Source organism: Bacillus safensis, from assembly GCF_039619585.1.
Taxonomy (GTDB): Bacteria; Bacillota; Bacilli; order Bacillales; family Bacillaceae; genus Bacillus; species Bacillus safensis.
Window position 1 is genome coordinate 2931406 of the sequence record NZ_CP154909.1, and the last position, 115343, is coordinate 3046748.

The window sequence follows — 115343 nt, forward strand, 5'->3', positions numbered from 1 at the left end:
TCCATGAGAAAAAAACACTGCCTCACGGACAGGTGGTTTACTATTTATACATAAAAGAAATGAACGAAACGATGGAGATTCAAACCTTTTTAAAGCTGCTTCTCCAAGATCATACGTCTCTCACAAAAGAGAAGCTGGAATCCAATTTATCGATGATGACCACCCGTTCGGTGAAGACCTCCGAGGAATTGGTCGATGCGATTTTTGAAGGGCATTGTGTGGTACTGATTAACGGATTTCAGCATGCGTATATTTTAGAAACGCATGGAACGAAGAAACGCAGTATAGGTGATGCTACCTCTGAAACAATTGTGAGAGGCCCGAAAATTGGCTTTATTGAAGATTTAGATACGAACTTAGCTCTTGTGAGGCAGCGCTTGAAAAACCCCGATCTTAAAACCGTCGACATGAAAATTGGTCAAAAAAAGTACACCCAAGTGACCATCATGTACATTGACGGTATGGCTCAATCGTCTGTTTTAAAAGAAGTGAAAAAAAGGCTCAAACAGGTCACGATTGATGATATACAAGATTCTGGTGTTCTTGAGGAACTGATTGAGGACAATGTGTACTCGCCTTTCCCGCAAATCCAAAACACAGAACGGCCGGATAAAGTGGCATCTGCTTTAAATAATGGACGTGTCGCCATTTTTGTTGATCATTCACCTTTTGTGTTAATTGTACCTGCTTCTCTCGCGACGATTATGCAATCACCTGATGATTATTATGAAAGGTGGATCGCCGCCTCTCTCATTCGTATGCTGCGGTTTACCTCTATCTTTCTGACATTATTTTTATCAGCCATTTATATTGCGCTTGTGTCCTTCCATCAAGGACTTTTACCAACAACACTGGCTATTTCGATCTCAAGTACAAGAGAAAATGTCCCCTTTCCGCCTATTGTGGAGGCACTCATCATGGAGATAACGATTGAGCTGCTGCGGGAAGCTGGTTTAAGGCTGCCAAATCCGCTCGGTCAAACGATTGGACTTGTAGGCGGAGTCGTCATTGGGCAGGCGGCCGTTCAGGCTCATATTGTGAGCTCGATTATGGTGATAATCGTCAGTGTGATTGCCCTTGCTTCCTTTACTGTGCCTCAATACGGGATGGGCATGTCGTTTCGCGTGCTCCGCTTTGTGTCCATGTTTACGGCAGCTACTTTGGGTTTATATGGGATTGTGCTGTTCATGCTCGTTCTCCTTACCCATTTAACACGGCAAAAAAGTTTTGGTACGCCTTATTTTTCGCCAGACTTTGTGTTCAGCTATAAAAATGAAGACAATTCCATCATTCGATTGCCTTTGAAAAATCAAAAGAAAGGAGAACGATATGGTCAATCATAAAGAGTCGATCACCAGCTATCAGGCAAGTGCCATTATTGCCAATACAACATTAGGTGCAAGTATGATGATTCTGCCCAGAGCAATGGCACAGGCTGCAACTACACCTGATGGCTGGATTGCACTCTTACTCATGAGCGTCATTTACATTGTATTTATTTTTGTGAATGTCCTTATGATGAAAAAAGTCCCCTTCTCCTCTTACTATGATTATACAAATGAGGGGCTTGGAAAGTGGATTGGTGCTCTTGCTAACCTGCTCATTATTGTTTATTTTCTTGGCGTTGCCAGCTATGAAGTACGGGCTATGTCAGAAATGGTGAAGTTCTTTCTGCTTCAAAACACACCTGTAGCGGTGACAATGATCAGCTTTATTTTGGTTGGTCTTTATCTCGTAGTCGGCGGGATTGGTGATTTTGCCAGACTGTGCCCTTTTTTCCTCATTGTGACCTTGATTATCTTATTTGTTGCATATGGACTCAGTGTTCAAGAATTTAAGTTAGATAACCTCCGGCCTGTTTTAGGAGAGGGATTCTCCCCTGTCTTCAAATCCCTTAACGCATCAGCCATTTCGTTTGTCGGCATTGAAATGATGCTGTTTATGCCTGTCTATATGAACACGCAAAAACACACCTTTGCTTATGGCGCAATCGGCTTTTTGATTCCTGCGATCATCTATATTTTCACTTATATTCTTGTGGTTGGTGCGTTCACGGTGAAAGAAACTGCGACGTTGACTTGGCCGACGATTGCTTTATTTCAATCGTTCGATATACAGGGGATTTTTATTGAGCGAATTGAATCTTTTTTGCTTATCGTTTGGCTTGTTCAGCTTTATACGAGCTTTGTAGGATATACGTTTTTTGCTGCAATGGGGGTATCCAAACTAACAAAATTACCCAAAAAAGTCGTACTCACGTTGATGGGAATTGTCATCTACTTTGCCGCCGTTTTCCCAAAGGATGTTGATACAGTGCGTGATTATTTAACCTATGTGAACCATTTATTTTTCCTTTTATTCGGCATCCTCCCGTTTCTCTTATTTATCATCGTGTTTTTTAAAAGGAGGCGGAAAGCAGCATGAAAAAAAAGGCGGCCTTTGCATACCTGGCCCTTGTTCTATTAAGTGGATGCTGGGATAGTACCAATATTGAGGAGCTCAACATGGCGATTGGTTTTGGCTTAGATAAAGGAGATGACGGTCATAAGCTTAAAATATCTATGCAAGTCCTTGTTCCTCAAAAAATTGAGCAAGAATCCAGCGTAAAAGACCCAACAAAGATTATTGAAACTAGTGGTGATTCCGTACATCAAATATTCCGAACAACAACGCTCAAGAGTCACCGGATTTTCGCCCAGCAGCTGAGGGTGTATTTATTTTCTGAGGAGCTCATCAATGAGAATAATTTCGACCTCGTCATTAATCAATTTATTCGCGACAATGAAACACGGAGAGGAAGCCTTGTCTTTATGACTTCTGAGAAGCCTGGGGACTTGCTGAAAATCAATGACGATGGACAGCCAGCTTCTTCTACATTATATGATATTTCTAGGAATACTAAATCGACTATACGTATGCTCAAGCCCGCTTCATTAGGAGATATTTCTTCTGCTATGCAAAACAACGTATCTTTTGCTGTTCCGAAAGTCGGTGTGGATCAAGGGAAATTAATGCTGGACGGAGCCTCTATTATAAAGAACAGACGATTTCTCACCAACATCTCTCCGTTAGCCGTGCAGTCGTATAACCTGTTGACCGGAGACGGAGAAGGCGGAGTCATTGAATTTGAATATGATCACAGCATCTATTCTTTTGAGATTTTTAAACTGAAACACAACATTGAAACGAATAAAACAGCCAGCGGAAAATATCAATTTAATGTGTCAGTGGCGCTTGAAGGAAGATTATCTGAGGATTGGAATGAGCGGGAAAATGCATTTAATGAAAAGTATCTCCAAGAGATTGAAGGTGTTGTGGAGCGTCGATTAGAGAAAAACGTAAAAGATTTCATTGGGGAATTACAGCATGAGATCAAAGCAGATATTTGCAGGTTTTATCAAAAAGCGAGTATTGCGTATCCAAAGGACTTTCGAAAAGAAGCGAAGCATTGGGATGAAATATTTAGTGAATCGGACATTCGTTACAAAGCAAATGTGAAAATCCGTGACTTCGGGACTAAGGGCGCAACACAATCTTTATAGAGTATGTTAAAATGGTAAGAAAAAAAGGGTGTCAATCATGAAACGAGCTTTACTTTCGGCCGGCATTCTATTTTTGATTCTAGGGATACTTCTGTTAATCGTTGTATTCACGCAATCAAAAGAAGATTTCTTCATTGAAGCCGACAGCTTTTCAAGCACATTTTTGATCGTGGTTTATTATGGACAAACCCCTGCGCTCCTTCTGTTGGGAGGCGGATTATTCGTCGGACTTTCACAGATCATTGATTTGCAGGAAAAAAAAGCGGCAGCAGCAAAGGAGAGCGTAAAGCTTTTATCCGAAATGAAGAAAACCCTGGAAGAAAAACCGGCCAAGGAGCAGGAGGCTTTTCCAGTTCCTGAGCTCCATCAACTATCCGAACGTCCGATCACAGGACAGAAGGACTAATTTTACGCATGTTCTAGCAGCTTTCACTTGAAAGCTGTTTTTTTATTGAATCAGCTTATGACGGTGCGCATACACAGCCGCCTGCGTTCGATCTTCCACATCAAGTTTGGAAAGAATGTTGGTAATATGGGTCTTCACCGTTTTAATTGTAATAAATAATTCCTCGGCAATGACCTTATTCGATTTCCCATCCGCAATCAGCTTCAAGATCTCCATTTCTCTTGCCGTTAATGAATCGTGAAGGATGGACCCATTTGATGAATGACGGAGTTTATTCATGACCTTTCCAGCCACTTTTGATTCAAGTCTTGGTTCGCCGATACTTGCAGATCTGATGGCATCAGCAATTTCTCCTGCCTTGGATGTTTTTAATAAATAGCTTAAAGCACCCGCCTCAATCACTGGATAGACTTTATCATCGTCAATAAAGCTCGTCAGAACGATAATCTTGGCATCTTCAATTTCCTGACAAATTCTTTTCGTTGCTTCGATGCCATCCATCCCCTCCATGACAAGATCCATTAAAATCACATCTGGCTTTAATTCAACGGCTAGCTCTACACCTTTTTGTCCATCTGACGCTTCACCAATGACTTCAATATCAGCCTGCGCCTCTAAAAAGGCCGCAAGACCCATTCTCACCATTTCGTGATCGTCGATTAAAAGCACTCGAATCATCGAACGTTCTCTCCTTTTCCTTCATCAAAAATGGGAACCTTCACATCAATTTGTGTGCCTTTTCCCTCAAATGACATAATCTCTGCGACACCGCCTACTTCACTTGTTCTCTCTCGAATCGATTCAAGTCCGTAGGAGGCTGTCTTCACATGGTCTGTTTGAAAGCCGATACCATTATCAATAATCTTTAGCTGCACTTGCCGGTTTCTTATGAGCAGGCGCACAGTTACCTTTGTCGCCTTTGCATGCCTAAATACATTAGACAGGGCTTCTTGCACAATTCGGAAGAGGTGGTCCTCTACTCCTTTAGATAACGGAACATCATCTTCGATTTCCCAATCAATATCAATCGGCTGCTTTGCTTGAAATTCATTTAGCAGTTCAATTAAGCCTTTTTTCAGGTCTTTTCCTTCTAGCGTGATCGGTCTTAGATGAAGCAGAAGAGCACGCATCTCATTTTGTGCATCGCCAGCCATTCGTTCGACAAGCTGCATTTGCTTTAATATCTTTTCATCCTTTTCCTTCATGCCTTCAAGAATAGCTGAAGTCATCATCGAAATCGCAAATAACTGCTGACTGACCGCATCATGGAGCTCTCGTGCAAGCCGCTGCCGCTCTTCTGAGACGACCGATTTCTTCATTTGAACCTGCCATTCAGCCCGTTCATTTGAAAGCTTTTGCAGAGAGGCTACTTGCCCTTCCACCCGCTTCGCCATTTCATTTAATTGATCGGCGGCTAAGCCAATTTCATCGTCGCCAAGAGACGGCAGTCTGTATGCAAAGTTTCCATTTTCAAATTTCAAAATCGACTCTACAAGCTGATCGAGGCGCTTCTTATGCTGATAGCCAAATACACTCCCGGCAGAAATCCCAATCGCAAGACTAACGATGAGTAAAATACAAAAAAACGGTATGCCAAACCAGCGGGTAGAAAGCAGGATCATCGGATCAAGCTGATAATAAAAAAACATCGGCAGTGTCGTCATCGTCACAACACCGAGCGAGATACCGACGCCAAGACGAACAGATTGCCACTGGAGGCCTAAATGGAATTTCCTCATAAGTATCTCACATCCACATCTCCGATCAATAGAGAGATGGAGATTTTCACTTTTCGTTTGCTCTCATCGTAATCGTTGGTCATCACGTACACTTTACTGCCGAACCCGCTTCTTTTTTCATCTATGATTTTCATATCACCAATCGCGGCGGAAGCACTCACACACACTTCAATATCCTGCGGTACGTAAATATCCACATCTCCGATCAGCCCGCTAATCACGATCGTACTCTCTTCTTCTGCGATGATCGCCTTTGATAAATCGATTTTAACATCGCCAATAAAACCTGAAATCGTCAAATCACTTAATTGAAACGGCTTTTTCATCAGCCTGACTTCACCGATAAAAAAGTCATGCTCTTTGCGCGGCTTTGTCTGGCTTTTTGTTTTTTTCTGATCGTCCTTTTTTTCAAGATTGACTTTCAGTGAAGGCTTCCCGTCGTCTGATGTTTCTTTTTTATCGACATCAAAAACAGGTTTATTTTTCAATAAGCGATAGCCGGCATAAATCAAGAAGGCCGCAAATAAGTAACCTGTTAAACTAAATGTAATATTGAGCAGAAATTTTAAGAAGAGAAAGCCGGCAAAAATATAGGAAACTGAACCGAGCCAACGTTTGGATCGTGAGTGCAGCCAATAACCTGCCAGCGCAAAAAACACAGGCCAAAACAAATCTGCTCCGATCCCAATAATTTTGAGAAATAAATTAATACCAAATATCACGACAATGATGCCTAAAATTTGATTCCTTGTAAAACGCAGTTGACTCGCCTCCTTCCTTTCTTTCATTCATTACCGCAGCTTGAGGTTACCACTTGTCATTTCAATATCGACTAAATGTGTCCCTTTCCCCCGCGTACCTGTAAAGCCTCGACCTTCACTATCCACTTGATCAAAGTCATACGAGTGATCGACGCTTCCACTTGTTTTTTTCACCTGAACGTTGAAATCTCCGTCATCTGGCAAATTAAATTTCGCGCTCCCTGATGTCATATGAAAGGAGACAGGTGACTCAATTGTATCAAAACTTGCTGTCAACCGGCCGCTTGTCATGCCCAATTGCAGCTCGCCTTTGACATCATTAATATCGGCACGCCCTGAAGTTGCCCCAATATCACTATCCTTCGCATCGATGTGCGACACTGCCAGCCTGCCAGAGGTTGCTTTGATTTCCACATTTTTGGCTGAGAAATTCTCAGCTGTGAGGTTTCCGCTCGTTGATTTGAGTATCACATCTTGAAGGGACAGCTTTCCTTCTCCGTTCATCTCGCTGACTCCGCTTCCACCCGTAATCTTCACATTTTTATGATAATCTGTTGGGATTTTAACTAAAAGCTCTCCTTTTTCAAATTGAGTGAAAAACAAGAAGCTTTTATTTTCAGCGCGAATTTTAAAGGTACCGCCTGTTTGCTCCGCATACATTTTCCCTTTTCCATTGACAGCAGTCACGGAAATATCGGAACGATTTTCAGGTTTTACCTTCACGCGAAACCCAGAAAGAGAAATATCTAATTGATCAATCTCCTCTTTTTTCGCTGAAGCTTTTGTCACTGGTTTTTCACGGGAAAAACTTAAATGAAAGAGATCTTCATTTTTAAAAAGCATGCCAATCATTAAAAAGATACCTACAAGTATACAAATTAGACCGATTAATCGCTTCATTCATACCATCCCTTTATCTTCTGACCTTTTCATTATAAGGAAAAGCGAAACAGAAAGAAATCAAATATCGGAAGAAAAAGCCTGCTTTTCTTCCGATGTGATCTCTATACGTTCGCTTGCTGTTGTTCAGGCTTTTTCTCGAGCTTCAGCTTCTGCCATTCTTTTTCAACCTCGTCGGCATAATCTAAATGAGCATATGCACCTTGATCCGCAAATTGTGCATAGCTGCCTGCTTTTGTTTCCATTTCTTCAATACGGTTCTCCATTCGGAGAAACTCTTTATATGCACTTTCACTGTCTACTTTATTGATGGAATCATTCATATGCTGCTTTGCCTGTGCGGCATTGGCTCTTGCAATCAGTGCCTGCTTCTTGTCTTTTATATCACGCAGCTTCGTTTCTAAGTGCTGCAATTGCTCTTTCAGCTCTTTCAATTGTTTCACAGATTGCTGGTAGGCTTCCTGATATTCGTTGTGCTTTTCTTCAAAATACTTCATTTCTGTGAGCGCTTTTCGTGCAAGCTCCTCTTCTCCCGCATGATATGCCAGCTCGGCCTGCTTCTTTCGCTTTTCAGCAAATGCTTCCGTCTCTTCTGCTTTGCGCAGGAAGCCTTGCTGAATCGTTTGCTGTTTGATGATGGCATGTTTCGCTTTCGCAACATCATCCTCCATATCACGAACGTATTGATTCAGCATGACACGCGGATTCTCCAATTTATCTAAGCCTTCATTGACAGTTGCAACAAACATATCTCTTACTCTTTTTAATACCATTTGATGTTCCTCCTTTTATTTTTTCTTTAAAAAGTCTTCCCATTCTTGATCAAAAGACGTGTGAAGCGGTTCTTCCGTATTAGGTGCCGTGTTTGGCTCCATATATGCTCTGCTTGATGATTTTTTGGTAGATTCACCATTGATCATCGACCAGCCAAAATAAAGAAGTACCCCTGCAAATGCGATGCCAAGTATAAACGGCAAAAATTGCACGACGATCAATACACCAATGACTGCTAGAATGACACCTAAGGTTTTACTGCCTTTTTCGTATTTTTTAACACCTACATAGATGAGGCCTGCCCCAATCAAAACCGGGATCAGTCCACCAAATGAACCACCAAAGAAGATGGATAAACCGACAAACAATAAAATTGAACCGATAATGGTTTTACTTGTTATTTTCATCTTCATGCCTCCTTTCTTGCTCCTTGCTTTAACTATAGTCAAAAAAGAAAGCCGGCAAAACGTGTCACAGATTGATCTTTGATTGCGACTAGAGTCGTAACAATGCTCAGACTGAGCGGCAGAACCTAATAAAAAAGCACTCTTCTATGAAGAGTGCTTTCCTTATTTAGAACGAAACACGTCGGCACTTCGTTCATATTCAACATCAGCTTCACCAAGCCGATAATTCACGATTCGAGCGGCTGCAAATAAATAATCGGATAGACGGTTTACGTATATGAGCGCAGCGGCTGGAATCTCCTCCTGTTTTGCAAGCGTCACAATATGCCTCTCGGCTCTTCTGACGACTGTCCGCGCCACATGTAAGAGAGCAGCGCCTTCCTGACCGCCTGGTAAAATAAACTTGGTGAGTGGCGCGGCCTCTTCTACATAGACATCCATCCTTTTCTCAAGGGCTGTCACAGAGGCTTCTGTTAATTTGCCTTCTTTACGTGGTTTGACTGCTGCCAAATCACCGCCGCAGTCAAACAGCTCATGCTGAATAACAATCAGCTCTGACAAAAGATCCTGAAACAATTCGCCATGCTGCCGTAAATTTGCATGCGCGAGTCCAATAAAGCTATTCGCCTCATCTAGCGTTCCATACGCCTCTACTCTCACATCATCTTTATCAGCTCTTCCGCCGATCAAACCTGTTTGACCCTGATCCCCGGTTTTCGTATAAAGTTTCAACGGTTTGCCCCCTTTTCTACTGCTTTGTCCTTTTAGTATAACCTGAAGTTGAAAGGAAGTATTTGTTTAATTATGAAACACATTAACTGAAAATTACCATAATCCCCTTATATATGTTGAATGATGAAACATACCGTTTTATAATGAATGAAAGCGCTTTTTAAAATGAGAGATGGGTGGGATGTACGTGAGTTTACAAAATAAAGTAGCGATCATTACAGGTGCAAGCAGAGGGATTGGCCGCGCCATTGCGGAGGCACTTGTCTGCGAAGGAGCGCACGTCGTTCTCAATGGAACGAACGACATGCTGCTGCAAGAGGTTTGCTCCTCACTGAATAAAAAAGAGAAACGAGCCGTTTATGTTGCTGGTGATGCTAGTTTACCAGAGACAGCCTCTTCACTCGTAGAGCAAGCGAAAACACATTTTGGACAGATTGATCTGCTGGTCAACAATGCTGGGATCAATTTACGAAAATCCACAGTCGAGACATCCCTTGATGAGTGGAAACGATTGATTGATATTAATTTGACCGGCACATTCCTCATGTGCCAAGCGGTCATTCCTGACATGATCAAACAACAAGGCGGAAAGATTATCAATATGAGTTCTACAACTGGCAAAACCCCTCACCACAATGCATCACCTGCATACGGTGCATCAAAGGCAGGCATCAATTATTTAACGATGCATCTTGCCAAAGAATTAGCAGAGCACCACATTCATGTGAATGCTGTCTGCCCTGGTCCAATCGAAACAGACATGAGCAAACAGTGGAGCGATGAATACCGGCGTTCGGTTTTAGATAGAATTCCTTTGAAAACGATTGGAACACCAGAACAAGTCGCAAATGTTGTGACATTTTTAGCTTCTGACCAGTCGGATTTTATCACAGGAGAAACCATCAATATGAATGGCGGAACGTATATGAACTAGAAAAAAAGAGCCTCCTCTTAAAGGCTCTTTTTCTTCTCATATTGATTTTCTCTCGTACCAGAAAGCATGATGGCCTGTCTAATAGCTTCTTCCATGCTCGCAGAATCGGCTTTTCCTGTTCCTGCGATATCAAATGCCGTCCCATGATCGACACTTGTACGAATAATCGGCAGCCCAACTGTAATGTTTACACCCGATTCTAAGCCAAGCACCTTAATCGGTCCGTGCCCTTGATCATGATACATCGCCACAACGATATCAAAGTCACCTCTTGCTGCCCTAAAGAACAAGGTATCAGCAGGCAGCGGCCCAAATACTTGAATCCCTTCTTCCTGTGCTAGTTCAACCGCTGGGATGATCTTCTCCTCTTCTTCTCCGTTCCCAAACAACCCATTCTCCCCAGCATGCGGGTTAATCCCGCATACAGCAATTTTAGGGTCAGAGATTCCAGAACGGACGAGTGTATCATGTGCCAGCTTAATCGTCGTGTATACACGCTCAGGATTAATTTTTAAAATGGCATCCATTAATCCAATATGTGTGGTGACATGAACTACCTTTAAGTTAGGGGCCGCCAGCATCATCGCATAATCTTCTGTACCCGTCAGGTCAGCTAAAATTTCTGTATGTCCTGGATACATATGACCTGCCTTATGAAGTGCCTCTTTGTTTAGCGGCGCTGTGCAAATGCCGTCAATTCTACGGTCATTTGCAAGACTAATGGCTTTTTCAAGATATCGGAAAGCAGCATTTCCTGCTTCTTTTGATATGTCCCCAATCGGCATCTCGTTCGTTAAGAGCTTAAGGTCTAAGCAGGGAACAGCTCCGGCTTTCACCTGCTCCGCTTCCTCTGGTTCTATGATACTTACAATCTCCACATCTGTATTCACAAAGTCTTTCGCCCTATTTAATATACTGGTGTCTCCGATCACAAATAGAACGGCTTCTTCATGTAAACGCGTTTGCTGAAAAGCTTTTAAAATAATTTCAGGACCAACACCAGCCGCATCTCCCATCGTTACAGCAATGATTGGTTTTGACATTCGACTTCCCCCTCTATCTTTTTCAGCACTTCTACCGCGTGGAGTACTGAATTTTTTTGACCGTAAGCTCCTGCTTTCGTAACCGCATATAAATTCGTATCAACGAGCTGGCCGAGCGGGATGCCAGGTTCAATTTCTTTCAGCAGCCGAATACCTCCTGCTCCAAGCTCCTGGCAAATCGCCCGCGCTGTATCTCCGCCAGTTAGGAAAAGTCGTCTCATTCCTGATAATGTGACAATGTCTTTTGTGATCATTCCAAGAAAGACGGACAAAGCACTTCCAACCTCTTGTCTTGACAGCCCTTTCTTTTCTCCGTAAACCAGCATCTTTTCAACCATCTCTGGCCGTGCATCTGTATAAAGGAGAATATCTTCGTTCTGACGCTTACGCAGTTGATCGAGAACTGATTTTCGTTCCCATGCTTCACGGCCGTTTAATACATTCAGTGGGTTCACTTTTATCTCAAAACAATCGTGAGTTTCTCTTAAATAAGCAAACTGCTCATTTGTTTTTTGAGAGGCACTTCCAGATACGATGAGGACAGGTCTCTGTTTTTTAAGACGAGAAGTATTTCTATTTTTAGCGACATATGCAGATAATGCACCAGCTAGTCCCGCTGAACCGACCCATAGTATTCTTTTATCCATCTTCATAAACACTTCCACAATCCGCCCTAAATCATCACTTGTTTCTGCATCACACACAAACCATTGGTGACCATGCTTCAATAACGATGATACCTCATCATTCATTCCTTTGAGCTCTTCGCCGATTGTTTGTTGAGAAAGGTTTTTTGGTCTGACGTTCGTCTGCTCCTCAATTAAACCTGATATGCTGGATGTCAAAACTGGTGTTTTCGGATCCTTTGCTGCCTCTGACAGATGAACAGGCACTCCTTCCACATAATGTATGCCATTATTGGTTGCTCTTTGTGCATCTGGGTAGGCAGGAGCGATAACCGCCGCATCAAATGGGCCAATATCCATTAGTGCTTGCAGTTCAATTCCTATATTGCCTCTTAACGTTGAATCTATTTTTTTAAAGAAAAGGTGCGATTCATCTTGGAGAAATGGCTGCACCATTTGGCTGACCTCATGGTAGGCGTTCTCTGAAGACATACTTCGTGAATCGGTATCCACTATCAGCACATCCTCTTTATACCTGTCAATGCCTTCAAATGACGGCTGAAACAGGACAGAGGCTGTTAAGCCCGCTTTGACAAATTGAACACCTGTATCGTTGGCACCTGTCAAATCATCCGCCACAATGATTACCTTTTGCTCTAATTTCGCTCCTTTTTTTAATAGATCGTTTGTCATTTAGACACCTCGGCCTCATTACATATTATTCCTTTAGCTTTCTCCATAGCGTCGTACGGTTGATATTCAACCGCTTTGCCGCCTTTGATTGATTCATATTTTCTTCTTCCAGCACCGTTTTGATAATCCGTCTTTCAATCTCATCAAGCGTTCCATTCAAATAGCTGGACAGCTGTTTTTCTTCATTTTCAAAGGCAAGCTGATCAATTGCTGCCTTTGCCCTATTCAACGTGATATATCCACTTTTTGTTGTCAGTACCAGTTCCTCAATGATCCGCTTGAACTGCCTGACATTTTCTCTGAATTTCTGGTGTTGAAAGGCTTCAATCACATCTGCTGACAGCCCAACCACCTGCGTCCCGTAAAGAGAATTCAGTTCCGCAATAAATAACCTGCTCATGTCCTCAATATCTTCCGGCCGTTCAGACAACGCAGGGACATGAATTGTGAGCTCCTGTAAGCCTGTATATAATTCCTCACTAAACGCTCCAGATTGCATCAATTTGAACAAATCCACTTGAGACGCAGCCATCCAGCGAATATTCTGATGATGATGCAGCTGCTCGGCAATGAGCTGCTGTATATCCATTGGAACGCTCTCAATATCCTTTAGAAACATCGTCCCTTTTTGATGCAGAGGGATTGATTTTATATCTTCCGGTTCTGTCAAACGTCTGCAATGTACTGTCGTAAAGCTCTCATTTTTCCTCTCGCTCATTTGATGGATAGCAAATGCAAGGCATGATTTACCAGTTCCTTGTTCACCATACAGGCAAATCGAGCGCTCCGTTTGACTAAACGCTTTTGCCCTATTGATCACATCTTTCATTTTTGGGCTTTGATCTGTAAAAAGAGCAAATGGATGTTCTGAATGAATAGGCGACGCAAGCGTCCAAATACGATGACCTTCTTGATTCATCACAGCCGAAGGCTTTTCAATCGTGACAAGCAACTCGCCTTTCGATAGCATGCTTCCTTTGACATGCCACACTTGCTGCTGATGGGATATTTGAGAATAGCCATTTTGTTTCCCTTCTCGAATCGCCTTTAGTGCCGGTTCAAGTGCTGGACACCACGCAATCACATCAGCATGAGAAGTAGACGGTGCAAATAATCCTTTTTCTGTCCATTGTTTCATTTGTTGATTCATAAAATGTAGCTGGTTGTGCGGATCAATGATGAGCATCCCTTTCGGCTCTTGATCAATCATTTCACGAAAGAGACGCTGTTCAGCTGTCGCCTCTTTATATAAACGATACATTTGTTTTGCTTGATGAAATGCTTCTTTGACCGATTCACGACCTGATGTAATGAGCATACTCTGCATTCCCAGCTCTTTAGCCGCTTTATCAGTAATGACATCTCCAAGCACGACCTGAGTCCCTTGTTCTTGTAATTGTTTTAAGAGATCCCATACCTCTTCCTCTTGCTGCACTGTGTAAATATCAATTTTAATCCCGTATAATTCCCCAATGGTGCGTACACCTTGTGTAATATTTTCAAAACCCACGACCGCTTTTTTACCTTGATAATCTTTTATCAGTGTTAAGGCACGAAGCAAGTCATACCCTGACACAGGGATATCAACTACTGGGATGTTCACATGTTTTTGAATGAGCGCAGCTGTTCCGCCCCGGCTCATAATGATATCCATTCCTTGAGCTTCTGCTTGTTCTGCAAGAGCAACACCAGACCGGAGATCTCCGACTACAAGCTGGAATGTCATATTTTCTTCTTCTTTGGCAAGGTCGATTAACACATCGCCCAACCCTTTATACGGCGCAACACCTAACACTTTGATATTCATGAAAAGGACCCCCATTTTTTATCTCTTCATCACGAGACATAGCTTGAGGGAGTCCAGCCGATAGAAAATGGGGACAACCCTCCAAACATCAATTATAAATGAAGCAAATGAGGGTTACAATTCACCAGAAGCAGGGCCCTCTTGCAGTTAAGAAGTGCGATTGACCCATTCTTCTGTCACACACACATATTTGATCGCCTGCCGATAATACGTAAACGCAATATGCAGCTTCCCGTCTTTTCCTTCCGTGATGGATGGATAAGAATACTCTCGATTTAGTTTATCCTTTGAATTGTTTGTCATCGCATATCCATCACCCACTTCAAGATTACGTCTGATAGGCCATGTATCACCATTATCCTCAGAGAGCGCCAAAGTCATCGGTGCACGCGGTGTTCCCCAAAAGGCTGGACGTGCTTCTGTATCAACCGCCGTGCGCGTATCGCCTTCATCCTCAATTTCATCATATAAAGAAGCTCTTCGTTCTGTTTGCTCATCCGCATTGATATGATTATAGACGAGGGCAAGATGCCCATTTTGGAGCACGGTAAATTGAATGGATGAATTATTATTGGGCAGCTCCGTCGCCTTTGGCTCAGACCATGTCCGCCCATGATCGACGGAACGGCTGATATAAATCGAATCAGCAAACCGGCTTCTAAAGAGGGCTATGAGGGAGCCGTCTGCACACTTTCCAATATTCATATGAACACAGCCCGTGCTGTTTGGTACAATGACCTCATCCCATGTCTTTCCTTGGTCGGATGAAATCTTCACAGCACTGACATCCCGGTTCCCCGTCCATTTGACGCCTGGAATGGTCTTACAATAGAAGACCGGCAGCAGCCAATCTTGATTATCCAGTACAACAATCGGCTGACGTATAAACGTACCCGGCTGTTCAAACAAAGTATCAATCTCACCCCATGTCTCACCTCTATCCTCTGATAGCCGGTATCTCACGATGGCCGTATCTTGATTCCCAGATAGCTGTGCGGTATACAGCAGCCATAGCCTGCCATTTTCCTCTTGAAACAGAACTGGATTTTGTTCAGAGCGTGCAGGATCGTTAGATAACTTCACTGCCTCTGTCCACTTGTTACTTCCCCGTTTGAGTCTCGACATATAGATTGAGATATCAGGTATTCCCTCCTGCGTTCCGCCAAACCAAACACATAATACATCTCCATTATCCAGCTCAAGTAGATTGGCCGCATGATTCTGCACACAGTCTGTTGGCAGAAAGGCTTCTTTTCTCTCTGTATCTTGTTCATTTTGTCGCAAAATTCCATCTATTTTTATCACAGTCTCTTCATTTTTCATGACAATTCTCCTTTCAATGGTTGATCCTTTTTAGCAGGCGGACTGAAAAGTCGGTCGATTACCAGCACAAGGAAAGGAATGATAATGGCAATATACATATTATCGATTCCGAATGGATTATCGAGTAAATACCAAACCGTCGTGGTAACACCTGAAGCAGCAAGGCCAATGGTCGCCCCTCTATTTGAATTAAAGTACGGCAAGTAAAAGCCCATTGCTGCTACAACAGCGATCGATGTTCGAAGCGCCCTTGTAAAAAAGGAAAGGGACAGCAGCTCCGGCGCAAGTGCTACTCCTACAAGAGGCACAATTCCAACGAGTACAGCCACATACCTCGTGACTTTCATTCTCTGCTCCGGTGTTGGTTTCATTTTCGGTACATAAAAATCATCCATAATTAAGGTTGTTGTCGCAAGCGCAACCGTCGACACACCGACAAAGATGGATGCCACAAGCGATGTTGCCACAATGGCACTCAAAATTGGATTCATATGCTGTAAAAAGACAGGGAAGGCATAAATAGGATCAATGTCTGGATACAAATAATGTGCAGCTACGCCGATCACACCGATTGCAATGGCGAGCGGCAAACAAAGCAAAGCCGCATAAAGCGTTGATTTCTTTGCCTCACGCTCACTTTTCGACGAAGTGATTGCTTGAATGATAAACTGCGTAGCAAAGATGGCACCCATGTTTCCTATAAACCAAGCTCCTATCGTCCCCCATCCAATTGTCCCGTCCCATGTAAAGAAATGATCAGGCATCGTTTGTTTCATTGGTTCAAAGCCTTTTGTTAAGTAAAGAGCTACCCCTAGTGTAATTAAAATCCCCGCATACTTCACGATCGAATGAAGGATCGTGACCCATGCAACCCCTTTCATTCCTCCAAATGTAAAATAAAATGTACTCACAACGGCCGTAATGATCGCACAGGTCATTAAAGGAAGCCCCAAAATGGATGCAATAGCAGCTGACCCACTTAAATAGTTTCCTAGATTCACAAGCAGTAATGCAGCAATCATAATAACAGAAACAACTAGCTTCGTTGATTTTCCAAACTTCTGATCGATAATACCTGAAATGGTGTACTGTCCTGTTCGATAAAACTTGCCTACTAAGAAAAAGGAAAAGATAAAAAAGGCGATAGCGACAGTCACAATAGACCATGAAGCAGAAAGCCCATGCGTAAAGGCAGATTCTGCAGTTCCAACAGTGGATTTCGTTCCAATGAATTCACTCATGAGCAAAATACCGACTACAATGGCTGGAAGTGACTTAGCAGCATTGTTAAATTCTGAATTGGATTTACTGCGGAAACGCATCGTCAGCCAAGTCGTAAAGAGTATATAGAGAATAATGACGATCAAAATAAATGTGATGACAGAACTGCTTAAGACATTCATTTAAAATCCCCCTTTGTGTGCAAGCCGTGTGAAGCAACTTCTCATTCCCATCCCAATGAAGCGTTAAGCGTCGAGCAGTTTCATGTATACCTGTTCAATATCAGAAACAGACATTGGCTTTGGATTGTTGTCCATTAATCTCTTCACCTCTGAAGCTGCTTGAGCAAGTGCCGGTACATCCTCCTTGGACACTCCAAAAGCTTTGAGCTGCTGTGGAATGTGTAAATCCGCTGTCCATTCTTCAATTTGATGAATCACACGCTCTGCAAGCTCCTGCTTTGTGTGAGCTCCCGCTAGTCCTATTGCTCTTGCCACATGTTCAAGCCGACCAATAATATGATCTGCATTAAAAGCAGTGACATGCGGAAGCAGCATGGAATTAGCAACACCATGAGAAATCTTGTATTTCCCCCCTAATGGATAAGCCATAGCGTGAACAGCAGCAGTACCGGCACTTGTAAGCGCCATTCCTCCATACATTGCACCAACAAGCATATTTTCTCTTGCCTTCATGTTCTCCCCGTGATGATATGCCTCCTGAATACTTCCTGAAATCAGCCGCATCGATTCCAGTGCAAACATATCACTGAATGGATTGGCTTTATTTGAAATATAAGATTCAAGCGCATGCGTAAAAGCATCCATACCTGTAGCTGCGGTAATAGATTTCGGCAAGTTGAGAGTAAGTGCTGGATCTAAGATGACAAGGTCTGGCAAAAGATGCGGACTAACCATTCCAATTTTCAATTCCTTTTCTGGAAAAGTCACAATTGCATTTGGTGTCACCTCAGATCCCGTACCAGAGGTTGTCGGAATGAGAATCGTTGGCACTCCCCTTTTTTCCACAAGATTTGTGCCAACGAGAGCAGAAATCGGCTGATCGTTTGTCTTAAGAACAGCTAAAATTTTTGCAGCATCAAGCACACTCCCGCCACCAATTCCAATAATGGCGTCATGCTCTCCTCTTAAAAAGGTGTGGAATACATCCTCGATATTTTCTTCTGTTGGTTCAGGTTTGATTTCTGTACTTATCTCACTTGCTATCCCCTTTTTCGCAAGTTCTCTTTTGATGTGATCTGCATAACCAAGTGATACGATAGATGGCTGCGTTAATATAAAAATGGATGTGAGTCTGCTAAGCCCTAAACTATCTAATTTCTCCCCAAGAAGGTCTAAAGAACCTGCGCCAGATACAATGTGTGATGCCGTCTGAAAGTGATAATGCGTGATCGTCATCTCTTCACTACTCCTTTGCCGCTTTTCCTTGTTTGCGATAGTCTTCAACCATTTGTGCCACAGCTTCCAATGCCTCACCTGACAGCTCTTTTACAGGGCTTTTGGGCGGGCCAACCGGAATTCCATAAAGCTCTGCTGCCTTTTTCAAAGGTGCTGGTAATGTCCCTAAACCGAATGTTGCTCTTAATGGCTGCAGCTGCTTCTGGAAGTGCTCACTTTCGTCAAGCTTCCCTTTTCGAAAAGATTCATAGAGTCCAACGACAGTTTCAGGAAGTACATTTGCAGTTGCTGCGACCGCCCCTGCTCCGCCGAGTTTCAATGTCTCCAAAATGAGTGAGTCCGTACCTGCAAGGACAACAAAATCTTCATCTTTTGTGACATCCAGATATGCCTTGATATTTTCAATGTTTCCACTGCTATCTTTAATGCCTAGCACATTCGGCAGTGCACTGAGCCGAGCAACCGTCTCTGGTGCTAGCGACACTCCTGTTCTAGATGGAATGTTATAAAGCAGAATCGGAATATCTACATTCTCAGATATGTGGCGAAAGTGCTCATACAGCTCTTCTTGGGTTGGTGCAACAAAGTAAGGTGTAATGATAGACAGAACATCTACCCCTCGATCTGCCAGTTTGTTTGACAGCCTGATGGTTGCCTCCGTACTATTTTCACCTGCTCCAATGAATACCGGCACTCGTCTGCCAACAGCATTCACGACAGTTTCAGCAATTTGAAGCTTTTCTTCCTCTGAAAACAAATGAAACTCTCCATTTGTGCCTAAAGCAAAGATGCCGTGTACACCTGAGTCGATCAAACGATTCACTAATTGCGTTGCCACTTCGGGATGAAAATGTTCTTTCTCAGTAAGCGGTGTCAAAATAGCTGGTATAATTCCTTGAATGTTCAAATAATCCTCCCTTTCTAACACGTTGCATTTTTAAACATATTATATTTTAAGCGCTTTCATATTTTTTATTATAAAAGGATTATGATTTAATTAGCAACACTTTTTTGATTTTTCGCTATATCCCGTTCATTTCTTATGCAGCTGTTGATGTTTTCAACAAAAAAAGCGAACCATTTTGGTTCACTTTTGAATGGCATTCAACTTTTGAAGAAGCCCATGCACCTTTTGTCCTAATCTTTCGTGTAAAAGGTCAGCATCTTCCGTTTCATGCGTATTGGGTGTAGCAATACAAAGATGATGGATTGGAATGCTTGTTTCTTGCTTCATGATGTGCATAAGCTGCCCCATGAGCTGAACAGCTGCTCCGTCTGATAAAGATCGTTTCAGGATAAGCCAAATGGCCAACTCTTCTTGCTGAAGCATGCCGCAAAGGATCATATCGTCTTCGGCGTCTTCTGCGGCAAATTGTGCTAATCCGTTAGCTTGCTCGAAAAACAGCATATCTTCAGATGACTCTAGCTGCTCATGAAGCGTCTTCTTTCCCGTTCCAATAGACCTTTTCCAAAAGAACCCGCCGTTTTTCTTATGTGAGGAAAGGATGCGAAGAGGCTGATTAATGGAAAACGTCATTCCTTCTGAGCTATAAGTCCTCCAGCCATCCGCTATGTTTACAATTGATGCTTTTGAAGGGGCTGCAGGCTCAACCATCAGCTGGGGGTTAGCCCTAAATGGATGCTGGAGCGGCGTCACATTTGTTTCATACACACAGTTGATTCGTTCAGTGGTCAAGACGTGATGCGGCAGTCCTAACATGTCTGTCTTTCCTTCATGTAGTAGCAGCAGGCGATCACAATATAAACTAGCAATGTTCACATCATGGAATACGCCAATGACCGTTAACTTAGAGGAAGTCGTTTCTTCTTTAATTAAATCAAGCAAATCTTTTTGATAGGCTAAATCAAGGAAACTCGTTGGTTCATCCAGCAATAAATATTCAGGCTGCTGCGCCAATGCCTGTGCTAAATATACACGCTGCTGTTCTCCTCCGCTTAACTCATGGATGGATTGATTCTTAAACTGTGCAACACCCGTTTGTTCCATTACTTTGCTGACGACCTGCACATCTTCTCGCGTGACAGATTGCAGCCACCCTTTTTGATATGGATAACGACCGAATTGGACGGTTTCTTCCACCGTAAATGAAAAAGCTTGGTCCGTTTTCTGCGGCAGAACTGCCATCTTTTGCGCAAGCGCCTTTGGCTGATAGGATTGAATAAGGTGACCGCCGAGACGCACCTCTCCGCTCATAGGTGCTAAAATCCCTGCCATCATTTTAAGAAGGGTCGTCTTACCGCTCCCGTTTGGACCGAGTATACCGAGAAATTCTCCTTGCTTCACTTCAAGATTAATGCCTCGAATGACCTCTTTCTCTCCATATCCACCTCTGATTTCCTTCACTTGAATCATACGTGCGTCCCCCCTCTATATTTACGAATGAGGATGATGCCAAATACAGGTGCACCAATTAACGCAGTAATGATGCCAATCGGTAATTCAGTCGGCTCAATGATGGTACGGGATAACACATCTGCTAATACAAGAAAGGAAGCACCGTTCAGCATAGATAAAGGCAGCAGATGCCGATGATCTGTGATAGTTAAGAGGCGGATAAAATGAGGAATCACAAGTCCTACAAAACCGATCGTCCCTGATACCGCTACTGCACTTCCGGTCAGGATCGAGCCCGCCAGCAGCACAATATATTTGCTCCTTTTCACATGTACACCTAATAGCTTTGCCTTCTCCTCGCCATACGTCATCACATTCAAATCCCGCCCCATCAACATTAACGCAAAGGTCCCAATAAGAAAGAAAGGAAGAAAAAGCACAATATAACGCCAGCCCCTCATGGACACACTGCCAAGCAGCCAATGAATGATCTCTTTTAGATCATCACCTGTTAAAGCAATCATCAATGAAATGAGCGCACCCAAAAAAGAGCTGAAAATCACTCCTGTCAAAATTAAAGAAGAAATGCTCATCCCCCGATGAACAAGACGCGCAAAAAAGAGAACGAGGCAAAGGGTCACAAGCGCTGTTGTCATACTGAATAATGGCAGTGTGAAACTGCCAAAAAGCGGGAGCTGCAAGCTGAAAAACAGGGTCGCTACGGCTCCAACTGATGCCCCTTGAGATACCCCCAGCGTATAAGGGTCAGCGAGAGGATTTTTTAATAAACCTTGAAAAGCTGCACCAGATAACGCAAGTGCTGCTCCGACTAATGCCGCTAATATGACTCTTGGCAGCCGAATGTTCATCATAATATTGCGATCGATGGAATCAATGGTTCCAAACTGCACTCCGAATAATTCATGAACAAATATACGAAGAATAGAAGGAATGGGAATCCCTAAGCTTCCAAAGGAGATTCCCATTCCAACGCTCATCACAAGAAGTAAAACACTTAGTGTATATGCGATGATCAATTTATTTGAACGTGTCAGGATAGACGTTTTTCGCAAGAGCCTCGACTCCTTCAACCAATCGCGGTCCCGGTCTTGATGCGAGATCCGTATTCAATTGAAAGACTTGTTTTTCTTTCACTGCTTTCATTGCGTTCCAGCCGTCTCTTTTTTTCAAATCAGCTAAGCCTGATCCATCAATTGTAACGATGACATCAGGATTTCGCTTGATGATCGATTCTTCCGTCATTTGCACCCAGCCAGTTTGATCACCTGCAGCATTTTTGGCATGGATAACAGAAAGCATTTCATCCATAAATGTATTTTTACCAGTTGTATAGATTTCAGGTGCACCTGATACTTCAACAAAGACTGTTTTTTGCTTGTCTTTCGAAATCCCCTCTGCTTGTTTCTTGATGTCATTCAGCTTTGTTTTCATTTCGTCTACAAGCTTTGTTGATGCTTCTTTCACGCCGGCTGCTTCACCGATCATATTGATTGATTTGTACACATCCTTAAAGGACGTTGCATCATTTACAGTCAGCACTTGGATCCCTGCATCTTCAAGCTGTTTAAATCCATTTTTTGATCCCATCTGAGATGCATGTGCTAAGACAAGATCTGGCTTTAAGGAAATGACCTTCTCGACATTGAATTCCAGTCCCCCAATCTTCTCTACCTTTTCGACTTCCTTTGGATAATTGTCAAAGTCTGATCGTCCAACCATTTTATCTTCAAGACCGAGTGCATAAGCAATCTCCGTATTACTTGGAATTAACGAAACAATTCGTTTAGGCTGTTCTTTGATTTCGACTGTTTTGCCAGCTGCATCTTTTATCGATACGGGAAATGCCGCAGTGGCCGTTTCTTTATTTTGTGACCCTTTTGCTTTGTGATCTGTCTCAGCGCCTGCACATCCTGCTAAAACACCCATCACAAGCAATAACGATAGCCAAATAGCTGTTAACTTTTTCATGAGTAACCCCCTGGTTTATGTACTGCTTAACGAAATCTCTTTCGTCAATTCTTTTCTAATTTCGGGAATATTATACTACAGTGCAGATAGGTTGTATATGTGATTTCTAAAAGCGTCTTTTCTGTTCATAAAACAAAAAAACAGCCTCTAAAAAGACTGTTTTTCACTCTTCAATGAATTGATTTGTTCTCCATTGATGACGACTTTCTGAAAAGCAGGAGAAACGGCATGCTCTAAAGATAATGGATACGCCACATCATCTATGGCACAATCTTTCATTTTAAAGTGAGTCACAGGAGAATGTGCGTATGCGGCTATTTTCACACCATATCGTCCGCCGCTGCTTTTGAGTCCTTCCACTTTAATATGACGTACAACAGGACGATGCGGACCAGCATCTCCTTCCTCATACATCATATCGATACAGACCACTTCATGCTTTAGACTTTTGACTGTATTGTTTTTAAAATAAATATGTTCAATGGTGCCGCCTCTGACAGAGTTGGTTTTAATACGCAGTGCCCGGTCAAGGTTCGGACTGTCCATGACATTATCTTCTGCATAAACATGCCTTACTCCGCCAGAGATTTCGCTCCCGATCGTCACACCGCCGTGTCCATCCCGCATCTCATTTCTACGAATGACAATGTTTTCAGATGGAATCCCTATTCTCCGTCCATCCTCGTTTCTGCCCGATTTGATGGCAATACAATCATCTCCGTTATCAAAATAACAATCTTCAATGAGCACATTCCGGCAAGATTCCGGATTGACACCATCTGTGTTTGGTCCATGCCCAATGATTTTAACGCCGCGGACGATGACGTTATCACTTAACACAGGATGAATTTGCCACATCGGTGAATCCTTCACTGTCACTCCTTCGATTAGCACATGCTGACATTGGTATGGCTGAATAAAGCTCGACCTTAAATAATGACCTTCTCCAAATACCCTTTCTTCTACCGGTATTCTCTTTTCCGCCATTTCAAACAAAAGCTGGCGATCCCGATCCTGAGAGGGCTGGCCATTTGTCCCATACTTCCAAGGCCACCAATGATGCTCATCCCCTCTGCCATCAAGGGTTCCGGCTCCCGTTATAGCGATGTTTTCTGCATGGTGTGCATAAATAAGAGGTGAATAATTATAAAGTTCAACCCCTTCATATCTTGTCAGTACAAGAGGCAAGTAATCCTTTGGGTCTTGGCTGAATGTCACATAGGCTTTCTCATGCAGATGAAGTTCTACATTGCTTTTCAATTCTAAAGCACCTGTCATAAATGTCCCTGCTGGGATCAGCACCCGTCCCCCTTTCAACCGATGCGCATCATCAATGGCAGACTGAATAGCATTTGTTGAAAGCTCTTGCCCTTCCGCATCTGCTCCATAATGCACCACATTCAATTCACGATCTTGGAACTGCGGTGCTTTTATCTGCTTTAGCACTTGATCAATTCCGTTTGCTTTCTTATTTTTCTTCACTTGCTTTGCTAAACGAGCAATTCCGACTCCAGTTAGTACCGTTCCTGCTGTGATATACATCAAATCCCGTTTTTTAGACACTTTCTCATCCCCCAGTCGCCTTAAAGTGTGACACCTGTTTTGAAAATAGCCAGCTCTCTAAAATTGTTTTTTTCATGATTTAACAGCTTCCCGCTCGCCACATCAATGACAGTTGAAATGAATTTTTCTAATACAACATCTTCCGGTACATCTTCAAGCAGTTCTCCGGCATTAAAGTCAATCCAGTGCTTTTTTGTTTCATATAAGGCTGTGTTGGTCGAGATTTTCATTGTTGGCACAAACGTACCAAAGGGTGTCCCCCTGCCTGTTGTAAAAAGCACCATTTGACAGCCAGAAGCAGCAAGTGCAGATGAAGCAACCAAATCATTACCAGGTGCACTTAATAGGTTCAATCCCTTTTGTTTCAGCAGCTCTCCATATTTCAATACATCTTTAATATCAGAAGTACCTGCTTTTTGTGTACAGCCAAGAGATTTATCCTCTAATGTCGAAATTCCACCTGCTTTATTTCCCGGGGAAGGATTTTCATATACCGGCTGTCGATGATCCATGAAGTATTGTTTAAAGTCATTGATCATTTGCACAATATTGTCGAAAGTCGCTTCTGATGCTGCTCTCTCCATTAAAATCGTTTCAGCACCAAACATTTCGGGCACTTCTGTCAGCACAGTTGTTCCGCCTTGCGCGACAAGAAAATCGGACAGTCTGCCTAAAAGCGGATTTGCGGTAATACCAGAGAATCCATCTGATCCTCCGCACTTCAAGCCAATTTTCAGCTCAGATAACGGAATGTCTTCACGATGATCTTCTTTCGCCGCATCATAAATTTCCTTGAGTAAAGCGACTCCCGTCTCAATCTCATCTCCTACTTCTTGGCTTCTTAAAAATTTCACTCTCGTACGGTCATATTCACCTAATGTGGACTGAAAATCCTCAATGTCATTGTTTTCACAGCCAAGTCCAAGAACGAGTACTCCTCCAGCGTTAGGGTGCTTCACCGCATTTTGTAAAATGGTTTTGGTATTTTCATGATCGTCCCCAAGCTGTGAGCAGCCATAATTGTGCTTTAATACAAGGGCTGTTTCAAAAGGATGGATGTTTCCACCCATTTCAGCGGTGAATATTTGGATCATTTGATCGGCGATGCCATTCACGCATCCAACGGTAGGAACAATCCAAAGCTCATTGCGGATTCCGCTTCCGCCATTTTTTCGTTTATACCCTTTAAATGTAAGATTCGTTTTTTCATAGGGGTTTTCTGATAATGAAGGCTGGTATTCGTATTCCAGCTTGCCAGATAGATTGGTTTTGATATTATGCGTATGCACCCATTCTCCAGCAGAAATAGCAGTCACTGCATGACCAATGGGATAGCCATATTTGATAATATTCTCTCTTTGCTTGATTTCAGCCAATGCAAACTTATGACCTTTGGCGACGGTCTCTTTTAAGATAATCGTATGTCCTTGATGCTGCAGCTCCTCCCCTTGCTCAAGTCCTTTTAAAGCAATACCGACATTATCTGAAGGGTGGATGACAATAAAGTCTTTCATGCTTTCTCCCCCTGACTTTCATATTGATGAAGCATCATTCGATGAACAGCTGCTCTCATCCCATGCGTCTGTATGAGGGTAAGCTGATCAGCTAAAGCTTGACTCAATCCATTTATATCTGTTAAATCTCTGCCCCATAATGACTCGCATGAAAGAATTTTCGCTGCAACTCCTTCATTAGAATGGTTTTCCTCGTCCCATGCTTCCTTCATGAGCGTTAGCACAGTTTCATCATCCTTTACCCTTCCTGCATGTGCTCTGTAGAAATAAATGAGACTGCTAAGTGAAAACACAAGTTTCATTGGCAGCTGTTTCTTTCGCTCGACATAATCAAGCAATGACGGAAGATTACGGGTTCGGAATTTGGATACCCCATTCAGCGCAATATCCAGCAATTGATGCTTTACAAATGGATTGCAAAAACGATCCCAAACGGATTGTGTATAAAGAAGAAGCTCATCTTCAGGGAGTTCAAGCCCTGGCAATACTTCCTCCTTCAGCATACGCCGGATGAACGGACCAACATGCTCATCATCCACAGCTTCCTTTACAGTTTCTAAACCGCATGAATAGGCAATCGGCACCATCGCCGTATGTGCACCATTTAAAATTCGTACCTTGCTCATACGATAAGGCGCAATATCCTCTACAAAAAGTACATTTAATCCTGCTTCTTGAAAGGGGAGCTCCTTTTTCACAAAAGCGGGCGCTTCAATGACAAAAAGATGATAATATTCTGCCGTGACAAGCAATTCGTCGATATACCCTTCTTCCTTTCGTACGATGTCAGCCGCTTTCTTAGAGAATCCAGGGACAATCCGGTCCACAAGCGTATTACAAAACGTGTTGGCTTCCTTAATCCATGTAAAAAACGCAGGCGGCAGTTCCCACTCAGCTGCCATACGGATCACATATTCCTTCAATCGATCACCATTTTGTTCAACCAATTCACAAGGCAGAATGATCAGTCCTTTCTGCTCATCTCCAGCAAATGCTTTAAACCGGTGATACAAGAACGCTGTCAGCTTTCCTGGAAAACTGGCTTGCGGCCGATCCTCCAAACGATCCTCCTTTCTGAGCACAAGTCCTGCCTCTGTCGTGTTTGAGAAAACAAAGCGGAGATCCGGGTTTTCCGCTACGTGTAAAAATTCCTCGTAATCCGTATACGTACTAATTCCTCTGCTAATCGATTGGATGATCATACGTTCATTCATTTCTTGCTGGTCATGATATCCCTGAATACATAATGTGTACAAGCCATCTTGTTCATTTAATGCTGCTACCGATCCTTTTCGAGGAGGAACAACAACCGCTCTTCCTTTAAAATCTGTGCAGTCGTTCAGCTTCTGGATGTGCCAATTGATAAATCCTCGCATAAAATTTCCTTCACCAATCTGCAAAATCGTTTCCGGATACTCAGGTGCCGGGTATATGGCTTTTGATAATCGTTTCAAATGGATTCCCCTCTCCAAGTATTATGCACACGTGAACATTTATCTAAGAAGGTGCAGATTACTGCACCTTTTTGACTGAATCTCTGATCATCAGCTCTGTGTGGACATACACTTTTTCCATATGATCCTCTTCTTGCTCTTCACCGTTTATCACTGAAAGGATAGCTTCTGCTCCAAGTGCACACATTTTTTCAATCGGTTTTTTCACCGTTGTCAATGCAGGTGTGGTATAGGATGAAAAGGCAATATCATCAAAACCAATAATAGAAATATCACCTGGACACGTTTTGCCTTTTGCAAATAATGCATTCATTGCACCAATCGCCATGTCATCGTTTGAGCAAAAGAGCGCTGTTGGCGGATCATCAAGGGCCAGCAGCGATTCCATTGATTCATAGCCGCTTTTCATATGATAGTCGCCTTTCATCATATATTCTTTCTTCATAGGTATTTGGTGATCAATTAACGCTTGCAGGAAACCAGCTTTTCTTTCTTGAGTTGATTTAAAGCCTTTTTTCCCTTCAATGATGGCGATTTGTTCATGACCTTGCTGAATGAAATGGTGTGCAGCCTGGTAAGCTCCTTGACTATCATCTGCTAATATATTCATGACCTCATGACTTTCTACACGGCGATTCAGCACAATGATGGGAATGCCCTGTTTCTTCACATGATGGATAAATGCTTCATCGTGTTCGCTTTGACTCATGAGCAAAATGCCATCGTAGCGTTGTTTATGAATGGTTGTGTAATCGTGAAAGTCGTCAATTCCTCTTACAAAGAGATTATAATACTCTGTCATGACGCTGTTGACACCTTTTAACGCATCCACAAAGAAGCTTGAAGATGTGCCTTCTGTTAAACTCGTAAAAAACAGACCAATTGTGAATGATTTTTGTGATACTAGGCCTCTCGCATGGACATTCGGTGAATAATTCAGCTGTTTTGCAATCGACAAAATCTTTTGTTTTGTCTTCTCTTTAATAAAAGGACTGTTATTCAAAGCCCTTGATACCGTGGTATGAGAGACGTTTGCCAATTTTGCTATGTCTTTAATTGTGACTGTCATGCTATTCCGCCTTTTATGATTTTTACCATCTTATCATAAAACCGCTTTCATTTTCTTCATGTCATTTTGTTTGGTTGGTGCTTGAGCTGATTTGCCCGGTCAAATTGGAAATACTGTCTGGCATTTTCATAGCTGATTCCTTTCACGATTCCCCCTAACAGCTCAAGATCATAAGGGGCTTCTCCTTTTTCTACCCAATCTCCAATGATATCGCAAAGCAGTCTTCGAAAATATTCATGCCTTGTATACGACAAAAAGCTTCGTGAATCTGTCAGCATCCCAATGAAACGGCTGATCAGCCCAATACTGGATAGAGCCATCATCTGTTCTGTCATCCCTTGTTTCGTATCATTAAACCACCAAGCTGTGCCGTGCTGGATCTTCCCAGGTGTCGTCCCGTCTTGAAAGCTTCCAGCCAATGTGGAAATCACAACATGATCCCTAGGATTCAAGGAATAAAGAATGGTTTTTGGCAGTGCCTGTTCTTGTTCTAAACGGTCCAATATTCTGCAAAGCGGCTTGGCAATGTCTTCATCATTCATCGCATCATACCCTGTATCTGGCCCAAGCCGCTCAAACATTTTCGTATTGTTGTTCCTAAGCGCATTGATATGAAGCTGCATCGCCCAGCCCCGCTCATAGTAAGCCTGACCTAGCTTTATGAATGTTTGTGTTTTAAATTTGATCTTCTCTTTTTCCGTCAATGAATGCCCCGACATTTTTTTATAAAAGATGGCTTCCACTTCTTCTTCCGTCGTTTCTTCAAACGTCATTTCGTTAATGGCATGATCTGAGATCAGGCAGCCCTGTTCATGGAAAAAATCAATTCTTGTACGGAGTGCTTTCAAAAAGTCTTGGTAGGATTGGATTGGAGTAGATGAAGCCTCTGCCAGTTCGTGAACATACGCTGTAAATAGGTGATTCGTTATATCAAGTGCCTTATCAGGCCGAAATCCGGGCAGTACTTGCACAGTGAATCCTTCTTCCCGCAGTTTTTGATGATAGCAAAGCGAGTCGACTGGATCATCTGTTGTCACGACTGTTTCAACGTTCGATTTCACAATGAAGTCTCTTGCACCAAAACCCTCTCCTTGCAGCTTTTCATTTACTTTTTGCCAGATGATGTGTGCGGTTTTTTCGTTTAAAAGTTCTTCAACTCCAAAATATCGTCTCAGCTCTAAATGAGTCCAGTGATAGAGCGGGTTTCCAATGGTCATGGGAACGGTCTTCGCCCACGCCAGAAATTTCTCATAGTCTGAGGCATCCCCTGTGACGTGCGATTCGGGTATGCCATTTGCTCTCATGGCACGCCATTTGTAATGATCTCCGTAAAGCCATGCTTCGGTGATATTATGGAAGGTTTTATTTTCATAGATTTCTTTGGGGCTTAAATGACAATGGTAATCTATAATTGGAAGGTCCTTAGCAAACTCATGGTATAGCTTTTCCGCCGTCTGACTGTTGAGTAAAAACTGTTCATCTAAAAAGGCTTTCATCAAACTCCCCCATTTCTCATATAGATAAAAATAATTTGTTCACGTTAACAATTTTATTGTAATCGTTTACAAAATTGATTTCAATCCTAAAACAGGAAAAAACGATCTCCTTTAGAAAAGAAAATCGTTTTTTGGCTATTTTACAGGTGATGATTTTTTTAGGATAATCGCAATAGTTGTTCCAGTGCCTAGTTCACTTTCAACTTGAATATCACCGTCATGCAGCAAGACGAGCTCTTTTGCTATCGCAAGCCCGAGACCTGTTCCGTTCGTTGGATCATTTGTATTTGTTCCTCTGTAATAGCGGTTAAATAGGTGATCCACCGTTTCCTGTGCCATTCCGCGGCCATTGTCTTTCATTTCGATCCGAACTTCTTCCTCTGTTTCAGATAAAACTGCTGTAATATGAGTGCCTTTTTCGTTATGCTTCACTGCATTCGCCAGCAGGTTCTCAATCACTCGTCTGAACCATGCTTTATCGATCTCAAATATGACACCATCTGTTTGATCTTCAAAGGAGCATGGATAATCCTCAGATGAAGAGCTTCTTGAAAACTCGTCCATAATGGAAGTTAAAAATTCACTGAGTTCAACCGGTTTCCGATTAATAGGCAGGGCACCATTCTTCAATCGGTATGTGAGGTTTAAATCCTCAATCAGTGTCGACATGTATTCTGATTTCTCACGAATCACCTGTCCCATTTCCATGACTTCTTCTTTGGACCATTGATATTGATCGGATTCAAGCATGAGTCCATAGCCGTAAATCGTACTTAGAGGCGTTTTCAAATCATGAGACAATCCTGCAATCCATTCTTCCCTTGTGGTTTGAATTTTTCTTCGGTTTGCTTCATTCTCTTTTAATGTAAGCGTGAGCTGATCCATTGTTTTTAGGATATCCTCAAATAATCGGTATTCCCGCTTAATACGGCCCTTTTTATTTTTACTGACTGGAATTCCCTTTCTATTTGTTGGTTCCTGCAATTTATTTTTTGATAAGAAAATCAGCCAGCGAATAATGTGATAAATTGGCAGCCCATAACGATACGAATACCACAATGTCATGACAATAATAATAGTGAGTGCAAGACCTGCAATTAAGATGGTTGTATATTGATTTAAAGCGTCTCTCTCTTTATCGTAAAGCTCGTCTGGGCTGTATACTTTATTTGGTACCGAGACGATGATATACAGGTTTTTATTCACCTTCATATAAGTGAGGTCACTTCTAAACTCCCAAGGCTTCGATTGATACTTGAGCAATTCAACATCTGTTACGTTATGTTTCAAACTAGTGTTGGCCCGAATGCCTTTTAAATATTTTCCTTCTTCATTGAACAAATGAACCGATCCATTCATTCTCTTCAAGAATTCTTTCGTTTCAACCGAATATTGAGATAATGCAGCCAAATTTTTCTCGTGCTGTTTCAGATAATTGGCTACCTTTGTGCTGTTCGTTTTGAACCCATATAACACAGTAAAACTTTCTTGATCAATCTCAATTGGCCAGAAGTACATCTTGTAATCTTTAAATTCTCTTTTTTCAAAGATCTTGATCATTTCATCCTTTTGATAAGACGTTGGAATTGATTTAGGGCGGTGATAGCTATAAACGGTATTCTTCTTTGAATCAATCACTTGCAGCCAGCCGTCTCTTTTTTCCACTGCTTGCTTGAGCTGATCGTCGGCTTCCATTTTTCCATCCTCGTTAAAATAAAGCCAGCTCATGAGTGTATCTCCATCAGCTTTTGTTAAACCAGTTTCGGTCATGTTCTCATAGTATTTATTTAAATATAAGTTCTCAGAGAACGTATTGCCGATCGTCAGAATGGCAATCACAATAAACATTTGTCCGACAAAGTGAAAGAAAAGTTTTGCTCGTAAATTCATAAATTATTGAAGGACCTTTGCAGGGTGCGGTATAAATTTATATCCCATACCACGGATCGTCACAATATATTCTGGCTGACTCGGATCTAATTCAATCTTTTCCCTCAGCTTTCGAATATGAACCATGACAGTGTTGTTATCACCATATGATGGGACGCCCCATACTTTCTCATAGATTTGATCTTTTGAGAGAACCACATTCGGATGGTCACAAAAGTACTTCAGCAAAGAAAGAAGCTGAGCAGAACATGCCGTCACCTCTCCTCTTACTTTCAATTCGGCTGCATGAGGATGATAGGAGAAATGGGCATAATGATATTGGCTTTGAGTGTCTTCTTGCTCCTCCTGTAAGGAGATATATGTTCGGTTTAGGTGAGCCTTAATTCTAGCCACTAGCTCAAGCGGGTTAAATGGCTTTGTGATGTAATCATCTGCCCCCTGTGCAAAGCCCGTCAGTTTATCGACATCAGACGTTCTTGCAGTTAAATAGAAAATAGGCACTTTCGTTAACTTTCTGATTTCAGGCAGAACGTCAAAACCAGACTTACCGGGCATCATTACATCTAGAAGTAAGAGGTGGATGTCCTCGTTTTTGACAATATCTAATGCTTCATCTGCATGGTAGGCTTTATAAATATGCTTGAATCCTTCTTTTTTTAATACGCGTTCAACCATTTTCACAATTGCTTCTTCGTCATCTGCAATCAATATTTTTGCTGTTTCCACGCATCTCTTTCCTTTCTAGCTATGATCTCTAACCGTATATTACCATTGTCTAAAGTAAAAAAGTACCTCTTTTCCGCATAAAAGCGAAAAAATATCAACTGGAGAAAATGGCAGCACGAGGAAGTTTCAAACATGCAAAAAAACCCGGCAGCTGCACCGGGTTCCTTTACATCTATTATCCATTCACAGCTTCTAGCTTTCGTTCATGATTCATTAAGTCATAGGTTAAACAGATCGGCTTATTCGTTCTAGGATCAAGCACAATTTCTGCATCAATATGGAATACCCGACTGAGTACATCTTTGGTCATGACCTCATGAGGCGTACCATCTTTTATGACTTTCCCTTGATTGAGGGCAATCATGTAATGTGAAAAACGCGCCGCATGATTCAAATCATGGATGACCATCAACACAGTTCGGCCCTGCTCTCTATTTAAGCGTTCTAACAGCTGAAGAATCTCGAGCTGATGTGCAAGATCCAAATACGTCGTAGGTTCATCTAATAGGAGCAGCTCTGTTTCCTGGGCAAGTGCCATCGCAATCCATACACGCTGACGCTGTCCGCCGGAAAGTGCTTCAATTGGCCGATCATGAAAAGCAATCATTCCCGTTTCCTCAAGTGCCCACCTAATGATTCGTTTATCTTCATTTGATAAACGGCCAAACCCATTTTGATGCGGGAAACGTCCATATGACACGAGCTCATACACTGTCAATCCACTTGGTGCTTCGGGCGTTTGCGGTAAGATCGCCATTTGTTTTGAAATTTCTTTTGTCGGCGTCTCATGGATAGCCTTGCCATTTAAGTAAACAGCTCCTCGATTGGACTTCATAATACGAGACATCGTTTTTAAAATGGTTGATTTCCCGCAGCCATTCGGTCCAATCAGTGTTGTCACCTTGCCTTTTGGGATGCTGACATTCAAATCTTCTACAATCAAACGGTCTTGATAACCGATACAAAGCTTTTCTGTTTCGAGCGATTTCATATGTTGTCTCTCCTTCCTCATTAGTTCGATTTCATCAATAAGTAAATGAAGTAAGGTGCGCCTAAAGCAGAAACGACAAGGCCAACTGGCACTTCTGATGGTGCAAGGATGACGCGGCCAATTGTATCTGCCAGTAATAATAACAGCGCGCCAATCAGCGCGGAGGCCGGTATCATTCCTTGATGCTTTGGCCCAACAAGCTTTCTAGCTAAGTGCGGTGCGGCTAATCCTAGGAAAGAGATACTTCCTGCAACAGCAACACTCGCACCTGCTAATGCAACGGCAATCAGCATGAGAAGACTTCTTTCTTTATGAACAGAAATGCCCAATCCATAGGACAGCTGATCACCTAAATTCATAATGTTTAAGTAGCGTGATCTGACAAGCGCTAATATAAGGAAAATCAGCATCCATGGCAGAACAGATAGGACATACGTCCAGCTCGAGCCATAAATGCTTCCAGATAACCACACGATAGCTTGGTTAAAATCATTTGGGCTCATTTTCAACTGGATGACCACAATTGCTGCTGAAAACGCAGCATTCACACCAATACCAGTTAAAATCAATCGAACAGGTGTGATGCCTTTTTTCCACGCTAACACATAGATGAGAAATGCAGCAAAGCCTGCACCTACGAACGCGAAAAGCGGCAGTATAAAAATTGTAAGATCACCTGAATTTGTCATCGTGCCTTGAAATGCAAAGATAAATAGCACAACGGCAAAGCCTGCACCGGCATTGACACCAAGAATACCTGGGTCAGCTAAACCATTTTGAGAAACACCTTGCCAAATCGCTCCTGATACAGCGATAGAAGCGCCGACAAGTAAAGCGATGACCATTCTTGGAAGCCTGAACTCGAATAATACGAGTTCATCCATTTCACTTCCGAATCCAAAAAGTGTTTTCAATGTATCCATCGGAGAGATCCGAATTTCTCCGGTATTTAAACTAATGAGAAACACAGCTACGATCGCGAAAAAAATCATGAGCATCGTTCGTTGATATTTCTTTTTCTTTGCTTGCTGCACCATTTCCATTTAAATCCCGCTCCTTTCACGTCTAGCTAAGTATAAGAAGAAAGGAACGCCTATAATCGCCGTAATGGCACCGACTGGCGTTTCAAACGGAGCATTGACCAGCCTTGCAGCAATGTCTGCATAAATTAACAATGTGGCCCCTAAGATAGCGGAGCATGGGATAATCCAGCGATAGTCCACTCCGACCAAGAACCGAGTGACATGAGGGATCACAAGCCCAATAAAACCAATAGAGCCTGCTACCGACACGGCAGCACCCGTTAAAAGAATAACAACCACTATACCAAGCACCTTGACCGTTTTCGTATACTGTCCAAGCCCTTTCGCCAGTTCTTCACCTAAGCTTAAAACCGTGATCGAACGAGCAAGGATCATTGCAATGATTAGTCCTGCAATGGCAACTGGAATGATGATATGAATGTTACTCCAATTCACACCTGCCACTCCGCCAGCATACCAAAAGCTCATATCTTGAGCGACGTCAAAACGGATGGCAATGGCTGAGGAGATGGAGCTCAAAAGTGCTCCAACCGCTGTACCAGCTAGTGCGAGCTTTACAGGAGTCAGCCCCCCTTTTGACATAGTACCAACACCAAATACAATAGAGGCACCGAGTGCGGCTCCAACAAATGACCAAAGAATTAATGTAAAAGAAGATTGGCCAGGGAAAAATGCTAGTGCAATGGCAATCGCAAATGCGGAACCATTTGTCACACCCATAATCTCAGGTGACGCAAGCGCATTTCTCGTCATTCCTTGCATAATGGCACCTGATACGGCTAAAAAGGCACCGACGAGAGCAGCTCCAACTGTACGCGGCAGCCTCAATTCCCGAATGATTTGATGTGAAGTTTGATGTGGATCAAAATGAAAAACGGCTTCCCATACAGTCTGTAGATGAATGTTTGCCGCTCCTAATGATACTGATAAAAAAAGACCAAATGCTAAAGCGATCATTCCTATGATGATAACAGCTGCTGTTCCAAAAGGCTTCGTGACAATATCGATCGTATCATCGCTGGCTGGCAGCTGTTTATTCGATTGTGAGCCCAAAACCAGTCTCTTCCTTTCCGTTCATGTCTATTCTCTATTAGTGATAATGATTATCAATCTCGAAGTCTAGTATATCACTTTCTTTTCTTTTTGAAATCACTGTTCTGATAAATTTCTTTATTTTTGTGAGAATTTCATCATTTTTCTTTTGGTTCTAAATTAGCCGATGCATTTTTATACCTATCATGGTACGATAAAATTGAAAATGAGAATCATTATCAAAGGAAAGTGAATAGGAGAGAATTTTTGTGAAAAAACGAACTGGATTTCTTTTGATTTCTTTATCCATCCTTATGATCTTTACAGCCGCTTGCGGCAGCACTTCAAATAAACAATCTGCAACGAAAAAGAAAGACATGATCACATATCAGGATGCCAAAGGAGAAGTGAAGCTTCCGAAAAATCCGAAGCGAATAGTGCTTCTTGCAGAAAGCTATTACGGGGACCTCGTCACACTCGGCAAGACGCCGGTTGCTACGACATCACCCATCTTTAAAAACCCTTTTTATAAAGGGAAAACAGATGGAGTGAAGAATCTCGGAAGGACCCCATCAGTCGAAAAGGTAGCCGCTTTGAAGCCAGATATGATTATTGCATGGGGAGAAGACGAGAAGTTTGATCAATACAAAAAAATCGCCCCAACTGTAGCGGTTAAATACAACCAATATTCCTTCAAAGACCAGCTAAAAGAATTCGGTAAAATGACAGGTACACCAAAAAAAGCAACAGAATGGATCACGAAATGGGATACTAAAATTGCTGAGGTGAAACCAAAGGTAACAAAAGCTGTCGGCAGCAAAACGGTTTCGATCGTATCGCCATTTGATAAAGGTATTTATATCTTTGGAAACACCTTTGGCCGCGGGGGAGAAATCATTTATGACGAGCTGAAATTAAAAGCACCGAAAGTCGTCAAAAAAGAAGCGATCGACAGCGGTGTCGGCTATGCAAACATTTCTCTTGAGAAGCTGCCAGAATTCGCAGGCGACTATATTTTCACAGGTCCATGGAGCGGCTCAAAAAGTAATGGTGACCAAGTCTATCAAAGCAGCATTTGGTCATCACTTCCTGCCGTCAAAAATAAACGTGTATTTGAAATAGATCCAGTCGGTTACTTCTTTAATGACCCAGTGTCACTAGAAGGTCAGCTAGAGTTCATTGTGGACCGATTGACATCTGCGTCATAAAAAAACGTTTCTCCATCTCTGGAGAAACGTCTTCCTTATCTTATACCGTTTCTTTGGCAAATCCTTTTGACATGAATGGATAAAGCAAAATACCCACTAAGAATAGACCGATTCCAAGACCAAAAGTTTTCAAGTCGGCTGTTCCTGAAATAATGACCCAAGCCGAATACCCCATCGCAACAAGTGCAATGATGCCGTCTCTTGTTCGATTTCCTTTTTGAAGCTCATATGTGTCACCTTGCATGATGACCTTAAAGCTGTAGATGGAAGACACAATATACGGAATAAGATACGCAAGTGTCGCTGATGTGGTTAAAAAGGTAAAAGCTTCATTAATCGTACGTGACATCACAGAGAAGATAAACAGCTGTGACATAATATTTGTAACAGTCAAAGCGAAAGCAGGGCTTCCTTTTTTGTTTGTTTTTGCAAATACTGCTGGAAAATCACCAGCCTTTGCTGCTTGATACGGTACTTCTGAACCAAGTAAAATCCAGCCAAGCATCGAACCAAACAAACAAATAATCGCCAGCAGTGCCATGACAATTCCGCCAGCCGGCCCAATAATAAGCTGAAGCACATCCACGAATGGTTTGTCAGAGCCTTGCAGTTGATCATGCGGCAGAACGCCCATTGTAATCAATGTGATAATCATGTAGATCGAAAGTGCGATTAAAAGACCTGTAATCGTCGCACGTTTCACATCACGCTGTGAGGATGCTCTTCCTGATAAAATGACAGCTGATTCAATCCCAATAAATGCCCATAGTGTGGAAATAGCCGCATGATGAATTTGGCCTCCAAGTCCGAGCACTCCTTCCCCGCCTGTTTCAACCGGGAAGTAATAATGTTCAAATAATGCCGTTTGAAAAGCAAATAATCCCGCAACAATAAAAAGGACAAATCCAAGCACCTTCGAAAAGGTTGTAATAAAATTCAATTTACTCGCAGCACTTAAGCTTGTGATTAAAATGGTATGTGTTCCCCATAGAAGAAGAGTACATACGATAAACGTCATGAGCTGGCCAAGTGTGACCGCTTCTTTTCCAAAGGTAAAAACCTCAGTCTTCACGGTGAGAATAGGGAAAAAAGTCGTTAAATAACCAGCAAGGCTTGTAATAATCGCGACATTACTAATCCAGCTTGCCACCCAATATCCCCAAACCATTGTAAAACCGGCCGCTTTCCCTTTTTTCGGATCTTTAAAAAGCGCCCTTGCATAACTTTGTGGTCCAGCCGTCAGCTGCGGCTTATGAATGGACAAATGCCCAAATACAAGCGCAATCATCAGCACACCGCCGCCTGTGACAAGCCATGCCATCGTCACACCTAAAGGACTGGCGTGCTGGGCAAGCGTACTTGGCAGCATAAAGATGCCTGAACCTACCATATTTCCGACGACAAAGGCCGTCAATAACCAAAAACCCCATTTTTTTGTCTGTTCCATTTCCGTACCTCCGTTTTATTCACTTTGGACCAGACCCGGCAGTATCTTCATTGATATATTTGTGAAGCAATGACTTGCATTCTTTATGTTCATCATGGATTACCTTTTTAACAGCATACCCTTATTTTTGTTACTCAGAACATAAAAAAAAGCCTGAACAAAAGTCCATGCTTTTCAAAACATACACCTTGATCTCCGGATAGCCCTCCACGCTTTAAAGACGTGGCAGTCCTGCATTTATTCAATGCAGACCCAGCATAAAGAAAGTTGGAGCTCTCTTTACACTTCGGCGCTGATGCCTTTTTTCTCATGATCTACGATTCCATCTCTCCTATGAGTGACTCATCATCCGCGCAACCTCTACCTCACTGAGACATAGCGTGAGGATTTCTATTCATTTTTACTACACGAAGGTTATCAAACATTCTCACATCTGTCAAAGGGAAAAACATAGAAAAAAGGCAGAGAAGTGTTTCTCTGCTCTTTACCTGCTTATTGTTGGTTGTTTTTCTTCTTTTGTACAGCTTCCTGAAGCGGGTCGCCTGCTAGCTCTTTACTTGCTTCCTCTAACAGCTGATCTACCTGCTGATGGTCTTTCTCACTTTTCGCCTTTTTATCCTTTTGGAAAAATGACATCGCTGTTTCCTCCCTTTTCATAAAATGCGATTGCCTGTTTAATTTGTGCTACAGCGCTCAGACTTATTCAAGGGAAGAGGCTCAATCATCATGAAAGGTCTGTCTCATTTTTTGCAAGTACGACAGAAAGGTTTTTAAATCTTCCTTTGTGAAGTCTGACATCATATGCTGAATCACTTTTCCGAAAAGACGTGTATGCTTTTCATAAATCGCCATCCCTTTTTCCGTGACTTCTAAACGAACAAGTGATGAATCGTCCTTGTCCCGTTCTCTCTGAATATAACCCTGCTCACATAATTTATTGAGCGCAATAGAGGCTGCACCAGGGTTTAAGGAGAGTCTTTGCTTCAGCTCTTCAGCATGTGATACTTTTCCTTGTATCAAAATAGAAAGAGCATATATCTGCGGAGGCGTGATGTCTTTCTCTAACTCAAGTAACTTGCGGTTTAATTTACGGCTGACTTCATAATGTACAAGAACAATTTCTTTTAAAATGTCTGCATTACCCATCCGAATCGCATCCTTATCGTTAGTATCAACATGACTTCCCCCTTATTATAGAATGTTTTTCCATTCAGCCAACCCTTTTGGCCTCTTTTTCTTTAGAAATAAGCCTTGCTGAATGAATCCACCCTTGATATAGTGAGTACTTGAACTAAGATAGAACAGGAGTACGCATCATGACAGGAAAAACACACATCATGGGCGGAATTGCCGCCTCCACTGCCGTTGCCTACTATTATGGATTCGACCCAGTGATAATGGCTGCCGCTGGATCAGCAGGTGCCCTGATCCCTGACCTTTGCCATACAAAAAGTAAGATCGGCAGAAAATTCCCGCTGCTCTCGGCGCTGATCAGCAGTGTGTTCGGTCATCGCACGTTTACACACAGTTTATTATTTTTGCTGATCATTTATTTTCTAGCGACAACATACATTCCAAATGACAGCCTAAGTATCGGTTTACTAGTCGGGATGGCAAGCCATCTCATCCTGGATGCAGGAACAGTGAACGGGATTAAATTTTTATTTCCAGCTTCTATTAAAGTGCGTCTTCCCTTCTATGTCAAAACAGGCAGCGCAGGAGAACAAGTCGTACTGGCTGCTCTTACCGTCGTTACCTGCTATTACATCGCTGTCATCTGCGGCATATCCATCCCATTCTAATGAATCAAAAAGAGATTTCCAAAAAACACAGGATATGAATTGATCATTCCTCATTTTTTTAGTAGGTTTAAGATAAGTGTTTTTGCCTTGCAGCTGAATACAGAATGGTGAGGAGCTACATAAATGAAAGCGTTTTTCAAAGATCACTGGTTTTTAGTGTACTCCATCCTCTTCATGTGGATGAAAACATACATCATTTATCAATTCGGATTTCACATACGAACAGCCAATCTGTTTCATGAATGGCTGCTTTTGATCAATCCACTTAGCTTTTTGCTCCCTTTGTTTGGGATTGCTCTTTTTTTAAATGAAACGAAGCAAAAGTTTTTTTTATTGACCGCAAATTTGATTTTGACGGCGATTCTCATATCGAATACGATTTTTTATGGATTTTATATTGATTTCATTACGATCCCTGTATTATTCCAAGCGAAAAACATGGGAGATATGGGCAGCAGTATGACAGAATTATTCCACCCGCTGTTCTTGCTGATGCTCATTGATTTCGTGGTGCTGGCTTGGCTGTTAAAGCGCAAACCTTTAGCGCCAAAAGCCTCCTTCAAGACGATCAAAACATATTATGCCGTGTGCTGCAGCTTTCTATTGTTTCATGTCAGTTCAGCCATGCTGGATCACCCTCGCTTTCTGACAAGCTCTTATGATCGAGAAGTGATTGTTCGAAACCTTGGGCTGTTCCAGTTCCACCTGTATGACGGCGCTGCCCAAACAGCGCGTATTGGACAAAAAGCCTTTGCAGATGAAGATACACTTTCAACCGTAGCAAACTACACAAAAGCTGATTACAGTGCACCAAACGAAGAGTATTTTGGACTTGCTAAAGGCAAGAACGTTGTGTTCATTTCACTCGAATCAACCCAGCAATTTGTCGTTGATCAAAAGGTGAATGGACAATACATCACCCCCTTTTTAAATCAACTCGCTAAAAAGAGTTTTTATTTTGATGAATTTTATCAGCAGACTGAGCAAGGGAAGACGTCGGATTCAGAGTTTATTGTCGCAAATTCCCTCTATCCATCTAGCAGCGGCGCTGTCTTTTTCACAGCTAGTGACAACGAATACGACACGTTATACAAGCAGTTGAAAAAAGAGAACTATCAATCCGTCCAATTTCATGCGAATAATAAAACGTTTTGGAATCGTGATGTGATGTATGAAGCGTTTGGGATTGACCGCTTTTATGATGTCGATTCGTATCAGGTCAATGAACAGAATTCAACTGGCTGGGGCTTAAAGGATATCGACTTCTTTGACCAATCCATTGATTATTTAAAAAAGTTGAAGGCGCCTTATTACAGCACGTTCATTACCTTGACCAATCACTTTCCATTTGAAATTGATCCAAAGGATCAATTGATTGATGAATATGATTCGTCCAGCGCCATTTTAAACCGCTATGTGACGACCGTCCGCTATCAGGATGAAGCCATTAAGAACTTTTTTGACCGCATGAAAGAAGAAGGACTTTATGACAATACAATGTTTGTTCTCATGGGAGATCACTATGGCATCTCCGAGGCACATCATCAGGCAATGGCAGAGCTGCTCAAAAAAGATGAGATTACACCGTATGATGCTGTGAAATTGCAGCGTGTTCCATTTTTGATTTACATTCCGGGAGTCACAGATCAAGCACCGCAGACAATCTCTGAAACAGCTGGGCAAATCGACGTGAAGCCGACACTCCTGCACTTACTCGGTATTGAAACGAAGGATGCCATTCAATTTGGCAATGACTTATTTTCAAACGAACGGACGCCTTTTGCTGTTTTGAGAAACGGGAACTTTATTACAGATGATTATCTCTATACAAAGAACACCTGCTATGATCAAAAAACAAAAGAACCTGTTGAACAGGATGAGGTGTGTCAGCCTTATATCGAAAAAGCCAATAAAGAGCTTTCCTTATCAGACAAAGTGATCAATGGGAATTTGCTCCGTTTTTATCAGCAATAAAAGCCGCCTTCTGGCGGCTTTTTCTTTTCTCTTTTTACTGAAAGCCTATGAATGGTCAAATAAGTTTGCTTATAATAAAGGATACAGATGATATTGAATAATAAGAGGTGTGAACATGAAGTATACGTTCTTCGCCTTCATCGCCATCTGTTTGCTCCTGAGCGGGTGTCAAACAGAGATGAAGTCATCGGATACAACAACCAAAAAAACAGAGCTTGTCATTTCAGCTGCGGCAAGTCTTCAGGATGCACTTAAAGAAATTGAATCTGCCTTTAACGATGAGCATCCGAATGTGACATTAACAAATAATTTCGGGTCATCCGGCGCATTGAAGCAGCAAATTGCGCAAGGGGCAAAGGCGGATCTCTTTTTCTCTGCAGCTGAAGCGCCCTTTGATGAGCTTGTGAAATCTGGAGACATCGATCAACATTTTATCAAGGATGCCATCCAAAATGAGCTTGTACTCATTGTGCCAAAAGATCACTCTTCCTCTATTAAAAGCTTTCAAGATGTCGAGCACATAAAAGGAAAGGTTGCTCTTGGCACACCTGAATCCGTTCCTGCTGGTACATACGGCAAAGAGATTTTTACAAAACTGAACATCTGGGATCAAGTGAAAAAGAATACTGTGTACGGCAAGGATGTACGGCAGGTTTTAAGCTACGTAGAAACAGGAAATGTGGAAGCAGGTGTTGTGTATAAGACAGATGCCCTCGTTTCCAAAAAAGTAAAGATTGCGGCTGAAGCCAATCAGGACATGCATTCCCCGATCATTTACCCGATAGGGATCGTAAAAGGGACAGAACATTTAGAGGAAGCCAAGTCCTTTTTTCAATTTCTACAATCAAAAGCAGCCAAATCCATTTTTAAAAAGTACGGCTTTCAAGTGACATAATGCCCATGCTGACTGAAGAATTTCTATCTCCCATCTGGCTGTCCGTGCAAGTTGCCGTTGTGAGCGGGCTGCTGGCAACTGTTTTTGGTACAATGATTGGCTATTGGATGGCGCGAACATCATTTAAAGGGAAAATGATCGTAGAAACACTCTTGATGATGCCGCTTGTCCTCCCGCCAACGGTTGTAGGGTTTTTATTGCTCGTCATATTCGGAAGGCATAGCATGATCGGGGAAGCAATTGAATGGATCTTCCACCAGCCGGTCATTTTCACATGGTGGGCGGCGGTAATTGCATCAACGGTTGTGGCATTCCCGCTTATGTATCAATCAGCAAAAGCTGGATTTTCTACGATTGAGTCAGATATTGAAGGGGCTGCAAAAGTAGATGGTGCTCATTCATTCCAAGTCTTTGCCTATATTACAGTACCACTTGCCCTGCCTTCCCTCTTGTCAGGCAGCGTCCTCAGCTTTGCCAGAGCCCTTGGGGAATTCGGGGCGACCTTAATGTTTGCCGGCAACATCCCGGGAAAAACGCAAACTCTTCCAACCGCTATCTATGTGGCGATTGATTCTGGACGAATGGAGCTCGCTTGGGCCTGGACGATTTGTATTGTGATCTTATCTTTTATCATGCTCTTGGCTGTGCGCCGAAGCAGTACGTAAAAAATCCTCTTTCTCATATAAGAAAGAGGATTTTATTATTTATTCAAAACCAACCGTCATTGTCTCTGGATTTGAGCCGACGCGTTCGTTATTGTTTAATGCATCGATTTTTTCCATGTCTTCTTTGGAAAGCTCGAAGTCAAAGATGTCTGCATTTTGTTTAATGCGTTCTTCATTGATTGATTTAGGAATTGTCACAACACCGCTTTGCAGATCCCAGCGCAAGATGACTTGAGCAACAGATTTGTTGTAGCGTGCAGCAATGTCTTTCAATACGTCATGATCTAATAGCTTCCCTTGCATCAGCGGAGACCATGCCTCAATTTGAATGCCTTTTTCCTTTGCATATTGACGCAGTTCAACAAGTGTCAGTTTCGGATGAAATTCAACTTGGTTCACAGCTGGAACAACCTCAGCATCTTTTAACAGCTCTTCTAAATGCTGAATGTAGAAATTGCTGACTCCAATGGCTCTGACTTTCCCGTCTTTATAAAGCTTCTCAAGTGCGCGCCATGTGTCTTTAAATGTATCTGCATTTGGTCCAGGCCAATGAATCAAATAGAGGTCTAAGTAATCAAGACCTAATCGGTTTAAGCTTGCGTCAAACGCTTCAAGCGCTTTGTCATAGCCTTGATCTGTGTTCCATACTTTAGATGTGATAAATAAGTCTTCTCGTTTCACGCCAGATTCTTTAATCGCTTTTCCTACGCCTGTCTCATTTTTATAAACAGCTGCCGTATCAATGCTGCGATATCCGTTTCGTATGGCTGCTTTTACGGCATCTACCACTTGATTGCCGTCCTCCACTTTGAATACACCTAAACCAAACCAAGGCATTTCGACTCCGTTATTCAATGTTACGGTTTCATTCAAGCTTTTGACCATTTTAACAACCACCTTTTTTATAGATTCCATCTCTTTCATTATCTCATGTTGTGCTTCAAAACTCTATTATCAGGCGTTTCTCTTCGCTTCGATGGCTAAGAGCAGCGCACCTGTCATGCCAGCCTTGTCCTCAAGTCCTGGGGAGACAATGTATGTATCAAGCGGCGGCAGGTCCACATAATCATTGACATAAGCAGCCAGCTTCTCACGAATTAGTGGGAATAACTGCTTTTGCTTCATGACGCCTCCGCCCATGATGATGCGCTCTGAGCTTAAAATGAGCGAGTACTGCATAAGCGCCTGCGCTAAATAATCCGCCTCAAGTGACCAAACCGCTTCTTCCTTCGTAAGCTCTTTGGCAGGTTTCCCCCACCTTTTCTCAATCGCTGGTCCAGCTGCCAGTCCTTCTAAACAATTTCCATGTGCCGGACAGATACCTGCAAACGAATCCAATTCATCCTGTCTGATAAGGATATGTCCCATCTCAGGATGTGAATGGCCATGTAGAAGCTCATTTTTCACAACAGCTCCCGCACCAATGCCTGTACCGACCGTGATATACAAACAGCTGCTTAGCCCTTTGGCTGCCCCCTTTGTTAATTCACCTAGTGCTGCGGCATTGACATCTGTTGTAAAGGATACTGGGACACCTAATTGCTTCTCAAGCTCAGGAATGAACGGATAATGCTTCCACTCCACTTTTGGCGTGTTCATGATATAACCGTATGAAGGATCATCCTTTTGAACACAAATGGGTCCAAAGGAGCCAACCCCTAATGCTGCAATGTCATGCTGCTCAAAAAATGGAATGAGCTTTTGTATTGTTTTCTCCGGGTGCTCTGTCGGAATCGTCATTTCCTCTAAGATGTCTCCATGCTCATTGCCGATTGCACAACAAAATTTTGTACCCCCAGCTTCAATTGCTCCATAATACGCCATCATTGATCCCCCCTGCTTGTTCTCTTTCTTCATCATAAAACATGGGGGAGAAGATGACAACATCACGTATTGGTGAGCAGAACAGCTTCCATGTCATTGATATACTCCCTTAAATGATGGGCAATATCACGATTGATCTCACCGTCTTCATATAAGGTTTGAATTTCATTTCGAATCGTCTGTACAGCTTGGAAGTTCAGCTCTTTTTTCTTCCGGTCAAATGAACGGTCTTTTTGCTGGAAGAAGCTTGGACCGTGTTCACAGCGGAAAATCACTTGATTGTAAAAACCAATGACTTGGTGGCACGTTTGTTGGTTTTCATCTGTCATATGATGTTTGATCGAATCTACTGCAGCTTCAGCGGTTTTCTTACGGATTTGTTTGTACGATTCCTCGTTTTCTAAAATGCCGCTTGAAATGTGCTGATTCGGCCGCCATAATTGCAGCCATTGAAGCAAGCGCAGAAACTTCACCTTTGAAAAGCGAATTTTGAAGGAGTTTGAATACAGCATTTCCAGCTCATGAAATCTTTCTTGCAGTTCATAGGCTTCTTCCTTGTCAATTTTCTCTTCCTCAATTAATTGTTGAAGTTTCATCTGTTCTGCTTTGATACCGTGCAGTCTGATTTTTCGCTCTTGTTTTCTCATCCCGAATTGGTATGGTTCACGCTGGATATTTCTCAGCTTCATTCTATAATCATTGATGAGTGAAAGAGACACTTCCCTGTTGTCCTCATTCATTCCTTCTTTTAAGGTTTTAATGGCACTTCTCAGCAGCTTTCGTTTTGCATGCTGAATCTTTGTATCCAAGTCCACGTCGACTTGCTTGTCTTTTTTCTCTGATAAAAGAGGCAGTAACACACTGGCTAAAATGAGCGTACATAAAATCACACCAGCTGCGAGGAAAATAATCAAGTGCCGCTCTGGAAATGGCGATCCGTCCGCAAGCGTAAATGGAATAGAGAAGGCACCGGCCAATGTCACAGCCCCGCGGACACCAGAGAATGTCATGAGCATCGAGGCGCGAAGCTTCGGCTTTTTCACATTTTGCTTTTTCGTTGCACTCCATTTTCCTGCCCAGAACAGCCATACCCATAAGAACCGCAGCACCATGAGACATAGTGTAATAATTAAGATGTAGCCAATCACCTGCATGTTGTTAAAGGCTTCATCCTGGAAAATAACTGTGGAAACATCCGGAATCTGCAGTCCAAGTATGACGAAAACAAGGCCGTTTAAAATAAATAAAATAATATTCCAGGTGTTTGATGAAGCAATTTGCAGCTTGGCTAAATTCGCTTCCATTCGGTCTTGCTCAATGGCATGTGTCACACCGCCAGCCACAACAGCTAAAATGCCGGATACACCGATTTCTTCCGCTACTAAATAAATCACAAATGGTGTAAGGATTTGCAGGATGATATGCATTGTGACATCGTCCATTCCTAAACGGCGGAGGAAATAGCGAAAACGAATGATAAAAAAGGATAGAATAAATCCAGTCAATAACCCGCCTGCTGCAATCAGTACAAAACTAAAGGATGCCTGAGCAATTGAAAAAGCTCCCGTCACCGTTGCAGCAATGGCAAATTTAAAGGCGACAAGTCCTGATGCATCGTTCATCAGCCCTTCGCCTTCCAGCAGTCTCATGATGCCCTTTGGCATATTCACACGGCTGGATAAAGCACTTACTGCCACCACATCTGTCGGTGATAAAATTGCTGCAAGCGCAAATGCGGCTGGAAGCGGTATGCTTGGAATCATCCAATGAATGGTATATCCCGCTACAATGACGGTCGCAAACACTAAACCAAGCGCTAAAAGAAGAATCGGTGCTCTTAATTTCCATAGCTCGTCCCTTGGGGTACGCTTCCCGTCATTAAATAACAGCGGCGCAATAAATAGAACGAAGAAGAGTTCAGGATTTAAAGAAATATGTAAACCTGAAGGAAAAGCTGCCACCAATATTCCTAAGCCCACTTGAATTAACGGAACGGGAATAAAGGGGACAAAACGATTGATAATATTAGATGCTGCAATGAGTGCCAGTAGTACGAGCACTGCCAAAAAAATCTCCACTAGTACATGTCCCTCCTATGTATATTTTTCGTCAAGTTTTGCTTACATGCAAAGATGTGTTCATTACATCCGTCCGCTCAGAAGTGCTTCTTTAGTATTCCGCAAAAAGTGAAACCAACACATAACAATCCATCTAGGCAAAAAAAGGCTGAATCCAGATATTCAGCCTGCTGACAAAATTTTCATCATATGTATTGTTCAAATGATGAACAAAAGACCCTGCTTTTATTTTACACGAAAACTCCATCATCTGCTGATATTCAGCTCTTATTAAACACAAAAAAAAAGAGCGGAATCGCCCTTTTTCGTTTTACCCTTTATTTAAAAAATAAGACCTGGCGGGAAGGCGCCATTTGAATAAGTAGGAACAAACCCTGCATACGACGAGGATGACAAACAGCAAATATAAAGCAAGCTCTCCTTGCGCTAAGCCGAGTCCAACGAATAAGCCGCCAAGGGCTGCCCATACGGCGTAAATCTCTGCTTTTAGCACAAGCGGCTTTCGCCCTGCTAATAAATCACGCACAATTCCGCCGCCGCTTCCAGTCAATATGGCTGCCACAATGACTGCACTGAGCGGGAGTTCTCTTTGCACAGCAAATAATGCGCCTTGAATCGCAAACGCTGCTAAACCGATCGCATCCGAGAAATTTCCCCATGTGCTCCAGTGCTTGAGCAAAAGCTTTGGAAAAAGAAACACAATCGTAATGGATACAAGGGCAATCGTAAACATTTTGCCTTGTGACCATAAAGCAGACACCGGAAGACCAATTAATAGATTCCGAATCGCTCCACCGCCAAATGCTGTCACAATCCCTAAAATGTATACACCAAGAATATCGTACTCTTCCTCCATTGCCACAATCGCACCACTAATAGCGAATGCGACAATGCCAATGATACTTAAGACTTCCCATGCCATTTTCCGCTTATCTCCTTACCTTTATCTGATCATCTAACACTACTCTCTTAATGTATATCTGACACAGGTGAAAAGCAATACAAATTTTCTTTAAATTTTATCTTTTTGCAAAAATAAAAAATAGCCCGCTTATAAGCAGGCTATCTCTTTCAATCTTCTTTTGCATTTAACAGCAGCATACTAATGATGATGAGAATAAATGCAATAAGAGCTAGCAGTGGAATGGTGATAAAACCAAACCAGTTCAAATAATCAACAGAACAAGGAATACCGCTCAGGCAAGGGCGAATCGATGCAAAGCCAGGTATCTTTTGTTCCATATAATGATAGATAGAAAAACAAGCGCCAATAACAGCCAGAGGCAGAACGTAATATTTCACTTTCACATCGCCTCTGAATGTCGCAATTCCAAGTAAAAGCACGAGCGGGTACATGAAAATGCGCTGAAACCAGCACATATCACATGGGATAAACTTCTTTACTTCACTTAAATACAGGCTGCTCATCGTCGCAACGATAGAAACGATCCAAGCACTGTATAAGTAAACAAGCTTATTCTTCATGATTTTTTCCCTTTGAGCTCTTGATCAATTAATTCTTTGATTTCATCGTAGTCATAAAAGTTTTCGACTTGTTTATTGTTAATGAAAAGAGTTGGTGTTGCATTCACTTTATATTGGTTCACAAGCTGATCGTCTGTGTTCAGCTGCGGCTGATATGTTTTCTTTGATAGATGATCTTTAAGCTTGTCCGTATCTATTTTTGTTGTCTTTTTCGCTAGCTCTGTCAGCTTAGCAGGCGTGACCCATTCTGCTTCACTATCTGGCTGTGCTTGATAGACAGCTTCATGAAATGCCCAAAAGTTTTTCGGATCTTCTTTCCACACTTCTTCAGAAGCTAGTGCTGCCAGCACTGCGCCATCTCCATGAACAGGAAGTGGCAAGTTAATAAACGAAAATGATACATCGCCTTTATCTATGTAGTCCGCTTTCAGCTTTGGGAAAATGTCTGTTTCAAATGATTTACATGATGGACATTTATAATCCCCAAACTCGACAATTTGTACGGCTGCGTTTTTATCTCCCATGACAGGCTGTCCTTTAATAGAAGGCTTACTGTCAACCGTTTGTGCTTCTTTGCTGTTGTTATTTCCAATGACGACGAATAATCCGATGAGAAGAGCTGCGATAATGGTTAAAATGACAGCAAATTTAATGGATGATGATTGATTATTTTTTTTACTCACATAAGCACCTACCTTATCTTTTTCATTCCTTCAAAAGAAAAAGGATAATAGCTTAGAATAATGCCATTATCCAACTTCTTCTATTTTAACAAGAGGGGGTTCATTATGAAAGATGGTATTCATGAATTTTTCCTAACAATTTTATTTCATTACCCTCATGGCATTTAAAACAGCGAGTACAGTCACACCGACATCCGAGAAGACGGCTTCCCACATGGTCGCAATACCAAATGCTCCGAGTAATAGGAAAACCCCTTTAACTCCAAGAGCAAATGCAATGTTCTGCCATACAATTCTTCTTGTTCGTTTAGCGACAGCGATGGCTTCTGCTACTTTTGACGGCTGGTCTGTCATAATGACGATATCAGCCGCTTCTACCGCTGCATCTGAACCAAGTCCGCCCATCGCAATTCCTATGTCTGCTCTTGCTAATACCGGTGTATCATTAATGCCGTCCCCAACAAATAATAATTTTTCTTGAGGCGCTTTTTTCTGATCAATTTCTTCTAATTTCGTTACTTTATCCTGCGGTAATAATTCGGCATGTACTTCATCAATGCCAATTTGCTGGGCGACCGCTGTTCCAACTTGCTTGGCATCACCAGTCAGCATGACTGTTTGAATGCCAGATGCTTTTAGAGCTGAGACCGCTTCAATTGCATCATCCTTTAATTCATCTGCAATCAAGATCGATCCGGCAAACTCACCGTTAATGGCCATGTACACAACTGTTCCGCTTCGTTTTTCTTTTTCATACGAAATGCCTTCTCGTTCCATCAAGCGATGATTACCCGCTAACACTTGTGAACCACTGATGGTCGCTTTAATTCCATGTCCAGCAATATCCTCATAGGCTTCGATCTGGCTTTCATCAAGCGGCGAACCATATGCCGCTTTAATCGATTCAGCAATCGGATGTGAGGAGTGAGCTTCTGCTAAAGCTGCAAAAGAAAGCAGTTCCTCTTCTGACCACTTGTCGCTCGTTGTCACGATATTGGTCACCGTAAAGTTCCCTTTTGTGAGTGTGCCCGTCTTATCAAATACAGCATAACTCACAGAGTTCAATGCTTCTAAATAGTTACTGCCCTTTACTAAGATGCCTCGTTTAGAAGCTGCCCCAATTCCCCCGAAGAACCCTAATGGGATAGACACGACAAGCGCACAAGGACAAGAAATCACTAGGAAAACGAGTGCCCGGTAAACCCAGTCAGACAATTGTGCTGATGGAATGAGAAGCGGCGGCACAAAGGCAAGCAGCAATGCTAATACAACGACAGCCGGTGTATAGTATTTTGCAAACTTTGTGATAAAGTTTTCTGTCTGTGCTTTTCGGCTGCTCGCATTTTCAACCAAATCTAAAATTTTCGTCACGGCCGATTCACTTAGCCCTTTTTGCACTTCAATTTCAAGAATACCGTTTTGATTCACAAATCCTGCAAGAACTTCTTTCCCTGCTTCTACATCCCGCGGCACAGACTCACCTGTTAATGCAGAGGTATCCACAAGTGAAAATCCTTCAATGACAAGACCATCAAGTGGAATTTTTTCGCCCGGTTTTACGACGATACGGTCACCGACTTTTACTTCTTCCGGCTTCACTTTTTTTGTTTCATTTCCTACTTTGAGATTTGCATATTCAGGGCGAATATTCATTAATTCACTAATGGATCGTCTTGAACGATTCACTGCTGCCCCTTGGAACAGCTCTCCAATTTGGTAAAACAGCATCACTGCCAGTGCCTCTGGATATTGCTGAATCACAAAAGCGCCAGCAGTTGCAATGGTCATTAAGAAGTTCTCATCAAATACTTGGCCGCGCACGATATTTTTCAGCGCTTTAAAAACCACATCACCGCCGACTAGTAAATACGCTGCGAAAAACATGATAAATTTCAGTAAGCCATCTTCTGGTATAAAATAAGCTGCTGTTCCTATAACTGCACCGCCAATTAATTTCAGCACAATCGCTTTTAAATTCTTTGTCCCATGATCATGATCGTGGTGATGTCCCTCTTCTTTTGGTGATACACTCACATGAGGTTCGATGGACTGAACTGTTTTTTCAATACGCTTTGACATCGTTTCTTGCTTATCTGCATGTGTGACAGTCAATGTCCCTGTCGCAAAATTAACGGAACAAGCTTCAACGCCATCCATTTTGCTGACACCTGTTTCAATTTTACGTGCACAGTTTCCACAATCAAGACCGCTTAATACGTATTCATCCTTCATTTTTTTCATGTTCTCACCTTTTTTCTATATGATAAGTAACGTTCCCTGGATCGATGAAACCTATTAAAAATCAAAAACTTTATATATGAGCATATATTCATATATTAGATTACCTTTATTATATGAGGAGTTCTTGTCTTCTGTCAATCAATTCTGAAGAAATCATTGGTTTTTTGTGTCCAATTCTGTCACACGGATTTTCAATAAACCAAGCTCATGTCCCCCGCTCCTCGCATAACATAAAAACGATCATTTGCAGTTTTTCTCTTTACAAAAGAAGGACATAAGCTTAGAATAAAATAAAAGTTTCCCTAAGGAAACAAATTAGCATTAGTGAATCATTTCATCCTTTAGTCAAAATTATTTAATGTATGCATATATCTTTAGGAAGTGCAATGATGATTGAAAGGGGCCGCAAGAGATGTCAAATGCTTTAACAATCGACCGTCTTCATGTCTCATATCACGGACAGGATGCATTAGAGAATGTCTCTCTTTCCATACAGGAAGGGACAATGACAGGAATCATCGGTCCAAATGGTGCTGGTAAATCGACGTTACTCAAGGCATGTTTGGATCTCATTGAAAAAGACCAAGGGGATATTCGTTTTTTTGAGCAGCCCTTTAAACAAGTCAGAAAACAAATCGCCTATGTACCGCAGAGAAATGATTTAGATTGGACGTTTCCGATTCATGTACTGGATACCGTACTACTTGGAACATATCCGAAGCTCGGACTAATCAAACGTCCAAAAAAAGAAGACCGGGCATATGCGTATCACTGTTTAGAAAAAGTCGGGATGCAGGACTTTGCCAAAAGACAAATCGGTGAGTTATCCGGCGGACAGCAGCAGCGTGTCTTCCTTGCAAGGGCACTTGCTCAAAACGCACAGCTCTTCTGTTTGGATGAACCATTTGTCGGGATTGATATGGCAAGTGAAGAAACGATGGTTCGCATTTTGAAGGAATTACGAGATGAAGGGAAAACCATTTTGGTTGTCCATCATGATTTGAGTAAGGCAGATGATTATTTCAGCCATCTTGTTCTGTTAAATAAAAAACTCATCAAAGCAGGGCCTGTACACGACATCCTTCGCCCAGAAATCATGCTGGAAGCATATGAAACACAGCTGCCATTCTTAAAATCAGCAGGAGGAGACGTGTAATGGAATTTTTAACCGGACTCTTTGAATATGCTTTTTTACAAAAAGCGCTATTTACATCTGTCATGGTAGGCATCATTTGCGGCGTTATCGGCTGCTTTATCATTTTACGCGGCATGGCCCTGATGGGAGACGCCATTTCACACGCCGTACTGCCAGGTGTCGCCATCTCTTATATGCTGGGAATTAACTTTTTCTTCGGGGCCGTTTTAACTGGGGTGTTAACAGCGATTGGGATCGGTTATGTAAGTCAAAACAGCCGCATAAAAAATGATTCTGCCATCGGCATTGTCTTCACAGCCTTTTTCTCAATCGGAATTATTTTGATCACATTTTTGAAAAGTTCAAGTGATCTATATCATATTCTATTTGGAAACGTTCTAGCTGTTCGATCATCTGATATGTGGATTACACTGGGAATCGGTATTTTTATTTTGCTAGCCGTCATTGTTTTCTACAAGGAACTGCTCATTAGTTCATTTGATCCGGTGATTTCTTCGGTTTACGGTTTGCCGAATCGGATGATTCATTATTTTCTCATGACCTTATTGACCCTTGTGACTGTTGCATCACTGCAAACCGTTGGGATTATTCTTGTTGTTGCCATGTTGATTACGCCGGCAGCCACCGCTTATCTCTTAACGGACCGGCTCTGGATCATGATTTATTTATCTGCTTTTTTCGGTGCTGTTTCTGCTGTCGTAGGTCTTGGGCTTAGTTTTACGTATAACTTGTCATCTGGCGCTTCCATCGTGCTGGTCGCGACTATTTTATTCGGCAGTGCCTTTATCTTTTCACCAAAGCAAGGCATTCTATGGAGATCATTAAAATCTAAACGAAAACGAACGCACTTAAAAAAGGAAGCGTCTATGTAAAAGGAGGACATATATGAAGAAGGTATTTGCTATCCGTTTGACCGCAGTATTCATTGCCCTTATGATCATCGCAGGCTGTTCGACCAAGCAAAGTAATTCCGGTAAAGATGACGGCACATTAAAAGTTGTCACGACCTACTCTATTCTTTATGACATTGTGAAGGAAGTAGGCGGGCAGCATGTCTCTATTCACAGCATTGTTCCCATTGGTACAGATCCGCACGAATTTGACCCACTGCCAAAGGATGTTCAGTATACGACGGATGCAGACCTTGTTCTATATAATGGCTTGAACCTTGAAACAGGAAACGGCTGGTTTCAAAAGCTGCTTGAATCGAGCGGCAAGGACGGGGATGATGCACCTGTAGCCGAGCTGAGTAAAGGCGTCAAAGTGAAGCATTTGTCATCAAAAGGCCTTGAAAGCCAGCAGGATCCGCACGCATGGCTGAATGTCGAGAACGGGATCATTTATGCCCAAAATGCCCGAGATGCGCTCATTCAAGCAGACCCAGAGCATAAAGAGGATTACGAAAAAAATGCAGAAGTCTACATCAAAAAGCTTCAAGCGCTTCACGATGAAGCAAAAGACAAGTTTGATCAGCTGCCAAAAGATAAAAAGCTCCTTGTCACAAGTGAAGGTGCATTCAAGTATTTTGCAGAAGCGTATGGATTGAAAGCCGGCTATATTTGGGAGATCAACACAGAAAGTGAAGGAACACCAGGACAAATGAAGCGCATTATTCATTTTGTCAAAGATCATCAAGTTCCTGCGCTCTTTCTTGAAACAAGTGTTGATAAACGCAGCCTTGAAAGCCTCTCTGAGGAAACCGGGGTTCCGATCAAAGGAAAAGTCTTCACTGACTCTATTGGAAAAGAAGGGGAAGATGGAGACAGCTACTATAAGATGATGAAATGGAATATCGACACCATTTACAAAGGGCTGTCATCATAAGAAAAGACAGGTGGAGTGAATCCGCCTGTCTTTTTTGTCAGCCTGTTATATTTTCTGGATGTTTTTTCGGCCAAATGACGTAGCTGATGCTAATGATGAAATCAATAGTTAAGATCATCCCCCATGTATTGACAAGCTGCATCAGTGCTTCCGTCCGCTCTGGTGCTTGGATGAGATAGGTTAATCCATATAACAGCCCCGCTCCAATAACATAAGAAATGAAATGCCGCGCCCAGCCGACCATTTCATACACAGACCGCTCTTTCCCGTACTTTGGTTTTCCCTTTGGCTTAGGACCTCCTGCAAATCGATAGGCAAACCTAGCATCTGCCCATTTCACCATTTGATGTCCGAAGGCAAGGCTCACACCAATATAAACAGCCGCAAGCCCGTGGATGACACTCGCCACAGCCCCTTGCTTTAAATCTATATAAGTTGCAGCAAGAAGGATTAAATCCAAAATCGGCGTACAGACAAGAAAGAAAGCACCCAACTTTTTCTGTTTAAACACATAACGCAGCGTTAAGCCCATTAGAATAAACAGCCAAAAACCAATTTCACATGCCACAATCAATAAACCGACCAATTTCTCCACATCCTTTTTAATACGATTGTATTAAATAAAAAATAACACAGATGTGTTAAAAAAACAACAGCTATGCTAAAATCAATGTATGCCAAAAATCGTCGATCACCATAAACAAAAACAAAAGGTCGCTCAAGCTGCAATGAGAGTGATTAAACAAGAGGGATTGGAAAGCGCTTCTGTACGAAAAATAGCAGTCGAAGCTGGAATTTCAGCCGGCTCTATGCGTCATTATTTTTCCACACAGCAAGAGTTATTTCTATTCTCTATGAATTTAATTCAAGAAAGAGTCAAGGAGCGGATTACAGGGCTTTCATTAAACGGTTCAACGGAGGAAAATGTCCTCACTTTATTGGAGCAGCTTCTTCCACTTGATGAAGAAAGAAAATTTGAAATGGAGGTGTGGCAGGCTTTTGCAGTCAAGGCGCTGACTGAACCAGATTTACAGCCGCTCAATGCAAAGATGTATGACGAGCTTTTCCAAACGGTCCAATATTGTTTAATGAAATTGAAAGAGGATGGGCTGCTGCTAAATGATATCGATCTTTTATTAGAAACCGAACGGCTTTATGCGGTCATCAATGGGCTTGCATTGAATGGAATCGTGCAGCCCGAACGTATACCGCCTCAGCTCATACGCTCCGTACTGCAGATGCACTTGCAATCCATCACAAAAAAAGACATGTCTCCTTAATTGGAGAGCATGTCTTTTTTTAATCTTCCATAAAAATACGTTTCGCTTCGTAGTAAAGCACCTGCACAAATTTCTTCACATTGATGCGGGTGTGTTCTTCTCTTCCGCTCATCTCTTTCGTCAATTCACTCATTTTCTTTCGTACGATGGTGAAATCGAAAAATTTAGATGCGTAATTTTCAAACGTTGGATGAGAAAAATCGGTTAGCCCAAGTGATGCGATGTGCTTTAATGATTGGTTGATCGCACGTCTTACCCGCTGTTCGGCTGCCTTTGCTTCTCTTGCGATGTCTGCCGATGTGTAGGGCTCACTTAACTTATCCTCCGTAATCCCAGTAAAAATGATCTTTAAAGAAGGAAAGGAATCATGATGATCAGCATGCAGCGCTAAATACTGGTCTGTAAACAGAATCATATCTAATAAATCTTTAGATCCCTTCTCACCAACAATACCAAGCTCCGCCAGCAAAAACTGACCTGCCTCTGCAAGACTTTTCCCCCGCTGCTTCGTTTTCGTCTGACCGCGCTGCTGAAATTGCATGACCGATTTGAGTGAGTGCTGAATATTTTCAATTGAATGCTCTAAATGAAGACGTTCAATCATCAGATGAAGGACACTTAAGACCTCTACACGATTGATCGGCTTTGTCACGTAATATTCGACGCCAAGCGTATACGCCTGTCCGATTAATTCCTTTGTTTCAACCTGTGACAGCATTAAGTATTTCCCATGAAACTCATCCTTGATCGCTCGAATCGTTTCAAGCCCGTCCCTTTCCGGCATCAATAGATCAATACATAAGATATCAATGTGCAAATCATTTAAGTAGCTGGCTGTTAACTCTGCGCCATCCTCTGCTTCCCCGGCCACAATGCCAAGCTCTTCATCTTCAATGAGCTGAGCCAGTGAAGAACGAACGGCTTCATCATCATCAACTATAAAAAATCTCATCTCCCAATCCCCTCTTTTCTACTGACTTGATCTACTGGTATCGTTAATGTGAAAATCGTTTGTTTATTTGGGATACTCTTCATCTCAACACTTCCGCCAAGCTTCTCCGCTGTATCCTTTACATAGGCAAGCCCGATACCGCTAGATGGATTCCCAGCCTGGTCGTATTTCAAAGTGAAGCCCGGTTTAAAAATCACATGATGATTACGTTCTTTTATGCCAGGCCCGTTGTCGCTGATCTGAAAAATCACGTGGTTTTCTTTCTGTGAAATAGAAAGTGACACCTCTCCATCTACAGGAATGGCTTCAACAGCGTTGGATACGATGTTATTTAACAAAGATAGAATGGTATACACGTGATAGGCGGGATGCTTCCCATCTTCATCATAATGAAAGACGATGTTTTTTTTAAGAGATTCTGCGTAATTTTCATGAATGCGAATGACAAGCCCAGCGATATGAGAAGGACTCTCATAAGCCTGGAAGTTTTCCTCATGAATCAGCTTTGATAAGGCAGAAAAAATCCGCTGGTTATCCTTTTTGATTTCATGCACCTCTCCTGCAATTTGCAAGGCGGTTTTACCGAGCTTTTTCAAATCCAATGATTCCGCATCCTTTGCGTGGTGAAGGGATTGATACAATTGATAGGATGTAGCCGTAATATGCTCAGCATGTGCGAGTGTTTTATGAAAATATGTAGATTCTGTGTAAAGGTTGGACAGGAGCATCAGCAGATGTTCCTTTTCCTTTTTCATCTGACGCTCTCTCGCCTGCTCTTCATATAAGCGAATCATTGTATAACAAGCCAACACGAAAAAGCTTCTGAATATCGCCAAAACAAATAATTGAAACAGCGTCCGCACCGTTAACATTTCATCCATCGTGCCTCGAAGTGCGATGATCTCAACAACGCTTGCGCACAGCTCCATGACAATGCCTGTTGCGCCAATCAGCCATGGCTGATCGCGGAAACGTCTGACCTTCAATAAATAAAAGAGTGTGCCATAGACAACATAATAAAGCAGGGAAGGAAATCTTAATGAAACTGCCTCTTCAAGCGGAAGATGCCCTGTCACAGCTGTATCAACCAGCACACGAAACGCAAAAACAGATATCCCAGCGATGATGCCGCTTGCCCATGCCGGAAATCTTTTCATTTGAAGCAGGATAAAGAAAAAGACAACGGTTCCAAAGCTGACCCGAAAGCTGTCCTCAAATGGATAAAATTTAAACTCTCCGCCAATCGGCGTCAGTACAATGAGCAGCACAATTAAATAAGGCTCTGTATTCAGCCATTTTTTCAGTAGATTCAAACGCAGTCACATCCCTAATAATTGACGATAGTATACTATGTGAGCTAAAGAAAAACAAACCTCCATGAAAAAGCGCACACCGGAACTTTGCCGGTGTGCGCTTCTCATGATGCCGCTTAATCTTCTAAACGATCCTTTTCTAAAAGTGATGCACCAGCAATACCTGGTTTTGTCATTTCAAAAGGATTTAAGATGACATCAAGCTCTTCCTCTGTTAACACATCATTTTGCAGACAAAGCTCACGTACAGATGCACCTGTAAGGATGGCTTCTCTTGCAATTCGTGCAGCCGCTTCATAACCAATGTGCGGGTTCACCGCCGTCATGACACCGGCACTCTTTTCTACATATTCTTTTAATCTAGATTCATCTGCTTTTAGGTCACGCAAGCAGTTGTCCACGAAGGACTCGAATACATTTTTCATCATGCTGAGAGATTGAAGCAGGTTGAACACTAACACTGGTTCCATAACGTTTAGTTCAAGCTGACCAGCCTCTGATGCAAGACAGATTGTGTGATCGTTCCCAATAACTTGGAATGCCACTTGGTTCATGACCTCAGGCATAACTGGGTTGACTTTTCCTGGCATGATGGATGAACCTGGCTGTCTCGGCGGCAGGTGCAGCTCACCAAAGCCCGCTCTTGGACCTGAAGCCATTAGACGAATATCGTTCGCCATTTTGGACATGTTCATCATACATACTTTAAGCGCAGCCGATACTTCTGTATAAGCATCCGTATTTTGCGTTGCATCGACTAAGTCTTCAGCACCAACTAACGGTAATCCGCTAATGTCAGATAGGTAGCCAACCACTTGGCGAATATACTTAGGATCTGCATTCAATCCAGTTCCGACTGCTGTTGCACCCATATTGACTTCATATAAATGCTGTCTAGACTGCTTGATACGTTTAATATCACGAGCAAGAACTTTTGCATAAGCACTAAACTCTTGTCCAAGTCTGATTGGAACAGCGTCCTGAAGATGCGTGCGTCCCATTTTGATGACATGATCGAATTCCTGCGCTTTTTCGGTCATGACTTGATGCATGTTTTCCATCGTATAAAGTAGTTTTTCAATCATATTCAATGTTGAAATATGAATCGCTGTTGGGAAAACGTCGTTTGTTGACTGCGACATGTTCACATGCGTGTTTGGACTTAACTCAGTATAAGCGCCTTTTTCCTTTCCTAGTAGTTCAAGCGCTCTGTTTGCAATGACTTCATTGGCATTCATATTCATTGAAGTGCCAGCCCCGCCTTGAATTGGATCGACAATAAATTGATTGTTCCATTTTCCTTCGATGACCTCATCTGCGGCTTGAACAATTTTTTCTCCAAGACCAGAATATAGTCGCTGTGTATCCATATTTGCAAGTGCGGCTGCCTTTTTGACAATCCCTAATGCTTTGATGAGTTCCTCATGAATACGGTAGCCTGTAATTGGAAAGTTCTCCACTGCACGTAATGTTTGAATTCCATAATATGCTTGAGTGTCTACTTCCTTTTCACCTAGAAAGTCTCGTTCGATTCGAACTTGCTTGTCCTGTAGCTTCGTCATTTGAAAAGATCTCCTTTTTTACGCTGCTTTTGTTTGTTGTTTTAATTCCTCAATATACTTCTTCGATTTCTCTTGATCAAATACTTTTTCCCACTTAGACATGACAATGGCTGCAAGTGAGTTACCAAATACGTTCACTGTTGTACGAACCATGTCAAGAAGTCGGTCGATCCCAACGATGAAGGCAAGTCCTTCAAGCGGCAGTCCCATGGCACCAAGAGTTGTGATGACAACAACGATCGATGCACCTGGTACACCAGCCATTCCTTTAGATGTCAGCATTAAAATTAATAGTAACGTAATTTGCTCATAGATGGAAAGCGGCATGCCGTACATTTGTGCAACAAATATCGCAGCAATGGATTGATAGATGGCACTTCCATCTAAGTTAAAGGTGTAGCCTGTTGGAATAACGAACGACGTGATCGCTTTCGGGCAGCCGAACTTCTCCATTTTGTCCATTAATCTAGGCAGTACAGCTTCTGAACTTGCTGTTGAGAATGCAAGAATGATTTCTTCTTTTAATACTTTAAATAGTGTAAAGACGCTTGTTCCAGCCATTTTCGCAATAATGCCAAGTACAACAATGACGAAGAATGCCATTGTACCGTAAACGACAAGTACCAGTTTGCCTAGCGGGAGAAGCGCTCCGACCCCGAATTTGATCACCGTCACACTGATGAGCGCGAATACACCAAATGGTGCAAACTTCATCACTTTATTGGTTACCCAGAACATGGCTTCGAGTATACCCTCAAAGAATCCTAATACTGGTTTTCCTTTGTCTCCAACTGCGGCAATTCCTAATCCGAATAAGACTGTAAAGAAGATGGTTGGTAATAGATCACCTTCTGCAATGGATTGGAAAACGTTTGTCGGTACAAGATGCACCAACGTTTCTGAGAAAGTCGCTTTTTCAGAAGAAGCCTTAGATGTCTCTTCATATTTAGAGATATCGCCTTTCTCCATGTTGCTCATATCAATTCCTGTACCAGGATGGAACAAGTTTGCTGCAAGCAGTCCAACTGCTAATGCAATCGTTGTCACAATCTCGAAGTACAGAATGGTTTTTCCGCCGAGTCTTCCGATCGTTTTCATATCTCCAACACCTGCAACTGCTACAATCAATGCAGCAATAACAATTGGAAGAACGATCATTTTAATTAAATGGATGAATATATCGCCAATCGGCGTTAACACATTAATAACGGTTTCATTTTGATAAAACAGCGCTCCCACGACAACACCCAGAACAAGTGCAATGAGTATTTGAGAAGCTAACCCTAACTTTTTCATACGTGAACCCCCTTTTATTGATAACGCTTTCTTTGTTGCTTAATCGCATCTTAACGACGAACCTACAAAAAACGACAAAAAAGAACAAAAAGAAGTGAATTTTTTATGAAAAATCTTTAAAAAGGTGGGTTTTTCCACAATATTGTTAAAAAAAGACTTCGCTTTTGGCGAAGTCTTAATGATTTTGCATCTGTTCACTTGGTGTAAGTTGATTTGAAAAAAATTCATCATAAATCGTATATCCAATGAGCACAAGAGCAACATAGAGCAATGCACTAACGGTCCAAACCCATTTGACATTCATCTTCATTCTGCCACTCCCTCTCTGACTGGCTTCAATCGCTGCAATCTGAGTGCATTCAGCACAACGGACACGGAGCTAAAGGCCATTGCTGCTCCTGCAAGCCATGGTGCAAGGAAACCAAATGCAGCGATCGGTATCCCAATACAGTTATAGGCAAGCGCCCAAAATAGGTTTTGTTTAATGTTTCTCATTGTTTTTTTACTAAATTCCAGCGCATCTGCAACGGCATGGAGATCTCCCGTCATGAGCGTAATATCTGCTGCTTCCATGGCAACGTCTGTCCCTGTTCCCACAGCCATCCCAATATTCGCTGTTGCAAGAGCTGGGGCATCATTGATACCGTCTCCGACCATGGCGACTTTTTTTCCTTGTTCCTTAAGTGCCGTAATGTGAGCCGCTTTTTCTGCAGGAAGCACTTCAGCAATGACATGATCAATGCCTGCCTGTTTCGCAATCGCCTCTGCTGTTAGTTTATTATCACCTGTCATCATCACAACGTGAATCCCCTGCTCTTTCAGACGAGCGATGGCTTGAGGAGAGGATACTTTGATTGTATCTGCGACCGCGACAATGCCGGCGACTTCGCCGTCAATCGCAACAAGCATAGCCGTTTTTCCTTGCTCCTCCAGCGTTGTGACAGATGCTTCTATTTGCTCATATTGGATATGATGTTTCTGTAATAGCTTACGCGTTCCAATCAAAAGCTTGTGTCCTGCTGCCTTTGCTTCAATTCCATGACCTGGATCTGCTTGGAAGGCTTCAATTTCGACTGCTTCAAGACCTTGTTCTTTCATACCGTCTGTGATCGCCCGGGCAAGCGGGTGTTCCGACTGCTGTTCTGCCGATCCTGCTAGCTGAAGCAGCGTATCTTCTGTCCAGTTGGCATATGCCAGTACATCTGTCAGACTAGGCTCTCCTTTTGTTACAGTCCCTGTTTTATCTAACACGACCGTGTCGAGTGATTGAGTCACTTCTAAATGCTCTCCGCCTTTAAACAGAATGCCTGATTCAGCCGCACGGCCGCTGCCAGCCATAATAGAGGTTGGTGTCGCAAGGCCGAGCGCACACGGACATGCAATGACAATGACGGCTATAAAGGTTTCAAGTGCTGACGTCACATTTCCTGGGTCAACAAAGAAAAACCATATGAGGAATGTGAGCACAGCAATTCCTACAACAATGGGAACAAATATTCCTGATATTTGATCTGCCATTCTTTGAATTGGTGCTTTTGAGCCCTGCGCTTGTTCTACAACTCGGATAATCTGTGAAAGAGCGGTCTCTTTCCCGACTTTAGTCGCTTTTATTTTGATGAATCCATTTTTATTGATCGTTGCCCCGATGACCATATCTCCTGCTGTTTTATCAACAGGCAGACTTTCTCCTGTAATCATGGACTCATCTATTGCGGATGTCCCCTCCATGATCTCCCCATCTACCGGTACTTTTTCCCCGGGTTTGACAAACACAAGGTCATTCACTTTCACGTCAGAAATAGGCACAGTCATCTGTTTGCCATCTCGCTCGATAACCGCTTCTTTCGCTTGTAAGCCCATGAGCTTTTGAATCGCTTCTGATGATCTTCCTTTTGCTCTTGCTTCCATTAATTTTCCGAGCACGATCAACGTAATGAGGACAGCACTTGTTTCATAATAGAGGGCTGCCTCATGTGTGCCTTGAACCGCTGACTGAATGCTTTCATATAAACTATAGAAAAACGCGGCAGATGTCCCAAGAGCGACAAGAACATCCATATTGGCACTTTTATTTCTTAAAGCCTTATACGCCCCTACATAAAAGGGCCAGCCGACAATGAACTGCACAGGCGCTGCTAACGCCAGCTGTACCCATGGATTCATAAACGCTTCAGGCAGCCAAATAAAGGACGTAAAAGAAAAATGGCTGACCATTGCCCAAAGAAGCGGCAGTGACAAAATCATCGAGAATAAAAAGCGTGCCGTTTGCTTCTCTATTGCTGCTTGGCGGTGATCTTTCTTTCCTTCCTCTGCTTGATCTGCAGCTGGTTCAATTAAAGAATACCCAATAGACTGCACCGCATCTTTTATGTCATTTGTAGACGTTTGGCCCGGATGATATGTGACCTGAAGTGTCTCAAGCGCAAAATTTACAGACCCGTGATCGACACCGTCCATTCGGTTAATTTTTTTCTCGATTCGGTTTGCACAAGCCGCACACGTCATTCCCTCTATATCAAATTCTGCTTGCTCCATCACCACATCATAGCCAAGCGATTGAACTTTTCGCTTTAAATCATCTGGTGTTAGTTTCTCTGTTTCATAGACAATATGGGAAGTGTCAAGCGCCAAATTCACACTGGCATCCTCCACACCTTCCAGCCTGTTCAATCCCTTTTCGATACGGCCTGCACAAGCAGCACAGGTCATCCCCGTAATTTGAAAGTCAATTTCCTTTTTCATTGATCTCACCTCTCCACATACTCCATGGGGGTATTATTTTTTGAAAAAAATACGTGCTGTACTGCAGCACGTATACTTATTTATACGACATCATATCCCTGTTCTTCAATCACATCAGAAATACGGTGTAACGTGACTTGATCCGGATGAAATGAAACCTCCACCTGTCCTTTGTCTAAATGGACTTTCACAGATTCCACACCTGCTAATTCTCCTACATTTCCTTCGACTGCTTTCACGCAATGTCCGCAAGACATGCCCTGCACTTGAAGTGTTGCTTGTTCCACTTCTCATCGCCTCCATCAATCATTTTCTACAATTTACTATACCCTAGTAGGGTATCGATGTAAACATAAATGCTACGATTTTGTCAGTTTCGTAAAGACCGTCATTAACTCTTCAATGGCTTCATCCCCATTGCCGCTCTTGATAGCATCTGCAACACAATGATGTGTATGCTTTTCCATCAAATGAAGACTGACTTTTTTCAAAGCCGCATTGACTGCAGAGATTTGATTCACAACATCTATACAGTAACGATCGTTTTCAATCATTTGCTGGATCCCGCGAACTTGTCCTTCCACTCGTTTCAAGCGATTGATCAATTGGTCCTTTTCCTTTTCGGCTCTAGGCGAAGCCATATGTCTTTCTTCATGTTCTGTCATGTGATCACCTTTTTTTCATTATGACTTGTCTTTACCTAAATTAAAGCATATCTCCACCGAAAAAGGCAAAGATATGCTGAGCACCGCATATAAAGCTGTGTTTGTCCTAATTTGTTAATTGTTCGATATCCTGCAAAAGATTGACGGATTGCTGAAGCTGTTTCATCAATCCCTGCTGATCCTCCAGTATGGCGGCAACATCGATATCGCCTGCTTTCAATTGCTGTATATATGTTTGGATCTCCTCTGACAGCACTTTATTTTTTTCAATGATTTGTGCATGAAGGTCTTCTGCCATTTTTGGCGCTGTGACTTCATTAAAATCTTGAATGTCTGCCTTCAACGATTCTAGCTGCTGCGTTAATTCTGCCTTTTTGGCGGCGTTTTGCACAGCTTCTTCAGCGAGCTTTGGAAATTCCTCTGTAAATTGCTGAATGTCCGTCACATAGTCATTTGCCTCAGTGACATATGTCGTTGTATCGTTGACCTGATCAAGCAAGCCGGAGCAACCGCTTAATACAAGCGTTCCGGAAAATAGACAAGCCATCACGTATTTTTTCAAGATCGATCATCCTTTCATCTGTAGGATTAAAAGCATCATTTGTTCCGCTTCCCTATCACACAGATGCAAAAAGACCTTAAAAATAGCCAGACCTTTGCCTCATGTGTGATAGGCAAAGGTCTGGCTAACATTGTTCATGCCGGAATGGCCGAGAAACAACGAATGTTTCTGTAGTGACGACCAAAACCGTAAAAGCTACTCCCCTTTAGGAAACCGTTCAAATGTTATGTTTATCATATCGAATGTCAGGACAACAGTCAATGCGGAAGATCCTGCTCTTGATACAGCACATGGCCCTTACCAGTGGATGCATAAATCCGGTTCCGTCCTTGGCGTTTTGACATATACAAGGCCTGGTCCGCTTCAAATAGAAGTGTCTCTAATACACAAGGATCATTGGCTGTGTGAGCAATTCCAAAGCTCGCTGTCACTCGCACTTTTTCCTTATCATTCGTAAAGAAACTTGCTTCAAACGAATGTCTTATTTGTTCCGCGATATGACATGCCTCTTTAAATGACTGATGAGGCAGACAAATGGCAAACTCTTCTCCCCCATATCGTCCAAATAAATCATCCATTTGTAAATGCTCCTGACAAATAGAGACAACATGACGCAGCGCTTCATCCCCGATATGATGTCCGTGTGTGTCATTGATTTGTTTAAAGAAATCAATATCAAACAGCATAACAGCGGTATCCTGCGCATCCTCTTCAAGGATCAACTGCGTTCGTTCGATGAAAGAAGATCGATTGAAAATATTCGTCAAACCATCGATATACGCACGACGCTCCAGCTCTTCCTGCAGCAAACGCTGCTCTGTAACATCACTGATCACTATTTGCCTGCCCTCAATCTCTCCTCTTCTATTAAATAGAGAGGAAGCGGTCAGATGATAATAATAGGACTGGTCTTTTTCTTTTTTCCACATTAAATCATATTGCGAATGATCCTGCGGAGAGCGCAGCCATTGAATGAACGCTGAATCTTTGATGATTGCTGAGATAATATCGTCGATCTTATAGCCAATTCCCTTTTTATTCGCAAGTGCTGGAATGATCGATGCAGCAGCGGGATTGTAATCAATGAGTGTTCGATATCGATCTAAAATCAAAACCCCTTCAGACATATGCTCAAACACACGCTCCATTGCAATGGGAGACAGCTTAAACAGCTGGAACGACATAATTGCCCATAAATAGAGTGCGTTGGTAATAAACATCACCACAGGAACAGGATCAATATGCAGGGGTGTAACGCCTAATAAATAAATAAAAGAAGTCAAAATTGGTAAGGACATTCCCACTAACAGTATCAGAATCTGCTTTAAATATTCTTTTTTTGTGACACGTAAAAACCAAAGCAGCATAAAAATAGCAAGCATCGAACAGCCAAACGTATAAACGCCATGAATGATATACCAATAGCCAATCGTAAAATCAGCCAATAAAAACCCATCTACTGGATTCATCGTGATGCTTCGATAAAAGAGTGAATGTAAAGAGTTGGTGAACACCATAATGGTTGTGAGAGTTGGAATCAATAAGATGAGAAGCACGCGGCGCTTTGTGAAATATTGATGGAACCCCGTAAATTGCAGCACAATCAGCAGACTGAGCGGTGCGATAAACGGAAGACCTATGTATTGAAAACAAACCCAGAACATGATTTCTTCAGGGGTACGAGCCAATAATTCAAACGTATGCCCAAAGATATAAATCGCAGTTGCTCCAGACATGTACATAAACAATTGACAGCCAATATACCGGTGGCGGTTCGCATGAGCAATGATTGATAATATCACGGACAGAATGCCAGAAACACTCATGATCACAATAAAATGTAAAACAATCGAATCCATGTAAACGCCCCAATTTCAGTTATTTAGAACTAGTCTAATCTTACTATATATGAGGAAGTCACAAATGGGAAGATGTGATTTTGAATTGGTTGGAGGTTTTTTGTAAAATTTCAGGCGTTATCTGTTTGTGATCCCTTATATTTTCACTACTTTTTGCTTAATTTGAGGGAGAAGTATGTTGCGTCTGGAGAAATATCTGTACAATGTGGAGATCAATGGAGAGGAGACTCGAAAGGAATATGACTTTTTGGATGATTATGACGGGGCTGTTTATGTTGATTCTTTTAGAAAAACCGTTTGAAAAGAGAAGTTCTGGATTGTTATTTTTGATCAGTTATTTACTGCTGATTGCGGTTTATGTGATTCAGACAACGTTTGTGGAACTTGTGCCGGATGGATTTTTGATGATGATTGCGGTGGTTGTCGTTTCTCCTTTGTTTGTTCGGTTGGTGCAGTCTTCTCAAAGGAGTATTTAACTTCACTCCATAAAAAACCTCTACTTGTTTCTATACCAAGTAGAGGTAATCATCTGATTTAAATTTATTTACTCGTAAATACTTTCTTCACAACCCGCTCACTTGCCCTACCATCTTCTAATGAACAGAATCTTTCATGGAATACATCATATTTTTCCTTGTAAGCATCTTTTACGCTTTCGATGTTTTGTATGCTATTTAGAACTTCTTCAGACGTATACAATAATGGACCTGGTAGATCTTTTTCAACATCTATATAAAAACCTCTCAGCACATCTTTGTATTTATCAATATCATACGTAAAGAAAAGAATTGGCTGCCTTAAGTTTGCAAAATCAAAGAATACAGACGAGTAATCAGTGATTAGGATGTCGCTTGAAATATATAAATCATTTATATCGTTATATTTGGAATAATCAAAGGCAAATCCTTCAAATCCAGTTAAATCAATATTATCTGAAATAAAATAGTGCATCCGTAATATAATGACATATTCTTCGCCTAACTTTTCTTTTAGTAAATTTAAATCTAAGGTAAGATTAAATTTATACTGACCTGCTTTATGAAATTCATCATCTCTCCATGTTGGTGCATATAAAATAACTTTTTTATCAGCAGGTATACCAAGTTTCGATTTAATTTTGACTTTATCCTCATCAGTAAAGTTTTTCAAAATATCATTTCTTGGATATCCATAAGTTAATATTTTTTCTTTCGGATACATAAATGCACTTTCAAAGATTTTTTCGGAATATCGGTTTGCTGCAATTAAGTAATCCCATTTACGTGACTGCAAGTAAAATTCCTTTTTATAATCGGGATTAGCAGATACTACATTTTCCATATCAAATACTAATTTCTTCAGTGGTGTTCCATGCCAAGTGGATAAAATAATTTGTTCATCTTTTTTATAAAGCCACTTTGGCTGTCTCATGTTTAAAACAAAGTATTTGGCGACGGTGACATAATAAAAATATTTCCAGCTAAATCGCTTAATCACTTTGACGTTCTTATGCCGAAATTCTTCTTCATTTGATACCATTTCTTTATCATTAAGAATCCAAACATGCTTCCATTTGTTTGGTTCATTTTTCAGCAAATATTTAAAAATCGCTTTTGGACTATCCGAGTAGTTTCTTCCTAAAAAGCTTTCATAAACAATTGTGTGGTGTTTGATAGGTAATCTAGAAAAAAACATTTGTTGAACTGTTCTTTGTCTCGCTCTCTTCTTTTTCGGTTTTATACTCTGATATAGAGTATAATAAAGAACGCGTTTTTTACTTAGACGATATGCCTTATTGTAATTCCCATTCTTAATAGCATCAATCTCTTTTGTATGTCTTCTCTTCAATTTGAATGGATTTGACTCTGCATTCAAAATGGTTTGAAAGTACTGATAAATAGGCGTTAATCGTTCAGTTCCTACTTTAAATATTGGGCTTTTTACAACTTTATACAAATATTGACTAATTGCTTCAACCTTTACTTGCTTAACCAAAGCCAAATCATCACATTGTTCAATTGACTTGCTTAATGTTCGAAACAATTCTTCGAATCGATGATCATGATCTTCTTGAGAAAGTGATGCATAATTGATAGGATCATTATGAATCAGCTTATAGTATAAGCAAATTGAAGTCTCCAAAATAGAGAAAGCATCTTGGTAAATTTTCATTAAGAAAGGAATATCACTATACAATGGTGCGCTTTCATCAAACTGTATTTGTTTGTTCAGCAAATATTTTTTTTGCACAACGAATCCGTGTGATTTAAATTGGTAGGATATCTTTTTAAAGAATTTTTCTTTTGCAATTTCATGATAATGTGCCGAAACCACATTCTCCTCAAAAAGCATTTGCATGACTTTGTTTTCATCCGCATTAACATTTAATTTTTTCAAAACATGGCTTAAATTATCTAAAGTATCATGCTGATACAAGGCCTGCTTCTTTTCTTTTAATGTTGTTTTTCTATCTACGATTGTCTTTTTAACTTTTAGTTTGAATACATTCACTTGTTCTTGATCAATAATTTGCTTCGCATATATAAGTGCATTAGGATGTAAGAAATCATCTGCATCTAAAAACAAGATGTATTCTCCTTGGGCTTCTAATATGCCTTTATTTCTACTAATGCCTGGATTAGTATGAAGTCCCATATTGATGGTTCTATAGTTAAAGGAATAAGACTCTAATATTTCTTCTAAATGTTGACTATCTTGATGAATAAAAAGCACTTCGAAATCTTTAAAAATTTGATCATCTAAACTTTTGATGCAGTTATCAGTATACTTTTTATTGGTATCCTTATAAGGAATAACAATAGTAAATAACATAAGATCCCTCTTCCGAATTTTGTATAAAAATATAGTGATGTTTCAATTTCTCCATCACTTAAGTTAAATTCAAAAACAATAAATATTATAACAAAAACATGTTTTTATTCAAAAAAAAGATTCGTCTATAAAGACGACTCAATAGAATAATTTGTTGATTTAATAATGCCTTACCTTTTCACTTCTATGATACAACAATTTATCATACTTAACATAAAAAAACCACATTTCTTACCGACTTGAAATAAAAATAACAAGAATACATTTTGCATTCTTACTTTTGCTAATATAATCTTATAAAAAATAAAAAAATGACGCTATAACAAGCGTCATTTTTAATTATTCATGTTGCCAGACCCGCATCAAGGGCTTTCAAACCCTTGATGCGACTGCATTCTAAAAGTTTTGATGGAGACGGTGGGAGTCGAACCCACGTCCAGAGACATCGATTACTTAAGCGTCTACGAGCGTAGTCAACATATTTACGTGTTCACTCATCCTCATGCCTGCTGACGGGCGCTTGGAGAGCTAGTCTGATGAATCTCTTCTTACGTCCTCAGACGGAAACGTAAGCGTAGCCTACTTCATTGGGCTCCTCACAGACACATAGGCGATGTCAGGAAGAGCTCGCTGCGCTTATTAGGCAGCTAGTGCTAAGTTTTGGTTAAAACTTTTAGTTTTGCCAGTTACATTTAAGTGCGTGTTAACGAGATCGCCTCTCGGCTCGCAGCCTAAGCTCGAACCATCCCTGTCGAATCCGTAACGTCCCCTTGTAAAAGGGATATACGGGATGGAAACGTTCAGCTTAACTGCTTCCGTATATAACTATTATAACAATCTCATCGCTCGAAACAACTGGTGGTTTCTGTAAAAACAGCGATGGTTGTTTACTGCATAACATATTGTAGCATAATGCTTCCGCTCTCAGCAAGCCATCTGCATTAGGCTAGAATTGCTTTTGACGATCGCGGAAGGCACGTTCGATTTCACGTTTTGCATCTTTTTTCTTCAGATCTTCACGTTTATCGTATTTCTTCTTCCCTTTTCCGATTCCGATCAGCACTTTGGCAAAGCCATTTTTCAAATAAAGTTTCAGAGGCACAAGTGAGTAGCCTTCTTCCTTTGTCGCACCAATCAATTTGCTGATTTGCTTGCGATGAAGCAGCAGTTTTCTCGTTCTCAGCGGATCATGGTTATAACGGTTCCCCTGTTCGTATGGGCTCACGTGCATGTTATGAAGAAACACTTCTCCTCGCTCGATTTTGGCAAAGGAATCTTTTAAATTCACTTTTCCAGCACGAATCGATTTGATTTCAGTTCCTTGTAATACTAGGCCGGCTTCGTATGTTTCTTCTATAAAGTAATCATGATTTGCTTTTTTGTTTTGGGAAACAACTTTTCCCTCTCCCTTTGGCATTGGCGTACACCCTCCTTTTGACACAAACACGGTCCAAATCGTACGGATTATTTTATCAAACAATCCAGCTTTCGACAATGCTGATGCCATGTGGTCAAAAAGCAAATAGAGCGGGATGCCCTATTTGCTTTTTGGCACGTTACTTTTTCTTTTTGCGTTTTTGTTTCGGTGCGTTTTCAAATACGCGTTTTTTCTTTTTCTTCTTTTTACGGTTTGTGAACCAGTCACTTCCGCTTTTATCCTCTTTGCCTTTTTCCCCAGAGGCTTTTTGACCTCCACGGCCTTTTTTCGCTGGTGGATCTGTCCGTTTTTTGAACTTGAAATCTTTTGGTGATTTACGGCGAGTGCCCTTCATCCCGACGATTTCAAAATCAATTGAGTGCTCATCTTTATTAACATTAACAACTTTGACAGTGATTTCGTCACCGATACGGTAGACGTTCCCTGTACGTTCACCGATCATGGCAAAGTGCTGTTCATCAAAGCGATAATAGTCGTCTGTCATGTAGCTGACATGGACAAGACCTTCTATCGTATTCGGCAGTTCAACGAATAGTCCAAAGTTCGTCACGGAACTAATCATGCCATCAAACTCTTCACCGATTTTATCAAGCATAAATTCTGCCTTTTTCAGATCATCTGTTTCACGCTCTGCATCGACTGAGCGGCGCTCCATCGTGGACGCATGATCTGCGATTTCAGGAAGCAGCTGGCCCCACTTTTCTAGGGTCGCTTCATCTGTCTTTTTCTGAATCAAATAGGTTCTAATCAGTCTATGCACGATTAAATCCGGATAACGGCGAATCGGTGATGTGAAGTGTGTATAGAATTCCGTTGATAATCCAAAATGGCCAATGCTTTCTGGATCATACTTCGCCTGTTTCATAGAACGAAGCATCACAGTTTGAATGACAACTTCTTCCGGTTGATCCCTGACAGCATCGAGGACACTTTGAAGTGCGCGCGGGTGAATGTTCGTTGACGTCCCTTTCACAATGTAACCAAACGTCGTTACGAACTCTAAAAAGCGCTGAAGCTTCTCAGGGTTTGGTTCTTCGTGAATTCGGTAAATGAACGGAACATTCATCCAGTGGAAATGCTCTGCAACCGTTTCGTTTGCAACAAGCATGAATTCTTCAATTAATTTCTCTGCAACGGAACGCTCACGAATGACAACGTCTTTCGCTGCGCCTTCATCATCTACAAGTACTTTTGCTTCCTTGAAATCAAAGTCTACAGCTCCGCGCTCCATTCGTTTGTCACGAAGAATCTCTGCAAGCTTCTCCATCTCTTGAAACATCGGCACTAGCGGCTCATATTTGTTTAAAAGCTCTTCGTCTTGGTCGACTAAAATTTTATTCACATCAGAATAGGTCATTCTCTCCGTCGTTTTGATCACACTTTGGAAAATCTCGTGTTTGACGACTTTTCCGTTTCGATCAATGACCATTTCACAAGACAGTGTGAGACGATCGACCTTTGGATTTAATGAACAAATACCGTTTGACAAACGATGCGGAATCATTGGGATGACGCGGTCGACGAGATACACACTCGTTCCACGTTCATAAGCTTCCTGATCAATCGGCGAATTCTCTGTGACATAATGAGAAACGTCTGCAATGTGCACGCCAAGCTTATATTTGCCATCATCCAGCTTTTGCACAGTTACAGCATCATCTAAGTCCTTCGCATCTGCACCGTCAATCGTCACAATCGTTTCATTGCGCAAGTCGCGTCTGCCTTCAAGGTCTTTTTCATCAATCGTTTCAGGTGTGTCTGCTGCCTGCTGAAGTGCTTCTTCTGGGAACTCACCTGGCAGACCGTGTTTATGAATGATCGACAAAATATCAATGCCAGGGTCATTTTTATGACCGAGGATTTCAGTCACTTCACCTTCTGCACTCATTCTTCCTTCAGGGTAGCTTGTCAGCGTCACAACGACTTTATGACCTTCGACCGCACCGTTTTTAGCGGATTTCGGAATGAAGATATCGTTTGTGATTTTTTTATCATCAGGAATGACAAAGCCAAAGCTTTTCGTTTCTGTGTAGGTACCGACAACCGTCTGAGTATTACGCTCGAGAATGCGGATAACAGTTCCTTCTTTTTTCGTGCCATTTGATTTGTGGCTGACACGAACCATGACGGTATCTCCATTCATCGCTGTGCCTAACTCATTTGGCGGAATGAAAATATCATCCTGTCCAAACTCTTCAGGCGTTACAAATGCAAATCCTTTTGCATGAGCAGACAGCTTTCCTTTTACCAAATTCATTTTTTCTGGTACACCGTAACGGTCGCTGCGCGTGCGAACGATGAGTCCTTGATCCTCCAGCGTCACAAGTGCTTTGACGAGCTCTTTATAATCATCAGGATTGGTAATCTCCATCATGACTTCCAGCTCTTGAACGGTTAACGGTTTATACGCTTCTTCTTTCATAAAAGCGAGTAATTCATCCATAAATTCTTCTTTTTGCACACTCTAACCCCCTATATATTTAAATTGACCAATCAAGTGATTCTAAGAATGCATAGACATCCTGATGAACCTTCTCCCGCTCTTTATCAAGCGTGATAACATGGCCTGATTCTTCATACCATTTCAAATGCTTATCATCTGTCTCTACTTCGTTATAAATGATATTCGCACTGTCTGTATTAATCATATGATCGTGACGTGCCTGCACAACAAAAGTAGGTGAATAGATCATGTCGACATTGTTTCTAACATCTGCAATCAGTTCTTGCAGGCTCCTCAGTGTATCCATTGGTGTTTTCTTGAACGATTCCATTTCTTGTTCAATTTGGTCCTCTGACTTACCCTCAAATTTCTTATAGTTACGGGCATAATCTAGTACACCCTGGTACATGACTTCTTCACTTTTTATGTACATAGGTGCACACATAGGTACAATTCCCTTTACAGGTACAGTGTAACCTAATTTCAATGAAAAAACTCCTCCGAGGGATAGTCCGCAAACTGCAATCTCCTCATAACCCTCATCTTTTAAGAATTGATAGCCTTCTTCAACGTCTTTCCACCAGTCAGCCGGGCCTGTATGGACAAGCTCTTCTGGCGGCACACCGTGTCCTTTATATTGAGGTGCATGGCATGTATATCCTCTATCGTTCAAATAACGGCCAAGCATTCGAACATCGGCTGTATTCCCAGTAAAACCGTGAAGAAGAAGCACCGCCTTTTCTCCACCTTTAAACGTAAATGGTTTTGGTGTAACAACTTTCATGATGTGACTTCCTTTCCTTCTGGTATGGTTTATATTTTCCACTTGTATGTATGAAACAAACACAAAAGAGTGCTGATAATAAAAAAAGGTCTGAAAAAAGATCAGACCTTCTGTTACTCGCGCTTTACACGCCTAAATATGCCAATGCAAGTGTTAAGATGAAGAAAAGCACTGACAAAATAACCGTTAAACGGTGAAGAATCAAGTCAAGGCCTCTCGCTTTTTGCTTACCGAAAAGCTGCTCGGCTCCACCTGAAATAGCGCCTGACAGTCCAGCACTTTTACTTGATTGTAGTAATACAACGATGATAAGTGCGATACTGACAATTACGAGTAATGTGATAACAAATGCGTGCATGAAAACACCTCCAGACAAACTGGTACACATAACTTTATTTTACATGAAAACAAGGTGCATGTCACGAAACATCAAAATAAAGATTTCCTATATATTGTCGACTTGATTCGTTATTTTGATACAATTTCGTTCCAAAGTGCTGGCTGCAGCATTTTTATATGCAATTTTTCGGTTAAAAACACATTTTTAATGAGTTGCTTCTTCCTTCAATAGCTGTTTTAATTCTACTAACAAACGTTCAGCTCCTTCAGGACTCAGCATCACGTTCCCATTTCCATAGCTTTTGTTGTACTTCGTCACTTGTCCCGTCAGCAGGCAGCTCTTATCTGCATCATATTTTTTCAGCATAATGGTTTGATCTTCAATGAAAATTTCTAACAGCTGCTCTTCTTTAATATTGAGTACCTTGCGCATTTCTGAAGGCAGAACAATTCTGCCGAGAGAATCAATGTGTCTGACCATTCCAGTCCTTTTCAATGACATTTCCTCCTTGATGATGATATGATGATTTCGTTTATTGACTTTTGTCAACGTTTTCATAGTAAAATAGATCTTCAAATTTTTTATCAAAGTAATGAATCATTTTGCCAATGACTAGCTGTCCTGGTTTCCGGTGACCATTTAATACTCTGCTAAGTGTGGCAGGAGAGATGCCAATTTCATCAGCGAGCTGATTTAACGACATATCGTTCTCGATCATATACTGCATGACAAAAGCCCGCCTGATCTGAATCTTTTCGACCATCATTACAACCTCCTATGGAATCATTATGTACAACATGTAAGACTCTCACATCAAGCAGATTCATTAACTTATGTCAACACTTTTGCCCCTCTGCTATTTCCTTTGGTCAATGATCATACTAAAATAAGTCATATACTGAAATGTGAGGTTCGATGTCATGAATCACTTTGGTGAACAATTACGCATTTTAAGAGAAAATAGAAAAATGTCGGTCAATCAGCTTGCCATGTATTCAGGTGTAAGCGCTGCTGGTATTTCTCGTATTGAAAATGGAAAGCGCGGTGTGCCAAAGCCTTTAACCATAAAAAAATTAGCACACGCCTTGAAGGTGCCTTATGAGGATTTAATGCTGCTTGCCGGTCATATTGAACAGGAACAAGTTCATGAAATGAAACCGAAATATGAGTCCATGTTAAAAATCTATCAAACGGCGCTTCAAAAGGATGTAGAACATCTCCCCATTTTTGACGGGGACAAATGGGAAAGGCTCTCCGCACAAGACATCAGCCAGCTGAATGAATACTTTCTCACGCTCATCAACCAAAAAAGGTGAACAAATAGCGGGGCATAAACCTAATGTACATCCACCATTAACTAATGTCAATATTTTCATGGTGTACTTATTGCCAATAGTCAACAAATCAAGTAAAATAGACATATCTAATCTATAACCATGTGAGGTTTTGCGTTAATGAACTTTGGTGCATATTTAAGAGCATTACGAGAGGAAAAGAAGCTGTCGGTGAACCAATTAGCGATGTATTCTGAGGTCAGCGCTGCCGGTATATCTCGTATTGAAAACGGGAAACGCGGCATTCCGAAACCTCCTACGATTAAAAAGCTAGCTGGTGCGTTAAAGGTACCTTATGAAGACCTGATGCAGGCTGCGGGCTATATTGAGGAAGCCGCTTCTGTCCAACAGCTTAGGGAAGATGATCTTGCTTTATCCAAAATAAAGGAAGCCGCAGCGCAATATGAACTTGGTGATCTCGAAATATTTGATGGTGACATATGGTCGACCCTTTCGAAAAAAGAAATAGAGGACCTCAACCGCTATTTGTTATTTATGTTAAACAGCCGTTCGTCCTCATAAATGTTTAAGCTTTTTGCGCCGATTTATAACAGATTTACGGTATAATGGGTTCAGATTGGAGTGAAGAAAGATGAATCAATCTGACATGTGCCCGCGGTTTGAAAAAGCAGTTGAGTTATTGAGTAAACGCTGGGTGGCACTGATTGTTTTTCAGCTTCTCTCAGGTCAGCAGCGCTTTAGTGAAATTGAGGCGGCTCTAACAAACTTAAGCGGAAGAGTATTATCTGAGAGATTAAAAGAGCTGGAAGCAGCAGGTATTGTAAAACGGGAGGTTTTTGCTGAAACACCCGTGCGCATTGAGTATTCTTTAACAGATATGGGGCGTTCACTTGCACCCGTTTTTGAGGAAATTGCGAAGTGGTCCTCTGAATGGATCACGCTTGAATCATAAACCAGCATTCGAACCGCCTGATCTTCATAAAACAACCTCCCATACAGATGTAAGGGAGGTTTTGTCTTTTCAACCGCTTAAGCAGATGTGATGTTTTTTTCAGCTAACGCTTTTCTTTCTTTTTTCTTGTTTGTCGGGCTTAAATAGCGTTCGAGCCAGCCCATGACAAGGTCAGCCATAATAGCCATAAGTGCAGTTGGAATCGCACCTGCTAAAATGATGGCTGTTCCGTTTGTGGCGTTTGACCCTCTGATGATGATATCACCAAGACCTCCCGCGCCCACAAATGTTCCAATCGCTGTAATTCCGATGGCAATGACCAGTGCGGTTCTTAAACCAGCCATAATGACTGATAAAGCAAGCGGTAGTTCAACCATTCTCAGCACTTGCCATTTCGTCATGCCCATCGCTTTACCTGATTCTAAATAGGCATGTTCAATGCTGACAATGCCTGTATACGTGTTTCTGATGATCGGCAGAAGCGAATACAGAAAGAGTGATAGGATGACTGTATTTGCGCCAAGTCCTAATACAAGCATCAACACGGAAAGCATCGCTAATGCCGGTATCGTTTGGATGACGTTGGTAATGGCAAAGACCCAATTGCTCAGCTTGCGGTAATGCGCGACAAAGATGCCTACTGGAATCCCGACAATCGCCGCAAACAACACCCCATACGCCGACATGAGAAAATGCCGATAAAATTCTTCTAACACATATGACCCGTTCTGCTGATAATACGTCCATAATTGCTGCAGTGTGTCCATCAGCCGTGACACCTCCCCATCTTACTCAAAGTAATTGTGTTTTTTCAAGAAATTCTTCGCAACGGTTGCTGGTTCTTGAAGCTCTCCGTCGACTTGATAGTTCAGCTCTTGCATTTGTTCTGTATCGATTTTTCCGATCAGCCTGTTGATCACCTTATCAAGCCCTGGATTTTCTTTTAAGACTTTCTCCGGGACTACTGGTGATGCATCATATGGCGGGAAGAACCGTTTATCATCTTTTAAGATTTTGAGATTATAGGCTTTGATTCGTCCATCTGTTGAATAGGCAAGTACAATATCCATTTTTTCATTTTTTAATGCATCATAGACTAAACCAATCTGCATCGGATATGTGCTGCCAAATTTGATTCCGTATGTTTTCACAAATCCGTCATAGCCGTCGCCTTTCTTTTTGAGCCATATGTTATCGACCCCAAATCGGTAATTGGTCGCATTCTTTTTCAAATCAGAGACCGTTTCTAAATTATTTTCCTTCGCCATCTTCTGCGTCACGGCAAAGGCATACGTATTATCAAATCCATAAGAATCAAACCATTTGTAATCATAGCGTTTTTTAAATTCTTTTTGGACGATCTCCATCGCCCGCTCCGGGTCTTTTTCCGCATCCATTCCAAGCGTGCTTGTTAAATCTGTGCCTGAATATCTTGTGGCAGAAATGTCGACATCTCCGTTTTCCATTGCTTTCTGCTGCACAGTGTTGGAACCTAAGTTTTTCACAATGGTCGTCTTTTTATCTGTGTAATGTTCAATCATATCGCCAACCATATAGGCCATAATTTCTGATTCGGTAAAGTTTTGTGCTCCAATTCGCAGTGTGCCCCCTGAGGAGCCGGCTAGTCCAGGAAGTGAACAGCCGCTTATCAATAGCAAGCATCCGGCAAGCAGTGCACTGATCCATTTTGTTTTTCGATTCTTCACATAAGCCAACTCCTTATGAAACTTCCTTCAATCCTTTTAAGCCTTCAGGTGTTACTTTTTTCTCCAGCTTCATTAATGATAGGTCGATGATGACTGCTAAAATTGTGACTGGGATCGCACCCGCAATAATGAATTCCGGCTGATACAGCTGAAGTCCAATCAAAATGTAGTCACCTAGACCGCCTCCACCGATAAAGGCTGCAAGTGTTGTCCAGCCAATCAAATAAATCGTTGACGTTCTGACACCTGCCATAATGACCGGTACAGCAAGCGGGAGTTCAACAAGACGAATTTGTTCCCATGTTGTCATCCCGATTCCTTTACCGGATTCAAGCAAGTTTTTGTTCACACCTTGTACCCCGGCATACGTATTTCTTAAAATAGGTAAAACCGAATAGAAAAAGAGAGCAACGATTGCAGGTATTTTCCCAACCCCCAAAATAGGAATAAAAAAGGCAAGAATCGCTAAACTAGGGAGTGTTTGAAAGATATTCACGATACCGATGATAAAACCTGCGCCTCGCTTCATTCGTGTGAGTACCACGCCTAAAGGAACGGCAACAAGAATACCGAGCACAACAGCAATTAAGGAAATATATAAATGCTCCCACATTTTTGTGAGGAGTTCCCCGCCATTTTTCTCTAGAAAGTCGATGATTTGATCCATGTGTACACCTCCCTTACTTCATTTCAGTGACAGCTGCCGGCGTATCGTCTCCCCAAATGGAGTCGTACACAACATCTACAAGACTTGCACGTGTCACAATGCCTTTTAAGTGCCCTTCTGCATCCACAACCGGTACATATTTAATGCCGCGTATTAAGATTTTCCGGACAGTGTCTCTTAGAAGTGCGCCTTCTTGTACGGTATAGAACTCTGTATTTAAAATATCACCAACAAAAGCTGCTTTTCTGCGGTTCGCATCGATTGTTTCAATATCGATATAGCCTTTTAGCACATGATGTTCATCTACTACAAGCAAAGAATCGACCCGCTTTTCTCTCATGATGTAGATGGCATCTGTTAATGTTTTTTCAACTGTAACGGTGACTGGTGACGTGTTCATCATTTGTTCTACACGTTCCATATTCGGATTTGATTGAAGCAGACGTTCTTTGCCGATGAATTCTTCTACGAATTCATTGGCTGGGTTTCGCAGAATATCGTCAGGCGTACCTACTTGGACAATCTCTCCATCTTTTAAAATCACAATTCGATCAGCTAGTTTAATAGCTTCGTCCATGTCATGTGTGACGAATACGATGGTTTTATTTAACGTTTTTTGCAGTTTCTTAAATTCTTCCTGCAATGAATCTCGTGTGATTGGATCAAGTGCGCCAAACGGTTCATCCATGAGGATCAGAGGGGGTTCCGCTGCTAGTGCGCGAAGAACACCAATACGCTGCTGCTGTCCTCCGCTGAGTTCATGAGGATAGCGCTCTAAATATTCCGGTCCCATGTCGACAAGCTTCAGCAGTTCACGCGCCCGTTCTTTTCGTTTTTCTTCCGGCCATTTTAACAGCTTCGGAACAAGTGAAATGTTTTGTGCGATGGTCATATGGGGGAACAGTCCAATTTGCTGAATCACATAGCCAATTTCTCTTCTTAATTGAACTGGATCTTTTTTCATAATGTTTTCTCCCTCGATGAAGATTTTTCCTGAGGAAGGTTCGATGAGTCGGTTGATCATCTTCATGGTTGTTGTCTTACCACAGCCACTCGGTCCAATAAAACAAATAAATTCTCCTTTTGCTATTTCTAAATCAATATTTTTGACAGCTTTTTTTCCGCCTTTATACGTCTTAGATACATTCTCTAGTTTCAGCAAATGAGACACCTCCAATTAGTCGGATCAATATTTTCAGAAAATTTACACCTTATTTATTATAGTGCAAACTTTATAAAATAAAAAGTTTATGATGTGTTTGTATTGCATAACATTTATTTAAAATTTTCAGTTAACGGCCTGATAGATAGAGATCTCTCCTTTTTCCTCCAAATTACGAGCAAATACTCAATATTTATTGTTTTCATCAACAAACAGGTATATGATATATTGTGTTACAAATTGTCAGTCGTGAAGGGATGAATCGGGGAGTGGACAAGCTAGCGTTAGGCGCCATTCAAAAAGCACAGGATCATTATATTGAAAAAGCTGCCGAGAACATGAATGCCTTTGGTCTTTCTTCTACAGTGGGTAGAGTGCTTGGTATCATTCACATGAACCGTAAACCAATGACGCTTGGGGAGCTATCAGAGGCGACAGGCATGAGCAAAACGAGAATGAGTCAAGTCGTTCGAGAAATGCTTGATTTGAATATTGCGGAAAAGGTTTATGAAAAAGGAATACGTAAAGATCTATATGACGTTGAGCAAGATCAATACCAAACGTTTATTTCCTTGTTTGCAGCCAATTGGTCCCGAGTTGTCAGCAAAAACCGCAAGGCACATAAGAAAACGTGCAAGGAATTGCTGGAGCTGCTTGAACAGGACGACCTGCCAGAAGAGACAGAGGATAAAATCAATCTGCTTCTTTCAGAAATCAAGGAAAGTCTTGATTACTATGATTGGATTAGCCGCTTAATTGAATTCTTTGAAAGTGAAGAAGTGTTTAAGCATGTGCCGAAACCTTAAAAAAAGCTGTTTTATTTTACATCATTGTAGAAAAAACAGCTTTTTTATATACACTTATTGCATAAACATTGGAAACATCCCTTTTAAGCCTGCGCCGATCATCTCAACTGCCACTACAGCAAGAATTAATCCCATTAACCGCGTCACGACATTCATCTCTGTTTTCCCCATTTTCCGCATAATGAAACTTGAATAATGAAAGGCATAAAAGGTCATTGCCAGAACGATGACAATGCCAATTACAATGGCAAACATGTGAAGCATCACTTGACTTCCCGGGGTTAAGCTCATCACTGTAGCGATTGTACCAGGACCAGCGATGATCGGGATCGCCAGCGGCGTAACGGAGACATCCGCTTTCTCTTTGCTTTCTGCCTTTTCTTCAGAATGTGGATTTTGGACATGTGACTCCTTTGCATTCAGTAAATTGTAAGCGATACCAAAAATAAAAATACCTCCAGCGATGCGGAGTGCATGAATATCGATCCCAAACAATTTGAAAATAAGCCTTCCTGCCAATAGAAAGGCAATCAGAATGATGAAAGAGACCACAATGGCTTTTTTGGCTGTCTGGGAGCGTTCTTTCTCTGTATATCCCTCTGTTAAGGTGATAAAAAGAGGCACGTTTCCAATGGGATTTGATACAGCAAATAATGAGACCACGACATGAATCATAAAGGAAATCAACAGACACCCTCCTTTTTTCATAGTGTCTGCCAATCTGATGTGAATATTCCCTTGTGATGTTAAAACCTGTATATATTTAACCGATGTTATTAGAGGTTTTATTGAAAGGGGAATCACACATGAAGAAAACAATCACTATCGTCCTTCTATCTGTTGCGGTTTTAGGCGCAGCCGGCTGGATGGTTTGGCAGCAGCAGACCATCAAAGCAGCAGAGGAAAAACATCAGCAAGAAAGCAAAACGAACACTGAGCAGCTTTCGCAGTTGAAATCAGATCAAGCGGATATGAAGCATGAAAACGAAGATCAAAAAAAGAAACTGTCGACCATGTCGAAAAAGCTCAAAAACGAAAAGAAAGCCTATCAAAAAGAAGTCAAGCAGCGTAAAGCGCTTGAGGCAAAAATTGACCAGCTTCAAAAAGAGCTGACAGCAGCGAAAGCCACTGCTCAAGCGAATAAGCAGAGAGCACAGGCTGCAAGGAAACCAACTGTCAAAAAAGACCCAAATGTCACCCACAATCCGCCCTCACAATGGGTACAGGATCAATATGATTGGGGTGTGAAACAAGGGTATATTAAAGAATAGAAAGGATGAAAAACATGATACACATTCAGCCATTGTCAGGTGATCAATCTGTTCCTATGGATCTTTTACTCTTAGCTGATCCTTCCAAGGAAAAGGTTCTTACTTATGTGCAATCCGGCTCTTGTTATGCCGCGTATCATGATCAGGACGTGATTGGCGTCTATGTGCTTTTATCTCTGTCTCAGCAGACAGTCGAAATCATTAATGTCGCCGTGAAGGAATCATGGCAAGGAAAAGGAATTGGGAAGCAGCTGATCCGCCATGCCATTGCTGAAGCGAAAGCCGCCGGATTTCACACAGTTGAAATCGGCACAGGCAACTCGAGCATTCAGCAGCTCGCACTTTATCAGAAATGCGGCTTCCGCATGACATCTATTGACCACGATTTCTTTCTAAAGCATTATGATGAACCGATTTTTGAAAATGGCATTCAGTGTATGGATATGGTACGGCTGTCACTCACTTTGCAAGCAGACTGATGTTTTGTTCCGTCTGCTTTTTTATGTTCTGCGCTTTTTTACCACATGCTTCACATATTGAATGAAGAAATAAAGGACGGCGCCAGCTAAAAAACAGACCACACATCCAAAGAGCGTCGCCTCTGAGCTGAATTGATACTCTTCAATTTTCATGATATAAAATGGCATGCCAAACAATGTTGGGCTTGATTCAACATGATTGACCTCTAGCAGCAGTAAAAAAACAGGGGTCATAAACACAGCAAATACATACAGCATCGCAAGTGTTATACCGCTGGAAAACGAATGAAATACTTTGATCATCTCTTTCTCTCCTTCATCTCTTTTAAACTGGCTGTGATATTTTTCCCGTCTGGACAAGCTGGATGCAGCATCACCGTATTTAGTAAAGAAAAAAACAGCAGCTGATGACTGACCGGATGCTTCCATATCATAAAAAGCAAAATCGAACAAAGCACCGGAAAGAGCGGCCCTGCAAGTGCCACCATCATATTGAAGCTCGGCCGGCCAAACGTTTCATGGACAACCGCCACATGCTTCCGATCAATCGTTATCACAAAATCAAAGAGCGGCCTTTTTTCGAATTTGTTACACACCATGACCATTAGTATATGACCGAGTTCATGTATCACCACAACCGCTAGGAAACTGCACACAAGTTCTATCATCGCAAGACAGGCCTCTTTAACATGACAGCATATATACAGATAAAGAATGCAAGTGAACCTAGCAGATAGGCGGTGGCGAGAAGATACACATCTGATGAAAGCCACTTCAATAAAAGCATATCGATGAAGCTGAATACAGCAATCATCATCACGATGACAAACAGTTTATTGAACTCACTGATCTTCACGATAAACCCTGTACAGGCCGCCATGGCAGTGATCAACAAAATGGACAAACTTGCGAGGCCATGCCCTTCACTTTCAATGCCTATCACCATAGATGCAAGCCAAATAAACACAAAATATGTCAACAAATTAATAGCGTAATAAAATAAAATTCTAGACAATAAATAAGCACTCTTTGATGTATTTAACATAAAAATAGCCCTTTGATTCATATGATATTCTCTGCCAATCATCAGCGGAAGCATGATCAATATTTCCTTTAATGCATACTGCACAATAAAGGCATACAGCCAGCCGGTTTCTACCGGTGTAAAAACAAATGGCAGCCCCGCCGTCAAACAAACGAGAAATAAAAACAAAATGCCCTGTTCTTTAAAAACAGCTGACCGGCTGAAATAGACCAATTCCTGCCGCAGGTGCGTCAGAAAGGAAGATTGCGTTCTGATTTTCTTGTAAGAAAACGACTTTACCTCTGTTTTCAGCTGCAAAAACATCCGATGGACATAAGAAGCCGCTAACCCCTTCAGCCATAGCCAGCCAGCGCTTAGAAGGATCACCAGAAATATGAGATAGACTGATGGCCATACACGGATCATCTCCATTGCTTTTTTCAAAAGGAGAAACACCAATAGATTCAGCACCGCAAAGCCTAGCGTTTGCAGCAGCAAATGCTCTTTTGTTTTAGATACGAAATGGCTCACAGCAATCCGCATCACCATCCAAGAAGCAAGTGCAAGCAGCGCCAGTACACAGCAAGTCATGCATACAGCCGTTATCCAATACAAAGATGGCGTAACACCGCTGATCAAAAGGCCTAAGACAATCGGTAAAAAAAGCAGTCCTACCATGAGAAAACAAAAGAGCATCGGAAAGAAATACACATAAAGGACAAATGGCACACTTTGTATCGCACTATTCAAAAAGTAGAATTGATATTCCTGTCGCTTTAATTTATTGCGGGATAACAAAATAGCTGCGCCTAAAAGTAAAAGCGTCATTTTCATCAATTGGAGGTATAGAGCAGCCGGCTCACTTTCTCCTGCCTGCATGAAAAAGCGCAGGCTGATGACGACGTATATCGCATACATGAGCAAGAAAAAAACCGCGGCTGCGAGAAGCTGGATAGGGTACTTTTTTGCGAGCTGCTTTCCTTTTGTAGTCAGCATCCCCCATTCTATTTTATGAAGAACGTGTCGTGTCCAGATCATTGAGTAACCTCTCCACCTGCATATAGTAATCTCGATTCACTTCTTTATAAATCTCTTCAAGTGCCTGATGAGGAAATGTCTGATTCGTTTCTTGGCGGGACATATCCAGCTTGACGTCACCATTTCTTAAGATCATGAGATGGTCATAAAGCGTATCACCAAAGCTCAAATGATGGGTTGAAATGAGAATGCCAGCGCCTTGATCTCTCAGCTTCATGAGCACCTTTTTTAAGATGATCATCATATCTGGATCAAGTCCGTTCGTTGGCTCGTCGAACACATAATAATCACATGGCCTGAGGAGCTGGGAAATGATCTGCGTTTTCTTTTGATTGCCATGAGACAGCTGAGCGATAGGCTGATCCATATATGAACCCAGCTCAAACAGTTCGATGAACGTCTCCTCCCGTGTGACATCTTGCTCATTTGGCAGCTGAAGTAATTGAAAGTATTCCCTCGGTGATAAATAATCGAACAACGAATGCTCGTCAGGAATATAGGAAACATGTTTTTTCAACAAGGAGATGTGTTCTGAGGATTGAAGGTTCAGCTGTTTACCGTGTAAAGTGACGCATCCTATAAATGGTGTCAGCCCAAACATGGATTGGATTATCGTCGTCTTTCCCGCACCATTATGCCCCAAAAGCAGCAGCATCTGCCCTTTCTCGACATTCATTTGAATATTACGGAGAGAGAAGGTGCGGCTATATGTTTTTTCTTTTAATTGTAATGTCAGCATCCTATCCCTCCGTTTGTTTCAGATAAAACAGATGACCTTGCATCTGTTCTCATCCCTGTTAAAAACCGCACTGGATTTTAACGTACATGCCTAATAATTTGAACTCTCCTAAAAATTTCGAGCCCCGTCCAAAGGTCTTGCATGCCCAAATCAATGCTCCAAGTGAAATAATGCCTAATATAGCGGCAAGGACATAAATCCAAAATGCGTTTTTCTGTACATTCTTAGAAGTTAAAATTCGTTGCTTCCTTTCATTATATGCCGCCAATAGGTGAAGGACATACATATACACACCTACTGGAAAACGAAGGCTAAAAGGATTCAGCATCTCATCACCCCCTAATATATGTAAAATGATACCACCTCCTTACAGAAAGCATAAGTTCATTTCAGATCATATTTTTAGTCGATTTTTCATGATTTAGTGCTTATAAATGGAGGGGATTTTGGCTTCTTCTCTAACTGAAGGAGGATTTTTTACAGAAATAGGATAAGCCAAATGAATTAGCCACCGGATTTTCGCTCAACACAAAAAAACGCTGCGTCCCGCTCTCATGAAAGAACGGAACGCAGCGCATAGCTGACATTATTTATTCAAGTTATAGAATGTTGCAATGCCGTGATATTGTGCTGTTTCAGCCAATTGATCTTCGATGCGAAGTAATTGGTTGTATTTCGCCACACGGTCTGTACGAGACGGAGCACCTGTTTTGATTTGTCCAGCGTTTGTTGCAACAGCGATGTCTGCAATCGTGCTGTCTTCAGTTTCACCAGAACGGTGAGAGATAACAGCTGTATATCCTGCGCGTTTTGCCATTTCGATTGCATCAAATGTTTCAGTTAATGTACCGATTTGGTTTACTTTGATCAGGATTGAGTTACCAACGCCGTTTTTGATTCCTTCAGATAGCTTCTTCGTATTTGTAACGAACAAGTCATCTCCTACTAGCTGAACCTTGCTGCCAAGGCGCTCAGTTAATAGTTTGTGACCTTCCCAGTCGTTTTCATCAAGGCCGTCTTCAATAGAGATGATTGGGTATTTCGATACCATATCTTCATACCAGTTAACCATTTCAGCAGATGTTTTCACAACACCTTCGCCTGATAAATGATATTTACCGTCTTCTTTGTTGTAGAACTCAGAAGATGCAGCATCCATTGCAAGTTTCACTTCTTCACCTGGTTTGAAGCCAGCTTTTTCGATCGCTTCAACGATTGTTTGAAGTGCTTCTTCGTTAGAACCAAGGTTTGGAGCGAATCCACCTTCGTCACCTACAGCTGTGTTTAAGCCTTTTGCGCTTAATACAGATTTCAGGCTATGGAAGATTTGAGCGCCCATGCGAAGTGCTTCACGGAAGTTCGGTGCACCTACAGGCATGATCATGAATTCTTGAATGTCTACGTTGTTATCCGCATGCTCTCCGCCGTTGACGATGTTCATCATCGGTACTGGAAGCGTTTTGGAGTTGAATCCACCAAGGTATTGATACAGTGGAATTTGTAAGAAATCAGCAGCCGCACGTGCTACAGCGATAGATACACCAAGGATTGCGTTTGCGCCTAATTTCCCTTTGTTTTCTGTTCCGTCAAGTTCGATTAACATTTTGTCAATCGCTACTTGTTCTGTTACATCAAAGCCTAAAAGCTCTGGTGCAATGATTTCGTTTACGTTGTTTACAGCTGTCAGAACACCTTTTCCAAGGTAACGGTCTTTGTCTCCGTCACGTAGTTCTACTGCTTCATATTCACCAGTAGAAGCACCACTTGGAACAAGCGCACGGCCAAAGCCGCCAGATTCTGTGTAAACTTCTACTTCAACTGTTGGGTTACCGCGAGAGTCTAATACTTCGCGTGCATATACGTCAACAATGTATGGCATGTTTAATTTCTCTCCTTTTGAATCAATTTTTTTATTTCTGAATTAATGATGTTCCTGTCATCTCTTTTGGTTTTTCAAGACCAAGTAAGTCTAAAAGCGTTGGAGATAGATCGGCTAAAATACCGCCTTCTCTAAGCGTCGCACCTTTTTTCGTCACGATGACTGGTACAGGATTCGTTGTATGTGCAGTATGCGGCTTTCCTTCTTCGGTAATGAGCACGTCTGCGTTACCGTGGTCTGCCGTGATGATGGCATGTCCGCCTTTTGCCAGGATTGCGTCGACTACAGCTCCTAAGCACTCATCTACTGCTTCAATAGCTTTGATTGTTGGCTCAAGCATACCTGAATGACCAACCATATCCGGGTTAGCAAAGTTCAGAATGATCGCATCATGCTTGTCAGCATTGATGTCTGCAACAAGTGCATCCTTTACCTCATAAGCACTCATTTCCGGCTTGAGGTCATAGGTTGCCACATCTGGTGAATTGATTAAGATGCGGTCTTCTCCAGGAAATTCTTCTTCACGTCCACCACTCATAAAGAACGTCACGTGAGGATATTTCTCTGTTTCAGCAATCCGCAGCTGTTTCAATCCATTTTGAGAAAGCACTTCTCCTACTGTGTTATCCAAATTCACTGGTTTGAAGGCAACATAACCATCAACCGTTTCACTGAAGTGTGTGAAGCAGACGAAGTGTAAATTCTTCGGATGAGCTTCTCCGCGGTCAAACGAACGGAAATCTTCATTTGTGAAAGTGTTCGAGATTTGGATGGCACGGTCTGGACGGAAGTTATAGAAAATCACAGAGTCACCGTCGTTTACTTTGGCAACCGGCTCACCATTTTCTCTCGTAATGACAGATGGAATAACGAATTCATCGTAGATTCCATTTTCATAGGAGTCATCAACGACATCATAAATGTTTTGATAACTTGGACCTTCACCATATGCCATCGCACGGTACGCTTTCTCCACACGATCCCAGCGTTTGTCACGGTCCATTGAGTAATAGCGTCCAGAAAGTGTTGCCACTTCACCGACACCGATTTCTTTAATTTGTTCTTCCAGCTGTTTTAAGTATACTTTGGCTGTCTTCTGACCAACATCACGTCCGTCCAAGAAGCCATGAATGTATACCTTTGTTAAGCCTTCTTTTTTCGCCAGCTTCAGCAGGGCAAAAAGATGCTGGATGTGACTGTGCACACCGCCGTCTGACAAGAGTCCAAATAAATGAAGCGCCTTGTCATTCTCTTTTGCATAAGTCATTGCATCTAGGAACGTTTCGTTTTTCTCAAATTCCCCTTCACGGATGGCAACATTCACCCTTGTTAAGCTTTGATACACAATACGTCCTGCACCGATGTTCAAATGCCCAACTTCAGAGTTTCCCATTTGACCTTCTGGGAGGCCTACTGCCTCACCTGAAGCCGTTAAGGTTTGATGCGGAAATTCGTTCCAGTAGCGGTCAAAGTTCGGTTTTTTTGCTTGTGCGACAGCGTTACCGACTGTTTCGCCTCTTAAACCGAACCCGTCTAAGATGATTAATGCAGCTGGTTTCTTACTCATATTGACCTTCCTCCAATAATTGAACGAAAGACTGAGGTTCTAAGCTTGCGCCGCCTACCAAAGCACCGTCAATATCGGATTCTGCCATATATTCTTTAATATTTGCCGGCTTCACGCTTCCGCCATATTGAATGCGAAGGCTGTCTGCCGCTTCTTGACCAAATTCGCTTGCAACGGTTTGGCGGATGTGTGCGCAAACGTCGTTTGCATCTTTCGCTGTAGAAGATTTTCCTGTACCGATCGCCCAGATTGGCTCATATGCAATCACAGATTCAGCGACTTGCTGCTTCGTTAAACCAGCTAGTGCTTTCTTCACTTGATCAGCGACAAGTTCATTTGTTTTGCCAGCTTCACGCTCTTCAAGCGTTTCACCTACACAAATGATTGGAACGATGCCATGCTTGAATGCAGCATGTGCTTTTTTGTTCACTGTTTCATCTGTTTCAGCAAAGAATTCACGGCGCTCTGAATGCCCAATCACTGAATAGCCGATGCCTAAATCTTTTAGAGCAGCAGGGCTGATTTCACCAGTGAATGCACCATTTTCTTCAAAGTGCATGTTTTGTGCACCAATTTTAAGGTCTGTTCCGTTTGAAAGGCTGTTTAACTTTTCAAGGAAAAGAGCTGGCGCACAGACAATGGATTCCACTTTGTCAGGAGATGGAATAGATGACTTGACTTCTTCAACGAAGCTGACTGCTTCGCCAAGTGTTTTGTTCATTTTCCAGTTCCCAGCTATAATTGGTTTTCTCATGATTGACACTTCCTTATAGCAGTTTTGGTCTTATTTATCGTTTAATGCAGTAACACCAGGAAGTTCTTTGCCTTCCATAAATTCAAGTGAAGCGCCGCCGCCTGTAGAAATATGGCTCATCTGATCGGCAAGACCAAATTTCTCAACAGCTGCTGCTGAATCTCCACCGCCAATGACAGAATATGTATCTTTTGCTTCTGCCAGTGCTTCTGCGATAGCTTTTGTTCCTTTAGCGAATGCATCGATTTCAAATACACCCATTGGTCCGTTCCAGACAACAAGTTTGCTGTTTTTAATAACGTCAGCATACTTTTCTCTTGTCTCTGTTCCAATATCAAGTGCTTCTAGATCACTTGGAATTTCAGAGATTGGCACAATGCTTGTATTCGCATCATTTGAAAAGTCGTCGGCTACCAGAACATCTGTTGGAATCAGGAAGTTCACGCCTTTTTCCTTTGCACGGTCCATAAAGGATTTCGCTAAATCGACTTTATCTTCTTCTAGTAGAGATTTCCCTACCTCGTGGCCAAGTGCTTTCACAAATGTGTAAGCAAGTCCGCCGCCGATGATGAGGTTGTCCACTTTATCAAGAAGACTTTCAATCACACCGATTTTATCCTTTACCTTTGCGCCGCCGATAATCGCTGTAAATGGGCGATCAGGATTTGAAATGGCTTTCCCTAGAACCTCAAGCTCTTTTTGCATGAGGAAGCCTGAAACAGCCGGAAGATAAGCTGCAATACCAGCTGTCGATGCATGTGCACGGTGTGCAGCACCGAACGCATCATTGACATACACATCGGCTAAATCAGCAAATGCTTTTGATAATTCAGGATCGTTCTTTTCTTCACCAGGATAGAAACGAACGTTTTCAAGCACTAGCACATCTCCTTCTTTTAAGTCAGAGATTTGCTTTTTCACGTTGTCGCCGTAAGCTTCATCTGCTTTTTTCACTTCTTTTCCAAGAAGCTCTTGCAGACGTTTTGCCACAGGTGTCAGACGCAGTTCTTCAGTAACTTGACCCTTCGGACGACCCAAATGACTAGCTAGCAGTACCTTTGCGCCTTGTCCTGTTAAATACTCAATTGTTGGTAATGCTGCACGGATACGAGTATCATCCGTCACTTCTCCGTCCTTCATCGGAACGTTAAAATCTACGCGGCAGAACACAACTTTACCTTTTACGTCAATGTCTTTTACTGATTTCTTATTCATGCTCGTCAGGAGATCCTCCTTTATTCTGGTTTCCTTACGCATTGGACAAGACTCTCTTTATCCTTTTCCCATTTTGCCCTCATCAAAACGAGAAATCGTGCAGAACGGATAAAAACAGAGAAAAAGGGAAAGGGATGCTTCCCCTTCCCTTGTCCGTCTTCATTATATCGTGTCTCTAGGAAAGAACCAAGTGAGTTCCTTCAGTGTGAGAAATTAAAGACCTTGTTTTGCAATGTAAGCTGCAAGGTCAACAACACGGTGAGAATATCCGCTCTCGTTATCGTACCAAGAAATCACTTTCACCATGCTGCCTTCCATTACCATTGTAGAAAGAGCATCGATTGTTGAAGAGTTTGCATTACCATTGTAGTCACCAGATACTAATGGCTCTTCGCTGTAGCCAAGGATTCCTTTAAGTTCTCCTTCAGCTGCTTCTTTAAGTGCTGCATTTACGTCTTCAGCTGTTACATCTTGGTTTAATTCAGCCACAAGGTCAACTAAAGAAACGTTAGGTGTTGGAACACGCATAGCGCCGCCGTTTAATTTACCTTTAAGTTCAGGCAATACAAGTGAAACGGCTTTCGCAGCACCTGTAGAAGTTGGGATGATGTTTTCCGCAGCTGCACGAGCACGACGGTAGTCTTTGTGCGGAAGATCAAGAATTTGCTGGTCATTTGTGTATGAGTGAACAGTTGTCATCATACCGCGTTTGATACCAAATTTATCGTTAAGTACTTTTGCAAATGGAGCTAAGCAGTTTGTCGTACAAGATGCATTAGAGATGACATCGTGGCTAGCTGCATCGTATTTGTCTTCGTTTACACCCATAACGATTGTGATATCTTCTTCGTTAGCAGGAGCAGAGATGATGACTTTTTTAGCGCCAGCTTCTAAGTGTTTCGCAGCGTCTGCACGTTTTGTGAAGAATCCAGTAGATTCAACAACGATTTCTACGCCTTGTTTACCCCAGCTTAATTTCGCAGGGTCACGCTCAGCTGATACTTCGATTGTTTTACCGTTCACTACTAAGTTTGTACCGTCTACAGAAACCTCTGCATCTAGTTTTCCGTGAACAGAGTCATATTGTAAAAGGTGTGCAAGCATGTTAGCATCTGTTAGATCGTTAACCGCTACTACCTCAACTTCAGGATTATTTAATGCTGCACGAAATACGTTACGTCCAATACGTCCAAATCCGTTAATACCGACTTTTACTGCCATGATGTTTCCTCCTTTTATAGGTCACAATGTTTTATATTGAGGGATCAATTGACTCCCTTAATAACTCTTTTGCGGCTCCTTCGTCTGTGACGAGAACCGTTCGGCGCGGTTTCTTGAAATAAGCTTCAATCGCCCCCGCCTTTGATGATCCACCTGCAACAGCAATGATGTGTGGAATGCTTTCTAGATCATCTAGCTGCATACCGACGGAGTGCACTTTGTGTACGACCTCACCATCACGATTAAAGTAATAGCCAAAGGCCTCTGTCACTGCGTCATGCTCATCAATCTTTTTTAAATCTTCAGCTGGTGTATTTCGTCTCATCGCCATTGTTTTTGCTTCACCAATACCATGAATAAGCATCGTGGACGATTTAATCGTTTGAAGCACTTCTTTGACGGACGGCTCTTCAATAATGGAAGAGTAAGCACCTTCAGACAGCTGCCCTGGAACAAACAGCAGTTTGTAAGTACCGGAAGCTTTTTCAGCCATGTGGGCACAAATGGTGTTTGCCTGATTTTTTACATTCTCCCCAAGACCGCCTCTCGCAGGGACAAACATCATATCGCGGTTTTTGGCATCAGGGGTCATCATTTCGGCAACGGCTTCCATCGTCGTTCCGCCAGTGACGGCGACGATATTATTTCCAGTAAACCTTTTTTTCATGCATTGGACAGCAGCTCTTCCCATTTCTTGCTTCACCCACGGGGATTCGTCACTGTCACCAGAAACGATCATGACTTCTTCCAGGCCTAACTTTCTCTTTAATGTATTTTCCAAAAAGGTTAAACCTAAAACGTCCTTCATCATTCCTTCAAGCATTTCAAGTAAAGAGTGACCCTCACTCGTCAGCATCATGCCGCTCGTTTTGACATCCAGCAGATTTTGTTCTTTTAAAAACTGAACTTCAGCACGTAAGATGCGCTCGCTGAGACCAAGACTCGTCGCAAGGCTTCTGCGGCCAATTGGTTCAGCTAATCTGATGTACTGCAAAATGTCGTAGCGTTTTTGCATAACAATGAGAAGATCTGGCAATAATTTTTTTTGAGCTTCCAATAAATGATTCATGGCTAACGACCCTTTCTTTTCACGTTGGACCAAAAACGTCCCACTGTGACAAAAAACGTCCCGCCACAGCCAAAAAAAATCAATCCCTGCTTTCTTTAATTATTTTAACAGGATAATCTTGCATTTTCAACTCTTACAAACACATTTAGACAAAAAATAGACACATTTTCACCGATAACCTGCTTGTCATCAAGGTTCTTGCTATGATATTTCTTTTCAAAATATTTATTTTCTTTTATATAGAATGTATTCACGATGCAAAATGTGCATGCTGGTGAGATCAGCATGCACATTTTTTTCAGGATTTGCTTATGTTTTTGTGATGGTTCCAAACTGTTTTGCCTCTTCTTTCGGTTTGATTTTGAGATAATAAATGATGTAACAGGCAGCCATGAACGGAATTCCGCAATAAAGACCGATCCGCTGATCCTCGATAAAAAACAAGCTGATGAGGACAATGCCAAATGCGATAAAGCCTGCTAATGGGACAAATGGATAGAGCGGTGTTCGGAAGACGAGATCCTTTACATCTCCGCCCGCCTTTATGAATTGTTTTCTAAAGAAATACTGGGACAAACAAATAGACATCCACACCACAACAAGAACCATACCAGAAATAGAAATGAGCCACACATACACCGTTTTTGGTGCCACAACACTTGTAAGCAGAGATAGTGCAGATACGCCCATTGTGACCAATAGTGCATTGATCGGAATTTTACGCTTGGACAGCTTTTTCGTAAAGTCAGGTCCTTTCCCGTCTTTCGACAGCGCCCAAAGCATACGTGATGATGCATATAATCCAGAGTTTGCTACAGATAAGACCGCTGTGATGATGATAAAATTCATGATATCTGCAGCATACGGTATACCGACCTTGTCCAGCACGACGACAAACGGGCTGTCGACGGTGCCTGCTGTCTGCCACGGAAGAAGTGCGGCCAGAACCGCAATGGATAAAACGAAAAAGACCATCGTTCTCCAAATAATATTTCGTATAGATCGCGGCAATGTTTTTTCAGGGCTTTCACTCTCTCCTGCGGCAATCCCTACAAGTTCTGTTCCTTGAAAGGAGAAATTGACCGTGACCATGGTTAATAAAATAGCAAAAACGCCGTTAGGAAATAGTCCGCCATGATCCGTCAAATGACGAAATAGAGGGGCTGGTTCTCCATCTTTTAGATCAATCATTCCGAAAATTGCGCCAATTCCAATGATAATAAATAATAGGATGGCAGCGACCTTAATAGCTGAAAACCAAAACTCGGTTTCAGCGAAGCTGCGAGCTGAGATGGCATTCACGGCAAATAAAATTACGCTAAATGCAAGACACCACAGCCAAACAGGGATATCTGGGAACCATCTTTGGAGCAAAATGCCTGCTGACGTAAACTCCAGTCCTATTGTACATGCCCAGCTAAACCAATAAAGCCAGCCGATCATAAAGCCTGTGGACGGACCTATATATTTGGTTGCATACTCCTGAAAGGAACCCGCTGTCGGCATTGCCACCGCTAATTCTCCAAGACAGAGCATCACCAAATACATTAACAATCCGCCAATGATAAAGGATAGAATGGCTCCCCCGGGTCCAGCCTGATGGATAATGAGTCCTGACCCAAGGAAAAGACCAGTACCAATGACGCCGCCTAAGGCAATCATAAAGAGATGCCTGCTTTTCATGGAACGTTCTAGTTCATTATGCTGTTCTTGGTTCAAATCCGCTTCCCCACTTTCACTCTTCTATTCATCATCCTTTGACAAAATTCGCTGTTCGTTGAAAGAGAAAGGGAGAAAGTGAAGGTTTCTCCCCCTTTGACATTTATGCTTGAAATAATGCTTCAATATGACCAATCGCCCAGTCTAAATCTTCTTTAGATATCGTGAGAGGCGGTGCAAAGCGGATGACGGTCTCATGGGTTTCCTTACATAACAGCCCTGCTTGTTTCAGCTTTTCACAATAAGGTCTCGCTGCCTCTGTCAGCTCCATGCCGATAAATAATCCGCGGCCGCGCACTTCCTTGATGACAGGACTTTGAATGCGCGTGAGTTTGTCTTTTAAGTATTCGCCAAGCTCCATAGAACGCGCTGCAAGGTTTTCGTCGATTAAGACATCCAGTGCAGCCAGTGATACCGCACACGCAAGAGGATTTCCACCGAAGGTAGAGCCGTGAGATCCAGGGTTAAACACACCTAATATATCACGGTTTGCGACCACACACGAGATTGGGAATACACCGCCGCCTAAAGCTTTCCCAAGAATCAGCATATCTGGCTCAATGTCTTCCCAGTCACATGCAAACATCTTGCCTGTTCGCGCTAATCCGACCTGAATTTCATCCGCAATGAACAGCACATGTTCCTTTTCACAAAGCGCCTTCGCTTCCTTCAAGAAGCCTTCTGGCGGCATGACAATTCCCGCTTCTCCTTGAATAGGTTCGATCAGAAAAGCCGCTGTTTGTGGTGTGATGGCTTCACGTAACGCTTCAATATCTCCGTAAGGAATCAGTTTAATGCCTGGAAGCATTGGACCGAAACCTCTTTGATATTCTGCTTCAGAAGAAAGGGAAACAGCCGTCATCGTTCTGCCATGGAAGTTACCGACGCACGCAATGATTTCTGCGCGATTGTCTTCGATTCCCTTGACGTCATAGCCCCAGCGTCTTGCTGCTTTGACAGCTGTTTCTACAGCCTCAGCTCCAGTATTCATCGGGAGTGCCATCTCTTTATTCGTCAGTTGACAAATTTTTTCATACCAAGGACCAAGCTGATCATTGTGAAAAGCTCTTGAGGTCAGTGTTACCCGGTCTGCCTGTTTTTTGAGCGCTTCAATAATGCGGGGATGGCGATGCCCTTGGTTCACTGCGGAATATGCACTCAGCATATCCATATATCGATTGCCTTCAGGGTCTGTCACCCAAACTCCTTCAGCCTCTGAAATCACAATTGGCAGTGGATGATAGTTTGCCGCACCGTATTGTTCGGTTTGTTGAATCAATTCATTTGTCTGTGTCATCGTCTATTCCTCCTTCTATAAGCTAGCCTCTTTTTCATTGGGTTCATCTACACACATATGATATGCAAGGATCGTGCCAACTTTCTGCCTGCATTATGGCGGTGATTGATCTGGTTTTTTATGCAAAATATTTTTGCATCTGCCAAATTTTTTAGAGGAAACCGCAAAATTTTTCATGTAAAATAGAGGTAACGTCTGGAGGTGGCGCAATGAAAGAAGATTCGTATACTGCAAAGCTCGAAAATGAGATTGATCTGTATAAACAAATGCTCGATTTAATAGATGTCGGGGTTCATGCAATTGACGAGAATGGCAACACTGTTGTCTATAATAAAAAAATGATGGAGATTGAGTCTTTGAAACGCTCTGATGTTCTCCATAAAAATGTATTAGACCTCTTCGTCTTCCAAGACGACATGCACAGTACGCTTGTCCAAGCGCTGCGTACTGGGAAACAAACCGTTCATGCAAAGCAGACGTATCATAATTACAACGGAAAAGAAATCACAACGATTAATCATACATACCCGCTCGTTCGAGACGGCCTCATCCAAGGAGCGGTTGAAATTTCGAATGATGTGACCAAGCTGGAACGGCTGATCCACCACAATATGAAGAAAAAAGGAAGCACACGCTTTACCTTTGATTCCATTATTGGACAAAGTCCTGCGTTTTTAGAGGTGATTGAGCATGCAAAACGAGCGACACGCACCTCTTCCTATGTGCTCATTGTTGGAGAAACAGGGACAGGAAAAGAACTATTTGCGCAAAGCATTCATAACGGCAGCAGCCGGTCATCTGGACCATTTATTACCCAGAATTGCGCGGCACTGCCTGATAATCTCATTGAAAGTCTGCTCTTTGGTACACAAAAAGGGGCTTTTACAGGTGCAGCTGATCAGCCCGGCTTATTTGAACAGGCGCAGGGAGGTACACTGCTGCTTGATGAGATCAACTCATTAAATCCTGGTCTTCAAGCAAAACTGCTGCGTGTTTTACAGGAGAAGCGTGTGAGGAGGCTTGGCAGCACAAAAGAAATCGCTGTTGATGTAAGAGTCATTGCCAATATGAATGAGGATCCTGTAGATGCAATCGCAGGCGGACGCATGCGCAAGGATTTATTTTATCGGCTGGGTATTGTCACATTATTTATTCCGCCGCTTTCTGAGCGAAAAGAAGACATTCCTACGTTTGTCAGTCATTTTATTCAAAAATATAATGAGCTGTTTCAAATGAAGGTGAAAGCGGCTGACGAAGAGGTACTAGCCCTTTTTCAAGCGTATGATTGGCCGGGTAATGTACGAGAACTGGAGCATGTGATTGAAGCGGGGATGAATATGATGATGGATGAGGATTACTTAAGCCTGCATCACCTTCCATATCATTTTAGATTTAAGCATGGGGAAGGGCGTCCTGCAGCGCAATTACAGACGAATCCTTTGCAGCATACCGCAGCAGCTGACACGTTTATTTATACAAGCCAAGAACATACGACTGATTTTCAAACCCAAATGGAACGATTCGAAAAACAATACATCGTCCATTACTTAGAAAAAATGGACGATAATATTTCACAGACTGCAAAGATACTGGGCATGAGCAGGCAAAGTCTGCAATATCGCATGAAAAAACTGCATATTTCTCGTTAATAATAGAGCTGTGCCCTTATTCGGCACAGCTTACTGTGGTTCTGACTCTTCTGCCGGTTCTTGAATCACGTCACTCAGCAGTTTTTCTACATTTTTTAAATGCGTGAGCATCGCTCTTTCTGCTTCTTCTGGCTGTCTTGCCAAGACGGCTTTGTAAATGTGTTCATGTTCTTTGTAAAGCTGCCGAATGGAGGCTTTTTTTGAAAACAAGACGGCTTTTCTCGTCTCACGCATCGTTTCTACCAGCAAGGTGGAGACATGATTCATTAATGCTTTTAATAAATCATTCTTTGAGGCTGTGGCTATGGCGAGATGGAAGGAGAGGTCTGCCTCTTCACCAGTTTCTTTATGTGCTTCTGCGAGTTTCATTTGTTCGAGTGCCTCACGCAGCTGATGAAGGTCATCGTCCGTTCGGAGCAGCGCTGCCTTTTTGACAGCACCCGTCTCAATAATGGTCCTTAATTCAAGGAGCTGCGTGACATCATGCTGCTTCATCAAAAATGCAGGAGACAGACTAAATGTGAGCTGTTCAGGATCGAACTGCTTCACATATGTACCTTCCCCTTGCTTCATCTCTATTAATCCGATCGCTTTGAGAGCAGACAGTGCCTCTCTTACAGCGGAACGGCTGACTTGAAAGCTTTCTGAAAGCGCTTGAACCGAATCTAATTTTTCCCCTGGAAGAAGCTCACCTGTACGAATGGATTCAATTAATGCATCCGCAATTTCTTCATATATTTTTTTCGTTTTGATTTGTTTATATTTCAATTGGTCTCACCTCATCACTGTTGTCTATCCCTATCGGCTCATGCCCTATCTTATACTTTACCCCAAAATTTCCGATCACACGTCTCCCCTCTTTAATTTTCAAGAAATCTTCGGGCTGCCTTGCTTTCAACAAAAAAAGAAGCACGTGCCATGTTCTGGCAAGTACTTCTTTTTAATCGTATCGCTTCCGCAGCGTAGAGGACGGAAGATTCATTTGTTCGCGATATTTTGCAATGGTTCTGCGTGACGCCCGGATGCCAAAGGTTTGCTGAAGCAGCGTCATGATTTGCTGATCTGAATACGGTTTTTTCTTATTTTCCGTTTGGATGAGTTCTGCAATGTGCGTTTTGACAGTGTAGCTGGACGCCTCTTCTAGTGAATGCCCTTCTAATTTTGCTTGGAAAAATTGTTTCATTTCCATGAGACCATAAGGGGTTTGCACCATTTTCCCTTTTACAGTCCGGCTGACTGTTGACTCATGCACTTGCAGTATATCTGCGATCCGCTTCATCGTAAGCGGTTTCATTTTATGTTTCCCTGTTAGGAAAAAATCTGTCTGATGTGAGATAATCTCACGAACGACATGAGTCATCGTTTGCTTTCTTTGCTTCAGCGCTTGGACAAGCCAATTGTACTGCTGCTCTTTTTCCTTTAAATACGTGTATGCTTCATGCCGCTTTTGTTCTTGAATCATGGCGAAGTAGCCTTCATTCATTTCAACGTCTGGAAAAGCGCGCTGATTCAGCTCAAATGTGATGTGATCCTGCATCACAGTAATCGTCACATCAGGCTCTATATACAGATGCTCTTCATCATATGAGAAATGAAGGCCTGGTCTTGGTTCAAGCTGAGACACTACATCTTGTACCGCTTGGAGTGTTTTCATTGAAACACTTGTTTTCGCCGCAATTTCCTTCCAAGCCTTTCTGGCAAAAAGAAAGAAATGCTCTTCGATGATCAGCTCGGCTTCATACCAGCGTTCCTTTTTTCTTCTCAGTTGAAGGAGGATACATTCCTGCAATGATCTTGCGCCAATACCGGCAGGCTCTAGGGATTGCAGCTGATGAAGGACGGCTTCTACTTCTTCAGCTGGGACCTCTAAGACAGATGCCATTGCGTCAATCGGTTCATTTAGATAGCCATTGGAATCAATGGACTCAATCATAAAGTAAAAGATTCTTTGATTCTTTTCACTTAAATTTAAATCAATCGCCTGTCTCTTTAAAAACATTTGCAGGCTTTCTTTTTGATGCGTTCGATACGGCTCTGTCATTCGATCGTGTGATTTTTTATGATAAACTGGTTGGTAGCTGTCCGTGTCTTTCCGCTCAATCAGAGGGTTCTCAAGTGCTAACTGGTCAAGATACTCGCCGAGCTCTGTGCAATTCAGCTGCAGCAGCGTAATGGCCTGCCTGAGTTCTGGTGTGAGCACCTGCTTTAATACCTGTTCTTGTTGCAGTTTAAGGCTCATTGTCTCCCCTCCCTCTCATCATTTTACATGAAGATTGACGGACCGTATATACGAAATAGGAGTGATTTCTATGTCTGAACTTTTTTCCGTTCCATACTTTGTCGACAACTTGAAGCAGCACATCGCCATGAACCAAAATGAAGACAAGGTTCATGCCATGAATGCCTATTACCGCTCAGTGGTGTCAACGCTTGTTCAAGACCAGCTGACCAAAAATGCGGTTGTATTGAAGCGAATTCAGCATCTTGATGAAGCCTATCAAAAGGTGAAAAAAGAAAGCGAATGAACGAAAAAGAACACCCTTTGTCAAGATGGCAAAGGGTGTTTATCATATGCGAAAAGTTTCTGATCCAGCCTCGATTTATACATCATCAAAAAACCAGACCGCCCGACAGTATAAATGATAAAGGCAAACCATAGGCCATGATTGTGCCAAAGGGGCGTGACTGCGGTTTGAACGACGATAAACAAAATCATCGCAAACATCATCGAATTTCTAACAGGGGCAATTTCTGTCGCACCTGTAAATACGCCGTAAATGACCAAACCGAAACAAGCCGCAAATGGATAAAGAACGAGCCAGTCTGCATAGCGTAATGTCACATCAAGCAGATGAGGGAGATTCGTAAACAAGCTCAATATCGGCTCTTTTAATAGAAAATAAACCGCCGCAATGACACATGCCATGACAAGTGCCCACTGCCTTGAAAGGGTTAAGGTTCTTTCATAGAGGGTGCGGTCATTTGCACCAACTGATCGGCCAACAAGGATGCTGGACGCATTGGCAAAACCATCGAACAAATAAGCCATGATGTAGTGAATTTGAAATAAGATGGCATTGGCTGCCAGCAGCTCTGTACCAAAAGAAGCACCTTTTGCGGTAAACATGTTGATGACCACTAGCAGACAGATCGTACGAATAAACAAATCCTTATTCACATGAAACATTTTCTGCACTGCCTGTGTATCCATGATTTTCTTAATGGAAGGCATCTGGAATCCGTTTGACGAATGCTTCATGATGATCCATGCCCCTAACACAAAAGCGGTTAGTTCAGATATCAATGTCGCAGCCGCAACTCCTTTGACTGCAAACGAAAACACATGAACAAGCAGAAATGCGAGCGCCATATTCATGACATTGATCAAGATTTGTAATGAAAGAGCTTCTTTCATTTTTGCCATCCCCATCAGCCAGCCCAATATGACATAATTCATTAAAGTAAATGGCGCTCCCCAAATGCGAATATGAAAATAGTCTGCGGCAAATTGACGGACATCAGCATCAGGAGAGATCACTAGAAAAGCAGATTGAATGATCGGCCATTGCAGAGCAATAAAACAAAGTCCGACGATGACGGCGACGAAAAAAGGTCTTAGAAAAGCAAGAACGCCTAGTTCCTCATTCTGCGCTCCGTTTGCCTGGGCGGCAAAAGCAGATGTACTGACCCGCAAAAAACCAAACAGCCAATATAATGTACTGAAAATGAGACTGCCGACCGCAACGCCTCCAATGTAAGCGGGATTTGCGAGCTGACCGACAACCGCTGTATCAACAGCTCCAAGTAATGGAGTGGTCATCGTTGAAATTGTTAAAGGAATGGCCAAAGCCAAATACGCTCGATGGTTCATCGCTGCCGCCTGCCTTTCATGAAAAATAGCCTCTTTCCTAAAAGAGGCGCAGATTGCCTGCAAAGGGCTAAAATCTTTCTTTTCGCCCTTTGTCTTTTTTTCAGCTTGAGACCTACACGCTGAGGTATTGATAAAATGAAGTTTACCGAACCGGTCTGCCAATCGTTCGTGACAAAGGATGGTCTGCGAGCATTGCATTTCTCATTTTCCGCACCGCTTCCTTTTCTGATGAAAAAAAATCATCCTTTGATTGAAACTGGGCAGCAAGCTCTCCTTGATCAAGAATCGCCAATTGATCACATAAGTGATAGGCTGCTGTTATATCATGTGTAATAAATAAGTAAGCCACACCCAGCTCCTTCTTTAATTCTACTAATAAATCTAAAATGACAGCCTGCGTCACCATGTCTAAGCTGCTGACAGATTCATCAAGCACAATGAGCTTTGGCTGGAGCAATAAGGCTCTAGCGATGTTGATCCTTTGCAGCTGGCCGCCGCTGAATTGGTGCGGATATTTAGACAAATCCTTTTCACCGAGCCCGACTCTTTCCAGCCAGTGAATCAGTATGTTTTTACGTTCCTTCCGGCTCATAGATTCATAGTTTTCAAGCGGCTCAGATAAAATTTGTTCGACTGTCCACCTTGGATTTACCGCCGAATAGGAATCCTGAAACACCGCTTGCACATGCCGGCGAAAATGCTTACGTGTTGGCTGATCTGCACGATAGACATCCTGACCTTCAAAAAGAACCTGTCCAGCTCTTGGTTTCTCTAAACCAAGTATGATGCGGCCAAGTGTACTTTTTCCTGCACCGCTTTGTCCCAGCAGCCCAAGGCAGGTGCCTTCTTCAATAGTTAAATCGACGCTTTTCAGAACAGGGGCTGCGCCTTTTTTTCTCACTAGAAATGACCGGCTGTTGTATGCATGACTGACTGCTTTCACTTCTAATAAATGCAAGGGACTTCTCACCTCAAATCGGACAAACAGCTGGGATGGATGGACGAGCTGCTAATAGTTTTTTTGTATAATCATGCTTTGGTTGTTCAAAAAGTTCAAGAACTCCCGCCTTTTCAACTATTTCTCCTTGTTTCATGACGACAACTTGATCTGCCATTTCAGCAATGACACCAAGATCGTGGGTAATGAGTAAAATGGCCGTTCCATGTTCATGACGAATTTGGTTCAGATGCTGAAGCACCCGTTTCTGATTGTGTACATCTAATGCGGTTGTCGGCTCATCTGCAATGATGAGGGGCGGGTGCATACAGGCAGCCATGGCAATCATGACACGCTGCAGCATCCCTCCGCTTAATTCAAAAGGATACTTATTGAACAGCTGGTCTGGCTGCGGCAGATTCATTTTCGCTAACGCATCTATTGCCTGTGATCGTGCCTTCCTTTTACTGACAGCAGTATGCCGGCGGATGGTTTCAACCAGCTGATGGCCGATTGTCCATACCGGCGTAAAGCTGTTCATTGGATTTTGCATAATATACGAGATGTCTTTGCCCCGAATGGAACGCATATCCTTTTCACTTATACCGATCAATTCTCGTCCCTGTAATGTGATACTGCCAGTGACTTCAGTTGTTTTTCGATCAAGCATCCGTAAGATCGACATACTTGTTACTGTTTTCCCGCAGCCGCTCTCACCGATTAATCCAAGAATTTGACCACGCCCTACTTCAAACGAGACTTCTTGAATAAGAGGGGTTGTCCCTTGAGGTGTTTTCGTCTGCACATGCAGGTTCTCTATTTGTAAAATGGACTCTTGCACATTGATCATTCCTTTACACACGGCGTTTGATGCCATATTTCTCTGAAAGGGCTTCTCCTAGTAAATTAAACAGAACCACCACAGCCATGATCACAAGACCTGGGTACAGCATTAACTGAGGATTCGTTTGAATGTACGACTTTCCTTCATGAATCATCGCTCCCCATTCAGGCATAGGAGGCTGAACGCCTAATCCGAGAAAGGACATCGCTGATATGTCCATAATCGCCCAGCCCATTTCAAGTGTTCCAATGACTGCTAATGGCGGCAGAACATTGGGAATCATATGCTTTCTCATAATGTTCCAGTGCGAGGTTCCACTGATCTTCGCAGCTGCAATAAAGTTCTGTTCTTTTAAACTGAGCACCATTCCTCGGAAGACGCGGGCATAATACACCCATTGCACAAGCATCAAGGCAAGTACGACTTGAGAAAGTCCCGGACCGAAGATGCCGACTAATCCAAGGATCAGCACAAGGTTTGGAAATGCCATGACGCCGTCACAGATTCTCATCAATACGTGATCGATCCAGCCGCCTTTGTATCCTGAAAACAGGCCGACAATTAAACCAATGAATAACGAAGAAAGAAAGATTAATAGCGCACAGCCGAGCGAAACGCGCGCACCATATAAAATACGAGATAAATTGCACCGCCCTAATTGATCTGTCCCAAGAGGATACTCCCACGAAGACCCCTTTAGCTTCATCGCTAGATTGACAGCTGCCGGATCATGTGGAGCGATCCATGGTGCACATATTGTCACAATCAGCAGGAGACCGAGCAGCAAAGCGCAGATCGAGATCATCTTTTGATGAGAGAAGAGATGTTTTACTTTTGTCATCATTGCTGGCGGCCTTCCTTTCTAGAAATACGGGGGTCAATGATCAGCTGAACTAAGTCAACGATCAAGCTGCTCAAGATAAAAATACAGGCTGACATGAGGACATAAAATTGAATGACAGGCAGATCCCGGTTAAAGATCGCTTCAATAAAAAAGCGGCCAAACCCCGGCCATGAGAAAACAGCCTCTACAATAATGGTTCCGGTCAAGAGCTTGCCAAGGTTCACACCAAGTCCGGTCAGCATCGGCGATATCGCCATTCTGAACACATGCTTGAACATGATCGATTGTTCCTTCAATCCTCTAATTCTCGCATATTGAACGAAAGGCTCTTGAAGCGCCTCACTCACACTTGACCGTAACAGCCTTGTATACGTAGCAATTAAAGGAACTGCCAGTGTGATCGACGGCAGAATGAGATGCTCCCATGTTCCAATCCCTTCAACTGGTAAGAGGTCAAGCTTCACTGAAAAAAAGAAGATGAGCAAATACCCCAAGACAAACGTCGGGATAGATGCTCCTAAGAAAGAAATGAGCCGGCTCACATGATCCACGGCACCATTTTTCCTCATGCCGCTGAAAAAGCCGAGCGGAATGCTGACACAAATAGCGATCAGCAGACTGGTAAGCGCCAATTGAATTGTCGCCGATATTCGATAAATCACCTCATCAACGACAGGCTGATTGGACATATACGACTGGCCGAAATCAAGGTGAATGACTTTTTCAATGGTATGAAGATACTGCATATAAAATGGCTCATCTAAGCCGAATTCACTTCGTTTTTGCGCTAATATTTCATCCGTAGGCTGAATATGAGCCGCTGCTAAATATGCCTCAGCCGGGTCAACTGGCGAGAGGTGAATCATACCAGTTGTGAGCAGTGTGGCTAATAAAAATACAGGAATAATTGATAGCACTCGTTTGACGATATAGCGGCCCATTTCCTTACCTTCCTTCTGTTACTTCAGCTTAATGCCTGTGAAAGGATGTTCATCACGATTTGCAGGGAATTCAAAGTCCTTCACAGCTTTTTGATAAACGGCTGTCTTTTTAAAATAAGAGATTGGCACAATTGCCCCTTGATCCTGTAAAGAGGATAAGACAGACGAATACAGTGCTTTGCGTTTCTTTTCATTTGTTGTGGATGGAATTTCCGTCATTTCTTTGATCAGCTTTTCCTTATTTGGGTAGGCTGAAATGGCTTCTTTGAATCCAAAACCATCTGATGAGAGAACGTTCATAAATGTATGCGGATCATACGGCGCTCCGTAGTTGCTAAAGAAGTTCATATCAAACTTATTGGCTTTAAAGCGCTGAACCTGTGTTGCCAAATCCACACCCTCAAGCTTAACGCCGACACCAACGGCTGCCCATTCTGCTTGCAGCGTTTCCGCCATCGCTTTTTGAATCGATTCCGCTGAGTCATACATCATACTAAACTCAAGCTTTTTCCCATCTTTTTCACGAACGGATTTTCCTTTTGGAAGTGTCCAGCCCGCTTCATCCAGCAATGCTTTTGCTTTGTCCACATCATATTTGAAAGACTTCACTTGAATGTGTGACGTATACGGCATGTTAGTCGGCAGGATGTGATCTGCTTCATCCTCTAAACCTGAGGTGACCCCTTCTACCATTGATTTTTTATTGAAGGCATATTGAAGGGCATGACGCACTTTCTCATCTGACAGCTGATCCACTTTTGTGTTCATAACAAGCTGTCTCGTTGCAACAGGCTCTGACATTTTCGTTTCATACTTGCCGCTTGCCTCAAGCTGTTTGTAGGAATCAAGGCTAATGGTTCCTTCTCCGTAAAGTAAATCCACATCACCTTTTTCAAATGCCATGACTCTCGTTTCCGCATCTGGGATGACCTTTACCTTGATTTCTTTTACCTTTGGTTTTTCTCCCCAATAATGATTGTTTCGTTCGAAAATGGCATAATCATCTTTCTTATATGTTTTTAAAACCCAAGGGCCTGTCCCCACTGGTTTTTCAATTCCTTTTGACGTATCTCCATTTTTAGGGAAACCTGCTTCACCTAAGAAACGAACTGGACGAACAACGGCTAATTCTTGCACAGTTGGATAATATGGTGCTGTTAATGTGAGTTTAAATGTCTTTTTATCAACGGCTTCTGTCTTTTTGATTTTCTTAATGACACCTAACCAGCTATGTAAATCTTTATTTTTTAAAATCGTATCGAAGTTCTTTTTGACAATGTCCGCATTAAATTTAGAGCCGTCTGAGAATGTCACTCCGTCTCTTAAATGGAACGTATACACTTTGCCATCCTTTGAAACATCCCATGATTTCGCTAATTCAGGTTTCAGCTTACCATTCTTTTGATAGCTGACCAATGGCTCATAAATCATTGATTGCGCAAATAATTGTGATGGGTTGTATACGTGTGGATTCATTTCACCAATATCTCTTGGCCACGCCATTGTGATCATATCAGGATGATCCTTATTGCCTTCTGCTCCATTGTTTGTTTGAGAGCATCCTACAAGTAAAAAGAAAATAAGCAGAAATGGTAATGCTGAATTTATTTTAATTTTCGGAAAATTTCTCCAAATAGACATAAGTTGTTCCTCCTAATTGATGCTGATAATCATTTTCATTTTAAGGAGGAAGGCACCTGTTGTCAATATCATATTTGATACGAAATGACAACACTTATTCCTATTTATTCCATAAATTGAGGAATTTGATAGAAAGAGAGGCAGGCTGCTTACGAATGAGCAGCCTGTGAAGAGGTAAATGTTTTTTCTCGCAGCATGTCATGGAGTATATGGATGATACGCTCCTGATCTGCATCTGTCATGCTCGTTCCAGACGGAAGACAAAGCCCGCGCTCAAATAACAGCTCAGATACAGGAGTGCCTTTTTCCGCAGTATAAAAAGGGCAATGACGAAAGAGCGGCTGCTGGTGCAGCGGCTTCCATACACGCCTTGCTTCGATTTGTTCTTTTTCTAAAGCACCAATGATATCTGCTGGAGACAATTGTGTGTCACGTTCAATGGTCAAGGCCGTCAGCCAGCGGTTGGATTTCGTTTCTTGATATTCTGGCATCAAATGAAGACCCTCTGATTTTGATAAAGCGTCCTGATAACGCTGGAAAATGCGGCGCTTTTGTTCAACACGCTCGTCCAGCACTTCCATTTGAGCAATCCCGACCCCTGCTAAGAGGTTGCTCATGCGATAGTTGTATCCCATCTCTTGATGCTCATAGTGCATCGCTTGTTCTCTGGCCTGTGAAGCAAGAAAGCGGCATCGTTCAATCGCAGCTTCATCATCACTCACAAGCATTCCGCCCCCTGATGTTGTAATGATTTTATTTCCATTAAAAGAATAGATACCGAACCTGCCCATTGAGCCGCTTTTTCTTCCTTTATAAAGCGCGCCTAACGATTCAGCCGCATCCTCAATGACTGGTACATCATATGCTTCACACAAAGCCATGATCTCGTCCATTTTTGCACTTTGCCCATATAAATGGACAACGATGACCGCGCGAGGTTTTTTACCAAGACGTTTTGATTCAACAAAGGCTTTCTCTAAAGCAAGCGGGCACATATTCCATGTCTCCCTTTCAGAATCAATAAAAACGGGCTCCGCTTGTTCATATAAAATCGGATTTGCCGTTGCAACAAACGTGAGGGTGGAACAAAAGACAATGTCTCCTTTTTGTACACCTATCAGCTTTAAAGCAAGGTGAATCGCTGCTGTTCCTGAGGATAAAGCCGCTCCTGACTTCACTCCTGCATAGTCCGCCACTGCCTGTTCAAATTCATTCACAAGCGGTCCAAGCGGCGCAATCCAGTTGCTCTTGAAGGCTTCCTCTATTTTGAGAGACTCTTTTCCGCTCATATGCGGAGGAGATAAGTAAATTCGTTTCCTTTCTTTCATCACTTCCCACCTTCTCTCCGGTCTTTGATTTCAATTGCAGGAATTCCTACAGCGACCTTATGATCATGTATATCTCTTGTCACAGCCGCTCCAGCGCCAATGACCGTCCAGCTTCCGATCGTTGTACCGGGTGTCACCACGGCACCAGCCCCAATATGGGCACCTTCCCGCACGGAAACACCGCCAGTCAGCACCGCGCCTGGTGACAGGTGCACAAACGATTCGAGTTTGCAGTCATGCTCGACGATAGACCCTGTATTTATAATCGTATGCTCACCGATGGCTGCATCTGCTTGAACCACTGCCCTTGCCATCACGACAGTCCCCCTTCCAATGACAGCTGACGGACTCATCACCGCCTCTGGGTGAATGAGTGTGGCAAATGCTGTATTTTCAAATGAGAGGCGTTCCTTGATGAGCTGTCTGATCTCATTTTGTCCGATCGCAATCAGCCATTTCATATGAGGCATTGTCTCTCTCAGCTGCTCACTCATGGAGATCGGTCCATACAAAATCCCGCTTTGAGTGACCGCCTCTTCAAATTGATCATCTAACACCGCACATAATGAGTAATCAGCATGTGCAAAAATGAGATCTTGGATGACTTTGCTATGTCCTCCGGCCCCAATTAAACCAATGGTTTTCTTCTTATATATCGGTTCCTTTGAATTTTTCAGCTGTGGCATGATCCGGCTGCTGCACCCCCTCTGTTTTCATGACCTTCAGCAAGGTCATCCATAAAATTTTCATATCGAGCCAAAACGATTGATGCTCGACATACCAAAGATCATAGGTGAATTTCTCCTCCCAGGTAAGCTTGTTCCGGCCGTTCACCTGTGCCCATCCTGTTATGCCTGGCTTCACAAGATGACGCCTTGCTTGTTCTTCTGTATACATAGGCAAATACTCCATCAAAAGCGGTCTTGGCCCTACAAGACTAAGCTCTCCTTTGAGTACATTGACAAGCTGCGGCAATTCATCAAGACTAAGCTTTCGAATCAAGGCGCCGGTTTTTGTTAATCGCAGATGATCTGGCAGCAGCACCCCATGTTCATCGCGTTCATCGGTCATCGTCCGAAATTTATATAGCATAAAAGGCCGGCCATACAGACCAGGCCGCTTCTGCCGAAACACCACAGGCGTTCCAATTTTCCATCTAATCAGTCCATAGATGAGAAGAAAAAGAAGACTGCCTGCGATGAGCAGCGTCAATGCCACCGTCACATCTATCATTCTTTTCATCATTGCATCTCCTTTTCATATTAGCGGGAGACCGCATGTTTTACCTTACGCATCAGCTGCATCCGCTCTCGTTTCGTTCCTGCAAACAGATACAAGTAGCCCATATAGAGAATGAAACAAAGCCCGCCAATACAAAACAGCTCCCACCATGAAGTCACGTTATATACCGCCTGAATCCCCGCACAGATGCCCCAAATAAATAGCCCTCCAGCAAGTGGAACCAGTGTATGCTTGTAAAAGATAGTGCGTTTCTGATTCGTGATCCTGGCTGTATAAAATGGCAGAAACACAATATTTTTAATCAATAAAACCATTGCCCCCGCTGATGCAATGCCATATAAACCAAGCTGCAGCATATGAGTCAATCCATAGGCAAAAAGCACATTAGAGACACCTAATATAAGGGTGACAACCGCAGGAATTTTCAATCGATTAAACACAGTCGGCACATATGTGAGCGGTAAAAACATCAAGGTCAAACATAAATAAGCCGCATGAATCATAAGAAGCCATTTCAGCTCTTCAAAGTCAGGCCCAAGCCATAAAAGCATGAGCGGACCAGCGAGACCTCCTAGAAGTGCGGCTGGGAACGCAACAAATAAGCCGCTCCACTTAATGGCGTTTGCAGCATATTGAATGAGTCCCTCTTTGTCCTGATTCGAATAAAATTTCGTGATCGTTGGTGCAAACACAACGGCCAGTGTCCCTGCCAGTGTGCGTAATAATAATGGGAACTGTAAAATTGCCGCATACTGGCCCGTCGCTTCCGCTCCAATGAGCAAGTTGGTCATCAATAAATCAATTTGTAAAAACAACAATATCCCCATTTGCTCAAATGAATGCCAGACCCCTGATCGAACAAGAGTGAGACTAGACGATAATGAGACGTGCCGCCACTTGAACGAAAACCAAGGGATGAGTTTCTTAAAATAATAGATACCGATTCCCATAGCCGCTAAGCTTCCAATAACGGCCGCAAGCGGGATATGCCAAATGGCTGGTGTCGTCCATGTAAACAGGATGACAATCATCAGCGCCCTCAAAAACATTTGAATCGCCTGTCCAACACTTGATACATAGAGCTTATTTGCATAAAACGGTGCAGCCCCAATGCCAGACATGACGAAATTGAGCATAAATAAAAGACCCCCTAAAATAAAGGCGGTCTGTGTGTCTTTCGCGAGATGAACAGGCACATGAAGCCACTCAACCAGCTGTTGAGACATGAAAAGACAAAGCAAAAAGAGACTGATCGATAGTAAAAACGAACTGACGAAATAGGAAGCGAGATAGCGCTGCGCCTTCTCCATCTCTCCTTTATGAGCCGCCACAGAAAAAAATCGCACAACAACCGCACTTAACGAAGCCGTAATGACCGATAAATAGTTGATCATATTTTGCGTCAGATGGATTAAGCCGAATGCTTCCACCCCAAGCGTATGAACAATATAAGGTGTTAAACAAACAGACATGAGCATCATTAGAACAAACGTAATTAAGTTCGCACTGGCATTGTAAAGAAACGCCCGATTCATTGTGCTTTCACGCAGCGTTTAAGAGCCCTCATCCAGCTTCCTCTCCCTTTTGACCGCTTGTTTTCATCAGCTGATGAACGGCCTCTTTCACAGCTGCCTCATTTGGTTCTTTTAAAAGGGTCATAAACGGAAGGTGAGCCACCCACTCAAATCCCTCCATCACCTTATGATCAAACGATCTAAGGACAACACACGGTGTATGAGTGATCGCACAAAAGATCATGCCATGCAGACGATCTGTCACGACGACCTGCGCTTGTTTTAACTCCGTCCACAAAGACGTTAACTCCTCCAAGCGAGTCGTTCGATCGACTCGTCTGCCAATTGTCGTTGTGATCAAACCGACTTGATCATATGTCTCTTGGATATGCTGCTGCAGCTGCTGGCGCTCCTTCTTTGTGAGATACGCTTCTTGATCCTCACGCAGACAAAGCAGAACCCCTTCACGTGTTTCATCCTTTGATGATTCGTCTAATGACAGCACCATATCAGGCTGTTTCCACACATCTTGATCAGGAAAATGAAGCTTCATCCATTCATAGGTTGTTTGATCTCTTGCCATGAGAAGCATTCTTGGATGCTGACTATACGTGTGAATGGCGCGGCGCTCCTCTCGTTTCCCTCTCTTTGTTTCTGTAAAATGTACAGTAGCAGGCAGCTGGATCATGGGATAGGACTTGAAGGTCTTGATGATAAATTGTCTCGTCCATTCTTCGTACCGGTATAAATCCCCCATATTGCCCCCGCCGATCATACAGACGATGTCTTCTGGATGCCGGCTGCGCTTTAGCGGACGGGCAAGGCGATAGATCTCTTTCATGTCCACTTCTATGATGTCATAGGCTGGAAAGTGTTTCTTTAAAAAACAATAACTCGCATAGGCAATCGCATGATCCCCTAAATTATCATGGCCCGGCAGCAGCGTGAGAATGATTTTCTTCTGATGACTCAGCTCTGGCAGCCTTTGGCGGCTCAGTCTATACTCAAGCGGATATTTGACCTTTAAGAGCAGCCACTCTGCGGTTTTTGCCTTCAATTGCTGCACTGTCAATCCCATCACCCCTATTTCCTTGTCTGATATTCGATCCATTTTTGATAGCTAGAAGCCGCGGCAGAAAGCGGATAAACCAATCGGCACTTAGCAAGAAATAAAATCATTCGCTTTCGAACCGTGAGCTTCGATAGTTCCACCTGTTTGACGGCATGCTGAAAAGTATCGTGTGTCACCATTTCCCGCATGTGATCAAGCTTTTCCTGAATAGAGAGGGCATTTTGGCTCTTCCATTCGTTGAGCATACAATGAAGCGTATGATTGACGATAAAAAAGTCTAATGCTTTCTCATACAGATAGATGTCATCATGCTCTTTTAAAAAAGAGCGCTGTGCATGATAAAAGGTCAGTCCATGATGAAAATACTGCTTCTGATATCGCTGTACAATAGATGACAGATGAACCCTGTAATAATAAAGAGGCTCATGAACAAAGGCGATGCTGCGTGATAAAGAAAAACAGCGCAGCGTCACATATTGATCTTCAATGTTCTCAAGCTCACCCCGCAGCGGAAATCGAATGTGGTGTTCCTCCATAAAGGCACGCCGATACAGCTTATTCCATGAGAATCCAGTCAAGTCTCCGTGTAATAACGCTTTGATTAAATCCGTTTTTTCGGCTGAGCGCTTGTCTAACAGCGTCGTTCCTATCGTTCGCTTTGACTGTTCAAATTGAATCCAATACTCGCTCACAATAAGATCTGCCCCGGTCATTTCGGCTTTTTCATACATAGCTTCACAGTAATGAGGAGCGAGAATATCATCTGAATCCACAAAGGCGAGATACGTCCCCTTCGCTTCCTCGATGCCCCGGTTTCTCACAGCGCCTAACCCTTGATTGGGTTGATGGATTACCCGGAAACGCTCATCACGCTCAGCAAATGCTTCAAGCCATTCACCGCTGCGGTCGGTCGATCCATCATTGATAAGAATGACTTCTATATCAGAAAAGCTTTGATCTGCAATTGATTGAAGACATTGCTCCACATATTGACTCGTATTGTAAACTGCGACCAATAGACTGATAGCTGGCATTACAGCATGCCCCACCTTTCTTCAAATCTACTTTGTAAATATCGTTCTATACGGCAAAACCGAAGAATCAAACGGCATCAGCATGATGCTGTACAGAATATAGCAAACAGCAATCCCTACATACATAAACACATTAGACCGCTGATCAAAAATGCGTGTGAAATATGGCAGTAAAATGAGCTGATACAAGCCAAAATAAATATGAAATCTTGCATAAATGACATCCTTCGTTGCAAGGATGCCAAACAAGAAACCAAGCAAACAAAAATTCACAATGTAATCACTCTCAGGCGTCAGCTCACGAAGTCGTTTTCGATAAAAAAAAGCAAGCAGAAGCGGCAAAATCAAGACACCGATTTTTGTCACATTCATTCCATTCGTATTCGTTGTGAGCCACTCCTCGTAATGACCATATGAACTGCCTTGCAGCATCACGACAAACACCGAGACAAAACGGTCATAAAGAGCGGTTAAGCCTAAGAACACCAGGCATAAGACCAGCATCATCCAAGACCAAGCCTTTGTTCTCACAATAAAATACACAGGAATCATGATGAGAGCGGATGAATGAAACAATGAACATACAAGGACGAGCGGAAAATACAATTTCCACTGTCCATTGATCACCAACCGAATGGCGTAAAAGAGGATCGCTGCCACCATATACTGACGCATGCCATTAAATGACGCATAATAATGAAAGGTCCCAAGAAAAAGCAGCATACTCAGCTCAAATGGACGGCCATATTGAATAAGCGTCTTGATGATAAAAAAATAAGTAATGGCTCCGACTGAGATATACATGATTTGCGGATCATGAGACAGTTGATTAAGCATCCATAAAATAAACGTAAACCCTGGATCCGTTGCGGCCTTATCCACACCGAATCCAAATATATGCCAAGGCTTTTCGTAATTGATGGAGAACTCATACATCTGGCCATATGTGACAAAATCGGTTCCTACTTTATACCGAATACCAGCTACGATACAAAGAAACAGAAACGGAAAAAACACCAGAAGCTTATTAGGCCGCCATCCGCTTTGAATGGTATCATCACGCCTGCCGTAGAATGCGGCAAAGCTCGACCATAAATAGACCATGATCATGTTCACCAAATAAACCGCCATCTGCTCTTCCTTCCTTACAGTCCGTATAGATTCATCACACGTGTAATATTCTGTTTCACATCAAATCCTCTTTTTTCAAGCTGAGAGGTAATGGTCTCTTGAAGAGGAGGTTCTGCATGATATGCTTCAAGCACCGCCTTCATCCATTCATGCGCGGAATCTCGCAGCGACTTCCTTTTCACAAGCCCGCAGCCTAAATCTACTTCCTCTGTAATATGATCTGAAATCACACAAGGCAGACCAGACGCCTGTGCTTCCACTAATACAAGCGGAAGACCTTCAAACAAGGAAGGCATCACAAATACATCAAATGCTTTCATATACTGTGGAACGTCTGATACGACGCCTGTAAAGACAACGTCATCCATCAAGCCTGCCTTCTCCGCATACGATTCGACTACTTGCTTCAGCGGTCCATCCCCTACGAGGACAAGCTGAAATGAAACTCCTTGCTTCTTTAAGGTCTGTGCCAGCTCCATAAAAAAAACATGATTTTTTTGCTCATGGAACCGCCCAATATGACCGATGACCATGTTTTTTTCGCGAAGATGGAGGTGCTTTTTGATCTCCGCCTTTTCGTCTGGATCAGACCGAAAAAAAAGGGATAAATCTATCCCATTTGGAAGCACCTCAACTTGCCCGTTCTGCATTTTTTTC

The 115343-nt window shown here is 42.3% G+C and carries 112 protein-coding genes, 1 other RNA gene and 1 riboswitch (2 of these 114 only partly in view); of the genes, 23 read left to right on the plus strand and 90 right to left on the minus strand.

Annotated features, from left to right (window positions below; all coding sequences use genetic code 11):
- The 4 genes in view from AAYR28_RS15175 to AAYR28_RS15190 are tightly spaced (at most 37 nt apart) and all read left to right on the plus strand, a layout consistent with a single transcriptional unit that may run on beyond the window.
- Positions 1 to 1343 carry the 3' portion of a spore germination protein gene (locus AAYR28_RS15175; RefSeq protein WP_070326006.1) on the plus strand. The gene continues 82 nt to the left of window position 1, outside the view, so 1343 of the gene's 1425 nt are visible here — the last part of the coding sequence; its start codon lies off the left edge, out of view; the stop codon is at positions 1341 to 1343.
- Positions 1330 to 2424 carry a GerAB/ArcD/ProY family transporter gene (locus AAYR28_RS15180; protein WP_034280869.1) on the plus strand — a complete coding sequence of 365 codons (1095 nt, stop codon included), beginning with the start codon at positions 1330 to 1332 and terminating at the stop codon, positions 2422 to 2424. Before AAYR28_RS15175 ends, AAYR28_RS15180 begins: the two co-directional genes overlap by 14 nt.
- A complete protein-coding gene (locus tag AAYR28_RS15185; protein WP_081124817.1) occupies positions 2421 to 3542 on the plus strand; it encodes a Ger(x)C family spore germination protein in 1122 nt (373 codons plus the stop codon). The genes AAYR28_RS15180 and AAYR28_RS15185 overlap by 4 nt, the downstream gene beginning before the upstream one ends.
- A gap of 37 nt (positions 3543 to 3579) precedes the next feature.
- Positions 3580 to 3948, plus strand: a complete 369-nt coding sequence (locus tag AAYR28_RS15190; RefSeq protein ID WP_034280872.1) for a hypothetical protein — start codon at positions 3580 to 3582, stop codon at positions 3946 to 3948.
- Positions 3949 to 3990: 42 nt separating this feature from the next.
- Here AAYR28_RS15190 and AAYR28_RS15195 read toward each other — a convergent pair whose 3' ends face one another.
- The 7 genes from AAYR28_RS15195 to AAYR28_RS15225 form a co-directional block, all read right to left on the minus strand.
- Positions 3991 to 4626, minus strand: a complete 636-nt coding sequence (locus tag AAYR28_RS15195) for a response regulator (protein ID WP_024423423.1) — start codon at positions 4624 to 4626, stop codon at positions 3991 to 3993.
- The gene (gene liaS / locus AAYR28_RS15200) at positions 4623 to 5687 is read right to left on the minus strand and encodes a two-component system sensor histidine kinase LiaS (protein WP_034280874.1); all 1065 of its coding nucleotides are present in this window, start codon (positions 5685 to 5687) and stop codon (positions 4623 to 4625) included. Before liaS ends, AAYR28_RS15195 begins: the two co-directional genes overlap by 4 nt.
- Positions 5684 to 6475 (minus strand): cell wall-active antibiotics response protein LiaF, encoded by a 792-nt coding sequence (gene liaF / locus AAYR28_RS15205; protein WP_170825847.1) that lies wholly within the window; start codon positions 6473 to 6475, stop codon positions 5684 to 5686. The genes liaS and liaF overlap by 4 nt, the downstream gene beginning before the upstream one ends.
- A gap of 3 nt (positions 6476 to 6478) precedes the next feature.
- Entirely contained in the window at positions 6479 to 7348 is an 870-nt protein-coding gene (liaG, locus tag AAYR28_RS15210) for a LiaG family protein (RefSeq protein ID WP_041115720.1), read from the minus strand.
- 104 nt (positions 7349 to 7452) lie between these two features.
- Positions 7453 to 8121, minus strand: a complete 669-nt coding sequence (gene liaH, locus AAYR28_RS15215; protein WP_345808878.1) for a stress responsive protein LiaH — start codon at positions 8119 to 8121, stop codon at positions 7453 to 7455.
- A 15-nt stretch (positions 8122 to 8136) separates the two neighbouring features.
- A complete protein-coding gene (locus tag AAYR28_RS15220) occupies positions 8137 to 8529 on the minus strand; it encodes a membrane protein (RefSeq protein WP_041115718.1) in 393 nt (130 codons plus the stop codon).
- 162 nt (positions 8530 to 8691) lie between these two features.
- Positions 8692 to 9261 (minus strand): cob(I)yrinic acid a,c-diamide adenosyltransferase, encoded by a 570-nt coding sequence (locus AAYR28_RS15225; RefSeq protein ID WP_345808879.1) that lies wholly within the window; start codon positions 9259 to 9261, stop codon positions 8692 to 8694.
- Between the two features lie 187 nt (positions 9262 to 9448).
- On the opposite strand from AAYR28_RS15225, the gene AAYR28_RS15230 reads away from it, so the two are divergent.
- Positions 9449 to 10195, plus strand: coding sequence for an SDR family NAD(P)-dependent oxidoreductase (locus tag AAYR28_RS15230; protein WP_254001437.1), 747 nt, complete (start codon positions 9449 to 9451; stop codon positions 10193 to 10195).
- Between the two features lie 17 nt (positions 10196 to 10212).
- Here AAYR28_RS15230 and pdxA read toward each other — a convergent pair whose 3' ends face one another.
- From pdxA to AAYR28_RS15330, 20 genes are all read right to left on the minus strand, one after another.
- Positions 10213 to 11238, minus strand: coding sequence for a 4-hydroxythreonine-4-phosphate dehydrogenase PdxA (gene pdxA, locus AAYR28_RS15235; RefSeq protein WP_101676465.1), 1026 nt, complete (start codon positions 11236 to 11238; stop codon positions 10213 to 10215).
- On the minus strand, positions 11214 to 12557 hold the full coding sequence (locus tag AAYR28_RS15240) for a four-carbon acid sugar kinase family protein (protein WP_120207659.1): 1344 nt from the start codon (positions 12555 to 12557) through the stop codon (positions 11214 to 11216). Before AAYR28_RS15240 ends, pdxA begins: the two co-directional genes overlap by 25 nt.
- Before the next feature lie 25 nt (positions 12558 to 12582).
- Entirely contained in the window at positions 12583 to 14364 is a 1782-nt protein-coding gene (locus AAYR28_RS15245; protein WP_183002021.1) for a sigma-54-dependent Fis family transcriptional regulator, read from the minus strand.
- A 147-nt stretch (positions 14365 to 14511) separates the two neighbouring features.
- Positions 14512 to 15687, minus strand: coding sequence for a sialidase family protein (locus AAYR28_RS15250; protein WP_101676468.1), 1176 nt, complete (start codon positions 15685 to 15687; stop codon positions 14512 to 14514).
- Entirely contained in the window at positions 15684 to 17090 is a 1407-nt protein-coding gene (locus AAYR28_RS15255; RefSeq protein ID WP_034280883.1) for a sodium:solute symporter family protein, read from the minus strand. The genes AAYR28_RS15250 and AAYR28_RS15255 overlap by 4 nt, the downstream gene beginning before the upstream one ends.
- 63 nt (positions 17091 to 17153) lie before the next feature.
- Positions 17154 to 18326, minus strand: a complete 1173-nt coding sequence (locus AAYR28_RS15260) for an iron-containing alcohol dehydrogenase (protein ID WP_120207665.1) — start codon at positions 18324 to 18326, stop codon at positions 17154 to 17156.
- A gap of 7 nt (positions 18327 to 18333) precedes the next feature.
- Entirely contained in the window at positions 18334 to 19233 is a 900-nt protein-coding gene (gene dapA, locus AAYR28_RS15265; protein ID WP_120207667.1) for a 4-hydroxy-tetrahydrodipicolinate synthase, read from the minus strand.
- 180 nt (positions 19234 to 19413) lie between these two features.
- The gene (locus AAYR28_RS15270; protein ID WP_120207669.1) at positions 19414 to 20700 is read right to left on the minus strand and encodes a heme ABC transporter ATP-binding protein; all 1287 of its coding nucleotides are present in this window, start codon (positions 20698 to 20700) and stop codon (positions 19414 to 19416) included.
- Positions 20697 to 21755, minus strand: coding sequence for a FecCD family ABC transporter permease (locus AAYR28_RS15275; protein ID WP_034280887.1), 1059 nt, complete (start codon positions 21753 to 21755; stop codon positions 20697 to 20699). The genes AAYR28_RS15270 and AAYR28_RS15275 overlap by 4 nt, the downstream gene beginning before the upstream one ends.
- Positions 21721 to 22671, minus strand: coding sequence for an ABC transporter substrate-binding protein (locus AAYR28_RS15280; protein WP_120207671.1), 951 nt, complete (start codon positions 22669 to 22671; stop codon positions 21721 to 21723). The genes AAYR28_RS15275 and AAYR28_RS15280 overlap by 35 nt, the downstream gene beginning before the upstream one ends.
- Positions 22672 to 22818: 147 nt before the next feature.
- Positions 22819 to 24234, minus strand: coding sequence for a glycoside hydrolase family 28 protein (locus AAYR28_RS15285; protein ID WP_120207673.1), 1416 nt, complete (start codon positions 24232 to 24234; stop codon positions 22819 to 22821).
- Positions 24235 to 24254: 20 nt separating this feature from the next.
- Entirely contained in the window at positions 24255 to 25748 is a 1494-nt protein-coding gene (locus AAYR28_RS15290) for a UxaA family hydrolase (protein ID WP_061110078.1), read from the minus strand.
- Entirely contained in the window at positions 25745 to 27202 is a 1458-nt protein-coding gene (locus AAYR28_RS15295) for a tagaturonate reductase (RefSeq protein ID WP_120207675.1), read from the minus strand. The genes AAYR28_RS15290 and AAYR28_RS15295 overlap by 4 nt, the downstream gene beginning before the upstream one ends.
- Before the next feature lie 58 nt (positions 27203 to 27260).
- Positions 27261 to 28271: a LacI family DNA-binding transcriptional regulator gene (locus AAYR28_RS15300; RefSeq protein WP_101676474.1), complete on the minus strand. Its 1011-nt coding sequence runs from the start codon at positions 28269 to 28271 to the stop codon at positions 27261 to 27263.
- A gap of 56 nt (positions 28272 to 28327) precedes the next feature.
- Positions 28328 to 29767, minus strand: a complete 1440-nt coding sequence (gene uxaC, locus AAYR28_RS15305) for a glucuronate isomerase (RefSeq protein ID WP_101676475.1) — start codon at positions 29765 to 29767, stop codon at positions 28328 to 28330.
- Positions 29768 to 29902: 135 nt separating this feature from the next.
- Entirely contained in the window at positions 29903 to 31657 is a 1755-nt protein-coding gene (locus AAYR28_RS15310; protein WP_034280895.1) for a HAMP domain-containing sensor histidine kinase, read from the minus strand.
- Between the two features lie 3 nt (positions 31658 to 31660).
- On the minus strand, positions 31661 to 32383 hold the full coding sequence (locus AAYR28_RS15315; RefSeq protein ID WP_024423448.1) for a response regulator transcription factor: 723 nt from the start codon (positions 32381 to 32383) through the stop codon (positions 31661 to 31663).
- A 175-nt stretch (positions 32384 to 32558) separates the two neighbouring features.
- Positions 32559 to 33374, minus strand: a complete 816-nt coding sequence (locus AAYR28_RS15320) for an ABC transporter ATP-binding protein (RefSeq protein WP_024423449.1) — start codon at positions 33372 to 33374, stop codon at positions 32559 to 32561.
- Between the two features lie 20 nt (positions 33375 to 33394).
- Positions 33395 to 34417, minus strand: coding sequence for a FecCD family ABC transporter permease (locus AAYR28_RS15325; RefSeq protein WP_061110082.1), 1023 nt, complete (start codon positions 34415 to 34417; stop codon positions 33395 to 33397).
- Positions 34418 to 35470, minus strand: a complete 1053-nt coding sequence (locus tag AAYR28_RS15330; RefSeq protein WP_041115689.1) for a FecCD family ABC transporter permease — start codon at positions 35468 to 35470, stop codon at positions 34418 to 34420.
- Positions 35471 to 35718: 248 nt separating this feature from the next.
- Here AAYR28_RS15330 and AAYR28_RS15335 point away from each other — a divergent pair, with 248 nt between their 5' ends.
- Positions 35719 to 36657, plus strand: coding sequence for an iron-hydroxamate ABC transporter substrate-binding protein (locus AAYR28_RS15335; RefSeq protein WP_061110083.1), 939 nt, complete (start codon positions 35719 to 35721; stop codon positions 36655 to 36657).
- A 40-nt stretch (positions 36658 to 36697) separates the two neighbouring features.
- Here the strand turns inward: AAYR28_RS15335 and AAYR28_RS15340 are convergent, their stop codons facing one another.
- The 3 genes from AAYR28_RS15340 to AAYR28_RS15350 all read right to left on the minus strand — a co-directional run bounded on the left by AAYR28_RS15340 (position 36698) and on the right by AAYR28_RS15350 (position 39250).
- The gene (locus tag AAYR28_RS15340; protein ID WP_034280899.1) at positions 36698 to 38104 is read right to left on the minus strand and encodes an amino acid permease; all 1407 of its coding nucleotides are present in this window, start codon (positions 38102 to 38104) and stop codon (positions 36698 to 36700) included.
- A gap of 192 nt (positions 38105 to 38296) precedes the next feature.
- A riboswitch (Lysine riboswitch) is annotated at positions 38297 to 38475 on the minus strand.
- A 121-nt stretch (positions 38476 to 38596) separates the two neighbouring features.
- The gene (gene sspJ / locus AAYR28_RS15345) at positions 38597 to 38740 is read right to left on the minus strand and encodes a small acid-soluble spore protein SspJ (protein ID WP_034280900.1); all 144 of its coding nucleotides are present in this window, start codon (positions 38738 to 38740) and stop codon (positions 38597 to 38599) included.
- Between the two features lie 81 nt (positions 38741 to 38821).
- Positions 38822 to 39250 (minus strand): MarR family winged helix-turn-helix transcriptional regulator, encoded by a 429-nt coding sequence (locus tag AAYR28_RS15350; protein ID WP_034280901.1) that lies wholly within the window; start codon positions 39248 to 39250, stop codon positions 38822 to 38824.
- A gap of 170 nt (positions 39251 to 39420) precedes the next feature.
- Here AAYR28_RS15350 and AAYR28_RS15355 point away from each other — a divergent pair, with 170 nt between their 5' ends.
- The 4 genes from AAYR28_RS15355 to modB all read left to right on the plus strand — a co-directional run bounded on the left by AAYR28_RS15355 (position 39421) and on the right by modB (position 43440).
- Positions 39421 to 39906, plus strand: a complete 486-nt coding sequence (locus tag AAYR28_RS15355; RefSeq protein ID WP_034280902.1) for a metal-dependent hydrolase — start codon at positions 39421 to 39423, stop codon at positions 39904 to 39906.
- Between the two features lie 123 nt (positions 39907 to 40029).
- Positions 40030 to 41880: an LTA synthase family protein gene (locus AAYR28_RS15360; protein ID WP_061110085.1), complete on the plus strand. Its 1851-nt coding sequence runs from the start codon at positions 40030 to 40032 to the stop codon at positions 41878 to 41880.
- A gap of 115 nt (positions 41881 to 41995) precedes the next feature.
- Positions 41996 to 42775 carry a molybdate ABC transporter substrate-binding protein gene (gene modA / locus AAYR28_RS15365; protein WP_120207676.1) on the plus strand — a complete coding sequence of 260 codons (780 nt, stop codon included), beginning with the start codon at positions 41996 to 41998 and terminating at the stop codon, positions 42773 to 42775.
- Positions 42775 to 43440 carry a molybdate ABC transporter permease subunit gene (gene modB / locus AAYR28_RS15370; protein WP_046313199.1) on the plus strand — a complete coding sequence of 222 codons (666 nt, stop codon included), beginning with the start codon at positions 42775 to 42777 and terminating at the stop codon, positions 43438 to 43440. The genes modA and modB overlap by 1 nt, the downstream gene beginning before the upstream one ends.
- A gap of 39 nt (positions 43441 to 43479) precedes the next feature.
- Here modB and AAYR28_RS15375 read toward each other — a convergent pair whose 3' ends face one another.
- The 7 genes from AAYR28_RS15375 to AAYR28_RS15405 all read right to left on the minus strand — a co-directional run bounded on the left by AAYR28_RS15375 (position 43480) and on the right by AAYR28_RS15405 (position 51751).
- The gene (locus AAYR28_RS15375; protein ID WP_081124835.1) at positions 43480 to 44325 is read right to left on the minus strand and encodes an aldo/keto reductase; all 846 of its coding nucleotides are present in this window, start codon (positions 44323 to 44325) and stop codon (positions 43480 to 43482) included.
- Positions 44326 to 44394: 69 nt separating this feature from the next.
- Positions 44395 to 45264 (minus strand): ROK family protein, encoded by an 870-nt coding sequence (locus AAYR28_RS15380; protein ID WP_120207679.1) that lies wholly within the window; start codon positions 45262 to 45264, stop codon positions 44395 to 44397.
- 62 nt (positions 45265 to 45326) lie between these two features.
- Positions 45327 to 47342, minus strand: a complete 2016-nt coding sequence (locus tag AAYR28_RS15385; RefSeq protein WP_034280909.1) for a Na+/H+ antiporter — start codon at positions 47340 to 47342, stop codon at positions 45327 to 45329.
- A 310-nt stretch (positions 47343 to 47652) separates the two neighbouring features.
- A complete protein-coding gene (locus AAYR28_RS15390) occupies positions 47653 to 48264 on the minus strand; it encodes a trimeric intracellular cation channel family protein (RefSeq protein WP_024423463.1) in 612 nt (203 codons plus the stop codon).
- Between the two features lie 149 nt (positions 48265 to 48413).
- Positions 48414 to 48827 (minus strand): disulfide oxidoreductase, encoded by a 414-nt coding sequence (locus AAYR28_RS15395; protein WP_024423464.1) that lies wholly within the window; start codon positions 48825 to 48827, stop codon positions 48414 to 48416.
- Positions 48824 to 49510, minus strand: a complete 687-nt coding sequence (locus tag AAYR28_RS15400) for a DsbA family protein (RefSeq protein ID WP_034280910.1) — start codon at positions 49508 to 49510, stop codon at positions 48824 to 48826. The genes AAYR28_RS15395 and AAYR28_RS15400 overlap by 4 nt, the downstream gene beginning before the upstream one ends.
- 141 nt (positions 49511 to 49651) lie before the next feature.
- Complete coding sequence (locus AAYR28_RS15405; RefSeq protein ID WP_041115669.1) at positions 49652 to 51751, minus strand: heavy metal translocating P-type ATPase; 2100 nt, start codon at positions 51749 to 51751, stop codon at positions 49652 to 49654.
- A gap of 412 nt (positions 51752 to 52163) precedes the next feature.
- Between AAYR28_RS15405 and AAYR28_RS15410 the strand changes: the two genes are divergently transcribed.
- Genes AAYR28_RS15410 through AAYR28_RS15420 form a run of 3 tightly spaced genes read left to right on the plus strand, consistent with a single transcriptional unit; the run spans position 52164 to position 54731 of the window.
- Positions 52164 to 52907: a metal ABC transporter ATP-binding protein gene (locus AAYR28_RS15410; protein WP_024423467.1), complete on the plus strand. Its 744-nt coding sequence runs from the start codon at positions 52164 to 52166 to the stop codon at positions 52905 to 52907.
- Complete coding sequence (locus tag AAYR28_RS15415; RefSeq protein ID WP_024423468.1) at positions 52907 to 53779, plus strand: metal ABC transporter permease; 873 nt, start codon at positions 52907 to 52909, stop codon at positions 53777 to 53779. The genes AAYR28_RS15410 and AAYR28_RS15415 overlap by 1 nt, the downstream gene beginning before the upstream one ends.
- 13 nt (positions 53780 to 53792) lie before the next feature.
- The gene (locus AAYR28_RS15420; RefSeq protein ID WP_120207681.1) at positions 53793 to 54731 is read left to right on the plus strand and encodes a metal ABC transporter substrate-binding protein; all 939 of its coding nucleotides are present in this window, start codon (positions 53793 to 53795) and stop codon (positions 54729 to 54731) included.
- A 37-nt stretch (positions 54732 to 54768) separates the two neighbouring features.
- Here AAYR28_RS15420 and AAYR28_RS15425 read toward each other — a convergent pair whose 3' ends face one another.
- A complete protein-coding gene (locus AAYR28_RS15425) occupies positions 54769 to 55317 on the minus strand; it encodes a hypothetical protein (RefSeq protein WP_120207684.1) in 549 nt (182 codons plus the stop codon).
- A gap of 88 nt (positions 55318 to 55405) precedes the next feature.
- On the opposite strand from AAYR28_RS15425, the gene AAYR28_RS15430 reads away from it, so the two are divergent.
- Positions 55406 to 56011, plus strand: coding sequence for a TetR/AcrR family transcriptional regulator (locus AAYR28_RS15430; protein ID WP_034280915.1), 606 nt, complete (start codon positions 55406 to 55408; stop codon positions 56009 to 56011).
- A 19-nt stretch (positions 56012 to 56030) separates the two neighbouring features.
- Here the strand turns inward: AAYR28_RS15430 and AAYR28_RS15435 are convergent, their stop codons facing one another.
- From AAYR28_RS15435 to AAYR28_RS15480, 10 genes are all read right to left on the minus strand, one after another.
- Positions 56031 to 56963, minus strand: a complete 933-nt coding sequence (locus AAYR28_RS15435) for a response regulator (protein ID WP_034280916.1) — start codon at positions 56961 to 56963, stop codon at positions 56031 to 56033.
- On the minus strand, positions 56960 to 58276 hold the full coding sequence (locus AAYR28_RS15440; RefSeq protein WP_061110091.1) for a sensor histidine kinase: 1317 nt from the start codon (positions 58274 to 58276) through the stop codon (positions 56960 to 56962). Before AAYR28_RS15440 ends, AAYR28_RS15435 begins: the two co-directional genes overlap by 4 nt.
- Positions 58277 to 58392: 116 nt before the next feature.
- A complete protein-coding gene (aspA, locus tag AAYR28_RS15445; protein WP_024426050.1) occupies positions 58393 to 59838 on the minus strand; it encodes an aspartate ammonia-lyase in 1446 nt (481 codons plus the stop codon).
- 18 nt (positions 59839 to 59856) lie between these two features.
- Positions 59857 to 61134: a cation:dicarboxylate symporter family transporter gene (locus AAYR28_RS15450; RefSeq protein ID WP_024426051.1), complete on the minus strand. Its 1278-nt coding sequence runs from the start codon at positions 61132 to 61134 to the stop codon at positions 59857 to 59859.
- A 175-nt stretch (positions 61135 to 61309) separates the two neighbouring features.
- Positions 61310 to 61444, minus strand: a complete 135-nt coding sequence (locus AAYR28_RS15455; RefSeq protein ID WP_255290992.1) for a hypothetical protein — start codon at positions 61442 to 61444, stop codon at positions 61310 to 61312.
- Positions 61441 to 63876 (minus strand): heavy metal translocating P-type ATPase, encoded by a 2436-nt coding sequence (locus AAYR28_RS15460; RefSeq protein WP_034280920.1) that lies wholly within the window; start codon positions 63874 to 63876, stop codon positions 61441 to 61443. The genes AAYR28_RS15455 and AAYR28_RS15460 overlap by 4 nt, the downstream gene beginning before the upstream one ends.
- Positions 63877 to 63956: 80 nt before the next feature.
- Complete coding sequence (copZ, locus tag AAYR28_RS15465) at positions 63957 to 64163, minus strand: copper chaperone CopZ (RefSeq protein ID WP_024423475.1); 207 nt, start codon at positions 64161 to 64163, stop codon at positions 63957 to 63959.
- A 72-nt stretch (positions 64164 to 64235) separates the two neighbouring features.
- On the minus strand, positions 64236 to 64541 hold the full coding sequence (locus AAYR28_RS15470; RefSeq protein ID WP_012011272.1) for a metal-sensing transcriptional repressor: 306 nt from the start codon (positions 64539 to 64541) through the stop codon (positions 64236 to 64238).
- A 106-nt stretch (positions 64542 to 64647) separates the two neighbouring features.
- Positions 64648 to 65103 carry a DUF6376 family protein gene (locus AAYR28_RS15475; protein ID WP_034280921.1) on the minus strand — a complete coding sequence of 152 codons (456 nt, stop codon included), beginning with the start codon at positions 65101 to 65103 and terminating at the stop codon, positions 64648 to 64650.
- Positions 65104 to 65360: 257 nt separating this feature from the next.
- Positions 65361 to 66962, minus strand: coding sequence for a histidine kinase N-terminal 7TM domain-containing diguanylate cyclase (locus tag AAYR28_RS15480; protein WP_120207686.1), 1602 nt, complete (start codon positions 66960 to 66962; stop codon positions 65361 to 65363).
- 239 nt (positions 66963 to 67201) lie between these two features.
- Between AAYR28_RS15480 and AAYR28_RS15485 the strand changes: the two genes are divergently transcribed.
- Positions 67202 to 67438, plus strand: coding sequence for a hypothetical protein (locus tag AAYR28_RS15485; RefSeq protein ID WP_120207689.1), 237 nt, complete (start codon positions 67202 to 67204; stop codon positions 67436 to 67438).
- A 64-nt stretch (positions 67439 to 67502) separates the two neighbouring features.
- Here the strand turns inward: AAYR28_RS15485 and AAYR28_RS15490 are convergent, their stop codons facing one another.
- The 8 genes from AAYR28_RS15490 to AAYR28_RS15525 all read right to left on the minus strand — a co-directional run bounded on the left by AAYR28_RS15490 (position 67503) and on the right by AAYR28_RS15525 (position 75544).
- On the minus strand, positions 67503 to 69773 hold the full coding sequence (locus AAYR28_RS15490) for a CDP-glycerol:glycerophosphate glycerophosphotransferase (protein ID WP_120207691.1): 2271 nt from the start codon (positions 69771 to 69773) through the stop codon (positions 67503 to 67505).
- 406 nt (positions 69774 to 70179) lie between these two features.
- Positions 70180 to 70543, minus strand: a transfer-messenger RNA (tmRNA) gene (ssrA, locus tag AAYR28_RS15495).
- A 176-nt stretch (positions 70544 to 70719) separates the two neighbouring features.
- Positions 70720 to 71190 carry an SsrA-binding protein SmpB gene (gene smpB, locus AAYR28_RS15500; RefSeq protein WP_012011279.1) on the minus strand — a complete coding sequence of 157 codons (471 nt, stop codon included), beginning with the start codon at positions 71188 to 71190 and terminating at the stop codon, positions 70720 to 70722.
- 139 nt (positions 71191 to 71329) lie between these two features.
- Positions 71330 to 73672 (minus strand): ribonuclease R, encoded by a 2343-nt coding sequence (gene rnr, locus AAYR28_RS15505; RefSeq protein WP_041115651.1) that lies wholly within the window; start codon positions 73670 to 73672, stop codon positions 71330 to 71332.
- Between the two features lie 19 nt (positions 73673 to 73691).
- Complete coding sequence (locus AAYR28_RS15510; RefSeq protein WP_034280925.1) at positions 73692 to 74438, minus strand: alpha/beta hydrolase; 747 nt, start codon at positions 74436 to 74438, stop codon at positions 73692 to 73694.
- Between the two features lie 124 nt (positions 74439 to 74562).
- Positions 74563 to 74796, minus strand: coding sequence for a preprotein translocase subunit SecG (gene secG, locus AAYR28_RS15515; RefSeq protein ID WP_003212746.1), 234 nt, complete (start codon positions 74794 to 74796; stop codon positions 74563 to 74565).
- Positions 74797 to 74982: 186 nt separating this feature from the next.
- Entirely contained in the window at positions 74983 to 75273 is a 291-nt protein-coding gene (locus AAYR28_RS15520) for an AbrB/MazE/SpoVT family DNA-binding domain-containing protein (protein WP_024423481.1), read from the minus strand.
- Positions 75274 to 75310: 37 nt separating this feature from the next.
- Entirely contained in the window at positions 75311 to 75544 is a 234-nt protein-coding gene (locus AAYR28_RS15525; protein ID WP_024719830.1) for a helix-turn-helix domain-containing protein, read from the minus strand.
- Between the two features lie 154 nt (positions 75545 to 75698).
- Between AAYR28_RS15525 and AAYR28_RS15530 the strand changes: the two genes are divergently transcribed.
- The 3 genes from AAYR28_RS15530 to AAYR28_RS15540 all read left to right on the plus strand — a co-directional run bounded on the left by AAYR28_RS15530 (position 75699) and on the right by AAYR28_RS15540 (position 77025).
- Positions 75699 to 76094: a helix-turn-helix domain-containing protein gene (locus AAYR28_RS15530; protein WP_034280928.1), complete on the plus strand. Its 396-nt coding sequence runs from the start codon at positions 75699 to 75701 to the stop codon at positions 76092 to 76094.
- A gap of 138 nt (positions 76095 to 76232) precedes the next feature.
- A complete protein-coding gene (locus AAYR28_RS15535; protein WP_120207693.1) occupies positions 76233 to 76634 on the plus strand; it encodes a helix-turn-helix domain-containing protein in 402 nt (133 codons plus the stop codon).
- Between the two features lie 70 nt (positions 76635 to 76704).
- Complete coding sequence (locus AAYR28_RS15540; RefSeq protein WP_024423485.1) at positions 76705 to 77025, plus strand: winged helix-turn-helix transcriptional regulator; 321 nt, start codon at positions 76705 to 76707, stop codon at positions 77023 to 77025.
- Positions 77026 to 77102: 77 nt separating this feature from the next.
- On the opposite strand, the gene AAYR28_RS15545 is transcribed toward AAYR28_RS15540, so the two are convergent.
- The 4 genes from AAYR28_RS15545 to AAYR28_RS15560 are packed head-to-tail and all read right to left on the minus strand — an operon-like array spanning position 77103 to position 80560.
- The gene (locus AAYR28_RS15545; RefSeq protein ID WP_120207695.1) at positions 77103 to 77792 is read right to left on the minus strand and encodes an ABC transporter permease; all 690 of its coding nucleotides are present in this window, start codon (positions 77790 to 77792) and stop codon (positions 77103 to 77105) included.
- A gap of 21 nt (positions 77793 to 77813) precedes the next feature.
- Positions 77814 to 78731 carry an osmoprotectant ABC transporter substrate-binding protein gene (locus AAYR28_RS15550; protein WP_120207697.1) on the minus strand — a complete coding sequence of 306 codons (918 nt, stop codon included), beginning with the start codon at positions 78729 to 78731 and terminating at the stop codon, positions 77814 to 77816.
- Between the two features lie 13 nt (positions 78732 to 78744).
- Positions 78745 to 79398: an ABC transporter permease gene (locus AAYR28_RS15555; RefSeq protein ID WP_034280933.1), complete on the minus strand. Its 654-nt coding sequence runs from the start codon at positions 79396 to 79398 to the stop codon at positions 78745 to 78747.
- Positions 79399 to 79411: 13 nt separating this feature from the next.
- Positions 79412 to 80560 (minus strand): betaine/proline/choline family ABC transporter ATP-binding protein, encoded by a 1149-nt coding sequence (locus AAYR28_RS15560; protein ID WP_025094044.1) that lies wholly within the window; start codon positions 80558 to 80560, stop codon positions 79412 to 79414.
- A 269-nt stretch (positions 80561 to 80829) separates the two neighbouring features.
- On the opposite strand from AAYR28_RS15560, the gene AAYR28_RS15565 reads away from it, so the two are divergent.
- Positions 80830 to 81366: a GbsR/MarR family transcriptional regulator gene (locus AAYR28_RS15565; protein WP_034280936.1), complete on the plus strand. Its 537-nt coding sequence runs from the start codon at positions 80830 to 80832 to the stop codon at positions 81364 to 81366.
- A 54-nt stretch (positions 81367 to 81420) separates the two neighbouring features.
- Here AAYR28_RS15565 and AAYR28_RS15570 read toward each other — a convergent pair whose 3' ends face one another.
- Positions 81421 to 82053, minus strand: coding sequence for a MarC family protein (locus AAYR28_RS15570; RefSeq protein WP_034280938.1), 633 nt, complete (start codon positions 82051 to 82053; stop codon positions 81421 to 81423).
- A 119-nt stretch (positions 82054 to 82172) separates the two neighbouring features.
- Between AAYR28_RS15570 and AAYR28_RS15575 the strand changes: the two genes are divergently transcribed.
- Entirely contained in the window at positions 82173 to 82637 is a 465-nt protein-coding gene (locus AAYR28_RS15575; RefSeq protein ID WP_041115645.1) for a hypothetical protein, read from the plus strand.
- Between the two features lie 14 nt (positions 82638 to 82651).
- Positions 82652 to 83116, plus strand: a complete 465-nt coding sequence (locus AAYR28_RS15580) for a GNAT family N-acetyltransferase (protein WP_034280940.1) — start codon at positions 82652 to 82654, stop codon at positions 83114 to 83116.
- 21 nt (positions 83117 to 83137) lie between these two features.
- Here AAYR28_RS15580 and AAYR28_RS15585 read toward each other — a convergent pair whose 3' ends face one another.
- From AAYR28_RS15585 to AAYR28_RS15645, 13 genes are all read right to left on the minus strand, one after another.
- Positions 83138 to 83419 carry a hypothetical protein gene (locus tag AAYR28_RS15585; RefSeq protein WP_024426069.1) on the minus strand — a complete coding sequence of 94 codons (282 nt, stop codon included), beginning with the start codon at positions 83417 to 83419 and terminating at the stop codon, positions 83138 to 83140.
- Complete coding sequence (locus tag AAYR28_RS15590) at positions 83416 to 83784, minus strand: metalloprotease family protein (protein ID WP_120207699.1); 369 nt, start codon at positions 83782 to 83784, stop codon at positions 83416 to 83418. The genes AAYR28_RS15585 and AAYR28_RS15590 overlap by 4 nt, the downstream gene beginning before the upstream one ends.
- A complete protein-coding gene (locus AAYR28_RS15595) occupies positions 83781 to 85178 on the minus strand; it encodes a hypothetical protein (RefSeq protein WP_120207701.1) in 1398 nt (465 codons plus the stop codon). The genes AAYR28_RS15590 and AAYR28_RS15595 overlap by 4 nt, the downstream gene beginning before the upstream one ends.
- Positions 85150 to 85917, minus strand: coding sequence for an ATP-binding cassette domain-containing protein (locus AAYR28_RS15600; protein WP_120207704.1), 768 nt, complete (start codon positions 85915 to 85917; stop codon positions 85150 to 85152). The genes AAYR28_RS15595 and AAYR28_RS15600 overlap by 29 nt, the downstream gene beginning before the upstream one ends.
- Positions 85918 to 85975: 58 nt before the next feature.
- Complete coding sequence (locus AAYR28_RS15605; RefSeq protein ID WP_120207706.1) at positions 85976 to 86245, minus strand: hypothetical protein; 270 nt, start codon at positions 86243 to 86245, stop codon at positions 85976 to 85978.
- Between the two features lie 258 nt (positions 86246 to 86503).
- Complete coding sequence (gene eno / locus AAYR28_RS15610) at positions 86504 to 87796, minus strand: phosphopyruvate hydratase (protein ID WP_120207708.1); 1293 nt, start codon at positions 87794 to 87796, stop codon at positions 86504 to 86506.
- 31 nt (positions 87797 to 87827) lie between these two features.
- The gene (gene gpmI, locus AAYR28_RS15615) at positions 87828 to 89363 is read right to left on the minus strand and encodes a 2,3-bisphosphoglycerate-independent phosphoglycerate mutase (RefSeq protein ID WP_176967204.1); all 1536 of its coding nucleotides are present in this window, start codon (positions 89361 to 89363) and stop codon (positions 87828 to 87830) included.
- Positions 89356 to 90117 (minus strand): triose-phosphate isomerase, encoded by a 762-nt coding sequence (gene tpiA / locus AAYR28_RS15620; protein ID WP_017359213.1) that lies wholly within the window; start codon positions 90115 to 90117, stop codon positions 89356 to 89358. The genes gpmI and tpiA overlap by 8 nt, the downstream gene beginning before the upstream one ends.
- A 30-nt stretch (positions 90118 to 90147) precedes the next feature.
- Complete coding sequence (locus AAYR28_RS15625; protein ID WP_024426073.1) at positions 90148 to 91332, minus strand: phosphoglycerate kinase; 1185 nt, start codon at positions 91330 to 91332, stop codon at positions 90148 to 90150.
- 213 nt (positions 91333 to 91545) lie between these two features.
- Entirely contained in the window at positions 91546 to 92553 is a 1008-nt protein-coding gene (gap, locus tag AAYR28_RS15630) for a type I glyceraldehyde-3-phosphate dehydrogenase (RefSeq protein ID WP_007500174.1), read from the minus strand.
- Between the two features lie 31 nt (positions 92554 to 92584).
- Complete coding sequence (locus AAYR28_RS15635; protein ID WP_120207712.1) at positions 92585 to 93622, minus strand: sugar-binding transcriptional regulator; 1038 nt, start codon at positions 93620 to 93622, stop codon at positions 92585 to 92587.
- A 309-nt stretch (positions 93623 to 93931) separates the two neighbouring features.
- Complete coding sequence (locus tag AAYR28_RS15640) at positions 93932 to 95305, minus strand: amino acid permease (protein WP_259455922.1); 1374 nt, start codon at positions 95303 to 95305, stop codon at positions 93932 to 93934.
- Positions 95306 to 95444: 139 nt separating this feature from the next.
- Entirely contained in the window at positions 95445 to 96638 is a 1194-nt protein-coding gene (locus AAYR28_RS15645) for an ornithine--oxo-acid transaminase (protein WP_034280960.1), read from the minus strand.
- Positions 96639 to 96847: 209 nt separating this feature from the next.
- Here AAYR28_RS15645 and AAYR28_RS15650 point away from each other — a divergent pair, with 209 nt between their 5' ends.
- Positions 96848 to 98287, plus strand: coding sequence for a sigma-54 interaction domain-containing protein (locus tag AAYR28_RS15650; RefSeq protein WP_120207715.1), 1440 nt, complete (start codon positions 96848 to 96850; stop codon positions 98285 to 98287).
- A gap of 30 nt (positions 98288 to 98317) precedes the next feature.
- Here AAYR28_RS15650 and AAYR28_RS15655 read toward each other — a convergent pair whose 3' ends face one another.
- A complete protein-coding gene (locus AAYR28_RS15655) occupies positions 98318 to 99055 on the minus strand; it encodes a FadR/GntR family transcriptional regulator (protein ID WP_120207716.1) in 738 nt (245 codons plus the stop codon).
- Between the two features lie 172 nt (positions 99056 to 99227).
- Positions 99228 to 100526 carry an RNA polymerase factor sigma-54 gene (gene rpoN / locus AAYR28_RS15660; protein ID WP_120207718.1) on the minus strand — a complete coding sequence of 433 codons (1299 nt, stop codon included), beginning with the start codon at positions 100524 to 100526 and terminating at the stop codon, positions 99228 to 99230.
- Between the two features lie 70 nt (positions 100527 to 100596).
- On the opposite strand from rpoN, the gene yvfG reads away from it, so the two are divergent.
- Positions 100597 to 100812 (plus strand): protein YvfG, encoded by a 216-nt coding sequence (gene yvfG, locus AAYR28_RS15665; RefSeq protein WP_024423509.1) that lies wholly within the window; start codon positions 100597 to 100599, stop codon positions 100810 to 100812.
- A 20-nt stretch (positions 100813 to 100832) separates the two neighbouring features.
- Here the strand turns inward: yvfG and AAYR28_RS15670 are convergent, their stop codons facing one another.
- The 14 genes from AAYR28_RS15670 to AAYR28_RS15735 form a co-directional block, all read right to left on the minus strand.
- Complete coding sequence (locus tag AAYR28_RS15670) at positions 100833 to 102158, minus strand: MATE family efflux transporter (protein ID WP_070326033.1); 1326 nt, start codon at positions 102156 to 102158, stop codon at positions 100833 to 100835.
- A gap of 142 nt (positions 102159 to 102300) precedes the next feature.
- The gene (gene nikE, locus AAYR28_RS15675) at positions 102301 to 103116 is read right to left on the minus strand and encodes a nickel import ATP-binding protein NikE (protein ID WP_034280968.1); all 816 of its coding nucleotides are present in this window, start codon (positions 103114 to 103116) and stop codon (positions 102301 to 102303) included.
- A gap of 13 nt (positions 103117 to 103129) precedes the next feature.
- Complete coding sequence (nikD, locus tag AAYR28_RS15680; RefSeq protein ID WP_183002022.1) at positions 103130 to 103945, minus strand: nickel import ATP-binding protein NikD; 816 nt, start codon at positions 103943 to 103945, stop codon at positions 103130 to 103132.
- Between the two features lie 4 nt (positions 103946 to 103949).
- Positions 103950 to 104783: a nickel ABC transporter permease subunit NikC gene (gene nikC, locus AAYR28_RS15685; RefSeq protein ID WP_070326035.1), complete on the minus strand. Its 834-nt coding sequence runs from the start codon at positions 104781 to 104783 to the stop codon at positions 103950 to 103952.
- Complete coding sequence (gene nikB, locus AAYR28_RS15690) at positions 104780 to 105724, minus strand: nickel ABC transporter permease subunit NikB (protein WP_120207720.1); 945 nt, start codon at positions 105722 to 105724, stop codon at positions 104780 to 104782. Before nikB ends, nikC begins: the two co-directional genes overlap by 4 nt.
- Positions 105725 to 105742: 18 nt before the next feature.
- The gene (gene nikA, locus AAYR28_RS15695; RefSeq protein ID WP_111926760.1) at positions 105743 to 107365 is read right to left on the minus strand and encodes a nickel ABC transporter substrate-binding protein; all 1623 of its coding nucleotides are present in this window, start codon (positions 107363 to 107365) and stop codon (positions 105743 to 105745) included.
- Between the two features lie 149 nt (positions 107366 to 107514).
- Positions 107515 to 108693, minus strand: coding sequence for a DegT/DnrJ/EryC1/StrS family aminotransferase (locus AAYR28_RS15700; protein WP_061110102.1), 1179 nt, complete (start codon positions 108691 to 108693; stop codon positions 107515 to 107517).
- A complete protein-coding gene (locus AAYR28_RS15705) occupies positions 108693 to 109379 on the minus strand; it encodes an acetyltransferase (protein WP_051627322.1) in 687 nt (228 codons plus the stop codon). Before AAYR28_RS15705 ends, AAYR28_RS15700 begins: the two co-directional genes overlap by 1 nt.
- On the minus strand, positions 109342 to 109935 hold the full coding sequence (locus AAYR28_RS15710) for a sugar transferase (protein WP_080943491.1): 594 nt from the start codon (positions 109933 to 109935) through the stop codon (positions 109342 to 109344). Before AAYR28_RS15710 ends, AAYR28_RS15705 begins: the two co-directional genes overlap by 38 nt.
- A 20-nt stretch (positions 109936 to 109955) precedes the next feature.
- On the minus strand, positions 109956 to 111470 hold the full coding sequence (locus tag AAYR28_RS15715) for an MATE family efflux transporter (RefSeq protein WP_061110103.1): 1515 nt from the start codon (positions 111468 to 111470) through the stop codon (positions 109956 to 109958).
- A gap of 28 nt (positions 111471 to 111498) precedes the next feature.
- Positions 111499 to 112527 carry a polysaccharide pyruvyl transferase family protein gene (locus AAYR28_RS15720; RefSeq protein WP_061110104.1) on the minus strand — a complete coding sequence of 343 codons (1029 nt, stop codon included), beginning with the start codon at positions 112525 to 112527 and terminating at the stop codon, positions 111499 to 111501.
- Positions 112528 to 112532: 5 nt separating this feature from the next.
- Positions 112533 to 113555 carry a glycosyltransferase family 2 protein gene (locus AAYR28_RS15725; protein WP_061110105.1) on the minus strand — a complete coding sequence of 341 codons (1023 nt, stop codon included), beginning with the start codon at positions 113553 to 113555 and terminating at the stop codon, positions 112533 to 112535.
- A gap of 27 nt (positions 113556 to 113582) precedes the next feature.
- On the minus strand, positions 113583 to 114686 hold the full coding sequence (locus AAYR28_RS15730) for an EpsG family protein (protein WP_120207724.1): 1104 nt from the start codon (positions 114684 to 114686) through the stop codon (positions 113583 to 113585).
- Between the two features lie 14 nt (positions 114687 to 114700).
- Positions 114701 to 115343, minus strand: the 3' portion of a protein-coding gene (locus AAYR28_RS15735) for a glycosyltransferase family 1 protein (RefSeq protein WP_120207726.1). It continues 488 nt past the right edge of the window; 643 of the gene's 1131 nt are visible here — the last part of the coding sequence; its start codon lies beyond the right edge, outside the window; it ends in the stop codon at positions 114701 to 114703.

Excerpts from the sequence above, each read along its gene's own strand:
- AAYR28_RS15260 (WP_120207665.1), bottom strand. The coding sequence starts at position 18,326 with ATGACGATCACGCATTATCACTTTCAGACGGCATCACACATTGTATCT.
- AAYR28_RS15455 (WP_255290992.1), bottom strand. The coding sequence starts at position 61,444 with ATGAAGATGAATGTCAAATGGGTTTGGACCGTTAGTGCATTGCTCTAT.
- AAYR28_RS15470 (WP_012011272.1), bottom strand. The coding sequence starts at position 64,541 with ATGACAGAACATGAAGAAAGACATATGGCTTCGCCTAGAGCCGAAAAG.
- AAYR28_RS15535 (WP_120207693.1), top strand. The coding sequence starts at position 76,233 with ATGAACTTTGGTGCATATTTAAGAGCATTACGAGAGGAAAAGAAGCTG.
- AAYR28_RS15405 (WP_041115669.1), bottom strand. The coding sequence starts at position 51,751 with ATGAAAAAAATGAAGGATGAATACGTATTAAGCGGTCTTGATTGTGGA.
- liaH (WP_345808878.1), bottom strand. The coding sequence starts at position 8,121 with ATGGTATTAAAAAGAGTAAGAGATATGTTTGTTGCAACTGTCAATGAA.
- rpoN (WP_120207718.1), bottom strand. The coding sequence starts at position 100,526 with ATGAGCCTTAAACTGCAACAAGAACAGGTATTAAAGCAGGTGCTCACA.
- AAYR28_RS15490 (WP_120207691.1), bottom strand. The coding sequence starts at position 69,773 with ATGTTATTTACTATTGTTATTCCTTATAAGGATACCAATAAAAAGTAT.
- AAYR28_RS15555 (WP_034280933.1), bottom strand. The coding sequence starts at position 79,398 with ATGGATCAAATCATCGACTTTCTAGAGAAAAATGGCGGGGAACTCCTC.
- AAYR28_RS15195 (WP_024423423.1), bottom strand. The coding sequence starts at position 4,626 with ATGATTCGAGTGCTTTTAATCGACGATCACGAAATGGTGAGAATGGGT.
- AAYR28_RS15600 (WP_120207704.1), bottom strand. The coding sequence starts at position 85,917 with ATGCTGACATTACAATTAAAAGAAAAAACATATAGCCGCACCTTCTCT.
- AAYR28_RS15580 (WP_034280940.1), top strand. The coding sequence starts at position 82,652 with ATGATACACATTCAGCCATTGTCAGGTGATCAATCTGTTCCTATGGAT.
- AAYR28_RS15240 (WP_120207659.1), bottom strand. The coding sequence starts at position 12,557 with ATGACAAACGATCTATTAAAAAAAGGAGCGAAATTAGAGCAAAAGGTA.
- AAYR28_RS15645 (WP_034280960.1), bottom strand. The coding sequence starts at position 96,638 with ATGACACAGACAAATGAATTGATTCAACAAACCGAACAATACGGTGCG.
- AAYR28_RS15700 (WP_061110102.1), bottom strand. The coding sequence starts at position 108,693 with ATGAAAGAAAGGAAACGAATTTACTTATCTCCTCCGCATATGAGCGGA.
- eno (WP_120207708.1), bottom strand. The coding sequence starts at position 87,796 with ATGCCATACATTGTTGACGTATATGCACGCGAAGTATTAGACTCTCGC.
- aspA (WP_024426050.1), bottom strand. The coding sequence starts at position 59,838 with ATGACGAAGCTACAGGACAAGCAAGTTCGAATCGAACGAGACTTTCTA.
- AAYR28_RS15355 (WP_034280902.1), top strand. The coding sequence starts at position 39,421 with ATGACAGGAAAAACACACATCATGGGCGGAATTGCCGCCTCCACTGCC.
- uxaC (WP_101676475.1), bottom strand. The coding sequence starts at position 29,767 with ATGAAAGCCTTTTTAGATGAACAGTTTTTACTCAACAGTCAGACGGCG.
- AAYR28_RS15525 (WP_024719830.1), bottom strand. The coding sequence starts at position 75,544 with ATGATGGTCGAAAAGATTCAGATCAGGCGGGCTTTTGTCATGCAGTAT.
- AAYR28_RS15430 (WP_034280915.1), top strand. The coding sequence starts at position 55,406 with ATGCCAAAAATCGTCGATCACCATAAACAAAAACAAAAGGTCGCTCAA.
- AAYR28_RS15270 (WP_120207669.1), bottom strand. The coding sequence starts at position 20,700 with ATGATTCAAGTGAAGGAAATCAGAGGTGGATATGGAGAGAAAGAGGTC.
- AAYR28_RS15715 (WP_061110103.1), bottom strand. The coding sequence starts at position 111,470 with ATGAATCGGGCGTTTCTTTACAATGCCAGTGCGAACTTAATTACGTTT.
- AAYR28_RS15395 (WP_024423464.1), bottom strand. The coding sequence starts at position 48,827 with ATGAAGAATAAGCTTGTTTACTTATACAGTGCTTGGATCGTTTCTATC.
- secG (WP_003212746.1), bottom strand. The coding sequence starts at position 74,796 with ATGCACGCATTTGTTATCACATTACTCGTAATTGTCAGTATCGCACTT.
- AAYR28_RS15190 (WP_034280872.1), top strand. The coding sequence starts at position 3,580 with ATGAAACGAGCTTTACTTTCGGCCGGCATTCTATTTTTGATTCTAGGG.
- nikD (WP_183002022.1), bottom strand. The coding sequence starts at position 103,945 with ATGATCAATGTGCAAGAGTCCATTTTACAAATAGAGAACCTGCATGTG.
- AAYR28_RS15185 (WP_081124817.1), top strand. The coding sequence starts at position 2,421 with ATGAAAAAAAAGGCGGCCTTTGCATACCTGGCCCTTGTTCTATTAAGT.
- AAYR28_RS15390 (WP_024423463.1), bottom strand. The coding sequence starts at position 48,264 with ATGGCATGGGAAGTCTTAAGTATCATTGGCATTGTCGCATTCGCTATT.
- AAYR28_RS15300 (WP_101676474.1), bottom strand. The coding sequence starts at position 28,271 with ATGACAGTCACAATTAAAGACATAGCAAAATTGGCAAACGTCTCTCAT.
- tpiA (WP_017359213.1), bottom strand. The coding sequence starts at position 90,117 with ATGAGAAAACCAATTATAGCTGGGAACTGGAAAATGAACAAAACACTT.
- AAYR28_RS15540 (WP_024423485.1), top strand. The coding sequence starts at position 76,705 with ATGAATCAATCTGACATGTGCCCGCGGTTTGAAAAAGCAGTTGAGTTA.
- AAYR28_RS15290 (WP_061110078.1), bottom strand. The coding sequence starts at position 25,748 with ATGAAAGACTTTATTGTCATCCACCCTTCAGATAATGTCGGTATTGCT.
- AAYR28_RS15310 (WP_034280895.1), bottom strand. The coding sequence starts at position 31,657 with ATGAATTTACGAGCAAAACTTTTCTTTCACTTTGTCGGACAAATGTTT.
- AAYR28_RS15280 (WP_120207671.1), bottom strand. The coding sequence starts at position 22,671 with ATGAAAAAGTTAACAGCTATTTGGCTATCGTTATTGCTTGTGATGGGT.
- AAYR28_RS15720 (WP_061110104.1), bottom strand. The coding sequence starts at position 112,527 with ATGGGATTGACAGTGCAGCAATTGAAGGCAAAAACCGCAGAGTGGCTG.
- AAYR28_RS15350 (WP_034280901.1), bottom strand. The coding sequence starts at position 39,250 with ATGGGTAATGCAGACATTTTAAAAGAAATTGTTCTTGTACATTATGAA.
- AAYR28_RS15255 (WP_034280883.1), bottom strand. The coding sequence starts at position 17,090 with ATGAATGTCTTAAGCAGTTCTGTCATCACATTTATTTTGATCGTCATT.
- AAYR28_RS15320 (WP_024423449.1), bottom strand. The coding sequence starts at position 33,374 with ATGAAATCGCTCGAAACAGAAAAGCTTTGTATCGGTTATCAAGACCGT.
- liaG (WP_041115720.1), bottom strand. The coding sequence starts at position 7,348 with ATGAAGCGATTAATCGGTCTAATTTGTATACTTGTAGGTATCTTTTTA.
- AAYR28_RS15575 (WP_041115645.1), top strand. The coding sequence starts at position 82,173 with ATGAAGAAAACAATCACTATCGTCCTTCTATCTGTTGCGGTTTTAGGC.
- gpmI (WP_176967204.1), bottom strand. The coding sequence starts at position 89,363 with ATGAGTAAGAAACCAGCTGCATTAATCATCTTAGACGGGTTCGGTTTA.
- AAYR28_RS15180 (WP_034280869.1), top strand. The coding sequence starts at position 1,330 with ATGGTCAATCATAAAGAGTCGATCACCAGCTATCAGGCAAGTGCCATT.
- yvfG (WP_024423509.1), top strand. The coding sequence starts at position 100,597 with ATGTCTGAACTTTTTTCCGTTCCATACTTTGTCGACAACTTGAAGCAG.
- modB (WP_046313199.1), top strand. The coding sequence starts at position 42,775 with ATGCCCATGCTGACTGAAGAATTTCTATCTCCCATCTGGCTGTCCGTG.
- modA (WP_120207676.1), top strand. The coding sequence starts at position 41,996 with ATGAAGTATACGTTCTTCGCCTTCATCGCCATCTGTTTGCTCCTGAGC.
- AAYR28_RS15415 (WP_024423468.1), top strand. The coding sequence starts at position 52,907 with ATGGAATTTTTAACCGGACTCTTTGAATATGCTTTTTTACAAAAAGCG.
- AAYR28_RS15705 (WP_051627322.1), bottom strand. The coding sequence starts at position 109,379 with ATGCCACAGCTGAAAAATTCAAAGGAACCGATATATAAGAAGAAAACC.
- AAYR28_RS15595 (WP_120207701.1), bottom strand. The coding sequence starts at position 85,178 with ATGATCTGGACACGACACGTTCTTCATAAAATAGAATGGGGGATGCTG.
- smpB (WP_012011279.1), bottom strand. The coding sequence starts at position 71,190 with ATGCCAAAGGGAGAGGGAAAAGTTGTTTCCCAAAACAAAAAAGCAAAT.
- sspJ (WP_034280900.1), bottom strand. The coding sequence starts at position 38,740 with ATGTCATTTTTCCAAAAGGATAAAAAGGCGAAAAGTGAGAAAGACCAT.
- AAYR28_RS15220 (WP_041115718.1), bottom strand. The coding sequence starts at position 8,529 with ATGAAAATAACAAGTAAAACCATTATCGGTTCAATTTTATTGTTTGTC.
- AAYR28_RS15605 (WP_120207706.1), bottom strand. The coding sequence starts at position 86,245 with ATGCTGAATCCTTTTAGCCTTCGTTTTCCAGTAGGTGTGTATATGTAT.
- AAYR28_RS15510 (WP_034280925.1), bottom strand. The coding sequence starts at position 74,438 with ATGAAAGTTGTTACACCAAAACCATTTACGTTTAAAGGTGGAGAAAAG.
- gap (WP_007500174.1), bottom strand. The coding sequence starts at position 92,553 with ATGGCAGTAAAAGTCGGTATTAACGGATTTGGACGTATTGGACGTAAC.
- AAYR28_RS15650 (WP_120207715.1), top strand. The coding sequence starts at position 96,848 with ATGAAAGAAGATTCGTATACTGCAAAGCTCGAAAATGAGATTGATCTG.
- liaS (WP_034280874.1), bottom strand. The coding sequence starts at position 5,687 with ATGAGGAAATTCCATTTAGGCCTCCAGTGGCAATCTGTTCGTCTTGGC.
- AAYR28_RS15250 (WP_101676468.1), bottom strand. The coding sequence starts at position 15,687 with ATGAAAAATGAAGAGACTGTGATAAAAATAGATGGAATTTTGCGACAA.
- AAYR28_RS15435 (WP_034280916.1), bottom strand. The coding sequence starts at position 56,963 with ATGAGATTTTTTATAGTTGATGATGATGAAGCCGTTCGTTCTTCACTG.
- AAYR28_RS15730 (WP_120207724.1), bottom strand. The coding sequence starts at position 114,686 with ATGGCGGTTTATTTGGTGAACATGATCATGGTCTATTTATGGTCGAGC.
- AAYR28_RS15410 (WP_024423467.1), top strand. The coding sequence starts at position 52,164 with ATGTCAAATGCTTTAACAATCGACCGTCTTCATGTCTCATATCACGGA.
- AAYR28_RS15325 (WP_061110082.1), bottom strand. The coding sequence starts at position 34,417 with ATGGAAATGGTGCAGCAAGCAAAGAAAAAGAAATATCAACGAACGATG.
- AAYR28_RS15725 (WP_061110105.1), bottom strand. The coding sequence starts at position 113,555 with ATGCCAGCTATCAGTCTATTGGTCGCAGTTTACAATACGAGTCAATAT.
- AAYR28_RS15245 (WP_183002021.1), bottom strand. The coding sequence starts at position 14,364 with ATGAATATCAAAGTGTTAGGTGTTGCGCCGTATAAAGGGTTGGGCGAT.
- AAYR28_RS15590 (WP_120207699.1), bottom strand. The coding sequence starts at position 83,784 with ATGATAGAACTTGTGTGCAGTTTCCTAGCGGTTGTGGTGATACATGAA.
- AAYR28_RS15380 (WP_120207679.1), bottom strand. The coding sequence starts at position 45,264 with ATGGCGTATTATGGAGCAATTGAAGCTGGGGGTACAAAATTTTGTTGT.
- AAYR28_RS15710 (WP_080943491.1), bottom strand. The coding sequence starts at position 109,935 with ATGAAAAGAATGATAGATGTGACGGTGGCATTGACGCTGCTCATCGCA.
- nikC (WP_070326035.1), bottom strand. The coding sequence starts at position 104,783 with ATGATGACAAAAGTAAAACATCTCTTCTCTCATCAAAAGATGATCTCG.
- AAYR28_RS15545 (WP_120207695.1), bottom strand. The coding sequence starts at position 77,792 with ATGGACACACTGCAGCAATTATGGACGTATTATCAGCAGAACGGGTCA.
- AAYR28_RS15480 (WP_120207686.1), bottom strand. The coding sequence starts at position 66,962 with ATGGATTCGATTGTTTTACATTTTATTGTGATCATGAGTGTTTCTGGC.
- AAYR28_RS15375 (WP_081124835.1), bottom strand. The coding sequence starts at position 44,325 with ATGGTCAAAAGCTTGAATGAAACCGTAACATTGAATAACGGAGTCGAA.
- nikA (WP_111926760.1), bottom strand. The coding sequence starts at position 107,365 with ATGTCTATTTGGAGAAATTTTCCGAAAATTAAAATAAATTCAGCATTA.
- AAYR28_RS15360 (WP_061110085.1), top strand. The coding sequence starts at position 40,030 with ATGAAAGCGTTTTTCAAAGATCACTGGTTTTTAGTGTACTCCATCCTC.
- AAYR28_RS15635 (WP_120207712.1), bottom strand. The coding sequence starts at position 93,622 with ATGAATCATTTATTGGAAGCTCAAAAAAAATTATTGCCAGATCTTCTC.
- nikB (WP_120207720.1), bottom strand. The coding sequence starts at position 105,724 with ATGGGCCGCTATATCGTCAAACGAGTGCTATCAATTATTCCTGTATTT.
- AAYR28_RS15485 (WP_120207689.1), top strand. The coding sequence starts at position 67,202 with ATGACTTTTTGGATGATTATGACGGGGCTGTTTATGTTGATTCTTTTA.
- AAYR28_RS15420 (WP_120207681.1), top strand. The coding sequence starts at position 53,793 with ATGAAGAAGGTATTTGCTATCCGTTTGACCGCAGTATTCATTGCCCTT.
- pdxA (WP_101676465.1), bottom strand. The coding sequence starts at position 11,238 with ATGTCAAAACCAATCATTGCTGTAACGATGGGAGATGCGGCTGGTGTT.
- AAYR28_RS15670 (WP_070326033.1), bottom strand. The coding sequence starts at position 102,158 with ATGAACCATCGAGCGTATTTGGCTTTGGCCATTCCTTTAACAATTTCA.
- AAYR28_RS15530 (WP_034280928.1), top strand. The coding sequence starts at position 75,699 with ATGAATCACTTTGGTGAACAATTACGCATTTTAAGAGAAAATAGAAAA.
- AAYR28_RS15585 (WP_024426069.1), bottom strand. The coding sequence starts at position 83,419 with ATGATCAAAGTATTTCATTCGTTTTCCAGCGGTATAACACTTGCGATG.
- AAYR28_RS15640 (WP_259455922.1), bottom strand. The coding sequence starts at position 95,305 with ATGAAAAGCAGGCATCTCTTTATGATTGCCTTAGGCGGCGTCATTGGT.
- liaF (WP_170825847.1), bottom strand. The coding sequence starts at position 6,475 with ATGAAAGAAAGGAAGGAGGCGAGTCAACTGCGTTTTACAAGGAATCAA.
- AAYR28_RS15450 (WP_024426051.1), bottom strand. The coding sequence starts at position 61,134 with ATGAAAAAGTTAGGGTTAGCTTCTCAAATACTCATTGCACTTGTTCTG.
- AAYR28_RS15340 (WP_034280899.1), bottom strand. The coding sequence starts at position 38,104 with ATGGAACAGACAAAAAAATGGGGTTTTTGGTTATTGACGGCCTTTGTC.
- AAYR28_RS15625 (WP_024426073.1), bottom strand. The coding sequence starts at position 91,332 with ATGAATAAGAAATCAGTAAAAGACATTGACGTAAAAGGTAAAGTTGTG.
- AAYR28_RS15460 (WP_034280920.1), bottom strand. The coding sequence starts at position 63,876 with ATGAAAAAGGAAATTGACTTTCAAATTACGGGGATGACCTGTGCTGCT.